We start from the raw sequence: 115,343 nt of genomic DNA, 5'->3' as shown, positions 1-115,343 counted from the left end.
ACGGGAGCCTGCGCCTGGTGGTCGCCGCCCGCTCCGGCCTGGAGATGTCCGACGCCGTCGTCGCGCTGTGGAAGGACAAGTACCTGGAGCGCCTGGACCTGACACCGCTCTGCCGCGCCGACACCGGACGGCTCGTATGCGCGCTGGTGAACGGCGAGGCGGCGCGGACCACCGTGGACCTCCTGTTCCGGTGGACCGGCGGAAACCCGCTGTTCGTGACCGAACTGGTCCGGCACGCCCGCGTGACCCGCCGGCTCCAGCAGTCGTGCGGCCTGTGGTGGTGGCGCGGCCCGCTGACCGTGCCGCCCCGACTTGCCGAGCTGTTCGACCGCGAGCTGCACGGCCTCGGCCCCGTACAGCGCGATGCCCTCGACGCCGTCGCCCTCGGCGAACCACTGCCCCTGCCCGTCCTGGAGGAGGTGGCCCCTGACGTCGTCGAATGCCTCGAAGCAAGGGGCTTCGTCCGCACCACCGAGTCCGGAGGCCAGATCCTGGTGCGGCTGAGCGGGCCGATGCTGGGCGCGGCCGCACGCCAGCGGCTGCCCCTGCTGCGCCGCCGCCGCCTCGCGGGCGCCCTCCTCGCCGCGAGCACCCTGCCCGTGCCGCAGCCGGACCAAGTCAACCGCGCCCGCTGGCAGTTGGACGCCCACGGCCCGGTCGACGCCGATCTGCTGACGCTCGCGGCCGAGACGACCTACCGGCACGACCCCGAACTCGCCTGCCGCTTCGCGCGCCGCGCGCTTGACCGGTCGAGCGCCGCCGCCGTCCCGCTGTCCCGCGCGCTGGTCGAGCTCGGTGACATCGCGCAGGCCCGGAAGGTCCTGGAACGGGCACGCGCCAAGGCGACCGAGCCGGACGCACGGCTGCCCCTTGAGATCGCGCTCGCCGAGCACCGCTGCTGGGCCGACCGCGATCCCGCCCGCGCCGCCGACGAACTCGCCACCCTGCGAGCCGAAGCGCCCACTCCCGGCGACCTGACCGCGCTGGACGGCGCACACGCGCTGGTGCTGCTCTTCGGCGGCCGGACCGGCGCGGCCATGAATGTCGCCGAGCGGGTCCTGCGCCGTCCCGCGCACGGACCGGGCGTCGCCTCGGCCCGCCTGGTCCTCGCGATCTGCCGCGCCCTGACCGGACGTACGAAAGAGGCGGTAGCGCTCGCCGAGGACGCTCCGACGGGCCGGTCCTGCCCGGCTCATCTGTCGGAACTGGCCGCCGTTGTACGGGATTTCCGGCTGCTCTGGCCCGCGTCCAACGCGTCCAACGCGTCCAACGCGTCCGGCACGTCCAGCACGTCCCACGTGCCCGGCGCCGCCCGCGAGTCCGCGCACGACCACCGCGCGGGCACCCCGGGGCAGCGCCACGGCGCCGAGTCGGCGTTGCTCGGCGGCTATCTCCAGTGGCTCGTCGGCCACCGGCCGGAGGCCGTCGCGCTGCTGCGGGAGGCGGTCGGGCAGCAGTCCGGCGGGCGGCGTCTCTTCCGTACGGAGGCCTCCTGCTGGCTGGCTGTCTGCCTCGCCGAGGAAGGCGAGCCCGACGCCGCCGAACGTGTCCTGGCCGGATGCCGGTCCGACCCGGTCGCCGTCGTCCCGGGCCAGACTCACTGGGCACAGGCCGCAGTGGCCGCGGCGCGGGGCGATCAGATGACCGCGTCCGCTTCGGCGCGGAAGGCCGCCGAGGCGGCTCAGGACGCCGGCTGCTGGGCGGTGGAGGTCGAATACCTGACGTACGCGGCCTGGCTCGCGCCCGACAGGCCGCCGCCCGGCGTCGTGGACCGGCTCGCACTCGCCGTACGACACGTCGACGCGCCGCGCCTGGTCGCCGGAGCGGAGGCCGTCCTGGCGCTGTCGCGCGAGAGCGGCGCCGAACTGCTCGACCACGCCGTCCGGCTCGATGCCCTCGGCATGGGCGCGCAGGCCTGGCGGCTCGCCGAATCGGCGGTGGCCGCCCTGCGCAGGGAGGGCGGCCACCGCCTCGGCGACGCGGTGATGCTGGTGGGCAAACTGCGTGAGCGCCTCGGTGTCGCCCCGGCGGCGGCTCCGTCCGAGGCGCTCACCGCACGCGAGGTGGAGATCGCCTCACTGGCCGCCGGCGGCCTGTCCGACCGCGCCATCTCCGACCGGCTCGCCCTGTCCGTTCGCACGGTGGAGAGCCACCTCGCCCGCATCTACCGCAAGCTCGGCGTGCACTCGCGGCGCGACCTTCCCGCCGTTCTCGGCAGGAGCTGAGCCGACGACGGGGCCGGTGGTGTAGGCCGCTGCGTGGAGCGTGTACATGTCCGCGTAGCGGCCGCCCCGGGCGAACAGCTCGGTGTGCGTGCCCCTTTCGATGATCCTGCCGCCGTCCAGGACCACGATGAGGTCCGCGTCGCGCACGGTGGAGAACCGGTGCGACACGATCACGGTGATGGTGTCAGACCCGTCAGACCCGTCAGACCCGTCCGACCCATCCGAAACGGACGCGTTCCCCCGCAGGTAGCGGCGCAGCAACTCGGCCTCGCTGCCCGGGTCGAGACTGGCGGCGGGCTCGTCGAGGAGTACGAGGGCGGGCTCGGTACGCATCCGGGCGCGGGCGAGGGCGAGCTTCTGCCACTGGCCCGCGGACAGGTCCGTGCCGTCCGGCATGGTGCGGCCGAGCTGGGTGTCTAGGCCCTTCGTCAGACCCGCCACCACGTCGGCCGCACCGGCGGACTCCAGCGCCGCCCGCACCGCCGCCGGGTCGTCGAGCGCGCCGAGGTTCCCCAGGCCGACCGCCTCACGGGCGAGCAGCTCGAACCGGCAGAAGTCCTGGAAACAGGCCGTGACCCGGCCCCGCCACTGCTCCGCAGGCACCTCGGACAGATCCTGCCCGCCGAAGGTGATCCGCCCGGCCGACACCGGCTGAAGCCCCGCGAGCAGGGCGACGAGCGTGGACTTGCCCGCACCGTTGTCCCCGACGATCGCGACCGTGGCTCCGCGGGGCAGGCGCAAGTCGACGGGGCCGAGCGCCGGGACCGTACGCCCCGGATAGGTGAACGTGACCCCTTCGAGGACGAGCTCGCCGCCCGACGGCAGCCTCGCGTCGTCCACCGCACGCACCCCGTTCCCTCCGGCTGTCCCGTCCGCTCCAGCCGTCCCGTCCGGCCTCCCGCTGTGCGGGTAGTCGACCAGCCGCAGATACAGCCCGACCGTGTCGAGCGAGCGCCGCAGCCACCCAAGGAGCCAGCCAAGACCGGTGGTGGCGCCCACGAGCCGCGTGCTCAGCAGCAGGACAAGCACGGCCTGGCCCGCCGAACCCGAACCGTGGATCACCGAACGCGACACGACGTACAGACCACCGATCAGCGCGGAACCGAAGAACAGCCAGCCCACCGCCACGGCGATCGCGCCCTTGGCCCGTGCCGCCTCGCGCGGCCCGCTCGCGGCGGCGAACGCGTCCCGGTGGCGCGCCGCGATCTCGTCGGCGAGCCGGTAGAGCCGGACCTCGCGGGCCGGGGCGGGGTCGGTGGCCAGCGAGAACAGGGCCCTGCGGCGGCGATCGGCCTCGGCGCCCGCGCCTTCGGCCGCCGTGACCAGACGGGCCTGCCAGCGGTTGGCGGCCGCCAGCGGCAGCACGGTCAACGGCAGCAGCGCGAGCAGTGGGCTCGCGGTGATCAGCAGGACGAGGGCGGCCGCGAACCTGGCGAACAGGTTGGCGTTCTCCACGAACGCGGCCAGGGCGGAGCCGAATTCGCCGCGCCGCTGCCGCACCACCTCGGCGGTGTCCAGGAATTTGGGGTCCTGATAGTGCCCGATGTGCGGCGGTGTCGAGCACAGGTTCATCAGCCGGCGGTCGAACTCGAGGCCCACCCGGTGCTGCAGCACCATCCGTATGTCGGTCGCGACCGCAGTGGCCTGGTGGATAAGCACGGTGACTATGAGCAGGAGCAGCCCGCCCCACACCGTCTGGGCGCGGTCGTGCGAGACGGCGCCGTCGACCATCCACTGCAGGCCGACCGCCTGCAGCGCCGCGACGACGTTCAGGAGCGGGGAGAGGATCAGGACGAGCAGCCCGCGCCGCCGGTCCACCTTGATCGCGGTGCCGATCAGCAGCCGGACGGCGGCGAGATTCTTCCGCACGATGTTCTTCCGCGCGACGTTCTTGCGTACGACGTTCTTACGCACGACGGCTTCCTCCGTGCAGTTGGAAGGGTTCGGACTGGACGCGGAACATCCGCGCGTACCGGCCGCCGGAGGCGACGAGTTCGTCGTGCGTGCCGAACTCGCTGATCCGTCCGCCGTCGACCACGGCGATCCGGTCGGCAAGGCGGACGGTGGCGAACCGGTGCGAGACCAGGACGGTGGTGAGCCCCGCGGTGATCTCCAGGAAGCGGGCGTAGAGCTCGTGTTCGGCCTCGATGTCGAGGTGCGCGGTGGGTTCGTCGAGGACGAGCACCCGGGCGCCGTGTCGCACGGCATACAGCGCGCGGCTCAGCGCGAGCCGCTGCCACTGCCCGCCGGAGAGTTCGGTGCCCTCGGTGAAGGCGCCGCTCAGCGGGGTGTCCCAGCCGTCGGGCAGCTCCTCCTCCACGCCGAGGAAGCCGCCGAGCCGGGTGGCCGCGGCCAGGTCGGCGTCGGTGGTCGCGGTCTCGATGTGGCCGAAGCCGATGTTGTCGCGTACGGAGAACGGGTAGCGCACGAAGTCCTGGAAGACGACAGCGAGTTGGCGCCGCCAGGTGTCCGGGTCGTAGCCGCTGAGGTCCTGGCCGTCGACCGTGATGCGGCCGCCGTCCGGGAGATAGAGCCCGGACAGGAGCTTGGTGAGCGTGCTCTTGCCCGCGCCGTTGTCGCCGACGATGGCGAGCGAGGAGCCCGCGGGGATGGTCAGATCCAGGTCGTCGAGCACGGGTCCGCGGCCGCCGGGGTAGGCGAACCGCACTTTGTCGAACCGGATCTCGCGCCGGGGCAGCCCCGCGGCGGTGAGCCGGCCGCGCTTCCCAGGCGTGTCCAGGGCGCCGACGGCCAGCGCCGCGGGTACGGCGGTGCTCGCCGTGTGCAGCTGCCACTGCAGGTCGCCGGTGAAGCCGAGGGCGAACAGGCCGAGCAACGCCTGCAGCGCGATGGCCAGTTGGCCGACCGAAAGGGAACCGTGAGCCGCCTGAAGGGCGAGCGGCAGTACGACGGCGAGGTGGGCGAACAGCAGGAGCAGGATCGCCACGGTGTGCCGCCCCGGGCTCACCCGGGCCCTGCGCATCTGCACCATGCCGTCCCACCAGGCCACGGCGAACCGCTCGACGAGCCAGCTGCGCAGGCCGAAGAGCCGCAGCTCCTTGGCCGCGGGCGCGGTCGTCGCTGTGTCGCGCAGGTACGCGGCGCGCCTGAGCTGCGCCGTCTCGCCCGCGTGCGCCGACACCGACCGCTCGATCTCCTTCTCCTGCCAGCGGCCGGTCACCACCCAGGCCGCGCCGAGCACCAGCGGCATCCACCACTGGCCCGCCCAGCCGAGCAGGACCGCCGAGACGAGGCCGCCAAGCCGCAGTGGCACGAGTCCGGCCAGCGCGTTGACCGCCTGACCCGGCGGGTAGGTGCCGAGTCCGACGGCCCGCGCCTGTTCGATCCGGTCGGCCACGGCCGGATCGTCCAGATGCCCGATCTGGGCGGGGCGCAGCGCGCCCTCGACGGTGCGTTGGGCCACCGCGCCGTCGAGGGCGGTGCCGAGGCGCGCGGCCACCATGGTCCTGATCGGGTCGAGGACCATGTCCAGGAGGAGGACGGTCGCCAGCAGGGCGAGCCCGATGACGACACCGCGCATGGACTTCGGCGTATCGGTGAGCGCGACGACGAGGCGACCCGTCGCCAGGGGCAGCAGGGCGCTGCCCACCGCCTGCGCGACAAGGAGCGTCGCGAGGACGAAGGTCAGCCCGCGCGCGATCCGCGGCAACTGCCGGACCAGTACGAGGACTCCGTTGTGGACTGTCATGGTCCGGTTCACCCTTCAGCGGGTCGTCGGCTCACGTGGCCGGTGGTGGGTGCGGTGGCCGCTCCTGTCCGGAAGTGGAGCGACCACCGCTGGGTATTAGCTAGGACGCGGACCACTCGTGGTCGGGGGCGGGTACATCATTTGAAAGCACCTCCTCTCGCTCTCGGCTGAAATGAACGCTAATCCGTGGCGAGCGGAAAGAGATCCGTAGTCGAGTACGCAATTCGAGGCGGCCCATACGGAAGCCGGGGGGATGCCCGTAGGTACAACGCCTCTGCGTACCAAGGGAAGTTCATTGCGTACTCCACTACGGACGACCTGTGGCGAGGGCCATTCGTAGAGTGCGGATCCAGGAATGTGTGCCCGACTACAGCCTGGAGAACCACTGATGACCAACACGGAAACGACAGAAAGCAGTTCCCCGGCAGTGGATGACGACGTCAATCCCAACGCCGTCATCTGGGACGTCACCTTCGCCTGTCCCTTGCGCTGCTACCACTGCTACACGGAGTCGGGCAGGCGTCCCGCCAAGAATCTCAGCCACGAGGAAATGCTGAAGGTCGCGGACGCGATCATTTCCCTGGAACCGGAGATGATCACGCTGTGCGGCGGTGAGCCGCTGACCATCAAGCGGATCATCGACGTGGCCCGGCACTTCGACGACGCGGGCGTGAAGGTCTTCGTCTACACCAGCGGATGGGCGATGCCGGCGGCGACGGTCGAGGCGCTCGCCGACGTGGCCACCAAAGTCGTGGTGAGCCTCGACGGTGGCAACGCGGCGACGCACGACCGGATCCGCGGACGGCGCGGCTCCTTCGAGCGGGCGACGGGCGCGCTCGCGCGGATCGACGCCGAGGTCGGCCGCCGGGTCTCGGTGGGTGTCCGGGCCCCGCGGTTCGGCATCGACTATGTGGTGGTGCGCAGCAACTACGGGGAACTGGACCAGATGTGCGCCGAGGTGGCCCCCAGGTTCCCGCACCTGGAGACCGTGTACTTCGGCGCCGTGGTGCCCACCGGCCTGGCCAGCCGGCCGTCGTTCGTCGAGCACGAACTGCTCAGCGACGAGCAGGTCGCCGAGCTGATCACGCCGGACACCCGGCGCCGGCTCCAGGACGCCGCACCGCCGTCCGTCACGGTGGAGACCACCGAGAACTTCGAGGTCCAGATGAACCCGGACTTCCTCGCGCGCACCCCCAGCTTCCGCCCCTTCGAGATCGAACCGGACGGCGAGGTGCGCGGCATGCCGATCTACGAGGGAACCGTGGGCAGCCTGCTCACCGACGAGCCGCGTGAGGTGTGGCGGCGCGTACGGGATAGGTGGAACGACCCGTTCGTCGTCGAGACCCTCAACCGCATCCGCACCCGCGCGGACTGGGCCGAGGCCGTGCGCATCCTCGACTACCGGTTCGCGTCACCCGAGGACCGCCGCCGGATCGACAGCAGGCCGACCTACCGGCCGACGGCCGTGGAGGGGGCGGCCTGAACACCACGGGACCCTAAACACCACGGAACCCTGAACGCGCCGGAACCGTGAACACCACGGAACCCTGAACATCGCAGAACTCGGCCTCTTCTGCCGCTGACGGCAGCGTGCGCCGGTCGCGCCGGACGGATCGTGCCGGATGCGACCGGCGCGTATTCGTATGTCTGTCTCGGGCGTGCTCTCGCGGCGGACGCACGCCCGGGTGCGCTCAGTCGCCTCCTGTACCACGTTCCGTGCTCCCTCCCGGGACTGTTTGGCTGGCCCAGGCAACTCGCTTACGGGACAGGCCCGTTCAGCCCGTCCGTACGCGCACCGACCACGTGACCCCACCCCCCTTCACGCCGGCCCGGAACACATCCGCGCGCCCGCACGCACCCGTGCACGTCCGCTCACGTACAGGGAGGCAATGTGTCCACACCCGAAAGCGCTGCCGGACCCAGCACCGATCGCGGCGAAGAGCCCGCCACCGAGGCCCAGCTCACCAGCCTCAGCACCCAGGCGGCGCGCCAGCTCTCCACGACCACCAAGTCCGAACCCCAGATGCAGGCCATCACCTCGCGATGGCTGCTCAAGGCGCTGCCGTGGACGGACGTCAAGGGCGGCACCTACCGCGTCAACCGGCGCCTCCAGCTCAGGATCGGCCGCGGCCGCGTGCAGTTCGAGCAGAACGGCGCCGACGACATCAAGGTCATCCCGGAGACGCTCACCGAACTGCCGGTCCTGCGCGGCTACTCCGACACCGCGGTCCTCAAGAAGATCGCCTCCCGCCTGCGGGTGCGCCAAGTGCGCGTCGGCGAGGTCCTCTTCGGCGCGGGACAGCCGGTCACCGAGACCTACCTCGTCGTGCACGGCCGCTTCACCCGCTACGCCACGGGCAAGTTCGGCGAGGAGGAAGTCGTCGGCGTCGTCACCGACGGCGACCAGATGGGCGACGAGGCCGTCGGCAGGGCCGACCCGCTGTGGCTGACCTCGGTGCGGGCCGAGACCGCCGGGGTGGTCCTGGTCCTGCCCTGGGACTCGCTGACGCAGATCGTGGAGGACTCGCCCTCGCTCGCGGCGCACCTGGACGCGTTCGCCGTGCAGCAGCTCAAACCCATGAACCGCAAGGGCGAGGCCGACGTCCCCCTGCAGGCGGGCCACGTGGGGGAGCCGACCCTCTCCAGCGGATACGTCGACTACGAACTCGCCCCGCGCGAGTACGAACTGTCCCTGACCCAGACGGTGTTGCGCATCCACACCCGCGTCGCCGACCTCTACAACAACCCCATGGACCAGACCGAGCAGCAACTCCGCCTGACCGTCGAGGAGATCCGCGAACGCCAGGAGTGGGAGCTGGTCAACAACCGCGAGTTCGGGCTGCTGCACAGCGTCGACTACGGCCAGCGCATCAGCACCTTCACCGGCCCGCCCACCCCCGACGACCTCGACGAACTCCTGTCGATGCGCCGCAAGACCAAGCTGTTCCTCGCCCACCCCAAGGCGATCGCGGCGTTCTTCCGCCAGTGCAACCGCCGCGGACTCGTCCCCGGCACGGCGACCGTCGACGGACACGAGGTCCCCGCGTGGCGAGGAGTCCCCCTCTTCCCGTGCGGCAAGATCCCCATCAGCGACGAGCACACCACCAGCATCATCGCGCTGCGCACCGGAGAGGCCGACCAGGGAGTCGTCGGCCTCTACCAGACGGGAATCCCCGAGGAGTACCAACCCGGCCTGAACGTACGGTTCATGGGCATCGACAGTGCCGCGATCATGAGCTACCTGGTCACCGCGTACTACTCGCTCGCGATCCTCGTGCCCGACGCCGCAGGCATCCTGGAGAACGTACAGATCGGGCGGAACGCCGAGTGAGCACACCGCCCGCGTCCGAGACGCCCCCCTGGCGAGCTCCCGGGCCGCCGAGCCCGGCCCGGGCCCTGCGCGCCCGGCGGGGCGGCCCGATCCCCGGCCTGCGCCACCGGCCCGCCGTGCCCGCGGAGCCCGAGAAGGTCAAGGAGGTCGACCGCAGGCTGGAGGCCTGGGCGCACCACCACGACCTGTTCCCCGCGGCGTGGAAGGGCGACTTCGCGGGCTTCCAGTTCGGCCGGGCCGTGGTGCTCCAGCACCCGGGCGCGGCCGACCTGGAGCGGCTCGCCGCGGCGGGAAAGCTGCTGCTCGCCGAGAACCTCGTCGACAGCTGCTACTGCGAGGCGGACGAGGGCCGGGGCGGCTCGCCGCGCGGCCTCGGCGGCCGGCTCGTCCTGGCGCAGTCGGCGCTCGACCCGTTCCACGGCGCGCCCGAGCAGGAGGCCCAGTGGCGGGGCGGCGTGCGGGCCGACGGGCCGCTGCGTTCGTACCACCAGGCCCTGAAGGACTTCTCCGCCCTCGCCACGCCCAGCCAGACCGACCGCTTCGTGCACGACATCGCCCGGCTGCATCTGGGCTACCTCGGCGAGGCCGCCTGGTCCGAGACCCGGTATGTGCCGCGGACGTGGGAGTACCTGGTGATGCGGCAGTTCAACAACTTCCGCCCCTGCCTGTCGATCGTCGACGCCGTCGACGGCTACGAACTGCCCGAAGCGCTCTACGCCCGCCCGGAGATCCAGCGCATCACGGCCCTCGCCAGCAACGCCACCACCCTCGTCAACGACCTGTACTCCTTCACCAAGGAGCTGGCCAGCGACCCCGACCACTGGAACCTGCCCCAGGTCATCGCCGCCAACGAACGGTGCGGCCTCAAAGCGGCGTATCTCAAGGCCGTCGAGATCCACAACAAGGTCATGGAGGCCTTCGAGGAGGAGTCCGCGGCCCTCGCCGCCACCTCACCCCTGGTCGAGCGCTACGCCGAGAGCCTCGCCGCGTGGGTGTCCGGCAACCACGAGTGGCACGCGACGAACACCCACCGCTACCACCTGCCCAACTACTGGTAGCACCCGCCGACTTCGACCGACGGCGCCGCCTGCCTCGTACCCACCCATCCTCCCCCCGCCCTGAGGAGACACCGTTGACCATTGCCGACGCCGAGCCCACAGCAGCACCGGTCCCCTCCCAGTCCACCTACCAGAGCCGGGTCGCGGACTACTGGAACGCCGAGGAGAACCCGGTCAACCTCGAACTCGGGAAGATCGACGACCTCTACCACCACCACTACGGCATCGGAGAGGCCGACTGGTCCGTCCTCGACCCCACGGACGCCGCGGACGTCACCGACCCCACCGACCCCTCCAGCCCCGCCGACCGGCAGGAGCGCATCACCACCGAACTCCACCGCCTGGAACAGGCCCAGGCCGACCTGCTGGCGTCCCACCTCGGCCCCCTGACCCCCGCGGACCGCGTCTTCGACGCGGGCTGCGGCCGGGGCGGCGGCTCGGTCGTGGCCCATCTGCGGTACGGCTGCCACGCCGACGGCGTCACCATCTCCCGGAAACAGGCCGACTTCGCCGCCGAGCAGGCCCGCAAGCGCCACATCGACGACAAGGTGCGCTACCACCACCTGAACATGCTCGACACCGGCCTGCCCTCCGGCGCGTACGCGGCGTCGTGGAACAACGAGTCCACGATGTACGTCGAGCTGGACCTGCTGTTCGCCGAGCACGCCCGGCTGCTGCGCCGCGGCGGCCGCTATGTGACGATCACCGGCTGCTACAACGACACCTACGGCCGGGCGTCCCGCGAGGTGTCCCTCATCAACGCCCACTACATCTGCGACATCCATCCGCGTTCGGAGTATTTCCGGGCCATGGCCCGCCACCGCCTCGTACCGACGCACGTCGAGGACCTCACCGCCGCCGCCACGCCCTACTGGCAGCTCCGCAAGCAGGCCGACCACCTCGTGACGGGCATCGAGGAAACGTTCCTGACCGCCTACGGGAACGGCAGCTTCCAGTACCTCCTGATCGTGGCGGACCGGGTCTGAGAGTCTCCGCGCCCGTCCGCGTGCGGCGCCCGTGAGCCACCGCTCAGGGGCGCTGGAGGCCGAGCCCGGGCAGGAACCGCTGGAATCCGAGGACCCGCACCCCGGGAACGTCCTTGATGACCGCCATCGGTCCGCCGTCCTCGACGTCGATGTGGTTCTCGAACATCCGCTGGTGCGCCTCCTCCGAGGTCCACTCGCTGTAGTTGACGACCCTGAGGCCGTCCTGGCGGATGTGGAAGTGCGAGGCCAGGCCCCCGCCGTCGTCGCCGGGCGGCTGCACACCTCCGTAGTGGTCGACGATGGTGTCGATGAGCCTTCGCGCGGTCGCGTCCCCGTCGGTGTCGAAGGCGACGCGCACCACAACCCCCGGCGAGACACCGCGCGTTGCAGCCGCAGGCTTCATGCTGCGGTACAGCCGGTAGCCGCCGGGGCCCTCCGGGTCCGCCCCGATGACCGCCTGGATGCCGCGTGCCAGCACCTGATTGGCTTCGTCCTCCACGAAGACACGGTGCGCATCGGCGCTCGTCCACTGGGCGTAGTGGAGAACCGTCCTGCCGTCCGTCCCGGCGAAGAAGGCCTGCGAGAGGAAGCCGTCCGGCACCGGGTGCCGCTTCCACGCCTCGAAAACGCCCTGGATGACGGCACGTTGACGTGCGGAGCCGCCCGAGTCGCCCTCGCTCATGAGTACGTGGCCGGAGTCGTCCCGCAGGATGTCGGGCAGCGGATTCGACACCAGGTCTTGCTGTGAAGTCATGCGTCCAGCCTCTGCTCGCTCGTCGTGGCCGGCCGCGAGCCGGGCCGGGCCAGCGCCTTGTCGGCGGCGTTCAGGATGCTGCGGAAACTGCCGGTGATCATCGGCCGTACGAGGTGCCGGGTGAGGAAGGCGCCGACCAGCGGGGCGCTCATCTCGGCGCGTGTGGTCCAGTTCACCAGCGTGCCGCCGTCGACCTCGGAGAACGTCATGCGGCCCAGCTCGTGCCGGGACGGCGGCACGCTGCGGTCGACGACGTACTCCGTGACGTACGGCGCCTCGTAACGGGTGATGCGCTCGCTGAGCCAGCCGATCGCCCACAGGTGACTGCGCACCGCGCCGACGCCGTAGGGCGCGCCCTCGCCGCGGCGGGTGAGGCGGCAGCGCAGCACCAGGGGCGAGCGCTGGTAGTTGGTGGTCGTGGTGAGCCAGGCGAACACGTCGTCGATCGGGGCGTCGATGACGCGCTCAACGGTCATGGTTTCCATGGCTGGGTTCTCCTCTGTCGATCGCCCGCACCGCGTCCGCGCGGTGCAGCTTGTCCGGGTTGCGTACGCCGTAGAGGGCGCTGATGCGTCCCTCGTGGATCTCGAAGGCGACGAGCCAGTCGAGCGCGTCGTCGGTGAGGAAGCGGGCCGCGGGCATGCCGTTGTACGTGGCGGGCTCGACCCGCGTCCTCGTGGTGGTCGTCGTGCGGAGCACACCGAGGACGAACCGCGCGACGTCGTCGGCGCCGACGACCGGCTTGCGGGCGGCCACGACCTTGCCGCCGCCGTCGGAGATCGCCACGACATCGGGCGCCAACAGGTCCATCAGCTCCTGGATCTCGCCGGTCGCCGCCGCGCTCAGGAACCGCTGCACGACTTCCTGCGTGGCCTCGGAGCCGGGCTCGAAGCGCCGCCGCCGCGCCTGCACATGCCGCCGCGCGCGGTGCGCGATCTGCCGCACGGTGACCTCGGCCTTGCCGATCGAGGCGGCGATCTCCCCGTGGGTGTAGCCGAACACGTCGTGCAGCACGAACACGGCGCGCTCGCTCGGGGTGAGCGTCTCCAGGACCAGCATCATCGCCATCGACACCGACTCGGCCAGGATCACGTCCTCGCCGGCCTCGGGCGCCGTGCGGATCGGCTCGGGCAGCCACGTACCGACGTACTCCTCGCGCCGCGCCTTCACCGTGCGCAGATGGTTGAGGGCCTGCCGGGTCACGACACGCACCAGATAGGCGCGCGGATGCTCGACCGTGCTCGCATCGACCGCGCTCCACCGCAGATAGCTCTCCTGCAGTACGTCCTCGGCGTCGGCGGCGCTGCCCAGCATCTCGTAGGCGATGGTGAACAGCAGCGGACGGTGTTCGGTGAAGGCGTCCTCAGTCATGGTCCGCACCCGCCCCCGCCATCCGCATGCGGTGAGATCCCTGCGTCACACCCGGCTCCTCTCTTCGGCTGCCCATCGAGACACGTCGCACCGGAAAACCGTGACACCTTTCCCGAGTGATTCACTTCACACCTGGGATGCGGCGCGGTGTGCGGCGGCGCCGAACGTGATTCGGCTCGTTGAGATACCGCCGCGCGTAGGGAAGAGTCCCTGGCCATGGAATTCCTGTGCTACCACCGCGACCGGTCCGACTCCAACGCCCTGCGCGGTGAGCTCATCGAGGACCACTGGTCCTACATGGACGGCTACGCGGCGGAGTTGATCGCCCGCGGCCCGACCTTCGCCGACGACGGCGAGACGGCCTCCGGCAGCCTGCACATCGTCGACCTGCCGGATCCCGCCGCCGCCCGCGCCTTCGCCTTCGACGAGCCCAACTACCAGGCCGGCGTGTACCGCGACGTGCTGCTGCGCCGGTGGCACAACACGCTGGGCCGCACCATGTGGGACTTCCCCGGCGGCCCGACCGACGGCAACCGGTACCTGGTCATCGGCCTCGGCGCGGGCGAGGCCGCCGACATCGTCATGCCGCCCGACAAGGACGAGCTGATCGCGTACGGGCCGCTGCTCTCCGACGACGGCACCACCTGGCTCGGCACGGCGGTGCTGCTCCGCGCCCCGGACCAGGCCGCGGCACGCGCCGTCCTCGTCCCCGGGCGGTACGCGGACATCGAGGTCCACGACTGGGAGTTCGGCGGCCGCCGCTGACGTTCGGCGCGCGGCCGCACCGCCGGAGGTCGCGCGCCGGAGCGGCCGCCATCGACTTTGGTTACCGCGCGCAGGACCGATGGCTGATGAGCGGGCCCCCGCCCACCCCCGACGCTGGACACGTCAGTTGGTGACCGCGGGAGTGGGAGTACCTGATGCGCGAACAAGCGATGACACGGGCGAGTTTTCTCGCCGGGGCGGCGGCGGTCGGCGCCACCGCGATGGTGGGCACGGCCCTCTCCGGCGAGGCGGCGGCCGGGACACGCCCGGCGGGGGAGCGGACGAGGCCCGGGCGCGGTCTCGTCCACCGGGGCGTGATGTACGAGTGCGAGGACGGGGAGAGCTCGCACACGGGATGGCACCGCAACCGGATGCGGTCCGACCTGCGCGCCATCAAGCGTGAGCTGCACGCGAACTCGGTCGTCGCCTTCGGCACCGGCGTCGAGCGGCTGACCGCCACCGCCACCGAGGCGGCCGAGAACGGGCTGCACGTATGGCTCCAGCCCCGCATGGCCGACGTCCCCGAACGCCAGATCCTGGACCACCTCGCCGAGACCGGCAGGCAGGCGGAGCGGCTCCGCCGTCAGGGCGCGCGGGTGTACCTGAGCGTGGGCGCCGAGTTCATCCTCTTCGTACCCGGCATCGTCCCCGGCGACAACGCGGTCGAGCGGGTCGAGAACATGATGAAGGGGAACTGGGACCCGCAGAAGGCGCAGCGCAAGCTCGACCGGTTCATCGGCCTGTCCGCGAAGACCGCGCGCCGGGTGTTCCACGGGAAGGTGACGTACGGCTCCGCGCACGGAGACAGGGTCGACTGGGATCTCTTCGACCTCGTCAGCGTCAACTACTACTCCTACTTCGCCGATCCGCGCGGCTACGTCAAGGAGCTCAGCCCCTACCGCAAGTGGCGCAAGCCTGTCGCCATCACCGAGTGCGGCACCTGTACCTTCGACGGCGCGCCCCAAGCCGGCGGCATGGGCTGGGACATCGTCGACTACAGCAAGCCCAAGCCGGAGATCCGCGGCGGTGCGAAGCGCAGCGAACACACCCAGGCCCAGTACCTGACCCAGGTCCTGAACGTGTTCGAGGACATGAACCTGCACGCCGCGATGGTGTACCAGTTCGTCACCCCGGACGCGCCGCACCGCCGCCGACGCCGCTACGACCTCGACATGGCGAGCTACAGCCTCACCAAGGCGATCTGGAAGACGGAGGACGACCCGACGGCGCGCTGGCACTGGGAGCCCAAGGAGTCGTTCGACGCCGTGTCACGGCACTTCGCACGGGCCGCCGCTCGCGAGGACCGGTCGTCCTAGCCGCAAGCGCCCCTCTGCACAGGCCAGTTGGCGGCCTGCTCAGTCGGTGGACGGCTCGATCTCGCCCGCGAAGACGATGACCTGGTCGATGAGGCTCCGCCGCAGATGCACGACGTCGGTTCCCGCAAGGCGGGGACCGCCGTCCGGCGTGGTGAACACCCACTGGTAGCGGGCCCACTCGTCCGGCATGTCCACCGCCGAGCAGCGCACCATCGTGCCGGTCCCCGCGGGGTGGCGCCGGATGTCGAGGACGAACCGCTCGACCGCCTCGATCCCCTCGCTTCGGCCCAGCGGCCCCCAGAACACCACGTCCGAGGTCAGCGCCTGGGACAGCAGCCCTGTCACATAGGCGTCGTCCGAGGCGTTGAACGCGGAGATGAACGTGTCGATCGCGGACCGTGCGGTCTCTTCCTGCATGCACCAGTAATACCAGTCGCTTCGCGAACCGCGTGGACGGCTCCTAGGTCACATCCGTATAGATGTACCGCTGCCCCGGCGGCCAGCCCGCGCTGCGCCCGGCGTCCGTCACCAGCAGATGCTGGTACTGCGGGGCGGCCACGGTGTTCTGCGTGAGCGAGGGGCACATGGCCGCGCAGCTCGCGGCGGTCTGGGTGCCAAGGCGCCAGCCGTCGGCGTTGAAGAAGACGTACTCCACGTCGGCCGGAGCCCGCGAGACGTCGACGGTGACGGTGGCGGGGACCGGCACGGACAGCCGGAACAGCACCCCGTCCACCCCGGCCGCGCGCAGCCGACGGGCACCGATGCCCTGTGTGCTCCACCGCGGCTGCGGCGAGGTGACGTCGAGCAGGGCGACGCGCAGGGTCCCGGGGCCGGGCCCTCGAAGCACCGCACGGGGAGCACGCTCGAGAAGCGCGGCGGCCCCCGAGCCCTCTCCGGACTCCCCGCCACCGCCGTCTTCCTCGTCCTCGCCGGCGTCCGAGGGGGAAGGCGTACGAGTGCGCCCGGAGGGCGAGTCGCCGGGTGACGGCGATTCGCCCGACGCCGAGGCGTCCGCGGACGGGGACGGAGAAGGGCTGGGCGGCACCGACACGATGAGCGTGCCGTTGACGCAGTGGTTGTTCTGGCCCTCGCAGGCCATGTTGTCCCCGTCCTTGTTGCTCTGGCTCCGTGACGACGAGTCGGCGCCACCGCAGCCACCGATCGGTACGAGCAGGCAGAGCAGCGCCACCGACGGGACGGCACGGCGAAGCGTCCCCCTCATCGACCGGAACCCCCCTCGCCCGGACAGTTGTTGTTCTCGCCGACGCAGAGCACGTTGTCGCCGTTCTCGTTTGTCTGGATGATCGTTCCCGGCCCTGGCCTGCCGCCGCCGTGGTCGTCGCACGACGTGATCACGGCCGCGATGATCACTCCCGCCGCGCCGATCAGCGCCGTCGCGACGGCCCCCGCTGCCACGCCTCGTATCGCCATCGCGCCCCCCTGACCGGCGTGCGCGGCGGAGTTCCTCGCGCGCCGGGACGCCAGGGTAGGCGCGCCACCGCTGCCTACACAGCCGTTGGCGGCGCGGCTACGCCAGACGACCCGGTCACCGGTAGTCGGGGTTCTCGAAGTCGAACCGGCAACCCACGTCCCAGGCGGCGCGCTGATTGCCGTACGTGGGGAAGCCGCCCGCGTCCTTGAGGAGGCGGGCCAGGTGCATCAGGTTCCAGGTCATGAAGGTGGTGTTGCGGTTGGTGAAGTCGTTCTCGGGGCCGCCCGAGCCCGCGTCGAGATAGGAGGGGCCGGGGCCCGCCTCGCCGATCCAGCCCGCGTCGGCCTGGGGCGGGACGGCGTAGCCCAGGTGCTGGAGGCTGTAGAGGACGTTCATCGCGCAGTGCTTGACGCCGTCCTCGTTCCCCGTGATGAGGCACCCGCCCGCGCGGCCGTAAAAGGCGTACTGGCCACGGTCGTTGAGGATTCCGGAGCAGCTGTAGAGCCGCTCGATGACCCGCTTCATGACCGAGCTGTTGTCGCCCAGCCAGATCGGTCCGGTCAGGACGAGGATGTCGGCGTCCATCACTCGCGGGTAGAGCACGGGCCACTCGTCGCTCGCGGCGCCGTGCTCGGTCATGTCCGGCCAGACGCCCGCGGCGAGGTCGTGGTCGACCGCGCGGATCTCGTCCACCCGGACTCCGTGCTTGCGCATGATCGACGCGCTGATGTCGATGAGCCCCTGGGTGTTGCTGACCTGGGGGGACGGCTTGAGCGTGCAGTTGATGAAGAGTGCGCTCAGGTCGTCGTAGCGGGCCGGTGGCGCGGCGGCTTGCTCGGCGTCGGATGCCATGTCGATCCCCTCGGTGAAGGCTGCTGCTGCCCAGCCGAACACGCCACCGGGGCGCCCGCAGCCTCTTCGGGCATCCAGGTGACGCGGGGAGCGTACGTGTAGGCGTCGGCCCGGCGGGGCTGCCGGGCGGCGCCCCGCGGGCCACGAGGGGTGTGGCCCGCAGGGCGTTCGGATCAGTGGTTGCCCGCGCCGTTTCCGGCGAGCACCGGGATGTCGCTGAGGATGTGCGACGCCGGCTCGTCGCCCTTGGTCTGCGTGGAGTTCTCGGCGCACTGCTGGTTCTGCGGGGCCGAGAGGACCGGGATGTCCTGGACGGCGACCGGGACGAGGAGGCCGACGATGGCGCCCACGTTCGCCTTGACGGGCACGCCGAGGCAGAGCTTGTTCAAGGAGCCCTGGATCGCGGCCCCCTGCGCGCTCAGGTTCCCGTGGGTGGCGCTGTTGCCGAACGACTGCTCGGCGTTGTTGCCACTGGCGCTGGTGGTGCCCTCGTCGTTGCCGATGGCGGCCGCGCTCCCGGCGGCCCCGGTGACGGTGAGAGCGGCGAGGCCGAGGGCGAGGGGGACGTTACGGATGTGCATGTCACTCCAGTACAGAGCTTTGGTCAGGGAGACATGAACCAGTACATCCACCAAAGCCCTGTGTCTGGGGGATATTCGCCCATTGGCAGAGTGTCGGCGTACTCAGGCTGACGGCGTCCGGCCGTCCAGGGATCAGTCCTGACCGGCGGTGAGGGGCGAGACCGGCCGCTCGAAGAAGGTCTCCAGGACCACCGTCGCCTGCGTCCCGCTGACCCCGTCGATCGCGTACAACCGCCGCAGCACGTCCTGCAGTTGCTCGGTCGTCGCCGTCCTGACCTTCACCAGGACCGAAGCGCTGCCTGCGATGATGTGCGCCTCCAGGATCTCGGGGAGCGCGGCGAAACTCTCCGCGGCGTCACCCATCCAGGACGTCGAGTCGACCGTCACATAGGCCAGCACGCCGCCGCCGACCGCCACCGGGTCCACCTCGGCCGCGGTGCGGCGGATCACTCCGCGCTCGCGCAGTTTCCGTACGCGGTCGTGCGCGGCGCCGGCCGAGAGGCCCACGGCCCGGCCCAGCGCGGCGTACGACTCGGTGGCGTCCTGCTGGAGCCGCGTCAGCAGAGCACGATCGATGTGATCCATTGCATTCCATTCGGTCAGAAACTCTGGTGACCATATCTCATTCGGAGATCTATGCTCATGGCTGTAGTGAGTTCGGCTCATCGTGGAAGGGGGAGGCGCCATGAACAACGAGCGCCCCGCGCTGTACGAGATGTTCGACGACAGGTTCCGCACCGGACGGTGCATGAACGGCGACGACGGCCTGGAGGTCCTGTACACCGGGTGCCGCTGGGCCGAGGGACCCATCTACGTGCCCGCCTGGCGGCAGGTGATCTGGAGCGACATCCCCAACGACCGGATGCTGCGATGGGACGAGGAGACCGGCGCGGTCAGCGTCTTCCGCCGCTCCGCCGGGCACACCAACGGCAACACCCTGGACCGCGAGGGCCGCCTCATCACCTGCGAACAGGGCAACCGCCGGGTGACAAGGACCGAGCACGACGGCACCGTCACGGTGCTCGCGGACCGCTGGCAGGGCAAGCGCCTGAACAGCCCGAACGACGCGACGGTGAAGTCCGACGGGTCGATCTGGTTCTCCGACCCGGACTTCGGCATCACCAGCGACTACGAGGGCTACCGCGCGCAGAGCGAGATCGGCGCCAACAACGTCTACCGCGTCGATCCCGGCACGGGCGAAGTACGGCTGGTCGCCGACTGCTTCGGCGCCCCGAACGGGCTGGTCTTCTCGGCCGACGAGCGGCGCCTGTTCGTCTCCGACACCCGCGCGGGCTTCATCCGCGTCTTCGACGTACGCGACGACGGCACCCTCTCGGACGGCGAGATCTTCGCCGAAGCCGCGGACCGTGAGCGGGCGCGCTTCGACAACCTCCGCTTCGACGACGAGGGTCGGCTCTGGGCCGCCGCGATGACCGACGGCGTGCACTGCTACGACCCCGACGGCACACTGATCGGGCGCCTCGACGTCCCCGAGGCGGTCGCCAACATCTCCTGGGGCGGCCCCAAGCGCAACCGCCTCTTCATCACGGCGGAGACCAGCCTCTACTCGGTGGTCACGGGCGTCACCGGCACCCACCCGAGCGGACCGGGGCACCGGCCGTGGCTGAACGCGGAGTCCCGGTGAACTTCTGGTCGATCCACGAGCAGGGCTTCGCACGCGTCGCCGCGTGCACCGGCCACACCGCCATCGCCGACCCGCACGCCAACGCCGAAGCGGTGCTGCGACAGGGGCGCCGGTGCGCGGAGGAAGGCGTCGCCGTCGCCGTGTTCCCCGAACTCGGCCTGACCGGCTACTCGATCGAGGACCTGCTGCTGCAGGACGTGGTCCTCGACCAGGTCGAGGAAGCGCTCGGGACCGTGGTGGCCGGATCGGCGGAACTGCTGCCGGTCCTGGTCGTCGGCGCCCCGCTGCGCCATCGGCACCGGATCTACAACTGCGCGGTGATCGTGCACCGGGGCCGGATCCTCGGCGTCGCGCCCAAGTCGTACGTGCCCAACTACCGGGAGCTGTACGAGCGGCGGCAGATCGCCTCGGGCGAGGACGAACGCGGCGACACGGGGGCGGAAGCGGGGACCATCAGGGTCGGCGGCGCGAGCGTGCCGTTCGGAGTGGACCTCCTCTTCGAGGCGGAGGACGTTCCCGGTCTCGTGCTGCACGCGGAGATCTGCGAGGACATGTGGGTTCCCGTGCCCCCGAGCGCGGAGGCGGCCCTCGCGGGCGCGACCGTCCTCGTCAACCTCTCGGGCAGCCCGATCACCGTCGGCAGGGCCGAGGACCGGCGGCTGCTGTGCCGCTCGGCGTCGGCCCGCTGCCTCGCCGCGTACGTCTACGCCGCCGCCGGTCCGGGCGAGTCGACCACCGACCTGGCCTGGGACGGCCAGACCATGATCTACGAGAACGGTGTGCTCCTCGCCGAGACCGAGCGCTTCCCGCAGGGCGACCAGTGCGCGATCGCCGACGTGGACCTCGACCTGCTGCGGCAGGAGCGGCAGCGGATGGGCACGTTCGACGACAACCGCCGCGCCCACACCGCGCGCACCGGCGGCTTCCGGCAGGTGACCTTCCGGCTCGACCCGCCGAAGGCCGACCTCGGGCTTCGCCGCCCGGTCGAGCGCTTCCCGTTCGTGCCCGCCGACCCCGACCGGCTCGCCCAGGACTGCTACGAGGCGTACAGCATCCAAGTCGCCGGACTGCAGCAGCGATTGACGGCGATCGGCGGCCCGAAGGTGGTGATCGGGGTGTCCGGCGGCCTCGACTCCACGCACGCGCTGATCGTCGCCGCCCGCGCCATGGACCGCGCAGGCCGACCCCGCAGTGACATCCTGGCCTTCACCCTGCCCGGCTTCGCCACCAGCGACCACACCAAGGGCAACGCGCACCGGTTGATGGCGGCACTCGGCGTCACCGCGGCCGAGCTGGACATCACGCCGACCGCACGGCTCATGCTGCGGGAGATGGGCCACCCCTTCGCGTCGGGCGAGCCGGTGTACGACATCACCTTCGAGAACGTGCAGGCCGGGCTCCGCACCGACTACCTGTTCCGCCTCGCCAACCAGCGCGGCGGCATCGTGCTCGGCACCGGCGACCTGTCGGAACTCGCGCTCGGCTGGTGCACGTACGGCGTGGGCGACCAGATGAGCCACTACAACGTCAACTCCGGTGTGCCGAAGACCCTGATCCAGCATCTGATCCGCTGGGTCATCGGCAGCGGCCAGTTCGACGAGGAGACGGGTACGACGCTCGCCGCGATCCTCGACACGGAGATCAGCCCGGAGCTGGTGCCGGGGGAGGAGCCGCAGTCCACCGAATCCACGATCGGGCCGTACGCGCTCCACGACTTCACCCTTCACCACGTGCTCCGCTACGGCTTCCGCCCGTCGAAGATCGCCTTCCTCGCCTGGCACGCGTGGCACGACCCGGAGGCGGGCCGCTGGCCGCCCAACTTCCCCGAGGCCAAGCGGCCCGCGTACGACCTGCCGGAGATCCGGCACTGGCTCGAAGTCTTCTGCCGCCGCTTCTTCGCCTTCGCGCAGTTCAAGCGCTCGGCCATGCCGAACGGGCCGAAGGTGTCGGCAGGCGGCTCCCTCTCACCGCGCGGCGACTGGCGCGCGCCGTCCGACGGCACGGCGCAGGCCTGGCTGCGGGATCTGGACCGCTGGGATCTGGAGGGCGGCCCGGACCGGGACGGCTGGGATCGGGACGGCTGGGACCGGGGCCGATCCGAGGGCTGACGCCGGGGCCTCGACGCCGCCTTCAGGTACGGAGGGCGGCGTCGAGGGCGCGGATGAACTCGCCCACGCGCCCGCCTCCGGGAGGCGCCGCGGGCAGCCGGCCGAGGACCGCGGGTACCGCTGCCGGGGCGTGCCGGCGCGCCCAGTCAAGGGCACCCGCGGCGTCGCGCCGGTCTTCTCCGGACGCCGACGCTTCCGCTGCCTGTTCTTCCTGCGCTTCTTCCTCCGCCAGCTCCTCGGCGCGTGCCGCGTGCGCTGCCGCACCGAGGACGTGCTTCACCTGGTGGGCGCTCGCCTTGGGATGGAGGAACGCGGCGGCTGCCGCGTGGCTCGCGGCGCGTGCGGCGTCTGCTGCGGCGGGTGCGGTGGCTTCTTGCGCCGCTTTGTACGCTGCCCACGCGCTCTGCCGCAGCGCGGCCGTGCGCGGGCCGCCCGAGGCGTAGGCGTCCGCCGCGTCGACGGCTTCGCGGGGGCGTGGGTCGGCGGGGAGGCTCTGTTCGAAGAGCGACAGTGTCCTGCGCGCGCAGTCAGCCGCGTACGCCGTGATCTCACGGATCTCGTGTTCGGTCAGTTCGATGGTTTCCGGCTCGGTGCGCACGGCCTCATCTTGCCGCAGGGGCCTGTCAGTCGGTGTCCCGCCCCAGCAGGGCGGCCAGGTCCCAGGCGCGTATGGCGCCGTCTCCGCCCGCGCTGAGGATGACATCGCGGCCGCGGAGCGTGGTGGTCGACACGGCCTCCACGTCGTCCTGATGGCCGCTGAGCGGAGCGCCGACGGCCGTGCCCTCGGCGAGATCCCAGACGCGTACGGTCTGGTCCGCGGCGCCGGTCACCGCGATGCGGCGGTCGCCGACCGCGGCGGTGTCCAAGGTGAGGATGTCGTCCTCATGGCCGGTGATCGGGTCGTGGACGGGCTCATGGTCGCCGTTTCCGCTGTCGCCCCCCGACAGCTCCCACACGTAGAGCTCGGCGGCATCGGTCGCCGCGACGACGAGCGGACGGTCACCGAGCCGGGACGCGGACGTGGAACTGGAGTTGGACTTGGAGAGGGCCACGGCCCGGACGTCACCGTCGTCCGGGGTGAACGACGCCACCTGCTCGTTCCGCGCCAGATCCCGCACATCCACCACGCCGTCACCGCCGGACGCCACCAGTGAACGGCCGTCGATCCAGGCGGCGGCGAGGCTCGTGATGTCGTAGAGGTCGTTGGCCACCTCGACCGGGGGCACTTGGCCGGACGACTCCCAGACAAGGAGTTGGCCGACGTACTGCGAGCCCGTGACGAATCGCGGCGCGCCTTCGTCGCGCAGGGTGGCAATGGCCCCGACGTAGGGCTCGTCGTAGGTCGTCCCGCGGAGCAGCTCGCCGCTCTCCAGATCCCAGAGAGCGGGAGCCTGTTCGCCGCCCCCGGCGGCCAGCACCACACGCCCCTTGAAGACCGCCGCCGCCATTGTGTCGATCTCGTTCTCGGCGTCGGGGTACTGGGCCGCGAGCGGATCCCCGGTGAAGGCGTACACCAGCGGCCGCTTCCGCCATTCGTCCCGCAGGGGCTCCCAGGTCCACACGGCTCCCCAGGAATCGGCGCACACGACCTGGGGCCCGGCGCCGGCGTCCACCACCGAGAGATCCTTGATCGGGCACGAGGACGGTATGCGGCTGCTCAGCAGCAGTGGTGAGTCAGACATGCGGGAAAGGTAGACCAAGGGTCTGACACTCGGGTCAGCGCGCCGGCCGGGCCGCCCGGTCGTGGCCCGTGGCCGCCGTCGGGGTGCTGCGTGCCTTGGCGGCCTGCTCCTTGGCCCCCTGCCCGGCCGCGAGCAACGCCCATGCCACCAAGGGGACGTGGAGGGGCAGGCGCCCGTACGCGAGGGCCTTGAGTGGGGCGGCCCGGTGGCGCCAGTCGTAGGCCATCTGCACGTTCGCGGGGAACACCGCCGTGATCAGTCCGGCTGCCGCGAGGCCGCCGACGCGGCGGGTGCGCGGGAAGGCCAGGGCGGCGGCCACCGCCAACTCGGCCGCGCCACTTGCGTACGTGTACGCGCGGGCCTTCCCCGGCAGCTTGTCCGGCACGATCGCGTCGAACGGCTTCGGCGCGAGGAAGTGCAGCGCACCCATGCCGCCCAGCAGACGGGCGAGGGAGCGGGCGGGGTCGACGGTCATGGGGGCGACTCCTTCGTACGCCGGTGCCTACCGCGGGCTCGTGCCGCTGCCGTGACTGTAGTTCGCCCGCGCACCTTGGGCCCCGGCGAGGTCCGGTTCGGCCGCCGGGTCCTGCCCGCCGCTCCTGCGGGCGCTCGCCATGGCCAGCAGGAGCGCCACGGCGGTGACGACGGCCGCCGGTACGCCGAGCCACATGGGGGAGACCGCCTGCTGGGCGAGTCCGCCGAGCGCTCCGCCCAGGGCGACGCCGACATAGATCGCCGAGGCGTTGAGGCCCAGGAGCACCGGTGTGGCCGACGGGGCGTGGGCGACGAGGCGGTGCTGCTGGGGGACGACGGGGACGCCCGCGCACAGGCCCAGCGCCGCGGTCCACACGAAGGCGGTCGGGAGGGTCTCGACTGCGGCGCGGCCGACGGCCAGCACGATGATGGCGGCGGCGAGGCTGCCGAGCAGGACCCGTTCGGGCCTGTGGCGGTCGGAGAGCCGTCCGGCGAGGAGGTTGCCTCCCAGCACTCCGAGCCCGTAGACGAAGAGCACCGCGGTGAGCGTGGCCTCGGAGCCGCCCGTCACGTCGTCCAGCGCGGCCGCGATGTAGGTGTAGAGCAGGTAGGTCCCGGTGAGGGCGAGCATGGTGACGGTCAGGACGCCGAGCACCCACCGGTCCTCGAGCGGCGCGAGCCGCGCCCGGAACGTGGCTGCGGGCAGCGTGATCCTCGGAATGCCGAAGGCGATGCCGAGAGCGGCGACGGCCCCCAGGGCGGCGACGGCCCACAGCGTGAGATGCCAGTCACCGCGCCCGATGAGGGTGCCAAGGGGGAGGCCGATCGCGCTGGAGAGCGTCAGCCCGCCGAGTACGAACGCGAGGGCGCGGCCGCGTCGTTCGGGGGGTGTGACGGCCACCGCGGCGCTGGCCGCGGTGGAGGTGATGATGCCTGCCCCGGCCGCGGTGACGACGCGGGCACCCATGACGGCGCCGTACGAACCCGCCATCGCCGTCGCGGCGTTGCCGATCACGAAGACCCCGAGGGCCAGGAGCAGGGCCGTACGCCGGTCCAGGGCGCTGGTCGCCCAGCCGAGCACCGGGGCGGCGACCGCGAGGGTCAGCGCGAAGACGGTGACGAGCTGTCCGGCGGTGGGAACGCTGACATCCAGGTCGTCGGCGATGGCGGGGAGCAGCCCGGCGATGACGAAGCCGTCGGTACCGACGGCGAATGTCGCCAGGGCGAGGGGGAGGAGTCGTTTGTACATAGGTCACCCATTTCGCTGCATCTCTGGGCATAGCTGGGCATGACGGGGCATGGCAGGACGGAGCGCGCGCTGAGGCTTGAGGCGGCTCGGCGCGGCCTCAACGTAGCCAACGCATGGATGCTTGTCCATGCATCAAACTATGAGCTAGCCTGGCGGCCCTGAAGCTACGTACAGGTCATGGACAGGTCGGCGATGCGCGAGTTGATGCAGCCATCGAAGGACGAGATCAAGCTCGTCGAGGTCCTCCACGCGCTGGCGGACCCGGTCCGCCTGACGATCCTCGGCCGGCTGGCCGACAGCGGGCGCGAGAGCTGCTCGGGCATCAGCGAGACCATCGACGTCCACCAGACGACGATGTCCCACCACTACCGCGTCCTCCGTGAGGCCGGCCTCACCTGGACCACGGTGGAGGGCCGGTCACGGTATGTGAGCCTGCGCCGCGAGGACTTGAACGAACGGTTTCCCGGTTTGCTGGACGCTGTGCTCACTCCGCTGCGGGCGGGCTGACGGGCGTCGGGCGGCTGGCGATGCCGCCATGCGGCCGCCACTTCGCGATCGCTTCAGGGCCTGGCCCGGGAGGAAACGCCTCGCTGGAAGGGCCGCGGGGTGCATGGGTATCCGTACTCATCGGGCCTCGTCCGGCCTCATCTGGCTGGAGGTCCCGCTGACGGCTCGCACTGCCCCTTGGCGGAATGCCCGGGTGGAGTTGTCCGGGTGTGGGGGAGGCGGTGCGGAGGCGATGGTGGCCGTTGGCCATGGGTGTGTGGGCGGCCCTTGTGGTGGTGGGCGGGCTCCTCACGCTGTATTTGCATGCGGGGGAGGGGCGGGCGGCTGACCCGGGCGACAGCCCATCGGCCACTCACGAGTACGTCTCCTGCACCAGCCCGCCCGGGGAGGGGGATGCCCCGTTGCTTGCCTGCGTCGACACGTCGGAGCGGTGACTCACGAGTTGAGGTTGATGCGCGGGGCGGGCAGGCCTGAGCCCCGGACGCATGGCGTGCCGGGGCTCACAGCGGGGGACGCGGGTGGGGCCTAGTACGGGCCGTTGACGTTGTCGATCGAGCCGTAGCGGTCGGCCGCGTAGTTGCAGGCGGCGGTGATGTTGGCGACCGGGTCGTAGCTGTCCATCGACGTGCCGGGCAGGCGGTAGCTGGCGAAGGTGGGGTCGATGACCTGCAGGAGTCCCTTGGACGGGATGCCCGCGGCGGCGTTGGAGTCCCAGTTGTTGATGGCCTGCGGGTTGCCGGAGGACTCGCGCATGATGTTGCGGTGGATGCCCTCGTACGAGCCGGGGATGCCGTGCTGGGCCAGGATGTCGAGCGACTCCTTGATCCAGCCGTCGAGGTCGTTGGTGTAGGCCTTCTTCGCCGGGGCGGCGGCGGGCTCGACGGCGGCCGCGTCCTTGCGCTCGGAGCGGTCCGCCCGCTCGGCGGAGGCCTTCTTGCCGAGGGTGAGCTCGAGGCCGGGGTGGATCAGCCGCGGGTCGTCGCCGAGGGCGCCGCGGTTGTCCTCGTAGAGCTTCTTCCAGCCGCCGCTCACGGAGTGCTCTCGGGCGATCTTGGAGAGGGTGTCGCCCGCGGCGACGACGTACGTCTTGGGGGCCGCGGCGGGCTTGGCGGCCGTGCCGGCGTCGGCCGCGGCCGCGGAGGTCGCGCCCAGCACCGGGAGAGCGAGCACCGCCCCGCCCGTGCCTGCGGCGGCGATGCCCCGGGTGAGCGGGCTGGACTTGGGGCGGCGGTGCTTACCCTTTGCGGGCATGACGAATTCCTCTCCGTCGCCTACGAGGTGAGCTGTCGGGTTCGGACGGGAGCTGTCCGGTCGCACTGCGCATGCGACTTCACCCCGAGCCGCTCCGGAATCCGGACCGGCGTCTTACCTGGGTCCCCCGCTCCTGCCGTGCGTGAGTGAGTCGGGTGGGAGTGTTTCCGGACAGCGGCAGGATTCGGCGTTCCATCCGGATTGACGGTGACGTTAGGCGAGAAAGCCCGGACGGAACAAGGCCTGAATTCGAGCGGGGAATGCTCGAGGTCACTTCCTGAAGATCAGAATCCCTCGCCCACTTTGATCGAAAAGCTCAACTTTCTTTGCGCGGAACGGAAGTGCGCTCGGTGGCTTCCGAGGGGCCGTTGCGGTCGGTGTGTCCCATTTCACTGAATGGGGTGCGGGTTGGAATGCGGATCGGCGACATATCGGGCGCGCTATTTCGGGTGAGCATCCGTAATGTGGGTTGCACTTCATGTATGGCGCTATTGATGTAAAGGGGTGGATTTTCGCGCAAAGATGGACATAACGCGGAAGTGGCGTTCGCCCGGCTCTCGGCCGCCTTCAGTGCGGTGGAGGGCCTGAGCGGCGGGCTGCGGCGAGGTGGGTGGCGGCATTTCGTTAATGTGACGAGCTTTTAGGAGACGCGCTATGGCTCCCCTTCAGGGGAATTGAGGGGGCCAGGTATCGACGGCCCCCTATCCCGCTGCCAGGTTCAGGGACTCGCTCCACGAATTCAGGACCGAAGCATCGTGATTCGCTTGCCAGGCAACGGAGTTGACACTCCGCGCTGTAGAAGTCGCCGACGAGCCCGAAATGGAGCCGGCGCACTTCGAGTAGAGGGCCCCTGCAGCTCAGCCGAACGCGTTCCTGCCGCAATGGCCATGCGCCGTACCGAGGACCTGCGAAGCCTGCTTGCCGGTGAGTTCAAGTTCCTGCTTGGTCTTCTTGGCCTGGTCGACCAGGGCCTGCCCGCGGGCGACGCAGAGTGCGTTGCCGTGAGCGACGAGCACGTCGTCGCTGATGCGGTCCAGTTCCGGGTAGTGGTCCCGGATCGTCTTGAGGTAGAGCTTGGCCGACGGCCCTGTCAGGCCGCGCAGTTCATCGGGAGCCGCCGATGGGCTCCCGGACGGTGCGGCCGAGGCCGACGCGGACGTGTCGGTCGGCCTCGCCGGGGCACTCGACCCACGGTCGCCGGACGAGTCGCATGCCGAGGCGCCGAAAGCGGCGAACACAAGACAGGCGGCGAGCAGGGGCAGACGCTGGTGCATGAATCTCCTGGTACATGAGTGAACCGAGAAATTCTCCCCCATAAGCGGCAAGCTCCACGACAGTGTTTGCTCGCGCGTCGGCGGGGCTCCACCACCCTCATCAAGCGCGCCTCGATACGCGCCCCGAGACCCAGTTCCGATCAGGGCCAGAACGCGATCGCGAGGGCGATCAGTGTGCCGAGTGCCACGATGCCGCCGAACGCTCCGAAGGCCAGGCCGGCCTTCATGGTGGCGGGGCGGGTCTCCCGCCAGCCCAGTTCCTGGGCCACGCCCCGGATCAGGCGGTGGCCCTCGGCGCTTGAGAAGGAGTGGCGTTCGGTGCCGTCCGGGGAGCTGCTCCAGGTGCGGTAGCGGATCCGGCCCGTTTCCCGTTGTCGTCCGCCGCCCGGGCCCCGCCCCATCGTGTCGACGACGTCCGTCACGGTGAAGGTCCGTTCCTGCGGGCGCAACTCGACCCGGTAGGTGTGCACTTGGCGTCGGCCCGGTACGGGGACATCCACCGCCAGGTCGAATCCCCGTGCCGTCCACTGCCAGCGGTACGACGTGTCCGCGGCGGCCTGGACGCGGACGCGGAACTCCTCCGCTCCACCTGCGTTGTGACCATGACTGTGGACCTGACCTGCGCTCATGTTCGCGATCCTAGCCCCGGACCAGACTCCGATCCCGGCCCGGATCCGCCCCTGGCCCAGTCCCCGATCCCGGCCCCGGCCCGGACCCCGTCTGCGAGCGGAACGTCCGCCGGTACGTGTCCGGAGGCACGCCGACCGTCCGGTTGAAGTGGCGGCGCAGCGTCGTGGCCGTGCCCATGCCCGTGGCCCGGGCGACGGTGTCGACGCTGTCGTCGGTGTTCTCGAGCAACTCCTGGGCGCGCTGGATCCGTTGGGTGAGCAGCCATTGCAGCGGGGTGGTTCCGGTCGCCGACTTGAAGTGGCGGCCCAGGTGGCGCGAGCTCATCCGTGCCTCGCGGGCCAGGTCCTCGACGGTCAGCGGCTGGTCGAGGCGTTCGATGACCCAGGCGAGCAGCGCCGTGAGCGGGTGATCGGACCGGGCGGGCACCGGGGCCGCGACGAACTGGGCCTGCCCGCCGGCCCGGTGCGGCGGGACGACCAGGCGGCGGGCGACCGCGTTGGCGACCGACGAGCCGTGGTCGCTGCGGACGAGATGCAGGCACAGGTCGAGCGCGGCGGCCTTCCCGGCCGAGGTGAGCACGCTGCCGTTGTCCACGTAGAGCACGTCCGCGTCCACCTCCACCCGGGGAAAGCGGCTGGCCAGCTCCGCGGTGTGCGCCCAGTGCGTGGTCGCGCGCTTCCCGTCGAGCAAACCTGCGGCGGCGAGCACGAACGCGCCCGTGCAGAGGGACGCCACGCGCGCACCCGCCTCGTGCGCCGCACGCACCGCGTCGATCAGGTCGTCCGGCGGTTCTTCGTCGACGTCCGCCCAGGCGGGGACGATCACCGTGTCGGCGTGCCGGAGCCGGTCGAGCCCGTCGTCGGGGTCGAGGCGGAACCGGCCGACCCGCATGGCGTCCGACCCGCAGACAGCGACGTCGTACCAAGTGGCGGCCGTGCCGGGCGGCGCCGAGCCGAACACCTCGTACGCCACAGACAGTTCGAAGTGCATCATCCCGTCGGTGACGGCCAGTGCCACAGTGTCCATGTCCGGAAGTGTACGGGTCATGTCGTTCCGGACACTCGTCCCGGCCGCCCGCCGCCACCAGGATGTGGGGAGTTGATCAGCGGATCGACGTCCATCGGGGAAGCGGGGAGAAGTCATGGGTTCGGGACACAAGGTGCTGGTGTTCGGCGCGTACGGGCACACCGGCCGGTTCGTGGTCGCGCACCTGCGGGAGCGCGGGTTCGTCCCGGTCCTCGCCGGCCGCGACCCCGCCAAGCTGGCGGCGCTGGCGGAATCCGCACCTGGGCTTGAATCACGGGTGGCTTCGGCCGCCGATGCGGACTCGCTCGACCGGGCCCTTGCCGGAACGGCGGCCGTCATCAACTGCGCCGGACCCTTCGCCACGACCGCCGCCCCCCTGATCGAGGCGGCACTGCGCGCCGGGATCCCGTACGTGGACGTGGCCGCCGAGATCGAGGCCAATGCCGACACGTTCACGCACTTCGCGGACCGGGCCCGCGCCGAGGGGGCGGTGATCGTCCCCGCGATGGCCTTCTACGGCGGCCTCGGCGACCTGCTGGTCACCGCGGCGGCGGGCGACTGGACGAAGGCCGACGAGGCGCACATCGCGTACGGCCTGAACAACTGGCACCCCACCGCCGGATCGCGCGCCGCGGGCAAGGTCACCCGGGAACGCCGGAACGGCCGACGCCTTCGCTACACCAACGGGCGCCTTGAGCACCACTACGACGAACTGCCCGTCCTGGACTGGCGGTTCCCCGAGCCGCTGGGCACCCGATCCGTCTTCGGGGACTTCACCATGGCGGACGTCGTCACCGTCCCCAGCCACCTTTCGATCCCCGAGGTGCGTACGTACATGACCGTCGAAGCGGCCACGGAGGTGACCGCACCGGACACGCCGGCGCCCACCGCGGTCGACGAGCTTGGGCGGTCGGACCAGACCTTCGTCGTCGACGCCGTCGTGCGCGCCGGGGGCGAGGAGCGGCGCGCCGTCGCCAGCGGCCAGGACATCTACGCGGTCACCGCGCCGCTCGCCGTGGAAGCGGTGCACCGCATCCTGACCGGGCAGACCAGGACCGTCGGTGTCGCCTCCGCAGGTGAGCTCTTCGACGCCCCCGACTTCCTGCGTGCGCTGGCCCCGTACATCTCCGTCGAACTGCGCCAGTAGCGGCGGGGCGCGGCCCGGAGCCGTCGCCCCCGTAGGCGCCCGGATGGCGGGCGTCCACGACGGGGGAGATCATCGGGCTGGTACGACCCGGCAAAGGGAGGCGGACATGGAGGAACCGGACAGCCTGGAGGCCCGGGCTCTGAGCAAGGACTGCGTCCCTGCCTGGCTGGAACTGCACGAGGCGGTCGAGCGCGTCGACCGGACCGGCGAACACGTCGACGCCGAGGAACTCGCCGAGGCCCTGTCCGACCCCAAGCTGGACCTGGAACGGGACAGCCTGGGGCTGTGGGACGGGCCACGTCTCATCGCCCACGCCGTCGTGTACACGCCGCACGGCGCGGTCGACGCGGCCCGCTTCCAGGGCGATGCCGCCGTGCACCCCGAGTGGCGGCGGCGCGGCATCGGGACGCGCCTCGTGACCTGGATGCTGGCCCGCGCGGAGGACCTGCACGCGGCGGACGCGGAGCTGTCCGCGCTGCCGGGCGAGCTGCTGCTCGACGGGAAGGCCGCGGACGAGGCACTGCTGAAGCTCACCGACCGCTGCGGTTTCACGGCGTGCCGCTGGTGGTTCGACATGAAGCAGCCGCTGGACGGCGAGCGCCCCGACCCCCGCCCCGCCCCCGAGGGCACCCGCCTCGTCCCCTTCGCGGAGGCGTACGACGAGGCCACCCGACTCGCCCACAACGACGCGTTCCGCGACCACTGGAACTTCACCGTGTTCGACAGCACCGACTGGCGCACCTGGGTCACCGGCGCCACGTCGTTCCGGCCCGCGATGTCACGGCTGCTCCTTGCGGGCGACGAGGTGGCGGCGTACCTCCTGGCGGAGGAGAGCGAGGCGAAGACGGCGGCGACGGGCAGCCGGGACTGCCATGTCGGTTTCCTCGGCACGCGGCGGAGCTTCCGGGGCCGGGGAGCGGCGCCCGCGCTGCTGACCGATGTGCTGCGGACGGCGCGCGAGGCGGGGTACGACACGGTGTCGCTGACCGTGGACACGGTCAATCCGTCGGGCGCGCTGGGGTTCTACGAGCAGTCGGGGTTCGCGGTGGACCGTGAGTCGGTGACCTACGCCCGCGCTTTGGGGGCATCTGAAGGCTGACGGCGGCGGGCTTCAGGCCACACGTTGCCGGGGTGGGCTGATGATCCGGCAGATGTTGTCGGCATCACTGCCCGCCCGGGGGTCGGTCTCGGCGGCTCGGCGGGCGAGGTCACGGAGGGCCGTGCGGGTCTTGCGGAGCTCGGCCATGCGCCGGTTGATCTCTTCGAGGTGCTCGTCGATGAGGTCGGTGACGTGGCCGCAGGGGGCCTCGCCGCTGTCGCGGAGGGCGAGGACGCCGCTAGCCCTTGACCTTCCAGCGGGCTGGAAGGTCAAGCGTCGTCCGCAGAGGCCGTGGGTTGGGGCCATGAGCTGGGAGGACGCTGCCATGCGGATCACGGTGCTGACGGTTCCGGACTGTCCGAACGGGCCGGTCGTACGCGAGCGGATCACGGCCGCGCTGTACGGGCGGCCCGCCGAGGTGGAGCTGGTCGAAGTGACTGGGCCGGAGGAGGCCGAGCGGTCGGGGATGACCGGCTCGCCGACCGTCCTGCTCGACGGCGTCGACCCCTTCGGGACCGCGGAGGCGGTGCCGAGCGTGTCCTGCCGGATCTATCGACATGCTGATGGCGAGGTCGACGGGGCGCCGAGCGTGGCGGAACTGCGCCGGGCCCTGGCTGGGGCAGGTCTGGCCGCATCGGTAGCGGCGTACGACGACTGCTGTGCGGCAGACGCCGTAGACACGGTGGACGCGGTAGAAACGGTGGACGCGCTCGACCTGGTCGGCAGGGACGGCCGAGGACGCCTCGCGCCCGTCGAGGGCGGGCTGCGGGCGGTGCATCAGGCGGTGCTGCGGCACTTCGCCGCGACCGGCAGCGCCCCCGAGGCAGCGGTCCTTGAGCCGGTCGCGGCCGCCTCCGGCCGGACAGCGGTAGAGGTCCTTGCCGAGCTGGCACGGGAGGACTTCCTGACGCTCGGCCCGGACGGGCGGATCCGGGCGGCGTATCCGTTCTCCGCGGTGCCGACCCCGCACCGGGTGTCGATCGCAGGCGGTACGCAGGTGTGGTCGATGTGCGCGATCGACGCGCTCGGCATCCCCGCCATGCTCGGCCGTGATGTGGTGATCACCTCCGCCGATCCGGTCACCGGCGAGAGCGTCACGGTGACCGGCGAGGACGGGCGGATGGTGTGGGAGCCGGCGGCGGCGGTGGTGTTCGTCGGCCGCAGGGGCGGATGCTCCGGGCCCGCGGCCGAGGTGTGCTGCGACACTCTGAACTTCTTCACCGGCGCCGTCTCCGCCCGGACGTGGATCGAGCAGCACCCCGAGGTGAACGGCCAGATCGTGGACCGGGACCGGGCCGAGGAGATCGGCAGGGCGACCTTCGGGCCGTTGTTGAGCGGCGACTGACCAGTGCGGCAGACCCGGTCAGGCCAGAGAGCCAGGGTGCCCGCGCACGGCGCCGCCCCTGTCACACGTCGACACGGCGCCGGGAGGCCTCGATGTCACCCAGGTACTGGTGGGTCCAGTCGCACATGCCGTCGACCACCTTGCGCAGGGCCCGGCCCGGCACGGTGAGGGTGTACTCGACCCGCGGCGGCACGGTGGGGTGCACCGTCCGGTGGAGCAGGCCGTTGCGCTCCAGCATGCGCAGGTTCTGGGTGAGCATCTTGTGGCTGATGCCCTCGATCTCGTCGCGTACCTCGCCGAAGCGCAGCGTGCGGTCCCCGATGGCTTCGATGATGAGGAACGCCCATTTGTTGGCGATGTCCGAGAAGATCTCCCGCGCGAGGGAGTCGGCGCGCGTCAGATCCGCTTCGTCGGGCAAGCCCTCGTACTTCTTGGTCACCTTGTGGTTCCCCAGTCACTGAAAAGTGCGTTCTTCCATGTCAGCGGCCACTCTCCTACGGTTCCTGAGTAACCACAAGAGACCGCGGGCTTCGCGGCTCGACGGCGGCGGGCCCATGGGCCCGCGGGACGAGGAGGCGGGCAGCATGGCCATCACCCTGGTGAACCCCAGTGGATTGCCGGAGATCGACGCGTACCGACAGGTGTCGATCGCGACCGGATCGAAGCAGGTCTTCATCGCCGGGCAGGTCGCCTGGGACGCCGACGGGGTCACGGTCGGCGAAGGCGACCTCGCCGCTCAGATCGAGCAGTGTTACGTGAACATCGCCACCGCTCTGGCGGCAGTCGGCGGCTCCTTCGCCGACGTGGCGAAACTGACCATTTACGTCGTCGACTGGACCCCCGACAAGATGCCCCTGCTCATCGAAGGGATCAGGCGGGCGGCGGCGAGGCTGGGCGTCACACCGGTACCGCCGGGCACGCTGCTGAGTGTCGCGGCCCTGGACATCCCCGAGCACCTGGTCGAGATCGAGGCCACTGCGGTCATCGACTGACCGGTTCGGAGGGTGCGGAGCTGGTAAGGGTGGCGAGGGCGTGGCGGAGCCCGGAGTCTGAGTTGGCGTCGCCGGATGGGCGGTCGGGCCAGCGGGCGGCGACGTGGCCGTCCGGCCGGACGAGCAGTGCTCCGTGCGGGCCGATGCCGTAGAGGTCGATGTGCTCGCGGGGAAGCGGCTCGACGTGCAACGGCCAGGGTGCGGTGGGGTGTTGCTCCCAGGCGGAGGGGTCCGGGGTGAGGAGGGTGAACCATTCGCCGAGGGTGTCGAGCGTGGAGCGGTCTTGGCTGAGCCAGGCGTGGGGCAGGCGGTGGCCCGGTGCGGCGGTGGGGATGTAGTCCGTGCCTGAGTCCGCTTTCGTGTCGCCGTCTGACGGCTCGGCCGGGGTGCTGTGGTCCGTGAGGACGGCGTCGGACCGGTAGGACACACCTAGTACGAGGCCGAGTTGGGCGAAGTACCGCTCCGGCCAGGGCGCCGCGGCCTCGGCGGGCGCTGCTTCGTCGGCGGGGAGCTGTTCGTCGCGCCGGGGCAGCGTGGGGGACATGAGCCGGGCGTTGACCACCGCCTGGTCGAGGTTCTGGTGGGCGACGGGTCGCCGCTCCGTCTCGTAGGTCCCGAGCAGCCGCGGCCCGGCCCACCCCTGCACGACACCTGCCAGTTTCCAGCAGAGGTTGTGCACGTCGGCGATGCCTACGTTCATGCCCAGGCCGCCGGCGGGCGGGATCGCGTGCGCGGCGTCACCGGCCAGCAGGACCCGGCCGCGGCCGAAGCGTTCGGTGATGAACGCGTTCATCACCCAGTGCTGGACGCGCGACACCTCGGCCCGGACGTCGACGCCGGTCCCGAGGGCATGCGCGACGAGGCCGGACCAGTCGGCGTGTTCGGCGTCCTCGGGCGTCGGGATGATCCAGGCCCAGCCGCCCTCGGGATAGATCGGGAGGAGCGATCCGTGCCCCGTGAGATAGACGCCCGCGGGCCGGTCGGCGGACCAGGGCCTCAGGTCGGCGTCGAACACCACGGTGGTGATGCTCGCCAGCGCGCCGGGGCCGACGGTGCCGATGCCCAGCAACTGCCGAGCGGTGGAGTTCGCGCCGTCGGCGGCGAGTACGTACCGGGCGCGGACGCGCCGCTCGGCACCGCTGGGACGCTCGACGAGCGAGGCGACGACGCACTGGGCCTCCCTGGCCTCCCCAGCCTCCCGGGACTCTCCGGGTTCCCCGAACTCCTCGGCCAGGCCGGCGAGCTCGACCCCGAATTGGATCTCGCCGTCCGCCGCCGCGACCAGAGTCGGCTCCAGCCGGTCCTGCGAGGTGACGACCCCGATGGCGGGGCTCTCCGGAATCGGCGCGTTGACCCCGATCATCGCCGCCGACGCGAGGTCGTGGCCGTCCAGGGTGTCGCGGAAGCGGATACGGCCGTACTCAGGAGCGAAGGCGGCGTCCGTGATCTTCGCGGCGAGCCCGAGCTGGCGAAAGATCTCCATCGACCGTACGTTGACCAGCCGCGACCGGGGAAACGGGGACAGCTCGCGATGCTTCTCGACGAGCAGGACCCGTACGCCCCAACGTTCAAGGAGCGCACGGGCGGTGAGCCCGACGGGTCCACCACCGACGATCAGTACGTCCACGTCCACGTCGGCGTCTGCTGGGGGCATGTCGAGCTCCTGGGACTGTCGGCCACTCGTGCGGGCCACCATCCAACACCGCGCGCTCGCCCGAGGCGACGAAGCGCCCCCGCGCGCCGCCCGCGCCGGAGGCCCCGAGCCGCCGACCGCCAACCGTCAGCCGTCAGAAGATGGAGAGCCCGGTCAGCGTGGTGAAGCGGTCCAGCGCCGCGACGCCCGCCACCGAGTTCCCGCGCTGGTCGAGACCCGGGCTCCACACGCACACGGTGCAGCGGCCGGGAACGACCGCGATGATGCCGCCGCCGACCCCGCTCTTGCCGGGCAGGCCCACGCGATGGGCGAAGTCGCCCGCGGCGTCGTACGTACCGCAGGTCAGCATCACCGCGTTGACCTGCTTGGCTTGGCTGCGGGTGAGCAGCGTGGACCCGTCGGCCCTTATGCCGTGGCGGGCGAGGAACCCGGCGGCCAGCGCGAGGTCGGCGCAGGAGGCCTCGATCGAGCACTGGCGGAAGTACTGGTCGAGGAGCGTGGGCACCGGATTGGTGATGTTGCCGTACGACGCCATGAAGTGGGACAGGGCGGCGTTGCGGTCGCCGTGCGCGCGCTCGGAGTCGGCCACGCCCTCGTCGAAGGTCAGGCCCTGGTTGCCGGACTCGGCGCGCAGGAAGTCGAGCAGCGTGCCGGCGGCGTCGCCGGTCAGGGTGTGGAGCCGGTCGGTGACGACGAGGGCGCCCGCGTTGATGAAGGGATTGCGGGGGATGCCGTTCTCGTACTCCAACTGCACAAGCGAGTTGAAGGGGTTGCCCGACGGCTCGCGCCCGACGTGCTCCCACAGCAGGTCGCCGTCCAGGGAGAGATCGAGAGCGAGGGTGAAGGCCTTCGTGATGGACTGCGTGGAGAAGGGCTGCTGCCAGTCCCCGACGCCGTAGACCGTGCCGTCGAGATCGGCGACGGCCATCCCGAAGCGCCGTGGATCCGCCGAGGCGAGCGCCGGAATGTAGTCGGCGGGCCGCCCGCGGCCCGGCAGGGCCTGGACCTCGGTGGCGATACGGTCAAGGACGGGCTGGAGGGACTTCGGGGAGGCGGACACGGGCAGTTGCTCCGGCTTCATACGGTAATGCGGTGAGGCGTCCGCAGTACTTTACGGCAGCGGGGGCGCGCGGCCGATCAGGGCCGCGGTGATGTCGTGCGGGCAGGCGCCAACTCGGCCTTGTGCGGCCATTGGTAGCCTCCCGGGATGACTGAACCCTTGGGTGAAGCCGTCCGCGCACGACTGCGCGCCCCTCTCATCTGGTACGTCGGCACGGTGTTCGCCGACGGGGCGCCGCAGGTCAGCCCGATGTGGGTGGACTTGGAGGGCGAGGATGAGCTGACGTTCAACACCTCGGTGGGCCGGGTGAAGGAGGAGAACCTGCGCCGCGACCCCCGCGTCTACCTCTCGCACGCGGACGCCGACAACCCCTTCGACCGGGTGCAGATCAGCGGTGAGGTCGTCCGCTTCATCGAGGGCGAGGAGGCCCACCACCGCATGGACCGGCTGGCCCAGAAGTACCTGGGCAGCGAGCGGTTCGAGTGGCTCATGCCGGGGGAGCGGCGGGTCTCGGTGATCGTGCGCCCTCTCAAGGTGCGGCACATCGTCGGGGTGGAGCGGTTCCGGCCCGGCGGTCCCGTGCCCGCGCCCTGACCGGACCGCGAGGGCGGGCGCCCCGGTCGGCGGCCGAACGTCACCCCGGGTTGCCCGCGTGGGTGAGCGTCTCCCGGGCCATGAAGTAGTTGTCCGTCGGGCGGGGGCGTTTGGCCTCGGTGTACGTGCCGGTGGCGGGCATGCCGATGCCGAGCCTGCCGTGCAGGGCGTTGAACGCGACCTCGGTCGAGCCGAGGCCCTTCTTCACCGTGCCGTCGCAGAGCCAGGAGGGGACGGGATCCCCGTTCTCGTACTTGGTGTGGAAGCCGTACGCGTGCCGCAACCGCTCCGAGAGCTGGGGCCATTGGTCCTGGCCCTGGATCCGGGTCGTCTTGGCCACGTGCGAGACCGCCGCCAGGCCCCAGGCCGTGTGGCCGAAGTCGCGGCAGGTCTCCTGGGACAGCCCGTTGACGTACGTCGTCTCGCCCTGCCAGTACTTGGTCAGCTCCGCGACGGTGTCGATGGAGCTGCGCGGCGGGTACTTCGGCCGGGAACCGTCGGAGGTATGGTAAACGTACGCCGGGACGCGGCCGCGGAAGATCCCCATCGCCTTGTCGTAGCTCGCGCGGTCCTCCAGATGGACGGAGATGCCTACCGCGGCCTCCATCATGATCAGTTCCCAGTTGCCGTTCTTGCCCGGGGCGCCGTTGATCACCTCGGGCAGGTAGACATCGCGCAGCATCGACGCGAAGCGGCCTGAGTGGGACCACGTGCCGCTGTAGGTGTACTTGATGACCTCCGCGGCGCGCGGCCAGGTGGAGCCTGCCCAGCCGGTCTGCAGCGGGGCGTTGCTGTTGGTGTGGTCCTTGATGGTGCCCGACCAGGCGTCCATGATCTGGATCGCCTTGTTCGCGTACTTGGTGTCCCGGGTGACGTACCAGGCAAGGGCGTTACGCGGCGATGGCGTCCTGACGCTCGTCGGTGCAGCCGAGGTTGGGGTTGGACGACGAACCGCACTCGACCACGGCGCGCGGCTTGGGCGCGCGCGACGCGGAGGCGTACGGGCTCGCCATCATCTGGTCCCATGCGCCCTTCGAGGGCTGCGCCCCGCGTTCACCTTGGTGCGCAGGAAGTCCAGGTGCCCCTTGCCGACCAGGACGCCGGGGCGGGCGAACCGGGCGGGCGCGGCGGCCGCGCCGACCGGCTCCCCGGTACCCGCGTCCGCCGGCTCCAGCCGTGCCCCCCCGGCCGACGAGCAGGCTCCCGGTCAGGACCGTGACGCCAAGAACGAGGATGCCGACGCGGGTCCTGGCTCTCGTGTGACCTCTTCGTCCCACGACACGCTCCATCGCATACGTGAACTCGGGGCATGGATATGAAGGTTGCCGGGAAGATAGCGGCGCGTCATGTCTGCGTCAACTTGCTGCGCGGCGGGGCCTGCGGAAGCGCCGGCGGCCGGGACCGGTTCCGGCCGCCACTGGTTGAGGCCGGTCAGGGGAGTGCGGGCACTCCCGCAAGGTTGCTCGTGGACCTGAAGGACGCCGCTGAGATCCGGGGTCATGATCTGCCACCGGCTGGGCGCTTGAGGGGGTTGCGATCGCCAGGCCGTTGCGCGCTGGCCAGGACCGGCCCAGTAGATGTTGACGATGTCCGGACGGAACTGTGTGCCGAGACCCCGTCACCCGGGCCTCGGCCGCCGCCTGCGCGGGCGTCACGCCAGGGCCGGCAGCGATCAGGGCGACGACCGCGGCCGCGGCGTCGAGCACGGCGGCCAGCCTTCACCTGTTGGCGGAAGCCTTACGGTGTCCGGATGCTTGACGCCGCTTGTCATGCACCTTGTGAACCACCTGTACCGCGGCCCATGAGTAAGTACGGCTCATCATTGGCCACTTCAGCGAGGGCTGGCCTTGACGGGGCGGCCCGCACCCAACGGCTGGACGCTGTTCATGATGGACACAGGTCCTCTACCGGCTGGTCGGGGATGAGTCGCGCCCAGTCGTGCTCTGCGCTGAGACGGCAGACGCGCGTGGCGACGTAGTCGACGTCGGTTCTCCACACACGGCCGACGTAGTTGGCGTTGGAGCTCTTCTGATTGGCGTCGGTGGTCCAGACTCGGGCGGCGTCGTGCGGGCCGAAGGTTGCCAGGGTGCGGCCGTCGGGGGAGAAGCGAACTGTGGGTATTCCCTGCATGGTGGGACCGGTGAGGGTGGCTTGTAGGCGCGTGGCGCGCGTGTCCCACAACCGTACGGTGCCGTCCGTGTTGGTGGTGGCGAGCGTGGAGCCGCGGGGGCTGAAGGCCACCGCGCGGACGAAGCCGGCGTTGGTCGCCAGAGTGGCGGTGGTGCGATGGGTGGTGACATCCCACAGGCGAACGCTGTTGTCGGTGTTGCCGACGGCGAGGGTACGGCCGTCGGGGCTGAATGCCAGGGCCATGTTGGCGTCTTTGGGGCCAGGAAGGGGTGTGCCGGTCTCCCCAGGGCGGACGGTCCACAGTCGCGTGGTGCCGTCGGTGCTGACGGAGGCCAGGGTGCGGCCGTCGGGGCTTATGGACAGTGCGACAACTGTGCGGGCGTCGCGCAGGACGGTGGTGGTACGGCGAGTGGCGACGTCCCACACACGGATGGTGCCGTCATTGCTACTGGCCGCAAGGGTGCTCCCGTCTGGAGTGATTGCCAGTTGCCGCACGGTGTCGGTGGCCCCGGCGAGTGTTGTGGTGTGTCTGCCCGTCGTCAGGTTCCACACGCGTATGGCACGGTCCTCTCCGGCGGCAGCCAACATCTGGCCGTCACTGCTCGCCACCGAACCGGTGACGGGCTCTGGGGGGCGGATGGGCGCCGGGTGGCTGCGTGGTGTTGTCGTGGACCAGCGGGCCATTTGATTGTCATAGTCGACCGTGAGGACGGCGGGGAGGTCCGTGAAGGACGCTGGTGAGGCGATGGCGCCAGTGCGTCCGCTCAAGGTGGCGACGGGGCGGTGTGAGGCCACGTTCCACAGGCGGGCGGTGGAGTCTTGGCCGCTGGTAGCAAGCGTGCGGCCGTCGGGGGAGAACGCCACAGCGTAGACGGGTTGCTTCACGGTCAGCGTGGCCAGGGCTTTGCCTGTCTGCGGGCGCCATATACGGACAGTGCCGTCGATGCTCGCGCTGGCCAGTGTGTGGCCGTTTGGGGAGAACGTCACCTCCTGCACCTTGCGAGTGTGGCCCTTCAGCGTCGCGAGCAGGCGGCGTGAGCGTACGTCCCACAGTTTCACGCTGTCATCGTTGCCCGCGGTGGCCAGGGTGCGGCCGTCAGGCGAGAACGCCACCGTGGTGACGGCGCCGGTGCGGCCGGCCAGGACGGCGAGCGACTTGTGGGTGGACGTGTCCCACAGGCGGGTTGTGCGCCCACTGTCCGCGGTGGCCAGCATGTGGCCGTCCGGCGAGAAGGCCAGGCGCAGCACCGCGTCGGTGTGGCCGGTCAGGACGGCGCGCTCCTGGTACGTGCGGGCGTCCCACAGGCGCACCGTGCGATCGCTGCCGGCACTGGCCAAGGTGCGGCCGTCGGGCGAGAACGCGACTGCTTCGGCCATGTTCGTGTGGCCGGTGAGGGTCGCGAGAAGTCGGTGGGAGCGTGCGTCCCAGAGCTTGACGCTGCGGTCGTTGCTCGCTGTGGCCAGGGTGCGGCCATCGGGGGAGTACGCCACCGTGTTGACGACGTCCGTGTGGCCGGTGAGGGTCGCCAGGAGTCGGTGGGAGCGCGCGTCCCAGAGCTTGACGGTGTGGTCGAAGCTTGCTGTGGCAAGAGTCCGGCCATCCGGTGCGAAATCTGAGCTTTCCACTGGCTGGGTGTGGCCGGTGAGCTGATTGGCGTTATAGCGGGCGTGCGCACTCAGCAGGCTGCCGCGCGCTTCGATGGTAGGAGCCTGCCGATACCCCTTGAGCGCGAGGATCATTGCAGCCTCAGGGCGCTGCTCGCTCAACTGGTCGGCGCGGGCGGCAAGTTCACGGGAGGTGGCTAGACGTCGCTGAGTATCGGCAGCGGTTGTCTTCTTCACGGCGATCGCTGTCGCGATCAACGCCATGGCCAGCAGCACACTGAGGGCTGCCATGAGCTGGCGGGTACGCCGAGTGCGCTGATGAGCGGCCGCAGCGCTGGCGCGGAGGAAATCTGCCTCCTGGTTGTTGAGCGCCTTGGGATGGGCATCAGCCCATTCCCGGGCCACAGTGAATTGCACACCGCGGTACAACGCCTCAACGTCGCGGCCGAGTTCATGCCAGTTCCGCGCGGCGGCGGTCAGCCTATGGTGGACGCGTAGCGCGTCACGGTCATCGCTCAGCCAGCGGCGCAGCCTTGGCCAGGCACGTATGACGGCTTCGTGGGCCACTTCGACGGTGCAGTCGCCCGTCACGATGAGCCGGGCCGCGACAAGATCCTGCAGCAGCACACCAAGTTCGAGTCCGTCGAGTTCGTCCAAGGTCACGCGACGCCGGGTGTCCTCGGTACCGTCGCCGATCGCAGTCAGCCGCAGGAACAGGGCACGGATCGCGACCTGCTGGACCGAGGATGCCTGGGAGTGCACGCGCTCTGCGGTGAGAGCGACAGCACCACTCACCCCGCCGCAGGCGCGGTAGTCGGCCAGCCGCAGAGTACCCCCCTTCCGGCAGCGCCAGATCTCCCGCATCACGTGTGCGACCAACGGCAGCGCGCCGGGCTGGTCGGCGGCATCGGCAAGTACCGCTTCCAGGAGGTCGGCGTCGATGCTCACCCCCCTCCGGGCGGCGGGCTCCACCAGGATCTCCCGCAACTCGGCCGACGTGGGCAGTCCCACCGGCAACTGGACGCCCGTGCGCAGCGCGGCAACCAGGCCCGGGTGGGCGAAGCAGTGTGCGTAGAAGTCGGCACGGATGCCCAACACCACCCGGATACGAGCGGGACGCGCACATACGAGTTGGGCCACCGCCGACAACAACGCGTCGCGCTCAGCCTCCCGCTCACACAAGGTGAAGACTTCTTCGAACTGGTCGATCACCAAGACGACCTGCTCCTCGCCAGGCCGGGAGGCAAGCCAAGTGGCAAGAGCAAGCTCCAGCGCTGTGGCATCTTCAGCGAGTCGGCGCACGAGCCGACCGGCAAGAGTGGCCGGCTCTCGGTCGGGGCCGCTGCCGCCATCCACACTGATAGTGGAGTTCGCGAGAGCGGCGATCGCCGCTGCGAGGGATTCCAGCGGGTGATCTCCCGGAGTCAGGAAGATCGGATGCCAGTGGGGCTCCAGCGCGGGTAGCAGCCCCGCCCGCAACAGCGACGACTTGCCGCTGCCAGAGACCCCGGACACGGCGACCAGTGGAGCGCACGCCACCTGCTCCACCAACTGCTTGATGAGCCCCGAACGTCCGAAGAACCACGGCGCGTCCTCGACTCCGAAGGCTGCCAGCCCTGGATACGGGCCTCGGCCCTGCCTCTCTTCCCGTTCGCGGTCAGCGTCGCGCAGCGCGGCTTCCGTGGCCCGCCAGCGGGTCTCCCACTCCTGGGGCGGCGCACCACAAGCACGCGCGTAAGCCAGCGCCACGTCCAAGGTGGGCAGACGATGGCCCTTCGCGGCATCCGCGAGAGTGCTGGCCGCGTAGTGCGCCCGTTTCGCCAGCACTCGATAACTCGGCCCGCCCGCTCGTTCACGTAGCTGCCGCAGCTCCCAGGCGAACCGCTCGACCGGGCCGTCCTCGGGGTCGACTGGCGACTCCGGCCGCCCTAGCCGACCACCACCGAACCCCCCGCCCCGCGCTGCGGGTGTGCCCCTGGACCCCAACTCCCTCACAGACCCCTCCTGCGTGCTCCAAGCTCAAATACCCCATTATCCGGCGTGTTTGTCTCCACTGAACTGACCTTTCGGACAACTGAAGGCGGTCTACTGGCTCATCCATGGCCGTCTTACTTGTCCGAATCCTCGGGATGCTGCTGTCGGACAAGTCGCAGCAGCCCCACAATCGAGGCCACGGGCACCGGCCGCGAACGCATACAACTCATGCGCCTGCCCGATCGCCATCACGTGTGGCCGCGAGGTGCCTGTGGTTCTTCCTGGACCACAGTCGGCGTTCGTGTGGACCCCCATCGCCTGCGACCGCTGATCACATCGGAATGTCTCGTCTAGCTGAGCCTGCGGGAGATCGCTCTGTGAGTGTTGAAAGCCATGAGGGTTGTCGACGGGGAGTCGCAACCGCTCGAGATTCCAGTCTGCTCAGGCGGAATGCTGGTGAAGGCAGGCAGATCTTCTCGGTGTCCATCTCCGATCTGCTGCCGGCTGACTCGCCCCGACTCGCGGGAGAAGACTTCGAGCGCGTACGGGTGCTCGCCGAATCGGAAGCGGAGCTTCCGCCGATTCTGGTGCACAGGCCGACCATGCGCGTGATTGATGGGATGCACAGACTTCGGGCCGCTCTGTTGCGTGGCGTGGATCGAATCGATGTGATGTTCGTTCAAAACTTGGACGGAAGGGATCTGTTCCTCCTCGCTGTGAAGGCGAACGTCACCCACGGCCTGCCCCTGACGCTGGCCGACAGGCGGGCAGCGGCGGCGCGAATCGTCGTGTCCCACCCGCAATGGTCGGATCGGGCCATCGCGATGGCGACGGGACTGGCCGCCAAGACGGTACGGGCGATCCGTGATCGCACAACAGAGGGTCTTCCGCAGCCGCGGAGCAGAACCGGCCAGGACGGGAAAGTGCGGCCGTTGAACAGCGCCGAGGGGCGCAGGTCGGCCGGTGAGATCCTGCGTGTGAACCCCGATACCCCGCTGCGTCAGGTCGCCCTGCGAGCTGGAATCTCTCTCGGCACGGCGAGCGATGTCCGGAAGCGGCTGCGAGCAGGGGAAGACCTGGTTCCACCCCAGCAGAAGGGTGGCGGGCCCGCAGCGGATGCACGGGGGAGTGCGCCCGGGGTCTTGGAGCGTGACAGGGCCTCAGCGCAACGGAGGCGCGGTGCCAAGCAGGCCGAGCAGGTGGTGGTGCAGGACCCGGCAGTGATCGTGCACCTGCTGATGAGGGATCCCGCCCTGCGTTTCACCGAGTCCGGCCGCTCCTTGTTGCGCTGGCTGAACGGCCGCCGGATCGACTCCGCGGAGTGGCAGGACCTGCTTGAGGATGTGCCTCCGCACTGCACCCGCACCGTGGCCAACTACGCACGTCAGGTCGCCGAGTCGTGGGCGCAGTTCGCCGAACATCTGGATCAACGCGAACAGGCGATGACGTAGGCGAACGGGTCGCTGTGGCGCGGTGGTGACTGACGACAGCGCCATGCCCATGGCGCCCTGCTCGTTGCCGTGTGCCGGGCCGAGAGTCCGCTCTCGGAGACTTCTATTTGTCATGCACCTTGTGAACCACCTCCACCGCTGCTATCTATCAGTTAGGAAAGGTTCCTAACTGATAACGGCCTGGAGGCCCCCGTGAGACCAGTCCGCCTAGCAGCAACCCTCGCCACCGCGCTCGTCGCAGCCGTCGTCTCCGCCGCCCCGTCCGCCACCGCCACCGCGGCGCGCTCCGCCCCCGCGAACCCCGCCACCCCGCGCCCCGCCGCCGACTCCCCGGTCGCCGCCAACGGACAGCTCACCGTCTGCGGGACCAAGTTGTGCAACCAGAACGGCAAGGCCATCCAGCTGCGCGGCATGAGCAGCCACGGCACCCAGTGGTACGCGAACTGTCTGACCGACGGATCGCTCGACGCCCTCGCCGGGGACTGGAAGGCGGACGTCCTGCGCGTCTCCACCTACGTGCAGGAGGGCGGGTACGAGACCAACCCGCGCAAGTTCACCGACCTGGCCCACTCCCTCATCGAGAAGGCCACCGCGCGCGGCATGTACGTGATCGTCGACTGGCACATGCTCGACCCGGGCGACCCGCACTCCAACCTCGCCAAGGCGAAGACCTTCTTCACCGAGATCGCCCAGCGGCACAAAGGCAAGAACAACGTCCTGTACGAGATAGCCAACGAGCCCAGTGGCGTGAGCTGGAGCCGTATCAAGTCCTACGCCGAGCAGATCATCCCGGTGATCAGGAACATCGACGGCGACGCCCCGGTCCTGGTCGGCACCCGCGCCTGGTCGTCGTTCGGCGTCTCGGAGGACGGCAGCGAGACCGAGGTGGTCAACAACCCGGTGAAGGCCGGGAACATCATGTACACCTTCCACTTCTACGCGTTCTCGCACCGCGAGGAGTACCTGAACACGCTGTCCCGCGCCGCCGACAAACTCCCCGTGTTCGTCACGGAGTTCGGCACCCAGAACTACGCGGGCGAGGGCTCCAACGACTTCCCCATGTCGCAGAAGTACCTGGACCTGATGGCCTCGAAGAAGATCAGCTGGGTCAACTGGAACTTCTCCGACGACAACCGCACCGGGGCCGTCTTCAAGAGCGGCACCTGCAACGCGAACGGCCCCTGGACCGGCACCGGCTCGCTCAAGCCGGCCGGCACCTGGATACGGGACCGGGTGCGCAGCGCCGACGACTTCTGAGCGCGGGAGGAGGACCGGAGCGGGAGTCCCGGCCACCGCTCCGGCCTCCTCGACCACACCCCTTCACCTTCACAGCAGGTCCGTCAACCGCTGTACGCTGCGGCCGCCCTCTCGACGTACTCCCACAGGGATCAGCGCGGCACGGCCCGGCACCCGCACCCCACCCGTGAACGCCACGCGCGTACCCGCGCCTTCGGGCGCCGCCGCGACCCCGATCAGCAGGAACCGGCTCTGCAGCCAGCACCAGCCGGGCCGCCGCACCCCGCGCAGCCGCGCCCGCATCCCGTACTTGCTGTACGCCAGCGCCTCGACGCGCTCGCCGTTCCTGCTGATCACGCGCAGCCGCTCCATGTCGGGCACGACCTGGCCGAAGGAGCCCTCCAGGTCGTCGAGGAGCGCCCAGACCTGTTCGAAGGGGGCCTCCAGGTGTGCCTCGGTCACGTGGGCGCCCCGTACACCGGCGGCCAGGGCGCGCAGGCGGCGTACGGAGTCGAGGTCGGTGAGGGGCCAGGGCTCGGTCATGACGTCCACGCCTTCCGGAAGGTGTCGCGGGCCCGGTGCAGCCGGGACTTGACGGTGCCGGTGCGCACACCGAGCAGGGCGGCGGCGGTGCGCTCGTCGAGGCCCTCCACGTCCCGCAGCATCAGCACCGCGCGGTGCTCGGGGGAGAGCCGGTCCAGTACGTCCCTGATGTCGGCGGAGAGCTGGGGGTCGCCGCGGGCGGGCAACGTGCTCAGATCGGCCGGTACGGAGCGGGCGGAGCGGTGTGCCGTGCGGATCGCCTCCCGTACGGCGATGGCACGGACCCAGCCGCGCAGGGCGGCCGGGTCCTTCAACGTACGCAGCGACTTGAAGACCGCCACCAGGGCCTCCTGGGCCGCGTCCGGGCCCTGGTCGAGGGCGATGGGCGCGCAGATCCGGCCCACGTACGGGGCGAGGACGTCGAGGAGTTCGGCCATGGCGAGGGTGTCGCCGCGCTGGGCCGCCCGCACGAGCCGGAGGGTCCGGTCGTCGGAGCGGGCGGCGGGGCGTTCATCGGGCACGGGCCGTGTCCTTCCCCCGCGCCACGCGCAGGGCGGCGACGGCCAGGACGGCGCACAGCGGGGTGTAGAGGGTGAGGTTGAGCCAGTGGAAGGTGGTGCCGGTCTCCTTGGCGAACATCCAGTAGACGCCCGCCGCGGCACGCAGGGACAGGCCCGCTGCCACGGCGAGGGTGCCGAGGCGGAACAGCCGCCGGCCGGGGTGGCGGGAGCGGGCCAGGACGAACGCGGAGCCGGTGAGGAGCAGGGCGACGAGCGGCAGCAGGATCGGCGGCGTGAACGGCACTTCCGTGCCGAGCACCGCCTGCGACAGCGCCCGGTCGTCGGCCGCGGGCCACGTGGCCCCCGTCGTCCAGTACAGGTGGAAGGCGGCGTCCGCGGCGAGCACCGAGGCGACGAGGGCGGCGGCGCGTGTGGGTGCGGGCGTGTCGGGCTGGTACGACATGGGGTCCTCCTGGGGCGGCTGTGGGTTTCCGTCGCCCTGAGGAGGAGGCGTCCGCGCGAAACGTTCCCACGAAGTACGGCTTTTCTGAGAACCGGGGCCCGGGAACGGGGTGGCGGGGGTGGGGAACCCGGACGGGGGCCGGAGTCGTTCTCGTCCGTGAGCAGGGTGGGGTGGCCCGCCCTGCGACTACGAGGGACGAGGACGACGGATGAGTGAGAAGGCCCGGAAACTGTTCGAGGCGCTCGATCTCGATCACAACGGGACGCTGACCCGCGAGGAAGTGATCATCGCCCTGCGGACGAAGGGCCCGTCCCTGGCCGCCTCGGGCGATCTGCCGTTCTGGGGCCTGGGGGACACGGAGGACTCCTCGGCGCTCTTCGACGCCGCCGATCAGAACGGGGACGCGGTGCTGACCCTTGAGGAGTTCGCGGCGGTGGTGGACCGGCGTTTCGGCTGGCGCTGACAGAGGACCGGCGGTGGATGGGGAGTGCCTGGACCGGCCGGCGCGGGCCGGCCGGTCCAGGCGTCATGATCAGACGAGGCGTCCGGGCGTCATGATCAGACGAGGTGTCCGGGCGCCATGATCCGACGAGGCCGGGATCAGGCCAGGTCGAACCGGTCCAGGTCCATGACCTTGGTCCACGCCGCGACGAAGTCCCGTACGAACTTCTCCTTCGCGTCGTCGCTCGCGTAGACCTCCGCGAGCGCGCGCAGCTCGGAGTTCGAGCCGAAGACCAGGTCGGCGCGGGTGCCGGTCCACTTGACCGCACCGGACGCGTCGCGGGCCTCGAACTCGTCCTGCGCCTCGGACGTCGACTTCCACGTCGTGCCCAGGTCGAGCAGGTTGACGAAGAAGTCGTTGGTCAGCGTGCCCGGCTTGTCCGTGAGGACGCCGTGCTTGGACTGGGCGTGGTTGGCGCCCAGGACGCGCAGGCCGCCGACGAGGACGGTCAGCTCGGGCGCGCTCAGGGTGAGCAGGTTCGCCTTGTCGAGCAGCAGGTACTCGGCGGGCAGGCGGTTGCCCTTGCCCGCGTAGTTGCGGAACCCGTCGGCGGTCGGCTCGAGCGCGGCGAACGACTCCACGTCCGTCTGCTCCTGCGTGGCGTCCACACGGCCCGGCGTGAACGGCACCTCGACGGCGACGCCGCCGTCCTTGGCCGCCTGCTCGACGGCCGCGACACCGGCGAGCACGATCAGGTCGGCCAGCGAGACCTGCTTGCCGCCCGCGGAGTTGAACGACCCCTGGATGCCCTCGAGGGTGCGAAGGACCTGCGCGAGCGCGTCCGGGTTGTTGACCTCCCAGCTGCGCTGCGGCTCCAGGCGGACCCGGGCGCCGTTGGCGCCGCCGCGCTTGTCGCTGCCGCGGAAGGACGAGGCCGCAGCCCAGGCGGCGGAGACGAGCTGCGAGACCGTGAGGTCCGAGCCGAGGATCTGCTCCTTGAGCGACGTGATGTCCGCGGCGCCGATCGGCTCACCCGTGCGGGCGGGCAGCGGGTCCTGCCACAGCAGCTCCTCGGCGGGGACCTCCGGGCCGAGGTAGCGGACGACCGGACCCATGTCGCGGTGCGTCAGCTTGTACCAGGCGCGGGCGAAGGCGTCCGCGAACTCCTCCGGGTTCTCGTAGAAGCGCCGCGAGATCGGCTCGTAGACGGGGTCGAACTTCAGCGAGAGGTCGGTGGTGAGCATCGTGGGGAGCTGCTTCTTCGACGAGTCGAAGGCGTCAGGGATGATCGCCTCGGCGTTCTTCGCCACCCACTGGTTGGCGCCGGCCGGGCTCTGGGTGAGCTCGTACTCGTACTCGAAGAGGTTCTTGAAGAACAGGTTGCTCCACTGGGTCGGCGTCTCGGTCCAGGTGACCTCGAGGCCGGACGTGATGGCGTCCTTGCCGACACCGGTGTTGTACGAGCTCTTCCAGCCGAGGCCCAGCTGCTCCATCGGCGCGGCCTCGGGGTCGTTGCCGACGTTGTCCGCCGGGCCCGCGCCGTGGGTCTTGCCGAAGGTGTGGCCGCCGGCGATGAGCGCGACGGTCTCCTCGTCGTTCATCGCCATGCGGCGGAACGTCTCGCGGATGTCCCGGGCAGCGGCGATCGGGTCCGGGTTGCCGTTCGGGCCCTCGGGGTTGACGTAGATCAGGCCCATCTGGACGGCGCCGAGCGGGTTCTCCAGCTCGCGGTCGCCCGTGTAGCGCGCGTCGCCGAGCCACTCGGTCTCGGGGCCCCAGTACACGTCCTCCTCGGGCTCCCACACGTCCTCGCGCCCGCCGGCGAAGCCGAAGGTCTTGAAGCCCATCGTCTCCAGGGCGACGTTGCCGGTGAGGACCATGAGGTCGGCCCAGGAGATGTTCTGGCCGTACTTCTTCTTGACCGGCCACAGCAGTCGGCGGGCCTTGTCGAGGCTCGCGTTGTCCGGCCAGCTGTTGAGCGGCGCGAAGCGCTGCTGACCGGCACCGGCGCCGCCGCGGCCGTCGCTGATGCGGTACGTACCGGCGCTGTGCCAGGCCATGCGGATCATCAGCGGCCCGTAGTTGCCGAAGTCGGCGGGCCACCAGTCCTGCGAGGTGGTGAGCACCTCGGCGATGTCACGTTTGACCGCCGGGAGGTCGAGGGAGTTGAACGCCTCGGCGTAGTCGAACGTCTCGCCCAGCGGGTTGGCCACCGCGGGGTTCTTGGCGAGGATCTTCAGATTGAGCCGGTCCGACCACCACTGGCGGTTGCCGCCGCCCTGCGTGGGATGAGGGGCGCGGCCGTGCTGGACCGGGCATCCCTCTGTCTTGGCGTCGGTGACGATTGCGTCCGGGTTCTCAGCCATGGGAATCCTTTCGAACGGGTCGAACTGGGCGGATCGTGATGCTCGGAGAACTGCGCGGTGGAACGGTCGGGGCGCAAGCCCCGAAGGGTCGGGACGCGAACCCCGGAGGTCGGGACGCGAGCCCCGGAGGATGGCCATGGCCTCGTCGATCGAGACGGTGTCGTCGAACATGGTCAGGCGGTCGCACAGGGTCCGGTCCGGCGGGGCCGACGCCGAAACCTGTCCGATCCCTTGGTCATCGTCGGGTAACCGATCCTACGATGGACGGAGTCCAGGTCAAGAAGCTCAACTGATCCATATCCATTCGGATTCCGTACAGCTACCGGTAAACTCCGCGTACTCCACCGAGCCTGAATAGGTGAACGATATGAGCGACCTGCTGGAGCGGCTGCGAGGACGCGGCTGGCGAGTGACATCTCAACGGCGTGTCGTCGCCGAGGTCCTCGACGGCGACCACGTGCACCTGACGGCCGACGAGGTGCACGCGCGTGCGGCGCACCTGTTGCCCGAGATCTCCCGTGCGACCGTCTACAACACCCTGGGCGAGATGGTGTCCCTCGGCGAGGTCATGGAGGTCTCCACCGACGGCCGCGCCAAGCGCTACGACCCCAACGCGCACCACCCGCACCAGCACTTGGTCTGTTCAAACTGCGGCACCATCCGTGACGTCCACCCGACCGGCAGCCCACTGGCCGACCTCCCGCAGGACCAGCGCTTCGGCTTCACGGTGTCCGCGGCCGAGGTCACCTATCGCGGTCTGTGCCCGTCCTGCGCCTAGATCTCCGGTGCGTACGCGGATGTCTCACGCGCACCGAGATGTCCATCGTGCACCGGCGTCCCGCCGAGGGCGCGGGCGCCACGCGAGCACCACTTCACTGTGGCCGGAATAGACGTCCGAGGAGCGTTGCGTTCCGGTGATACTCGGGGCTGGGCAAACCGTCCCCCACCCCCTGTCCGGAGGCCCTGATGCCCCAGACCAGCGTTTCCACCACCGCCGTGCTCGACGCCTGGCTGTCGGGTGCGGAGAGCGCGTACGGCCAGAGCAATCCCGCGGGACCGCTGTACGTCGGCGGCACGGTCGGCGAGGCCGCGCTCACCGACGCGACCGACTCGCTGTACGGATTCTGTTCCAGCCCCAGTGGCTCGCTCGGCAGTTGGTGCTGCTGATCGTCCGGGGCGGTGAGCGAAGCGGCGCCGGAGAAGAGACCTGAGGCGGACTGGTTCGCCCGCCCCGTGCGGAACATCGCGCGGCCGTGGCGGGACGAACTGGCCCGCCGCCTTGGCGCGATCGACGCCTTGGGCAGGGCAGAACGGGACGTGGTGCTCGAGGCCGGCCACACCGCCCTGCTGCAGTCCTTGCACGCGAAGCTGTCCCGCCTGTTCCTGATCGAGCTGCACGCGTTGCGGATGGCGGCGGGAGGCGGGCGGGGCGGTGCGGCGCCCGACTCCGACACTCGGACGTGGGCCGCGTTCATCGAGCAGGCCGGCGAGGAGGGCTATCTCGACCGGCTGGCCGGCCGGTATCCGAGCCTCGGCGCCCGCGTCGCGTCGGTGGCGCGGCTTTCGGTGGCGGCGACCGCTGGTTTCGCCGGACGCCTCGCCGCGGACCGTGAACTGCTGCGGCCACTGCTCCAGGCGCCCGTGGGGGAGTTGCGGGATGTCGTGTTCGGGGCGGGCGACAGCCACCGGGGCGGACTTACGGTCAGCCGGGCCGACTTCGCCGGCGGCAGCGTCATGTACAAGCCCCGGCCGTCCGAGACGGACATCGCGCTGGGCGCCCTCCTCGACGAGCTGTACGCCGACTTCCCCGGTGCCCCCGCGCCCGCCGAGCGCATCCGGGTGCCGCGCACCCTGGCGCGCGACGGCTACGGCTGGGCCGAGTTCGTCGGCCACCGCTACTGCGCGGACGACGCCGAACTCGCCGCGTTCTACCGCAACGTCGGACACTGGCTGGCCGTCCTCCGCCTCACCGGCGGCACCGACATGCACGCCGAGAACATGATGGCCGCGGGCCCGGTGCCGGTGATCGTGGACGCCGAGACGCTCTTCGACGCCCCCGCGCCGTTCCCGCCCAGCGGCCGGGGCGACGCGGTGGACGTGGCCGCGGCGGCGATCCGCCGGACCGTGCTGCGTACGGGCCTGCTGCCGGTGCGGGGCACCGGCTTCGCGCTCGCGGGGGTGGACATCTCCGGCGTCGGCTCACTGCCCGGCCAGCAGCCGCTGATCCCCAACCCCGTGATCGCCGACGGCGGCACCGCCGCGGCCCGCTTCCAGGTCGACCTCGTCGCCATGCCCACCGCGGGCAACCACCCCAGCCCCACCCCGGTCCTGAGCGCGTACTGGGACCGGATCCTGGCCGGATTCCGCGAGATGACCGCGCACCTGCGCCGGGCCGGGACCGATCCGCACCGGCTCCTGAGCCGTTTCGAGGGCGCACGGGCGCGGCGGATCCTGCGGCCCACGCAGGCCTACGTCGAGATCGGCCGGATGCTGTGGCACCCCGCCTCCCTGCACGACGAGGCGGCGGCGGTCGAGCGGGCCCGCGACATCCTGCGGCGCAACGCCGAGGTGCTGCCCGGCGCGCCGACGGACCGCGCGGCCATCGACGCCGAGATCGCGGAGCTGCTGACCGGCGACGTACCGCTGTGCGGCTTCACCGTGGACGCCGCCGCGATCCGCGCCACGGTTGAGGACTGGCGCACCGCCGACCTGGCCCTTGAGGAGTCGGTGATCCAGGACGCGCTGGTCGGCGCGTACCTCAACGAGCGTTCGCTGCCCGCGCGCGTGCAGGCGGCCACTCGCGATCCGCACGCCCGCGACCGGGAGCGACGGCGCCGCGATCTTGCCGCGCAGATGGTGCGGCGGCTGTGCGACGGTGCGGTGCGCGGCGGCGACGGCACGGTCACCTGGATCAGCCCGGTCTTCACGCCCGCAGGGTGGTCCATCAGGGTGCTGCCCGCCGACCTCTACACCGGGCAGGGCGGAGTGGCTCTCGCGCTCGCGGAGTACGTCACCGAGGTGCGGGCAGGGCGGGCGGACGAGGTGGCCGGGGTCGCGGAGACGTGCGCGGGGGCGCTGCGGGTCCTGGCCGAAACGGAGGACCGTACGCCGACGCCGTCGGCCGGTGCGTTCAGCGGTGCCGCGTCGCAGGTGTGGACGTGGCTGGCGCTGCACCGCGTGCTCGGCGAGGACAGGTTCCTGGAGCGTGCCGCCGAGAGAGCCCAACTCCTCGACCCCTCCGGCCCGTTGGTCGCGGACGACGTCGAGGTGGACCTCCTCAACGGGGTGGCCGGAGCGGTCGTACCTCTGCTCAACTTGGCCGGGGCGACCGGCCAGGACCGCTGGCTCGATGCCGCCGCGCACATCGGCCGCCGCCTGGGCGGCCTTGCCGCACTCGACGCGAGCGGCGCCCGCTGGACGACCCGGCTCAACCCCGAGGGCATCGGCGGCTTTGCCCACGGCGCCACCGGGGTGGGCTGGACCCTGGCCAGGCTCGCCCTCAGCGACGCGGGCTCCGCGGCCGACCGGCACGACTGGACCGGCCTCGCCGAGCGGGCCTTCGCCTACCAGGAGTCCCTCTACCGGCCGGAGTTCGGCAACTGGCTGGACGTACGCGTCGGCGCCGAGGAGGACTTCTTCACCAGCTGGTGCCACGGCAGCGCGGGCATCGGCATCGGCATGCTGGACCTGCACCGGCGCACGGGCGATCCCGCACACCTCGACATGGCCCACCGCGCCGCCCGCGCCTGCGCGGCGGAAGGCTTCGGCTGGAGCCACACCCTGTGCCACGGCGACCTGGGCCTGTGGGAGTTCCTCACGACGCCGGGCCACGACGCCCCTTCGTCCCTCGACGCCCCTTCGTCCCTCGACAACCCTTCCTCCCTCGACGCCGAGATCCTCACGAGCCTCGAACAACGCGGCCCCGTAGGCGGCTTGGCCCGCGAAGCGTTCTCCCCCAGCCTCATGTCCGGCCTCGCGGGAGTCCTACACACCCTCCTCCGCATGCACCCGGACGCCGCCCTGCCGAATCCCCTGCTCCTCGACTGACTCACGTCGGCATGCGGATCCAAGTCGTCACGAGCGGCGGAACGCCACCCTCACCGAACCGTCGTCGTCACCCCGCAGAAGCCCCCACCCGTACCCCACAGCTCCCCCCGTCGGACAGGAACCACGCCACCTCCCGCCCCTCCTCCGCGACGGCGGTGCGGTCCGCGCGGGAGAAGCGGCGCAGTGGGGTGACGGTCACGGTGTCGGCGTCGACGCGCCAGGTCGCGGCGACGCGGCCGTCCACGAGGACGACGCGTTCGCCGGCGACCGACAGGCCGCGGTGGGCGTCGTCGATGATGCGGGCGCGGTACTGGTAGCCGAGGATCGCGTTGTCGAACGCCGGGAGGAACCGGACCGGGGCGGGGGTGTCGGGGTCGGGGCGCGGCGCGTCCGGCAGGTCGAGGAGTTCGCGGCCGTTCTCGTCGCGGAAGGAGACCAGTTCCCCGCGGAGGGCGGCCACCGCGGTCGGCAGCCCCGCGAGCCCGCACCACGCGCGCAGGTCGGCCGAGGTGGCGGGGCCGTACGCGGTCAGGTAGCGCCGTACGAGTGCCTGGCCGACCGGGTCGTCGGAGCCGTCGGGGGATGCCGGGTCGGCCTCCCGGCCCAGCCAGGAGGAGAGCGTGGCGTAACGCGCTCCTCCCTTGGTGCGCCACAGCCCGCGAGGCGGCATCTGCACCACCGGGATCAGGGCACCGATCAGCATTTCGCCCAGGGCCCGCGGCTCCCGCCCGGGCCAGCGCTCGGCGAGTGCCCGCGCCAGCTCGGTCATCGTGCGTGGCTCGCCGTCGGCGAGGACCTCCCGGCCCGCCGCGGCGAGTTCGTCGAGGTCGATCCCGGCGAGGTCGCCGCGGTAGACCCCCAGGACCCGCTGGCGCAGCATGGCGTCGTGGCGGGCCCGCCAGGCCAGGGCGTCCTCGGCGGTGACGAGGTGGACGGTGCGGCGCATGAGATGGGTCCGCACCACGCGCCGCCCGGTGAGCAGGTCCGAGAGCACCGGCGCGTCGAAGCCGCGCAGCCGCGACCAGAGCCCCACGAACGGCTCCTGCGGTTCCTGCGCCTGCAGGCCGCCGAGGTGCGTCACGGCGTCGAGGGCGGGTATGTCGGCGCGCTCCAGCAGCAACTGCCGCGCCAGCGTGGCGCGGTTGAGCGCCCGGTTGTCCAGAACGGTCATCGGGTCACCCTCGCCATCGGTTCCGTCCTTCCGCGGTCAGGAGCCGTCGTATTCCACGACGACGTCCAGGACCCAGGTGACACCGAACCGGTCCTTGAGCATGCCGTACAGGGGCGCCCACTGCGCGGGCCCCAGCGGCTGCAGGACGGTCGCGCCGTCGGAGAGCTTCTCCCAGTACGCGGTGATCTCTTCGGGGGTTTCGCCGCGCAGCGAGATGAAGAACGCGTTCTCGCCCCGGTTCCACGGCAGACGCGAGGGCACGTCGTACGCCATCACGCGAAAGCCGTTGCCCGCGGCCACCTGGCCCCACATCACCTGGTCCGCCTCGGACGGCTCCTGGACGTTCCCCGCGTCCTTGTACGTGACCATGACGGCTTCCCCGCCGAACACGGACTGGTAGAAGGTGAGCGCCGCACGGGCGTCACCGCGGAAGTTCAGGTGGGGCACGGCGTTGACGGACATGATGGCTCCTCGCCTCTGGATCGACCGGCCCGACGGGTCCGGTCTGCTCTTGGTGTCCGCTGATCACAGTGGCAGGAGATGCGGACAGGTTGTGACCGCTACTCGGGGCACGGTGGGGTGACGCCGGACGGAAAGTTCACCGACCGCCGACGCGGGTCACGCGTCCCGCCGACGCGGGTCACGCGTCCGCGACCCAGCTCCCGTGGAAACCCAGCGGCACCCGCCCCGGCAGCTGAATGCGGGCCAGCGGACGGCCGGTGAAGTCCTGTGCCGAGAGGATCACCAGGTCGGTCGCGCCCCGGTCGGGGTCGTTCACGTACGACAGGATGTAGCCGTCGTCCTCGTCGCGCGCACCGCGGCGCGGCACGAACACCGGCTCGCTGGCCGCCGCGCCCTTGGGGAAGCGGTGCACCTGCTGACTGCCGCGCAACATGTCGTGCTTCACCAGGCAGTTGGTGAACTTGTCGTCCGGCGGCACTCCGTCGACGGTCTCGTACGCACGCCACATCTCCGCGGCGCTCGCCGTGTATCCGAAGCGGTGCCGGCGCGACACCCGGGCTTCGTTGACGCGCGGGAACTCCTGTGGGCGGTCGTCGATGCGGGCACTGCCGACCCGGCCCGCGCGCAGGTCGATCGTCCAGCGGTCGAGCGCGGGCGCGCCCGTCGCGGAGGGGCCGCCGCTGCCCCGCCCGGCCGCGTAGAAGGGGGCGGGCATGGAGGAGAAGTCCACGACCACCGTGTCGCCCTGGTCATAGGCGTTGAGGGTGTGCGAGTAGTACACCGGGTCGACCTCGAACCAGCGGGTCGTGCCGCCCGTCCGCGGCAGCACGCCCACCCGCATCGGGTGCTTGTCGTTCCAGATGTAGGGGACAACCGCGCCCGCCTCGGCGGCCTCCGCGTCGAACGTGATCGGCACGTCCACGATCACCACGTACTTCTGGGTGAGCGCGAAGTCGTGCATCATCGGCGCGTCCGCCACCGGGATCTTGGTGCTCCGCGCGACCCGGCCGGTCCGGTCGATCATGAGGTGTCGTACGTGGTCCCAGGTCGGGTAGTACGTCACGGCGTGCAGCTCGTCGGCCACCGGGTCGTACTTGGTGTGCGCGGTGAAGGCGCCCCGCAGCGTGGAGCGGAAGTCGTGGGGACGTACCGTGTTGAGCTCGCCGTCCAGCTCGTACAGCAGCGGCCCGCCCTCCTGAAGCGCCAGAATGCGTCCCTTGTACGGGATCACGTGCGTGTTGCACGCGAAGTCGTCCGGCGGCACCTCGCCCGGATACCGCTCGCCCAGCTTCTTCGCCACCTGCGACGAACGCACCCACCGGTTGCGGTACCACTCGGCGCGCCCGCCGCGCAGCCGCACCCCGTGCACCATGCCGTCGCCCAGCATCCAGTGGTGTGCCCGCACGTCCTCGAGGCCGAGGGCGTTCGGGCCGGTGCGCAGGTAGCGGCCGTCCAGGTCGCGCGGCACGCGGCCGGTCACCTTCAGGTCGAAGGCGGTCAGTTCCTCGGTGACCGGGGCGAAGGCTCCTTCCAGGAAGGGCAACGCGCCCTTTCCGGCGCCCGTGGTCTTTCCCGACGCCCTGCCCGCTGCCGTGCGCGTCGCCGCCTCCGCCGTCGTGGCCTGCGCCGCCGGGGCGAACCGGCCGCCGAGCCCGAGGCCCCCGGCCACGCCGGTCGCCGCCGCGAGCGTCGCACCCCGCAGAATCGTCCGCCGCGTATGACTGGTCATCATGTCTCCCCGTTGGTCTCGTCGATCGCCCGGCGCCGGGGCCGGACCGTTCGCTGGTGACAGGAAGAATCCTGCGCCGCCGCGGGCCCCGGGTCAGGAGGCCTGGGACCCGGGTTGAGGTGGCGTCAGCACCACCCCCGTGCCGTGGTGCCGGGGCCATGAACCCGGGCGCGGAACGGCGTGGATATCCTGCTGCTCCCGGGCCCACGCGGCACCAAGTCGGCGGTGGCGCCCAGGATTTCCGGAATTTTCCGGAATCGCGACGAGTGTGCTGCCGCACCCGTCCGGCGTGGCAGGACCGGCCCGGGGGTAGTACCTCCGCACACTCGGGGAACTTGCGTACAGTGTGCGGTGACCGTACGTTGTGCATTGCATCGCACGCTGTTTGGTCGGGCGCGGGCAGCGCGCCGACGGGGAGGAAGAGGAAGCCCGATGGAACGCAACGCACCCTCGGGTGAACCTTCGTCAGAGGCGGTCGCCCCGACCTCGGATCCGGACCCGACCCCGGACCCAGGTCCCGCTCCGACTCCGGACACGGATTCCGCCTCAGACCCCGCGTCGGACGCGCCGTCGACCTCCGAAGCCTCCCCGGCGGCGGTCGCCCCCGGCCCGGGGACGGCCTTCGTGCGCTTCGTGCTCTGCGGAGGCGGCATAGGCATCGCGTCCAGCTTCGCGGTCGCGATGCTCGCGGGATGGATGCCGTGGGCACTGGCCAACGCGGTCATCACCGTCGTGTCGACGATCATCGCCTCGGAACTCCACGCGCGCTTCACCTTCGGAGCGGGCGGGCGCTGCGGACTCCGCGGCCACCTCCAGTCCGCGGGCACGGCCGCGGCCGCGTACGTCGTGACGAGCGCCGCCATCTTCATCCTGCACTCGACGCAGAGCGCGCCGAGCGCGATGCTCGAGCAGATCGTCTACCTCTCGGCGTCCGCGCTCGCCGGCGTGGGGCGCTTCGTGGTGCTGCGGCTGTTCGTCTTCGCGGCCGGCAAGCGGCACGCCCTCGCGGCGGCGGGCCCGCACCTCAAGAAGAAGGGGGCCGACGTTCAGGTGCACGTCAAGGTCACCGATCGCGGTGTGGAGTGGTCGTACACGTGGGAGACCGGAGAGGGCTCCGAGCGGATCACCGGAGAGGGCTCCGGCCTGATCTCCGGCCGGACGTACGGATGGAAGCCGGTCCGGGACCTCGCGTTCGACGCGTGAGCGCCGACGGGCGGCGAGGAGCGCACGCGCCCCTCGCCGCCCGCTAAGGCTGCCTCTTGGCTACCTGCTGCTGGGCGCTATCCGCCCAGCACCGGATAGTGGTCGGACAGATTGGTGTACGTGTACTCCTTGCCCCAGCTCGACACCGTCCAGGGAGCGCTGGTCTCCTTGACGACGTCGTTGCGCCAGCCGGCGGGACGGGCGTGGCCCTGGCGGTGGAGCACGTAGTCGAGGTCCTCGCGGGGGTCGTCGGGGTAGCGCTCGGCGGCGATGGAGTTGTCCTTCGTGTCGAAGGAGTACGGGTGCCCGGTGCGCGCGTCGGCGGACGCGAGGCCGGCGTCGCCGAGCATCGACGCGTACTCGCCGCTGTGCCGGTCGACGTTGAAGTCGCCCGCCACCAGGACCTGCTCGTTCGCCGGGATCTTCTTGGCGTCGAGGAAGGCGTCGAGCTCCTTGAACTGCTTGGCGCGGGTGGCGGCCGCCTCACCGGCGCCGCAGCCGGGGTCGGTGGACTGGGCGTGGGTGCCGACGACGTGCACCTTGGTGCCGCGCACGTCGAGGACGGCGTAGGCGAAGCCCTTGTTGGAGTGGTAGTCCGATCCGCAGGCGTCCTTGTAGACGTACTGCTCCTTGCGGACGATCGGCCACTTGCTGAGCACGGTCACACCGCCGTCCTCCGGCGTGACCGAGGAGTAGGCGCCACCGGTGGCGTCCCAGCCGCTCTTGGACCGGCCCACGACGGGCGTCTGGTGCGGGTACTCGCCCCTGGCGTGCTGCTGAAGGGCATCGGAGGAGGAGTTGTCGAAGGCCTCCTGGAGGACGACGACGTCATTGCCCCGGAAGAACCCGGCGGCGGGGATCGCCTTGGCGCGGTGGTCCTGGCCCCAGTTCGGGTACAGCGTCTTGCTGAACAGGAAGGCGTTGTACGTGAGCACCTTCAGGCGCGGGGTGGCCTCGGCGGCCGAAGCGCCGGGCGCCGTGGCGGCCAGCGTCGCCGTCGCGGCCAGCACCACGCTGACGGCTCCGACCGCGTACGTACGCGGCGTGGGGTGGGGCATGGAGGATCTCCCTGTGGGGGTGGGGACGGTTCCGGCCAAACGCACCGGCGCCCGTCATCCAAGGCACCGCGGGTTACGCCCAGGTGGCGCGCACGTGATGATCACTTGATGCGTCATCACACTTCGGGCGCAGATCCTTACTTCTAGAGGGCTTACTGGAGGTCTTGCTAGAGGTCTCGAGGGGTCAGCGCAGGTCGAGGCGCATCAGGATTCGGGGGTGGCCTGCGAGGACCGATGTGGTGTCGGCGGTGTGGGTGAAGCCTGCTCGTTCGAAGTTTTTGCGGAGGCCTGGGTACGCCATCGTCAGGTCTACGCGGGCGGTGCCGTTGTCCAGGGGGTAGGCCTCCAGCGCGGGGGCGTCGTTGGCGCGGGCGAAGGCGATCGCTCCGGTGATCAAGGCGTGGGAGATGCCCTGTTTGCGGTGGCCGGGGCGTACGCGGATGCACCACAGGGACCAGACCGGCAGGTCGTCGACGTGGGGGATCTTGCGGTTGCGGGCGAAGGAGGTGGCCGAGCGCGGGGCCACCGCCGCCCAGCCGACCGGGTCGTCGCCGTCGTACGCGAGTACTCCCGGAGGGGGTTGCTTGCCGCACAGCTCGGATACGTACTCGCCTCGGGCCGGGCCGCGCAGCTCCTTGTTGAGCTTGGAGGGGATGCGGTAGCTCAGGCACCAGCAGACGTTGGCTGTGGGCGACTTCGGGCCGAGCACGGCGCGGACGTCCTCGAAGGTCGAGGCCGGGCGGACTTCGATGACCATGGGGTCACGATCCCATGGAGTACGGCCCGCTCACGGCAGCCCGGGGGAGGTCGCCGTGATCAAGTAGTCGACGACGTCCTCCAGGCGGGTCCTGCGGTCATGGGCGCGGCGTTGTCGGTGGGCGCCCGTTCCGTTGCCCCGCAGCCACGCCCATCCTTCTCGTACGTTCTCCAGGTCCCCGCTCCGTTCCAGTGCCGGGCGGACGTGGGCGAACAGCAGGTCGGCCAAGGCCTCGGCCGGCAGGGGGCGGGCGGAGTGTGCGTCGAAGCCCTGGCCGGTCAGGCCGTCGCGGGCGGCGCGCCAGTACGCGGCGCGCAGGACCTCCGGCGAGGGATTCGGTGCCTGGTCTCCGGCTCGCACGGCGTGCAGCGCTGTGGCCACCAAGGCCCGTACCAGCGCCGCGTACACGATCGTCTCGTCGGCGGTCGTCAGCGCGTCGGCCACCCGCACTTCGAGGGTGGGGACATGTGCTGACGGCCGAACGTCCCAGTAGAGCCCACCCGGGTCCATGACCGCCCCGGAGGCGTGCAGCCGGCCGACCAGCTCGTCGAAGTGCGCCACGGACTCGAAGTACGGCGGCGGCCCGGCGATCGGCCAGCGGGCCCAGGACAGCGTGCGCCAGCTCGCGTAGCCGGTGTCGCGCCCGGCCCAGTAGGGGGAGTTCGCCGTGAGGGAGACGAGGACGGGGAGCCACGGCCGCAGGTGGTTGCTGACCTTCAGGGCGAGGGCGCGGTCCGCAAGGCCGATGTGGACGTGGCAGGCGCCCGCGCACTGCTCGTCGTCGAGGGCCCGGAACACCTCCAGGCTGCGGGCGTACCGGGGTGCGGGCGTGAGCGGCAGCGGCAGTACGTCGCCGAGCACCGGTGACCCGGACGAGACCACGGCAAGACCTTGCTGCGCGGCGGCGCCGAAGACGGCCCGCCTCATCTCCCGTATCTCTTCGGCGAGTTGGGAGAGCTCGGCGTGCGGCCGCGTCCTCGCCTCGATCTGGAAGCGGGTGATCTCGTCCCCGACCCGTTCCGCACCCAGCCGCTTCGCGGCGACCGACGCCACGGCGTCGGCGCACGAACGCACGGCCCGCGACGCCGGGTCGACGACGAGGTACTCCTCCTCCACCCCGATCGTCAGTTGTCCGTCACTCCGCATGAGCGCGAGCTTCTCACGACGGACACAGGGGGTCACCCGGGCCTCACACCGTATGAGTAGCCCGCGGTCGCCGGTTGATGACGTCGCGTCAGGCGAATGCGCGACAGGCCGGGCGCGGGTCGTGGACGGGCGCCGTCCGCTGACCGATGCTCTCGCCCATGCCCTCGTACAAGATCCCGCGCCGCCTTCCCGCCGTCCGCCTCACCGTCACGGCCACCGCCGCCGCGTGGGCGATGGCGCTGGGAGGAGCCGCACCTGGCGCCCTCGCCGTGGAGAGCGGCGCGCCCGCGGACACCGCCGCCGACCGCGCCCACCGGGACTTCCTCGATCACGGACCCGGCATCGGCGTCATGACCGCCGCTCACCGGGGACAGTGGCGCGAGGCGCCCGAGAACAGCATCCCCGCGATCCGGGAAGCCTTCGCGGACGGCGCCGAGATCGTCGAGGTCGACATCAGGCTGACCAAGGACGGCGTCCCCGTCCTGATGCACGACGAGACCGTCGACCGCACCACCGACGGCACCGGTCGCGTCGGCGACCTCACGTACGCTCAACTCCGCGCCCTGCGCCTGCGCGAGGGCCTCGGCGGACGTCAGACGGCACTCACCGCCGACCGCGTCCCCACGCTCGCCGAGGCGATGACGGCCGCCCGGACCCACGGGCTCGTCAACCTCGACCAGGTCTGGCAGCACCGCGAGGCCGTCTGGCGGGTCCTGGAGGCGACCGGGACCGTGCGCAACGGCCTGTTCAAGTCCCGGGCGCCGGTGACCGAGGTGAAGGCGTTCCGTACGCGTCACCCCGGCGCGCTCTACATGCACCTCGTCGACGACGCCAACGCCACCTCCGTGGCGGAGTTCGGGAACGACCGGCCGCCCGCCTTCGAGGTCGTCTTCGACGAGGTCGGCGACACCGTGGCCGGCGCCGCGTTCCTTCGAGGGCTGCGGGCGACGAGCCGCGTGTGGATCAACGGCATGCGGGACGGCCTGGCCGCCCGGTACACGGACGAGGCCTCGCTCATCGCCCCGGCCCGCGGCTGGGCCACGCTCATCGGCGGCTACGGGGCGTCGATCATTCAGACCGACAACGTCGAGGCGCTGGAGACGTACCTCGCCACCGGGGCGGCGGGCGCGGTTCCGACCGGCGCGGTACGCATCCAGGGGGAGGAGCACGTCCTGGGCGGCGAGGGAGTGGCGTACCACGACATCGACGCCGGGAACCGCGGGGACGGGCCCGGGCGGTCCGGCGAGGACGTCGACGTGTGCGACCACGACGGCGCGGTCGCGGTGTGCTGGATGCGCGGCTCGGAATGGCTGACGTACGCGGTGGACGTGCCGCGGTCCGGGAGCTACGCCCTGAAGGCCCGGGTGTCGTCGCCGTACTCGCCCGCCGGGACCTACCGGCTCGCCTTCGACGGCGGCGCGCCCGGCGCGGCCGTGCGTGTCGCCAACACGACGGGGCACCATGCCTTCGCGCTCCAGGCCGGCGGAGTGACACGGACGCTGGAGCGCGGCCGGCACACCCTGCGGCTGTCCCTCGACGCGGACGCCTTTCAGAACTGGAACCTGGACTATCTCCAGCTAGAGCCTGTTACCGCCCCTGGTGAATGACGGTGTCCGGGTGGTCGCCGTCCGGCCGCGGCGGCGCCCACCCACCCGCACGCGGTGCTACTCGAAGCGCGTGGCGTCGCCCGCCCCGCGACGTACGATCTCGGTCTCGCCGCCGGAGAAGTCGATGACCGTGGTGGGCTCCGTGCCGCAGTCGCCGGAGTCGAGCACGGCGTCCACCAGGTGGTCGAGGCGCTCCTTGATCTCCCAGCCCTGCGTCATCGGCGTGTCCTCGTCGGGCAGGAGGAGCGTGCTGGAGAGCAGCGGCTCGCCGAGTTCCGCGAGGAGGGCCTGGGTGACGGCGTGGTCGGGAATCCGGACGCCGACCGTCTTCTTCTTGGGGTGAAGGAGTTGGCGCGGGACCTCCTTCGTCGCGGGCAGGATGAAGGTGTAGCTGCCGGGCGTCGCCGCCTTGATCGCGCGGAACACGTCATTGTCGATGTGCACGAACTGCCCCAACTGCGCGAAGTTCTCGCACACCAGGGTGAAGTGGTGACGGTCGTCCAGGTTCCGGATGCTCCGGATCCGGGCGATCCCGTCACGGTCGCCCAACTGGCATCCCAGGGCGTAACAGGAGTCCGTCGGATACGCGATGAGCGCGCCGGACCGGATGCTGTCCGCCACGCTGCTGATGGTGCGCCGCTGGGGGTTCTCGGGGTGCACGTCGAAGTACTTCGCCATCCGGTGAGTGTAGGCGTGGTCCGGCGTGGCTGATGAGGTGGACGGGGCCGAGTCGGTGTCGCGGGTCGGCCGGTCGCAGGGTGCGGGTCACAGAGGTCGGGTCACAGGGAGCGGTTGAACTCCAGCCTGTTGGCGAAGTTCTCGTAGCCGGACCTGGTGAACGCCTTCGCCATCGCCGTGTTCGCCGCGTCGCAGTCCCCGAGGATCTCCTGCGCGCCGTTGGCGGCGAGGATCCGGGTGCCGCGGACCACGGCCGATCCCGCGTACCCCTTGCCGCGGTGGGCGGGTGCGACACCGATGAAGCCGATCACGGGCACACTGGGATTCTCCGCGGGCAGACTGATCACGGCGGGCGTGCCGTCCGCGTCGTGGCCGAGCTCCCACCATTCCGGTTCGTGGCGCAGCGAGGCCGTCTGCTCGAAGATCTTCTCGGCCGCCCGCCGTGCCCCGTACTGCTCGACATCGGCGGTCAGCCGGGCATCCGCCGTATCGGCCAGCAGCTCCTCCAGTACGTCGATGAACGGACCGGGGCCGAGATCGGCCAGGGAGCGGAACGTCAGCCGGGGGTCGTCGGACGGCAGTTCAGCAGGCACCCGCAGCCTGAACCTCCGCCCGTCGCGGAGCACCCGGAAGCCGGAGTTCCGCAGCAGTGCGCTCCGGCGCTCCGGGTCCAGCTGGAACTGCGGGGCCTGCGCGGGCGAGTCGACGACGTGGTCCAGCTCGTCCGCGCCGAGCTCCCGCGCCTTGGCGGCCGCGGCGTCGAGCAGCGCGGCCCCGGTGTCGTCCCGGCCTGCCGGAGCCTCGAACAGGACGAAGGCGTACGGAGTCTCCTCGCCCGGCAGGGTCCACAGCACCACGCTGCCCACCGGCCGCCCGTCGCCGTCCTCGGCCACCAGGCACCACTCGGGCCGGGTGCACTTCGTGTCGAGCAGCTTGCCGAGGTACGCGCGGGTCGCCGCGTTGCGCTCGGTGTCCTCGGGATGTTCGAGCAGGGCGGGAAGTTCGTGGGGGCGGGCGGCACGGATAGACGTCACAAGCGAAGCCTTCGCGGAAGAGGGCGGAGATGATGCACGTGGGCGGGGATTCACGGGGTGGGGATGCAGGGGGCGGGGATTCATGAGGTGGGGATGGTGCGCATACGCCCTGTGAACCTAGCTTCCGGCCCGCGGCGGGACGAGTGATTTACGGCCCGGCGGTGACGCCCGACTGGACGGCGAGGAGCGCGAGACGGATGCGGTTGTCGCACCGGGTCTTGGTCATGAGATTCGCCACGTGCGTCTTGACGGTGGTCACCCCGAGGTGGAGCCGATCGCCGATCTCCTTGTTCGAAAGGCCCTCGCCCAGCAGACCGAGTACGTCGCGCTCGCGCGGCGTCAGGCTCGCGGGAAGGGGCGTGGAACCCGGAGCCGCCGGCGGGCCGTCCGCGCGCAGCGCCCGTGTGACCAGGCGGTCGAGGGCGGCCCTGCTGAAGGGAGCCTCGCCCTGTGCGGCACGGCGTACGCCGTCCAGGAGTTGCGCCGGGGGAGTGTCCTTCACCAGGAACCCGCAGGCCCCGGCGGCGAGCGCCGGGTACAGGTGATCGTCGTCGTCGAACGTCGTCAGCGCCACGACGCGGACGGCGGGACGGGCCGCCGTGATCCGGCGGGTGGCGGTGATGCCGTCGACGCCCGGCATGCGCAGGTCCATCAGGACCACGTCGGGGGTGAGGCGTTCGGCCAGACGCACCGCCTCCGCGCCGTCAGCGGCCTCGCCCACGAGGTCGATGTCCGCGGGCTGCTCGAAGAGCATGCGCAGGCCCATGCGTACGAGGTGTTGGTCGTCTACGACGAGGAGGCGGATCACAGGAGGGCCTCTCGCATGTCGGCGGACGCGGGTGACGCCATACCCGGCGCGGAGTGTGACGGTACGTCCGATGCCATGCCCGGCGCGGCGGGCAGTTCCGCGCTCAGGTGCCATCCGCGCCCGGCAGGCCCCGCCTCCAAGCGGCCGCCGAGGAGCTGCACGCGTTCGCGCATGCCGATCAGACCGTGACCGGAGGGACCCGGTACCGGGTCCCGGGGCGGACGGCCCGCGCCGTCGTCGTCGACCGTGACCCGCACCGCGCCGTCACCGGCCACGCGGACGGACAGCTCCGCGTGCGCGCCCGCACCGGCGTGCCGGGCCGCGTTGGCGAGGCCCTCCTGCACCAGACGCAGCACGGCGAGCCCACGGGCGGTGTCGATCCGCTCCAGCTCCCGCTCGTCCACCTCGGCGCCGACCGTCAGGCCCGAGCGGGCGCTCTGCTCGACGACCGACGCCAGTGCCGTGGCCAGCGCCCCGGGGGACAGCAGCGGCGAGGCGTCGGGGTCGACGCTGTCGGGGTCGCGCAGGACCGCCACGAGGCGCCGCAGGTCGGCCAGGGCGGCGCTGCCGCTGGCGTGCAGATCGTCGAGTACGGCCGTCATACGCGGGTCGGCCGCGCCGTCCGTGCCCGTGCCTGCGTCCGCACCCGCACCTGTTCCCGCTCCTGGAAGGACATGGCGCGCGACGCCCACCCGCAACACCATCGACGACACATGATGGGCCACCAGGTCGTGCAACTCCCGTGCTACAGCGGCCCGTTCGGCGGCCCGAGCGGCCAGGAGCCGCTGCTCGGCGCGCGCCTCCTCCAGCGTGACGCGCTCATGGGCGCGCCGCGCGGCTTCCCGTACGCCCCGTACGTACGCGCCGAACAGCAAGGGCACGCCCGCCACGACGCCCATCTTGTAGAGCACGGACGGCAGTTCCGCGGGCAGGTCGGTGATGCGGTTCGCGAGCACGGCGCACGCCAGGGCGCCGGCCGCCACGACGGGCCGCCGCCCCGGTGTCCGTACCGACAGTTCGAAGAGGGTGAGCGCGGCAAGCACCTTCAGGGCCGCCACCGGGTCGGCGCCCGAGGCGTGCGCGGCCACCACCAGGACCGGCAGGGCGAGCGCCGCCCCGAACAGCCATCTGGTCCCCGCCGCGCACAGCACGAGTCCGGCCGCGGCGAACCCCCAGTCCGCCGCTCCGGACGGCCGTTGGACCAGGAGCAGATCGCCGAGGAGCGCGCCCGCGATCACCCACACCCGTACAGCGGCGTACTTCTCGTCGAAAACCGGCTCCACCCACGATCGTTTCACGACCTCACGATATGCGGCGCTACCGCGCACCCGGCTCCTGCCGTGGGAGGAGGCCGCCTCCTCCCACCAGCCGCTTCACCGGCCCGGAGACGGAAGCGGCCCGCCCGGACGCGCTGACAGCGTGGCCGGCATGAACGCATCCGGCACGAACGCACACGACACCACCCGGCGCTCCCTCCTCGGCGGCGCCGCCGCCCTCGGCCTCGCCTCCCTGACCCTCGACGGCACCGCGCACGCCACGGAGTCCGCCTCCCGCCGCCGCGCCCGCGGCCGCTTCGCGGGTACCTCGGTCCTCATCACGGGCGCCACCTCCGGCATCGGCGAGGCGACCGCGCGCGCCTTCGCCGCCGCGGGCGCGCACGTCGGATTCTGCGGTCGGCGCGCGGAGTTGGGGCGCAAGGTCGAGCGTGAGATCCGCGCCGCCGGAGGCGAGGCCACGTACGTACAGGCCGATGTGCGCGAGGCCGAGCAGGTCCGCACCTTCGTGGACCGGATCGCCCAGCGCTACGGCGGCATCGACGTGGCCTTCAACAACGCCGGCGTCGGCAGCGCCAAGCTGCCCCACGAGATGACCGTCGAGGAGTGGGACGACGTGCAGGCCACCAACGCCCGCGGGGTGTTCCTCGCCCTCAAGTACGAGATCCCGCACATGCTCAAGGCGGGCCGCGGCATCGTCATCTGCACCTCGTCGTCGGCCGCCGAGCAGGCACGGCCGAACGGCGGCGCGTACACGGCGAGCAAACGTGCCGTGCAGGGCATCGTGAAGTCCGCCGCCCTCGCGTACGGACCCAAGGGCATCCGCGTCAACGCCGTCCTGCCCGGCACCACCGACACCGCCTTCGTCCGGCCTCCGGGCATCCCCGACGCGGACTGGGCCCAGTACAAGAAGGCCTTCGGCCCGCTGAACATCGACGGCCTGGAGCGCATGGCCGAACCCGACGAGATCGCCCGCGCCGTACTCGCCCTGGCCTCCGACGACTTCCCCTACATGACCGGCGCCTCGGTCGCCGTGGACGGCGGAAGCACGGCGGGCCGGAAGATGATCCGGCCCGGCGGGGCGTGACGACCGGGGACGTCAGTCGGGCTCCCGCGCGATCACCGTGTCCGCGGGGCCGAACGTGACCGTGATGTCGAGGCCGCCCTCCGGGCCGGGGTGAGCGGTCACGGGTGCGCCGTGGGCGTCGGCGACCGCGGCGACGATCGACATGCCGAGGCCGTGGCCGTCCGGGGTTCCCGTGCGGGTCTCGAAGCGCTGGAAGGGCTGGAAGAGTGCTTCGACGCGCTCGTGCGGGATCTCGGGTCCGCTGTTCGTCATCCGCAGCACGGGCCGCCCGTCGCTCACCCCCGTGTGGACCCGGATCCAGCCGCCGGGCACGTTGTGGCGTACCGCGTTGCTGACGAGGTTCGTCACCAGGCTCTCCAGCAGGCGAGGGTCACCGGCCGTGCGCGCCGGGCCCAACGACCGCTCGACGCGCGGATCGTCGGGCGCCTGCTCATGCAGGACGGCCACCACGAGTGCCGCCAGGTCGACGGGCTCGCGGCGCTGGAGACCGCGCTGGCCGCGGGCGAGGGTGAGGAGTGCCTCGATGAGGTGTTCCTGGCGCTCGCCCGTGGCCAGGAGGCGTTCGCACACGGCGCGCAAGGACCCCGCGTTCGCCGCCGGGTTGGCGAGCGCGACCTCGATCATGGCGCGTTGGAGGGTGAGCGGGGTGCGAAGTTCGTGCGACGCGTTGGCGACGAAGCGCTTCTGCGTGGTGAAGGCGGTGTCGAGGCGTGCGAGCAGGCCGTCGATGGTGTCGCCGAGGTCCTTGAGCTCGTCGTCCGGGCCGCCGACCGCCAGGCGTTCGTGGAGGTTGCGCTCGGAGATGCGGCGCGCCTTGTCGGCCATCGTGCGGACCGGACGCAGCGCCCGGCCCGCCATCAGCCACCCCAGCGCCACGGACACCGCCGACATCAGAGCGAGCGCGATCCCGGACTGCGTGAGCAACTGCTCCAGCATCGCCTCCCGCTGCGCGCCCGGATCGGGGAGCGGGCCGAAGTCGTCGGGCAGCCAGGGGGTTGAGCCAGGTGAGGTCGTCTTCCGGATGATCTGCGGTTTGCGGGTGGCCACGAGTACGTACGTGACGATGAGCAGCGCCGCGCCCGACGCCAGGAACAGCGCGCCGTAGAGCAGCGTCAGACGCAGCCGTACGGTCCAGCGGAAGCGGCGCGGCGGGCGTACCGGCTCTCGACGCGGTCGCGGACGGCCTGCTCTACAGCGGCCTGCCGCGTGGCGAGCGACGCCGGCTCGCGGAGGACGCCCTGCGCCGGGTGGGCCTCGGTGAACGCCTGTACAACGAGCCGCATCAGCTCTCCGGCGGGGAGAAGCAGCGCGTGGCGATCGCGCGGGCCGTCCTCGGCGACCCGGCGCTGCTCCTCGCGGACGAACCGACGGGCGCGCTCGACTCGCGCTCGGGGGAGGTGGTCATGGACCTCCTGCGCGAACTGCACCGGGCGGGCACGACGGTCGTGGTCATCACCCATGACCGGGACATCGCGGCGTCGCTGCCGCGCGAGGTGCGTATCAAGGACGGGCGGATCGAGCACGACTCTGCCGTCGACGGTCACAACTCCCACGTCGTGGAACGGGTGAGTTCATGAGCACCGCGACACGACCCCGGCCGAAACCGGCCCGCCTGAGCCCGGCGGACATGGTGCGGACCGGTGGCTCGGGCCTGCGCTCGCGCCCCATGCGCGTGTTCCTCTCCGCTCTCGGCATCGCCATCGGTATCGCGGCAATGATCGGCGTCGTAGGCATCTCCACCTCAAGCCAGGAGGAACTGGACCGCAAAATGGCCGCGCTGGGCACCAACTTGCTGACGGCGGCGCCCGGCCAGTCCTTCAGCGGCGGCGCGGCCCATCTGCCCGACGAGGCCGTCGAGATGGCTGCCGCCATCGAGGGCGTGGAGTCCGTCTCGGCGATCGGCAAGACGGACGCGAAGGTGTACCGCAACGACCACGTGCCCAAGGAGGTGACCGGCGGCATCGGCGTGTTCGCGGCACGCACCGACCTGCCGCGAACGGTGGGCTTGGACGTGGTCGACGGCCGTTGGCTGAACGCGGCCACCTCCCGCTTCCCGGCGGTGGTCCTCGGGGCGAGGGCCGCCGAACAGCTCGGCGTCCACGAGGCGGACCCGGAGGCCCAAGTGTGGCTCGGCGAACGGTGGTTCACGGTCGTGGGCGTCCTCGCCGCGAACGAACTCGCCCCCGAACTCGACTCGGCCGCGCTCGTCGGCTGGCCCGCCGCCGAGAAGGAACTGGACTTCGACGGATACGCGACGACGGTGTACGCGAGGGCGGACGAGCCGTCGGTGCACGACGTACAGGAGGTCCTGGGCGCGACCGCGAACCCGGAGAACCCCAACGAGGTGAACGTCTCCCGCCCCTCCGACGCGCTCGCGGCCAAGCAGGCCACGGACGACACGCTGTCCGGCCTGCTCCTCGGCCTGGGCGCGGTGGCGCTCCTGGTGGGCGGCGTCGGCGTGGCCAACACGATGGTCATCTCCGTCCTGGAGCGGCGAGCGGAAATCGGTCTGCGCCGTTCCCTCGGCGCGACCAGAGGCCAGATCCGTACCCAATTCCTCTGTGAATCCCTGCTGTTGTCGGCCCTCGGCGGCCTGGGCGGCGTCGTACTCGGCATCACGGTGACGGCGGGCTACGCCGGATACCAGGGCTGGCCGACGGTCGTCCCGCTGTGGGCGATGGCGGGTGGCGGGCGTGGGCGCCACGCTGGTGATCGGGGGCCTGGCGGGCTTCTATCCGGCGGTGCGGGCGGCGCGGCTTCCGCCCACGGAGGCGTTGGCGGCGGCTTGAGGGGTGGCCCTCGCGGGTCAGCCGTGAGGGGAGTCCGAGGGCCCGTGCGGGCAGTCGACGAGGGTGGTGCCGAGGGCGGTGAGCGTGTGCAGAGCCGTGTTGCGGTACCGGTCGGTGTGCACAAGGCCGGCCCGGCGCAGGGTGGTGGCGTGCCGGCTCGCGTTGGGAGGCGCGACGCCGGCGAGGAGGGCGAGCTCCTTGGTGGAACAGCCCGGGTGTGCCGCGATGGAGGTGAGCACGGCGGCGCGGGTGGGACCGAGCAGCGCGGCCAGTGCCGACGGCGGTGTTCCGTGCTGTGCCGGCTTCGGGGACGGGGCGATGATCGAGCGCGTGTCCCAAGGGCTGTGCGCGGGATAGGTGAGGACGGGCTGTGGCTGGGCGGCGGTGCAGACGGCGGACCACTGCGGTCCGAAGTAGGACGGGACGAGCAGCAGTCCGCGGCCCTCCAGGAGGAGGTCGCCGTCGAGGCCGGAGGCCATCGTGACTTCAAGGACGGGGGCGTTCCAGCGGACGCGGCGGGGGTTCGCGGAGGCGAGCAGGTGCTCCATGCCCCCGGCCAGCGCCTGGCGCGTCCTCATTCCTCCCTCGGCCGTGGCATTGCTGGTGATCTGCTGCCAGTGGGGAGACAGGAGCACGCTGTACATGTGGTCCAGGCTGTCGCACAGCCGCCGGAACAGATCGCGGTCGTCGGCGAGGTGATGGGCCCAGGACGGGAGGGGCCCCTCGGCCGCCACGTCCGCCAGGTCGCTGCGGACCTGTGAGCGCGGCGTGGCGCGCACCCGTTCGAGGACTTCGTCCGGGGAGCCCGACTCGGCACGGGTGAGGAAGTCGGGCGCCCAGCGGCGGGTCCGGATCAGATCGAGAACCATCCTGGCCTCGGGGCGCAGTTCGGCCAGCGCGCGGCGTCTCCAGGCCCCGAAGCGCGCCGCGTGGCCGCGCTGCTGAAGGGTGCGTACGGCCGCGCTCAGTTCCATCAGCGGGAGGGACAGGGGCGACACCCGTGTCCGCGCCAGATCGTCGACCGTGAAATGTATGCGGTAGACCACGACTTCCCGACCCCCGTACGAGAGAGTTCGAGACGATCCTCCGGGAACGCCGTTGTCCGGTACAGGCCGAATCACGTCGAGTGGTGCCACCGACGGCGTGAACGCCCGGCCCCTGATGGGGGTGTCAGCACCGCCGGATCGCGTCGTCGGCGAGGGCGGCCACATCGGCGTAGCCGTCCACGGCCATCGTGAGGTCCGCCTCGGCGAGGATCGAGCGCAGTACGTGCACGATGCCGTCGACGCCGCCCAGGGCGAGGCCGTAGGCGTAGGGGCGGCCGATGCCGACGGCGCTCGCGCCGAGGGCCAGGGCCTTCACCACGTCCGTGCCGGTGCGTACGCCGGAGTCGAAGAGCACCGGCAGGTCACCGGCGGCCTCCACGACGCCGGGCAGGCAGTCGATCGCGGGCAGGCCGCCGTTGGCCTGTCGGCCGCCGTGGTTGGAGCAGTAGATCCCGTCGACGCCGTGGTCCCGGGCGCGGCGCGCGTCCTCGGGGTGGCAGATGCCCTTCAGGATCAGCGGCAGGGTGGTCAGGGAACGCAGCCAGGCCAGGTCGTCCCAGGTCAGCGACTTGCCGAAGACGCCCGCCCAGTGCAGGACCCCGGCGCGGGGATCGGCGTCGAGGTCGGCGTCGACCTTGGAGCGGAAGTGGGGGTCGCTGGTGTAGTTGGCGAGGCACTGGCCGCGCAGCTGCGGAAAGTTGGACGTGGCGAGGTCACGGGGCCGCCAGCCGGTGACCCAGGTGTCGAGCGTGACGACGATCCCGGCGAACCCGGCCGCTTCGGCCCGGCGCACCAGGCTCTCGGCGAGATCGCGGTCGGTGGGCGTGTAGAGCTGGAAGAGGCCGGGCGTGCCGCCGAACTCGGCCGCGACATCCTCCAGGGGATCCACGCCCAGCGTCGAGGCACACATCGGTACCCCGGTCCGTGCCGCGGCGCGCGCGGTCGCCAGGTCACCGTGGCCGTCCTGGGCGCACAGCCCGACGACGCCGATCGGCGCCATGAAGACCGGCGCCGCCCAACGCGTGCCCCACAGCTCGACCGACAGGTCCCGTTCGGTGGCCCCGACGAGCATCCGTGGCATCAGCCCCCACCGGTGGAACGCCTCGACGTTGGCCCGCTGGGTGTTCTCGTCGCCCGCGCCGCCCGCGACGTACGACCACACCGACGGGGGCAGCGCCTGCCCGGCACGCTCTTCGAGCTCGGCGAACGTCATCGGCAGGGTGGGCAGGACACCGCCCAGACCGTTGAGGTAGATCTCGTTCTGGTAGTTGCCGAACGGCGGGTGTGTCACGGGTGTGTCCCATCGTGAGAGGGTGGCGCGCGTCAGGTCAGGTGTCCCGAACCTCGCTCAACTGCTCCGCGTAGAAGCCCCGTTGATAAGGGCTGAGTTCGCTGATGTACAGCCCGCCCCGGCCCCGGCAGATCGGGCAGACGCGCTCCCGGTAGCACAAGGGGCAGTTCTTCCGTCCGTGGGCCTCGCTGGACACCCAGGAGCGGCCGCCGCAGCAGGGGCACCAGCCCAGGCCGTCGCACTCGTAGCACAGCACCGATCCTGCCGCGACGGTCTCGGGCGTGCACACCGGCTGGGGCCATTCGAACTCCTGCGGCTCGTACAGCGCCATCTTCGGCGTCCGCGCGCTGAACCAGACGATGGCCAAGTGGTCGCCCGCACGGACGTCGATCTCGTTGCCTTCCCGACGGCCGCTGACCACGAAGCGGGGGTTCCCGCCCGCGGTCTCCTGCGATGTCGCGACCTCCCAGCCCGCGGAGCGGAGCAGAGCGGCCGCGCGTGACGCGACGTCGGCGGCGCCGACACCCGCGGGACGCTTCCCGTCGAACCCGGACGAGTACTGGTACCAGAGCGGTTCGTGCCAGTCGACGATGCTCGGGTCGTCGAGAAAGAGCAGGCGAAGGTCGCTGCCGGGGGTCAGGTCGGTGATCAGCTCGACCATCTGCTCGCGCAACGCCCGCGCCAGCCGCTTCAGTTCGTCGTGCGCACCCGGTATGGCGCCCATCGCGCCCCCTCTGGTTTGTTCGGCGTTGGCGTGAGGCTTCTCTCCGTACGAAACTCGGTACGAATCTCAGCACGAAACGAGGACGGACGGTATGTCACAGGAACCGGAAGCAACACAGGCCGCAGTCCGTGCACAGTTGCTCCGGCACTACACCGAGACCCTCGCGGCCCTGCCGGCCGAACTGGCCCTGGTGCGGAGCCATCCAGACCTTCCCAAGGCCGTGTTCCACGGCTACACCGCGCCCCACGACTACGACCCCATCCACGACTACGACTGGCTCTGGGAGAAGTTCAGCATCGGGTACTGGCTGCTCGGAACCACCCCCGAATCCTGCGAACGGTACTTCGACCTGGTGCTGGGCGTCTGGAGTGATCGCGGCTGGCTCACGGGAACCACAGGGACTTCGCGCCCGCGTTCGGGCGGTGCGAAGATCCCCGGTGGGTACGGACTCGGCGTCACACAGAGCATGAACGGGTATCTCAGCATCGTCGGGTCGACCCCGCCCTTCCCGGTCGATTCGGCCGCCGGAGACCCGCTCCCCGACCGAATCGACCACCCGTCCCGCAGCGACGGATCCGACGGCTCAGTGGGCGAAGGTCAGCCGGCTCAGCCCTGACGGAGCCTCGAGCTCGTCCACCACGCCGACCGCGAGGTCCTCCGCGCTGATGCGGGAGAGGCCGTCGGCGTCGACCAGGAGCGTGTCGGTGCCCTTGCGGTAGGCCCCCGTGCGCTCGCCCGGCTCGAGGATCGCGGGCGGGCTGAGGTAGGTCCACTTGGCGCCGGAGTGCCTCTCGGCGGCTCGGAACTGTTCGGTGCTGGCGACCGCGATGTCGCGCCATTCGGCGGGTATGTACGCGGGATTGTCGACGATCAGCAGGTCGGGCTCGTCCGGGCTGCGCAGCGGGCCCGCGCCGCCCACGATGAGCAGAGGCGTGCCGGTGGCGGCGGCGACGTCGAGGACGCCGGTGGTCGCCGGGGCAAGGGTGGCCTCGGAGCCGGGAGCGGGACGGATGGTCAGGACGGCGACGTCGGCGGCGGCGAGGACCGGGCGCAGGGCGTCGAGGTCGGTGACGTCCGCGGCCACCGGGTCGACCCCCTCGGGCAGGGAGTCAGAGGCGGGAAGGCGGCGGGAGACGGCGGTGACGGTGTGGCCGCGGCGTACGGCCTCGTCGGTGACGCGGCTGCCGACCATGCCGGTGGCTCCGATGACGGCGATCTTCATGTGAATCGTCACTCCTTGTGGGTTCGGGTGAGGCGGGTTCGGGTGAGGCGGCCGGGGTTGAGCTGCCCGGCGACGAGCGCCGTCAGGGCGAGGGCGAATCCGGCGAGTTGGCCGTGGGTGAAGTCCTCGCCGAGGACGAAGGCGCCGATGAGCGCGGCGACCAGGGGCGAGAGCAGGACGAGCATGGCGGTCGCGGTGACCGGGAGGCGCCCGATGCCGCGGAACCACAGGGCGTGGGCGACGAAGCCGCCGATGGTGCCGAGCCAGAGGTAGCCGGTCACCGCGGACCCGTCGAGGTGCGGGGGAGCGCCTTCGACGAGGAGGGTGAGCGGGAGCAGGACCAGGCCGCCCGCGGTCAGTTGCCAGCCGGCGAGCGTCACGGGCCCCACTTCGCCGGGGCGGCTCCAGTGCTTGGTGAGGATCACGCCCAGGGCCATCGAGCCCGCTCCCGCGAGCCCCGCGACGATGCCGAGCCCGTCGAGCCGCGCGGCCGGTCCGAGGACGACGAGCCCGACCCCGACGGCCCCGGCGACGCCCCATCCGATGCGCCAGCCCGAGGGCCGCTCCCGCAGCACGACCACGGCGAGTCCCGCGACGATGAGCGGCTGTACGGCACCGAGCGTCGCCGCGACCCCGCCGGGAAGCAGCTCCGCGGTCAGGAAGAGGAGCGGGAAGAAGGCGCCGATGTTGAGGGCGCCGAGCACGGCCGCCTTCCACCACCAGTCGCCGCGGGGCAGCGTGCGGGTGACAAGGAGGAGGAGCAGACCGCCCGGCAGCGACCGCAACAGGGCGGCGAACAACGGGTGATCGGGCGGCAGCAGCTCCGTCGTCACCGCGTACGTGGTGCCCCACGAGGCGGGCGCGAGGGCCGTGGCGGCGATCAGCGCGACGGTGCCGCCGGCCAGGGCTGCTCTCCGGCTGCGTACAGCCGTGGAGCGGGCGTCCCGTTCCTGCCGGCGGGGCGGTGAAGTGGTCATGCGGGAAGTCTCGGTCCGGCGCCATCAATCCGTCCAACATATGGTTGTCATCGGACTGATCGCGTTGGAAGATTGATCGCGTGGAACTTCGACAACTTCGGTACGTCGTCGCCGTCGCGGAGACCAGGAACTTCACCCGGGCCGCCCGGCAGTGCTTCGTCGCCCAATCGGCCTTGAGTCATCAAATCGGGAGCCTTGAGCGGGAGTTGGGGGTGAAGCTGTTCGCCAGGACCAGCCGGCGGGTGGAGCTGACACCGGCCGGCGAGGCGTTCCTCGTCGGCGCGCGGCAGTGCCTGGAGGCCGCCGAGCGGGCCGTGAGCGACGCGGCCGCGGCCGTGGGCGAGGTGCGCGGTGAGCTGGCGATCGGGATCATCCCGACCGTGACCGCGGTCGACATCGCCGCGATCCTCCAGCGCTTCCGTGAGCAGCACCCCCAGGTGCGGGTGAGCCTGCACGTCGGCGCCAGCGGCGTGATGACGGCCGAGGTCGCCGCGGGCGACCTGGATGTTGCGTTCCTCGGCCTGGCGGCCGGGAACCCGCCCCAGGGAGTGGAGGCACGGGAGCTCGGCCGGGGGCAGCTCGTCGCCGTCGTGTCGCCCACGCACGCGCTCGCGGACCGCGGAGAGGTCGCCCTCCGCCAGCTCGCGGACTCGCCTTTCGCCGACTTTCCCGTCGGATCCGGCGGGCGCGTGCAGAGTGATCAGGCCTTCGAAGCGGCGGGCCTTGAGCGGGACGTCGCCTACGAAATGATGTCCGCGGAGCTGATGATGCGGTTCGTCGGCCGAGGGCTCGCCGTCGCCCTGCTGCCCGCCGCCATCGCCCGTGCCAACCCGGACGTCCGCGTGCTCACGCTCGCCGACGGTCCGAGCCGGGTCGAATATCTCGCCTGGAGCAAATTCAACCCCACGCCCGCGACCCGGGCGTTCCTGTCCGCGTTCCCTGCCTGAGCGGTGTTCTCTGCGCGAGCCGCGTTCCCTGCCCGAGCGGCGCTCGACTGGGCCGAGAATCCATCTTTGCATGATCATGCGTGAGGGTGCATACTCTTCCTATGTCTAAGGTCCTTACCTCCCTTCCCGCCGGCGAGCGCGTCGGCATCGCCTTCTCGGGCGGCCTCGACACCTCGGTCGCGGTCGCGTGGATGCGCGACAAGGGCGCCGTCCCGTGCACCTACACCGCCGACATCGGTCAGTACGACGAGCCCGACATCGCCTCGGTGCCCGGCCGCGCGAAGACCTACGGCGCCGAGATCGCCCGCCTGGTCGACTGCCGCGTGGCGCTGGTCGAGGAGGGCCTGGCCGCGCTCACCTGCGGGGCGTTCCACATCCGCTCCGGCGGGCGCGCCTACTTCAACACCACGCCGCTGGGCCGCGCCGTCACGGGCACCCTCCTGGTCCGGGCGATGCTCGAGGACGACGTACAGATCTGGGGCGACGGCTCCACCTTCAAGGGCAACGACATCGAGCGGTTCTACCGCTACGGACTGCTCGCCAACCCGCGCCTGCGGATCTACAAGCCCTGGCTGGACGCGGACTTCGTGCACGAGCTCGGCGGCCGCAAGGAAATGTCGGAGTGGCTGCTCGCCCACGACCTGCCCTACCGCGACAGCACCGAGAAGGCGTACTCCACGGACGCCAACATCTGGGGCGCCACTCACGAGGCCAAGATCCTGGAGCACCTCAACACGGGCGTCGAGACCGTCGACCCGATCATGGGCGTGAAGTTCTGGGACCCCTCGGTCGAGATCGCCGCCGAGGACGTGACCATCGGCTTCGACCAGGGCCGGCCGGTGTCGATCAACGGCAAGGAGTTCGCGAGCCCGGTCGACCTGGTGATGGAGGCGAACGCCGTCGGCGGCCGCCACGGCATGGGCATGTCGGACCAGATCGAGAACCGGATCATCGAGGCCAAGAGCCGCGGCATCTACGAGGCGCCCGGCATGGCGCTGCTGCACGCGGCGTACGAGCGGCTCGTCAACGCGATCCACAACGAGGACACCGTCGCCCAGTACCACAACGAGGGACGGCGCCTCGGTCGGCTGATGTACGAGGGCCGCTGGCTGGACCCGCAGGCGCTGATGGTGCGCGAGTCGCTGCAGCGCTGGGTCGGCGCGGCCGTCACCGGCGAGGTGACGCTGCGGCTGCGGCGCGGCGAGGACTACTCGATCCTCGACACCACGGGCCCGGCGTTCAGCTACCACCCGGACAAGCTGTCCATGGAGCGCACCGAGGACTCCGCGTTCGGCCCGGTGGACCGGATCGGCCAGCTCACCATGCGCAACCTCGACATCGCCGACTCGCGGGCCAAGCTGGAGCAGTACGCGGGCCTCGGCCTGGTCGGCTCCGAGAGCCCCGCCGTCGGCGCCGCGCAGGCGGCCGCGACCGGCTTGATCGGCAGCGTCCCCGAGGGCGGCGCCGAGGCGATCGCGTCCCGCGGCGAGGTCTCCGGCGACGAGGAGATGCTGGACCGCGCCGCGATGGAGTTCGGCGTCGACTGACCGGCCCGTCGCCCGGTCCGGGCGACGACAGCACGACCGGGGCCCCGCACCTGCGCGACAACGCAGGTGCGGGGCCCCGGCCGTTCATCGGCCCGATGTGTCAGTACAGCTTCTTCACGGCCGTGGCGGTCGTGGTCTTGAAGTCGGCCACCTGCGCGTCGGCGAAGCCGCCCATCTGCCCCCAGTGGACGAGCGTCACCGTGTTGCCGTCGCGGCCCACCGCGTACATGTTGATGTCGGAGGCACCCCAAGGCGCCTTGGTGTGGACGCCGTAGACGTAGGCGCCCTCCTCGGCGTTCACCTTGCCGTAGTACTTCTGCGCCGCGGTCGTGTCGGGATACTGCTGCATCACCTTCTTCGCACAGCCGGCGAGGTCCTTGCGCACCAGCGCCGCGAAGTCCTTGGCCCGCTGCTCGCTGCGCTCGACCACCGTCACCTGCAGGGCCCCGGTGTCGAGGTCCGTGCGGTAGGCGCGGTGCACGGAGATCGACGGCAGGGCCTCGCCCCCGCACATCGGCAGCGGGTCCGGCTGACCGGCCGTCACCGGGCCGGCGTGCCACGCCGACGAGGCGTGCGGCGGCAGTTCGGACGGCGCCAGAAAACGAGGCGTACCGTCGGCGGCCGCGGCCGGAACCGTCCCCACCGCCACACCCGAGGCACCCACCACGGCCGCCACGGCCAGCAGTCTCACATTCACACGCACGCTCATCTTCGTCTCCCCAAGTCGGCTCTCGTCGACCCGCTGCTTCCCGCGCGGACCGGACCGCCCCCGTGCGTGGCGATCTACGTTCCGTACGACCCGTGGCGCCCCGTGACCGTTGTCCTCGCGTACGTCACGGATCTGTCCCGCATGTCACCGAACAGCAACAACGTGCGCCCTGCAGATGTGAGTTGAGGGTGTTTCAGTGCGAGGGGAGCACGCACACGCTGTCGATGCCGAGGACATGGTTGAGCCTGCCGAACGCCAGCCAGGAGCCCACGCTCATGGTCAGCTCCACGATCTCCGCCTGGCTGTAGCGCTCCTTCATCCGCGTCCAGAAGTCGTCGTCGAGACCGTGGTGGTCGAGGGCGTACCGCTCGGCGTACTCGGCGGCCAGCCGGGTGCGGTCGTCGAAGGCGTCCGTGGTGCGCCACTCGGTGACCGCGTCGGCGAACCCGTCCTCGACCTTCTGCCCGTCGCGTTCGGTACGCCAGTCGAGGCAGAAGGCGCACCCGTTGATCTGCGCGACCCGCAGCCGGGCGGCCTCGAACTCGCGCAGTCCCAGGGTCGTGTGCTCGTAGACCGCCATCGAGAAGTTCGCGGCGGCGGCCCCGATGCCGGGCACCATCTCGCCCCACACGTACCCGATCGGTTCCTTGCCGTCGGGGATGTCGATGATCATGACTGCTTCCTTCCCAGGGTGCCCACCGCGGGGCGCAGCGGGACGTCGAGGGCGTCGTAGAGGCCGGGCTCCGCTGCCGCGAGCCAGTCGACGGCGCCCACCAGGCGGCCGACGGCGGTGGCGTTCCCGCCCGCGGACCGGTTCTCGTCCTCGTCGGTGGCCTCGACGGTGACCTCGATGCGCGGACGGCCCTCGATCACCACCCGGTGCGCGCCGTCGCCGTCCGGGGGAGTGGGCCAGTCCGGGGCGCAGGACCGGTGGATGCGGGTGATGTGCTCGACGACGATGCGGGGTACGCCGCCGACGACGCCCTGCACCTCGAACCGCACCGCGCCCTGGGTGCCCGCCTCGAACTCCCCCATCGTGCGGGTGCGCACCGTCGCGTCCAGCGGACGGCGCTCCACCGTCTCGCGGATCTCCTCAAGCTCGACGCCGAGGGCGCGGGACATCAGACGTATCTGTCCGCCCCACACCATGGTCGGCACCGACTCCAGGAGCATCGGCGGCTGATAGTCCATGGGGTGGCCCATGCCGACCAGATGACGGACCGAGTCCTCCTGGTCGTACGTCGAGTAGTCGAAGATCTCCTGGCAGCGGATCGCGTCCACGGTGGTGCCGAGCCCGCTGATCAGCAGCGGCAGCACGTCGTTGGCCCAGCCGGGGTCGACGCCGGAGACGAACAGCGACCCGCCGCCCGCCGCGATCGCGTCGAGGACCGGCTCCCGCAGTTCGGGCGGGGTGCTCAGCTTGTCGTAGAAGGTGTAGAGGGAGGGCGTGACGACCACGCAGCCCGCGCGGAGCGCCTGGGTGACGTCGGTGAGCGCGCCGTCCGGGCGGATGTCACCGGACGCCGCGTACACCACGGCGCGCGGGCGGGCGGCGAGCGTCGCCCCGATGTCGGCGGTCGCCGCGATGCCCAGTGCGCGGCCGAGCCCGCCGAGTTCGCCGGCATCGCGGCCGACCTTGTCCTTGTTGTTGACGACCACGGCCGCCAACTCCAGCGCCGGGTGGGCGTGGACGGCGCGGATGGCCGCGCGGCCGACGTTTCCGGTACCCCAGACCACCGTGGAAATCATGCGCCGGAGGGTAACGACAGGGTCTCGCACTTCCTAGGGGCACGACCACATTTTCTGACGTACCGTCAGATTTGTTGAACTGCCGCGTGTGCGGGCCGTCCTGGCTGTCTTCGTGGGTTGAGGGGAACAGCGGGTCCAGGGGAACAGGGGGGCGGATCCGGTGGGGCGCACGCAGGCGGTCGTTCCGTGCGACCGTGGCCAGGGTGAACGCCTCCTCCATCAGGAGCATGCGCCCGCGCACGCTGTGTGACCATGCGCCCCCAGTGCTCCCCCCTCGGGCCGGGTGGCGCCGCTCTTCGGGACGTTCGTCCGTGTCCGGGCGGATCGCAGATGACCCGTCCGTGTCAATGCCGCGGACCCTGATGGGGGCTTGTCGGCGTAGGGATCCGGCCAACCGGTGTTCACCGGCTAGTCGTTCGTGCGGTGAATCCGACTTGAGCCCCTGGTCGGAGGGGTTTTCGGTCACTTGTCCGCAGGGCGGAACGCGCCGTGTTCCGGAGGCGTGTGTTTGAGGGGGTGGCAGCCGGGCACTTGGGGCAGGCGGCGGCCCGGCCATGGCTGTCGTACGAGGTTGGGGGCTCGTGGAAGCTACTCGCCGGTTACTGCACGCGTTACCAAGAACACTATCCGTTCAACTTTAGGGGGTTGCTATCCCGTGACCCACCGTGAAGACTGTGGCCGAGTTCCACCGGGACGAAGGTGGTTCGAGTGCGCACTGAGCAGAGCGCCGGACAGGGGTCCGGCAGGGTGTGCGCACCGCCTCACCCCGTTCCTGGGTATCCGGCCTCAGGGGGGCCGCCACCAGTTCGTAGGTGCATGGGGAAGCGCGCGCGCAACCAGCGGCGCGGAACGTTTCACTGGGGGATGAGTGATGTCGGCAAGGTTCGCACCACGGGTGCCGTCCTTCGTCCAGGGGTGGGCGAAGCACCGAAGTGCGCCGTGGCGGCTGTGTTGAGCCCGGCCAACACGGCCTCGTTGACGGGCGGATGACAGCCGTACGGCCCGGCGGGCACGCCACCAGCGCCTAGACTCGCGCAGGTGCCGGCCCGCGCGTCATGCGCGCCCAACTGGTCCGCAAGCATGCCGAGTTCGAGCCCGCCGGTGCAGCGGAGGCAGGCATGCCAGGCCCTCGCCGTTCCCGTCCGCGCGCGTTGCCCGTCCGGCCAGGGGCGCACCATGCCCACGTCCGGCGCGCCCGACGCGACCGCCTGAGCCGCAACCCCGTGGCCCCAACGCGCCCGCACGCGCCATTCATAGGGAGAGATGTGACCAGCAACGAAGCGACACGGCCGGACTTACCCTTCGCCGCCTTGACCGACCGCTGGCAGGCCCTGCGCGAAGGCGGGCCCGTCAGCTACGACGAAGCGCAGGGCGTGTGGCGGGTCGTGGACCACCAAGGGGTCGCCGCCGTGCTCGCCGACCCGGCGACGTACTCCTCGGACATGACCCCGATCGCCCCCACCCAGGAGGACTTCGCGGCCTTCACCCAGGGCAACTTCGTCGGCATGGACCCGCCGGAGCACCGCAAGTTCCGCACCCTCGTGAGCCAGGCGTTCACGCCGCGCGTGGTGCAGGGCCTCGAACCGCGTATCGAAGCCGTGTGCAGGCGCCTGCTCGACACCGTGGCGGACCGCGACAGGTTCGACGTCGTCGACACCCTCGCCTACCCCCTGCCGATCATCGTGATCGCCGAACTCCTCGGCATCCCGGCGGACGATCACCCGCTGTTCCAGGAGTGGGCCGCCACCCTCTTCGGCGGCGACCAGCTCAGCGAGGCGCCCGACGCGGCAGACCTGGAGCGCGCGCTCGAAGCCATCGCGCCGACCGTGCGCGAGATGAACAGCTATGTCCTCGACCACATCCGGCACCGCCGCGCACACCCCGCCGACGACCTCATCAGCGAACTCATCGCCGCCGAAGTGGACGGCGTGCGCCTGGAGGACCAGGAAATGGTCGGCTTCGTCGCCCTTCTCCTGGTCGCCGGACACGTCACCACCACCGCCCTCCTCGGCAACGCCCTGGTGGCCTTCGACCAGCAGCCCGGCACGCTGTCCGCCCTGCGCGCGGAACCCGACCGGCTGCCGGTCGCCGTCGAGGAGGTGCTGCGGCTGCTGCCGCCCTTCCCCGAACTGGGCCGGCGCATCAACAGGCCAGTGGAGCTCGGCGGCCACGAACTGCCCGTCAACTCCCTGGTCATGGCCCACCTGGGCGCCGCCAACCGCGACCCGAGCCGGTTCACCGCGCCCGACACCCTCGACATCCGCCGCAGCCCCAACAACCACCTGACGTTCGGCCACGGCATCCACTTCTGTTTCGGTGCGCCGCTGGCCCGCCTGGAGGCCCGGATCGCGCTGCGCATGCTGCTCGACGACTTCCGCGATCTCGCGGTCCCCTCCTACGCCGACGTCACGTACCAGAACCCCGCCGTCATCATCGGCGTACGTCATCTGCCGGTCGAGGTCAAAAGGCCCTAGCGACCCGCACCTCGGCGCGGCCGGCCGCCCATCCCGCCCGGTCGGCGTCACCTTCCACGAGCCACAGCCAACGGGAGTGCCTTTCTCATGCCGTATCCCATAGCCACGCCGGTCGTCGACCGGCATACACCGCTCCTGCGCCAGGAGTTACAGCACCGCCTCGACAGCCTCGCCCGCGCCCACCGGGTACCCGGAGCCCACCTCGCCGTGGACACCGGCACCGAACTCATCAGCGTCCACACCGGTACCGCCGACGCCGCCACCGGCCGCGCGTACACCGCCGACACGGCCGTCCCGCTGGGCTCCGTCACCAAGGTCTACACCGCCGCCGCCGTCCTCCTCCTGGCCGACGACGACGATCTCGACCTGGACGACCCCGTCGCCTCCTACCTCCCCGAACTGCGCGAGTTACCGAAGGTGACGATCCGTCACCTCCTGGGCCACACCGCCGGGTTGCCGACCGGACCCGACTCGGACACCGCCGCCCGCACCACCGCGACCCGCTATCTGTCCGGGCTCTGCACCGCGAAGGACGCGCTGTTCGCACCCGGCACCGGCTTCTCCTACTCCAACGCCGGCTACATAGCCGCCGGCCGCCTCGTGGAGCTGGTGACCGGCATGACCTGGCAGGAAGCCGTCCAGGCCCTGCTCCTCGACCCCCTGGGCACCGCGCCCGCCTTCCTCGGCGGACCCGCCCCCGCCCGCCCCAGCGCCGTCGGCCACGCAGTGAACACGGCCACCGGCCGGCTGCGCCCGGCCCACCAGAACCTGGCACCGGTGGAGGCACCGGCCGGCGCCCTGCTGGCCGGCGCGCTCGACCTGGTGGACATCGGACGCGCCCTGGCGGGCCGCTCCACCGTCCTGCCGCCCGACCTCGCCGCCCGCATGCGCAGGGCCGAACCCGGCGCCGCCCCGGGCGCCCTGGCGGACGGCTGGGGCCTCGGCGTCGCGCTCTTCGACCAGGACGGCCGGAGGTGGTGCGGCCACGACGGCAACGCGCAGGGCACCTCCTGCCACCTGCGGGTGGAACCGGAAAGCGGCGTGGTCGTCGCCTTCACCGGCAACGCCGGCGGCGCCACCAAGCTCTGGCAGGACCTCGTCGACGACCTCACCCGGCTCACCGGCGCACGCGTGCCGACCGCTCCGGCACCCGCTCACCGCGGCGACCCCATCGCCCTCCCCGAATGCGCCGGCGCCTACCACAACGGCCCGACCGAATACCTGATCACCCTCGACGCGGACGGCCGCCCCACGCTGTCCGTAGACGGCGACGCCCCGCTGCCCCTGGTCTGCTACCCGGACCTGACGTGCGATCTCGTCGACCCCGCCACCGGCCGCCTCGAGCCCGGCGGCCGGTTCCACCGCGACCCCGCCACCGGCGTCATCGAGCACGTGCAGATCTCGGGTCGCGCCGCCCGCCGCACCGGCACCGCCTGACGTACACCGCTCCGCCGTCTTCCTGTGCCGTGCGGCCGCGGCACCCCCATGACTCCGCCGTCCGGGGGTGCCTCCCGCAGCGGCGCGCCCAGCACCGTCCCCGCACTGAAGGACTGCCCCCATGAACGAGCCGCACGACACATCCACTCCGGCGTCTTCTCGGCCGCGGCCCCCCGAGGCCGCCGCGGCCACCGGAACCGAGGGGACGGATCCGGCGCCGCACCGGCCGCTGGCCGAGCTGTTCGGCGCGTGGGTGACGCGCACGCCCGAGGCGCCCGCGCTGACCGACGGCCACCGGACGTGGTCCTACCGCGAGCTGGCGGCCCGTGCCGGGCGGCTCGCCGCCGAACTGATGCGGCGCGGGGCGGGCCCCGAGCGGACCGTGGCCCTGGTCCTGCCGCGCTCCATGGAACTGATCGCCGCCGAACTGGCCGTGTCCCTGGCGGGCGCCGCCTTCCTGCCCGTCGACCCCGACTACCCCGCCGAGCGGCGCGAGTTGATGCTGGCCGACGCGGGGCCCGCGGTGGTGCTCGACGACCTGCGCGTGGTCCGTGACGTGATGGACGGTACGGACGGCGGAAGTGGCTCCTCCGCCACGGACGCCGGGGGAGCGCACGCCGGAGTGCCGGGCGCGCCGGTCGGCGCCGACCATGCCGCGTACGTCATCTACACCTCCGGTTCGACCGGCAGGCCCAAGGGTGTGACGGTCACCCACCGGGGCATCGCGGGCTTCGTCGAGGCCGCCGCGGAGCGGTACGCGGTGGGTCCGGGCGACCGCGTGCTCCAGTTCTCCTCACCCAGCTTCGACGCCTCCGTGCTCGAGCTGTTCATCTCGGTCCTTACCGGCGCCACCCTCGTGGTCCCGCCGGACGGGCCGTGGCTCGGCGACGAACTCGCCGCGGTCCTGGACGAGTTCCGCATCAGCCACACCCTCATCCCCCCGGCCGCCCTCGCCACCCTGCCCGCGCCCGGCCCCGGCGGCGCGGCGGACCTGCGGACGCTCATCGTGGGCGCGGAGGCCTGCCCGGCGCACCTCGTCGACACCTGGGCGCCAGGGCGCCGGATGATCAACTCCTACGGTCCGACCGAGGCCACCATCGTCGCCTCCTGGACCGGGCCCCTCACCGCCGGAAGCGGCACCCCCACGATCGGCGGCCCGCTGCCCGGCACCCGCGCCCACGTCCTGGACGCGGACATGCGGCCGGTGCCGCCCGGCGGTGACGGCGAACTGTTCGTGGGCGGCGACGGTGTGGCCCGCGGCTACCTCAACCGGCCAGGACTGACCGCGGGCCGCTTCGTCGCCGACCCCTTCGGCCCGCCCGGCGCCCGCCTCTACCGCACCGGAGACAGGGCACGCTGGACCGCCGACGGCGACCTCGAGTACCTCGGGCGCGTCGACCGCCAGGTGAAGGTGCGCGGCTTCCGCATCGAACCCGGTGAGGTCGAGGCGGCACTCCTCGCCCACACCGGCGTCCGCGAGGCCGTGGTCGTGGTGCGCGAGGACGAGCCGGGACGGCGCAGGCTCGTCGGCTACGTCACGGCGGCCACCGACGCCGAACACGCCCCGGGGCCCGCGGAGTTGAGGGCCTTCGCGGCCGGAGCGCTGCCCGCACACATGGTGCCCTCGGCCGTCGTCGTACTCGACGAACTCCCGCTCACCCCGCAGAACAAGATCGACCGGCGCGCCCTGCCCGCCCCGGCGCACGCCCCCGCGCCCGGCCGTGTCCTGCCGCGTACGCCCGCGGAGCGGGCACTCGCGGACATCTGGGCCGATGTCCTCGCCGTCGAAGCCGTGGGCGTGAAGGACGACTTCTTCGACCTCGGCGGCGACTCGATCCTGGCGGCGCGGACCCTGTCCCGCATCCGTGACGAGCTGGGCGTCCGCCTTCTCGTACGGGACGTCTTCACCGCACGGAACGTCGCGTCGCTCGCGCCTCTGCTCGGCGACCCGGCCGCCGCCGTGGCCGCGGAGCCCATCCCGGCCGCCCCGCGCGGCCGGCCGCTCCCGCTGTCCAGCGCGCAGCGGCGCCTGTGGTTCCTCGACGACCTCACCGACGGCGGCACCGAGTACAACACCGGCGTGGCGGTGCGGCTGCGCGGAGACCTCGACACCGCGGCACTGCGCCGCGCCCTTGATCGCCTTGCCGCCCGCCACGCGTCGCTGCGCACCACGTTCGCCACCGTCGACGGGCAGGGCGTACAGCGGGTGAGCCGCGCGGCCGACCTGCCGCTGCGCAACGCCGACGTGCGGCGACTGCCCGCCGAGCAGCGCGCCGAGGCCGCCGAGCGGCTCCTCGCCGACGAGTTGAGCCGCCCCTACGACCTGGAGGCGGGGCCGCTGACCCGGGCCCTTGTCGTCCACCGCGCCGACGACGACCACCTGCTGCTCCTCGCCCAGCACCACATCGTCACCGACGGCTGGTCGGTGGGAATCCTGACCCGGGAACTGACCGCCCTCTACCGCGCGGAGGTCTCCGGCACGCCGGACGCCCTGCCCGCGACCGGCGTGCAGTACCCGGACTTCGCCGTGTGGGAGCACGAGCGGTCCGGCGACCGCCACGCCGAGGACCTCGCGTACTGGAAGCGGCATCTGACGGGGATACAGCAACTGGAGCTGCCCACCGACCGGCCGCGCCCCGCCGTGCGCACCACCGCGGGCGCCGCGCACCGCCACCGGCTCCCGGCCGCCCTGATCACCGACCTGCGGCGCCTTGCCGGAGGCCGCGGCACCACCGTCTTCACGCTGTTCGCCGGAGCGGCGGCCGTGCTGTTCTCCCGGTACTCCGGGCAGCGGGACGTGGCCTTCGGCACCGTCACCAACGGGCGCGGGCGGAGGGACCTGGAGGACGTCACCGGTTTCTTCGCCAACACCGTGGTGCTGCGCGAGGAGGTCGACGACACCATGACCGTCGACCGGTTCGTGGAGAGCATGCGCGCGACCGTCCTCGACGCCTTCGCCCACGACGGGGTGCCGTTCGACCGCGTCGTCGAGGAACTCGCCCCGCCCCGCGACCCGAGCCGCACTCCCTTGGTCCAGGCCCTCGTGGTCCAGCAGACCGCCACCGGCCATCCCGCGGACTGCGGCGGGGTGCGCGTCGAGGACCATCCGCTGCCGCGCCCGGCCGCCCGCTTCGACCTGGTCCTGGAGTTCTCGCCGCAGGCGGACGGCGGTTGCGAGCTGACGGTCGAGTACAACACCGAACTGTTCGGCGCGGCCACGGTCTCGCGCATGAGCGGTCATCTGCACCGCCTCCTCGAAGGCATGGTGGAGGGCCCGCACCGGACCCTGGCCAAGCTGCCGCTCCTGTCGGAGGACGAGCGGGGCACCCTGCTCGAATCCTGGAACCCGCCCGCGCCCGCCGGGGAGCACGAGGGCGTCGACGGCACGCTGCCCTCACTGTTCGAGGCGCAGGTGGCGAGCACCCCCGACCGCACCGCCGTGCTCTGCGGCGCGACGCGGCTTGACTACGCCGAGGTGAACCGGCGCGCCAACCGGCTCGCCCGCCTCCTCGTCGCGCGCGGCGCCGGTCCCGAGACGCTCGTGGCGATGTGCCTGCCGCGCACCGCGGACCTCCTGCCGGCCCTGTGGGCGGTCCTGAAGTCGGGTGCCGGATATCTGCCCGTGGATCCCGCGTATCCGCGCGAGCGCATCTCCTTCATGCTCGACGACGCCGCGCCCGCCTTGATCCTGGCCGCCCGGGAGACCGCGGACGCGCTGCCCGACGGGTGCGTTCCGCTGATCCTCGAGGAGTGCCTGGCCGACGAGACCCTGGGCGCGGCTGAGGCGGACCCGACCGAAGCGGACCTGACGGACTCCGATCGGCTGCGGCCCCTGCTCCTGGATCACCCCGCGTACGTCATCTACACCTCGGGCTCGACCGGCCGCCCCAAGGGAGTCGTGGTCACCCACCGCAGCGTCGCCGCGCTCGCCGCGTGGGCGTGCGAGCGGTTCGGTGACCGCGGGTTCGCGCACGTGGTGGCCTCCACCTCGCTCAACTTCGACGTGTCCGTCTTCGAGTTGCTGTGCCCGCTGCTCGCGGGCGGCAGCGTCGAGGTGGTCGCCGACCTGACGGCGCTCGCCGACGCGGACGGACCCAAGCGGGCCGGGCTCCTCAGCGGCGTGCCCTCGGTGGTCTCCCGGATGCTCACCGCGGGCGGCGCGCCCCTGGAGGCAGACACGGTCGTCCTCGCGGGCGAGGCGCTGCTCGCGCAGACCGTACGCGACCTGCGCGAGGCCATGCCGTCCTGCGAGGTGGCCAACATCTACGGCCCCACCGAGGCCACCGTCTACGCCACCGCCTGGTTCGCGGGCGAGGAGGCGCCGGGCCAGTCCCCGCCCATCGGCAGGCCCGTGGCGCGTACCCGCGCCTACGTCCTCGACCGGCTCCTTCGGCCCCAACCTCCGGGCGTGACAGGTGAGTTGTACCTGGGCGGCGGTGGTCTCGCGCGCGGCTACCTGGGACGCCCCGGCCTGACCGCCGCCCGCTTCCTCGCCGACCCGTTCGGCCTGCCGGGGCAGCGCATGTACCGCACCGGGGACCTCGTGCGCTGGACCGCCGACGGTGAACTGGAGTACCTCGGCCGGATCGACCAGCAGGTCAAGGTGCGCGGCTTCCGCATCGAACTCGGCGAGGTCGAGGAGGCGCTGCGCGGGTGCGAGGGCGTGGCGCAGAGCGCCGCCACCGTCCTGGAGAGCGACGGCCACCGGCGCCTGGCCGGCTACGTCGTCCCGGCCCCCGGAGCGCGCCCCGAACCGGAGGCGGTGCGCCGGACCCTCGGCCGCACCCTGCCCGACTACCTGGTCCCCGCGACCGTCACGGTGCTGTCCGCACTGCCGCTCAACCCCAACGGCAAGCTGGACCGCGGCCGCCTCCCGGCACCGGCGCCCACCGGTCACACCACCCGCCACGTCGCGCCCCGCACCCCCACCGAGCGGGCCCTCGCCGGGATCTGGGCCCAGGTGCTGCGCGTGGAGCGGGTCGGCGCCGACGACAACTTCTTCGCCCTGGGCGGCGATTCCATCCTCAGCATCCAAGTGGTCGCCCAGGCCCGGCAGGCGGGGCTCACGGTGACCTCCCGTGACGTCTACCGGCACCAGACGATCGCCGCCCTCGCCCGCTGCGCGGACGCCTCCGGACCCCGCAGAACCACGGCCCCGGCCGTCGTGGACGCCACCGGCACGGCACCGCTGACACCCATCCAGCGCTGGCTGTTCGACAGCGCGGGCGAACGCGCCGGGCACCTCGCGACCGCGAGCGAACGGTCGGGCCACTTCGCGCAGACCCTGTCCACCGAGCTGACCGGCACCGTCGACGCGGCGGCCCTGGAGCACGCGCTCAACGACGTCGTCGCGCACCACGACGCGCTGCGCTCCCGCTTCCCCGGCGTCGCCGGGGGGCCGGGCGGCGCCCGGTGGCACATCGACGTACGCATGCCCCGGCTGCGCCTCACCCACCACACCGGCCCCGGCACCGACACACCGCACCTCGGCCCCTTCGACCTCGACCACGGCCCCCTGCTGCGCGCTGTCCTGCACGACCGGGGCGAGGGCCTGCCCGCCGTCCTGCACCTGGCCGTCCACCACCTCGTGGTCGACGGCGTCTCCTGGCGCGTCCTGCTCGAGGACCTCGACCGGGCCTACCGTGCCCGCCGCGAGGGCCGAGACGGGCGCGGGGCGCTGCCCGCCAAGACCTCACCGCTGCGGCACTGGGCCCGGCGCCTGACCGCCCACGCCGCCGAGGGCGGCTTCGACGACGAGGCGGCGTACTGGACACAGGCCACCGCGGGCGCCGCGGCGGAACTGCCGCGCGACCTGACGGGCGCCGATACCTACGCCACGGCGCGCTCGGTGACCGTACGCCTGACCGCCGAGGACACCTCCGCGCTGCTGCGGACGCTGCCGGACACCTATCGCACCCGGGTCAACGACGTACTGCTGAGCGCTCTTGGCAGGGTGCTATGCGCGTGGACCGGACACGAGCGCGTGCTCGTGGACGTCGAGGGGCACGGCCGAGAAGAACTCTTCGCCGACGTCGACACCAGCCGCACCGTCGGCTGGTTCACCACCCGCCACCCCGTCGCCCTCGCCGTCCCGCAGGACGCGAGCTGGGACGCCGTACTCAAGCAGGTCAAGGAACAGCTCCGCGTGGTGCCCCGGCACGGTCTGGGGCACGACGTCCTGCGGTACCTGGGCAGGACCGGCGTGCTGCCGCCTGCGCCCGCCGCGCAGGTCAGCTTCAACTACCTCGGCCGGTTCGGGGTCGGTGAGGAGTCCGACGGTCTGTACGGCGGTACGTTCCGTCCGCTGGAGCTGGACGCCGACCCGCTCGCCGCCCGCCCCCACCCGCTGGAGGTCGTGGGTCAACTGGACGGCGAGGAGCTGGAGTTCACCTGGTTCTACTCCGCCGCGCTGCACCACGAGTCCACCGTCACCGGCCTCGCCGGGCGGTTCGCCGACGCGCTCGCAGACATCGCCCGGCACGCGGCCACCCCCGGCACCGGCGGGCGCACCCCGTCGGACTTCCCGCTGGTCGCGCTCGACCAGGCCGCCGTGGACCGCATTACGGGCGAGGGCCCCGGCGCGGTGGACGACGTCCACCCGCTCACGCCCACCCAGACGGGCATGCTCTTCCACGGCCTGTCGCAGGACGACCGGCGCGTCTACTTCCAGCAGTTGTCGTTCGTCCTGGACGGCGTGTCCGACGCCGAGGCGTTCGCGGCGGCCTGGCAACAGGTCACGGACCGCACACCGGTGCTCCGCGGCGACGTCGTGTGGCAGGACGTCCCCGAGCCTCTCTTCGTGGTGCGGCGCCACGTGGCCGTCCCCGTCACCCACCTCGACTGGCGCGAGCTGAGCGAGGACGAACGGGAGACCAGGCTGCGGGACTTCCTCGACCAGGACCGCGAGCGCGGCGCCGACCTGACACCGGCCCCGCTCCAGCGCCTGGCCCTCGCCCGGCTCACCGACACCTCCGTGCGGGTGGTGTGGTCCTTCCACCACCTGATCCTCGACGGCTGGAGCCTGTTCCACGTCCTGTCCGACGTGTTCGCCCACCACGCCAGGATCACCGGCGCGCCCGGCGCCGACGGCTCCCTCACGGAGCGGCCCGACCGGCGTCCGTACCGCGACTACGTGGCCTGGCTGCGCGAGCGCGACGCGGCGGAGGCCGAACAGCACTGGCGGGACCGCCTCTGCGGCCTGAACGAGACCACCCCGCTGCCCTACGACCGCGAGCCGCGCGAGAGCCACCACGCCGAGTCGACGGACGCGGTCCGCGTCACCGTGCCCGAGGCCACCAGCCGGGCGCTCGAAGACCTCGCGCGGTCGGCGGGGCTGACCGTCAACACCCTGGTCCAGGGCGCGTGGGCGGTGCTCCTGAGCCGGCAGGCGGGCCGGGACGACGTCGTCTTCGGCACCACCGTCTCCGGCCGGCCGCCCGAGCTGCCCGGCGCCGAGGACATGGCCGGGCTCTTCATATCGACCCTGCCCACCCGCGTCACGGTGGCGGGCGAGGGCACCCTCCTCGACTGGCTGCGCGACCTCCAGCGCGGCCAGAGCGAGGACCGCCGCTTCGACCACGTACCGCTCACGCGGATGAAGGCGCTCAGCGAACTGCCCGAACGGGCCGCGCTGTTCGACAGCATCGTGGTCTTCGAGAACTATCCCGTCGACGACGACCTCGCCGCCGCCCACGGGCTGCGGCTGACCGGGCTCGACGGCATCGAGACCACCAACTACCCGCTCAGCCTGGTGGCGTACCCCGGGACGGAACTGGCCCTGCGGGTCGGCTACGACCCCGAACTGTTCGACGCCGCCACCGTCGCGCGGATGGCCGAGTACCTGACCGTCCTCCTGGAAGGCATGACGGCCGCGCCGGAACGCGCGCCCGCGCGGCTTCCCCTGCTGACACCCGCCCGCCGCCACCAGGTGCTGGAAACGTGGAACGACACCGCCGCGCACACCCCGGACGTCACCGCGGCGGACCTGTTCGCCGCACAGGCGCGCCGCACGCCCGACGCCGTCGCCCTGGAAGCCGGGGACGAACGGCTCACCTACGGAGAGCTGGACGACCGGGCCGAGGCCCTCGCCGGTCGGCTCATCGCGCTCGGCGTCACGCCGGAAGTCGCGGTGGGCGTCCTGATGGACCGTTCGGTCACCCTCGTCGTCGCGCAACTCGCCCTCGCCCGCACCGGCGGCGTGTACGTCCCGCTGGACGGCAGGGCTCCGGACGAGCGGCTGCGGCACATGCTCGGTGATGTGGGCGCGGGGCTGCTGCTCACGGATGCCGCCTGGGAGGAGAGCGCGCGCGGTGTGCTGCCCGAGGGCAGGGTGCTGCGCGTCGACGGTGACCTCGACGACAGCCTTGGCGGCGGCTTCGGCGGCGGTCTCGACGTCGACTTCGCCGGAGCCTTCGGCGGTGCGGCGGCCGATGGGGCGCCACTGTCCGACGGGGCGCAGCTGTCCGACGGGCGGGCGTCCGGCGCACCCGCGCCCGGCGGTCCGGGCATCCCCTTCGTGCACCCCGACAACGTCCAGTACGTGATGTTCACCTCGGGCTCCACCGGCCTCCCGAAGGGCGTCGCCGTGCGCCACCGGGACGTCGCTGCGCTCGCTCTCGACCGTGCCTTCGCCGGGCACGAGCGGGTCCTCGTGCACTCCCCGCACGCCTTCGACGCCTCGACGTACGAGCTGTGGGTGCCGCTGCTGCACGGCGGAACGGCCGTGCTCGCGCCGCCGGACGACCTGGACGCCGCCGCCGTACGCCACGCGATCGACGAGCAGGGCGTGCGCTGCCTGTGGCTCACCGCCGGGCTCTTCCGTCTGCTCGCCCAGGAGGACCCGGCCTGCCTGCGCGGTGCCGCCGAGGTGTGGACCGGCGGTGAGGCCGTGCCCGGCGCGGTGGTCGCGCGGGTCCTGGACGCCTGCCCCGGCCTGACCGTCGTCGACGGCTACGGCCCCACCGAGACCACCACGTTCGCCACCCGGCGCCCCTTCCGCGCCGGCGACCCGCTGCCCGCGGTGCTGCCCATCGGGCGGCCCCTGGACAACACCCGCGTGTACGTCCTCGACGACGCGCTGCAGCCCCAACCACCCGGCGTTCCAGGGGAGTTGTACGTCGCGGGTGCCGGTCTGGCCCGCGGCTACGCCGGACTGCCCGGGGCCACCGCCGCCCGCTATCTCGCCGACCCGTTCGGCGCGCCCGGCACCCGCATGTACCGTACCGGCGACATCGTGCGCTGGAGCGGCGACGGCGAACTGCACTTCGTGGGGCGCGCGGACGACCAGATCAAGATTCGCGGCTTCCGGGTCGAGCCCGCCGAGATCGAGGCCCGGCTCACGGCCCATCCGGCCGTCGCCGAAGCGGTCGTGTCCCTGTACGAGCAGGCCGGACGCAAACGCCTGGCCGCCCACCTCGTACCGGCCCCGGGCGCACCGGTTCCGGCCGCGGCCGAGCTGCGCGACCGGTTGGCGGCGGACCTGCCGGACTACATGCTGCCCGCCGCCTTCGTCACCGTGCCGGAGCTGCCCCTGACGGCCAACGGCAAGGTGGACCGGCGCAGGCTGCCCGAGCCCGACTGGAGCGCGACGGGCGACACCGCCTACCGGGCGCCGCGTGCCGGAGCCGAGCAGATCCTCAGTGAGATCTGGGCGGACCTGCTGGGCGTGGCACGTGTCGGTGCCGACGACCACTTCTTCATGCTGGGCGGCGACTCGATCCTGAGCATCCAGGTGGTCTCGCGCGCCCGTGCCGCCGGGCTCGCCCTCACCCCGCGCGACCTGTTCCGCCACCCCACCATCGCCGCCCTCGCGGCCGCCGGCGGCACCGCCGCGCCCGTCGCCGGTACCGACCCGGTGGCCGGGGAGGTCGCGCTCACGCCCATCCAGCACTGGTTCCTGGACGCGGACCCGCACCGCCCGGAGTTCTTCAACCAGTCCGTCGTCGTGGAGACAGCCGAGGACGTCGACGCCGACGCCCTGCGCCGCGCACTCACCGCCCTGTGGGCCCACCACGACGCCCTGCGCTCGCGCTTCGACCGGCAGGACGACGGCGCATGGCGGCAGACGTGCGCCGACGCCGAGAAGGCGGCACCCGAACTCCTCGAAGTCCACGACCTGAGCGATCTGGATTCGGCGGACGCCGAGGACACCGAGGCCCGCCTCACAGCCGAGGCGCACGCCGCCTTCCGCCTCGGCACAGGCCCGCTCCTCACCGCCCGCCTGTTCACCGGGGCCCGCCCACGGCTGCTCCTGACGGTGCATCACCTGGTGGTCGACGGCGTCTCCTGGCGCGTACTCCTGGAGGACCTGGACACCGCCTACCGGCAGGCGCGCGCCGGGGAAGGAGTACGGCTCGCCGAGCGCACCACTTCCGTCCAGGAGTGGGCCCGCCGCCTGCACGCGCACACCGAATCCGGCGGCTTCGCCGCACAGCGCGAGCACTGGCAGGACGTGTCCCGGCACTGCGCCGCACCGCTGCCCGTGGACGGTGAGGGCGACGGCGGCAACACCATGGCCGACGTCCGTGAGGTCACCGTACGACTCGACCGGCAGCGCACCGACGCGCTGCTGCGCGAGGTGCCCGGCGCCTACCGCACACGTATCGACGACGCCCTGCTGGCCGCCCTCGGCCGGGTCCTCGCGGGGTGGACCGGGCGCGGGACGGTCGCCGTCGGCCTGGAGGGGCACGGCCGCGAGGACCAACTGTTCGACGACATCGACCTGTCGCGCACGGTCGGCTGGTTCACCTCCCTGTACCCGGTCGCGCTCGCGGTGCCGGACGGGGACTGGGGCGCCGCCCTGAAGGCAGTGAAGGAACAACTGCGCTCGGTCCCCGACCGGGGCATCGGCTACGGCGCGCTGCGTCACCTGGACGCGGACGGGGGGCTGACCGGTGCGCCGGAGGCCGCCGTCAGCTTCAACTACCTGGGCCGGTTCGGCTGGAACGGCGGAGCCCGGGGCGACGACGACGGCGCGCTCGTGCGTTCCGTGCCCGGCGGGCTCGGCGGCGCCGAGGCCCCCGAGTCGGTGCGCCCGCACCTGCTCGACGTGGTGGCCCGCGTCGAGGACGACCGCCTTGAGATCACCTGGTACTACAGCCACCGCACACACCGCGAGGAGACCGTCACGGGCCTCGCCTCCGGCATGCTCCAGGCCCTGGAAGGCATCGTCGCCCACTGCGCCGAGCCCGGCGCCGGAGGCCGCACCCCGTCCGACTACCCGCTGGCCCGCCTCGACCAGTCGGCACTCGACCGGATCGTGGGCGACGGCCGCGCCGTCACCGACCTCTACCCGCTGACGCCGATGCAGGCGGGCATGCTGTTCCACAGCCTCCTGGACCCGGACGGCCGCACCTACGTCAACCAGGTCCAACTGGTGCTGCGCGGCGTCACCGACCCGCACGCCCTGGCCGAGGCGTGGCAGCAGACTGCCGACGCCAACCCCGTGCTGCGCACCCGCCTGGAGTGGCAGGAGACCGCCGAACCCCTCCAGGTCGTGCAGCGGCGCGCCACCGTGCCCGTCACCCACCACGACTGGACGACCTGGTCCGCCGAGCGCCGCGAGCAGGAGATGGACCGGCTGCTCGCCGAGGACCGCGCGACCGGCATCGACCTGGGGGCGGCACCGCTGATGCGGCTCACCCTCATCCGCCTCGCGCCGGACCGGGTGCGGATGGTGTGGACGTTCCACCACGTCCTGCTCGACGGGTGGAGCGCGGCCCAGGTCTTCGACGAGGTGTGCGAGCGGTACGCCGCGCTGACCACCGGACGCCGCCCCGAGGTTCCCGACCGGGCGCCCTTCGCCGACTACCTGGGCTGGCTGACCGGCCAGGACCACGAGCAGGCCGAACAGTACTGGCGCACCTTCCTCGCCGGGTTCGCCGCGCCCACGGAACTGCCGCGGGACCACAGGACCGCCGAGGCGCACCGCGCCTCCTCGTCCGGTTCGGTCCGCGTGACGCTCGACGCCGACGCGTCGGCGCGGCTGCGGGACACTGCCCAGCAGGCCGGGCTGACCGTCAACACCATGCTCCAGGGCGCCTGGTCGCTGCTTCTCTCCCGCTACGGCGGCGGTGACGACGTGGTGTTCGGCACGACTGTGTCCGGGCGCCCGGGCGACCTGCGCGGTGTGACGTCCATGGTCGGCCTGTTCATCAACACGCTGCCGACCCGGGTACGCGTCGACGGACAGCGGCGCCTCCTCGACTGGCTCGGCGATCTCCAGGCCGCCCAGTCGGAGTCGCGGCGCCACGACTTCGTCTCGCTCGCCCAACTGCAGACCTGGAGCGACATACCCGGCGGCACCAGCCTGTTCGACAGCATCGTCGTCTTCGAGAACTACCCGTTCGACGCGGACGCCCTGGCCCGGCACGGCCTGGCCATCGACCAGGAACGCGACGTGCAGCCGACCAACTATCCGCTCACTGTGGTGATTTCACCCGGGGAGCGGCTCTCGGTCGAACTCGGCTATGACCCCCGGTACTTCGAGGAGTCGACGGCCAGCTCTCTGGCGGACCAGCTGCTGCATACGTTGCACGCGCTGGCGGACGCGAAGGACACCACACGGCTGGACGCCGTCGATGTGCTGCCGTCTGGGGAGCGGTCGCGGTTGCTGGCGGGCGGCACGGCCCGTCCGGCGATCGAGTCGGTCGCGCCGGTGACTCTGCCTGCTCTGGTGGAGGCGGCGGTGGATCGCACTCCGGACGCACTCGCTTTGGACGCGCCCGGCTTGGCGTTGTCGTTCGCGGAGTTGGAGGCGCGGGCGAATGTGCTGGCGCACCGGCTTGTCGCGCGGGGCGTGGGTCCCGGCGATCTCGTGGCGCTGACTCTGCCGCGTTCGGCGGAGATGGTCCTGGCCCAGGTGGCGGTCACCAAGGCGGGTGCGGCGTTCGTGCCGGTCGATCCGGGATATCCGGAGGAGCGGATCGCGCTGATGCTGCGGGACGCGGCACCCGCACTGACCCTCGGAGCCGAGGAGGTCAGCGGTCTGCTCACCGGTGATCAGGACCAGGGTCGACGACGGCCCACGGACGCCGACCGTGTGCGTCCGTTGCGGCTTGATGATCCGGCGTACGTCATCTACACGTCGGGGTCGACCGGCACGCCCAAGGGTGTGGTCGTCACCCACCGGGGCCTCGCGGGCTTTGCCGCCGCCGAGGCCGCGCACTACGAGGTGAGTCCCGGCGACCGCGTCCTCGTGTTCGCCACGCCGAGCTTTGACGCTTCGGTGCTCGAACTGTGCATGTCGCTGCCGCAGGGGGCGAGTCTGGTGGTGCCCCCGCCTGGTCCGCTGCTGGGCGCCGAGTTGGCGCAGGTGCTGCGCGAGGGGCGGATCACGCACACGCTGTTGCCGCCTGCCGCGTTGGCCACGCTGCCGTCGGACACGCCCGGCACGCTGCCCGACCTGAAGACCCTGACGGTGGGAGCCGATGCGTGCGGTGCCGAACTGGTCGCGCGGTGGGCGCCGCACCATCGTCTGGTCAACTCGTACGGGCCCACGGAAGCCACCGTGGTCGCCACCTGGTCGGGCCCGCTGGAGCCGGATGATGCCGCCCCGCCCATCGGCCGACGGCTGCCGGACACCGGCACCTATGTGCTGGACGCGCGGTTGCGGCCGGTGCCCGATGGTGTGGCCGGTGAACTGTGGCTGAGCGGGCCGTCGTTGGCGCGCGGTTACCTGAACCGGCCCGGTCTGACCGCGTCCCGCTTCACCGCCGATCCCTTCGGTGCGCCCGGTACCCGCATGTACCGCACAGGTGACCTCGTACGCCGAGACGCCCGCGGCGAACTGCACTACCTCGGCCGCACCGACCACCAAGTGAAGCTGCGCGGCTTCCGCATCGAACTGGGTGAGGTGGAGTCCGCCCTCGCCCGGCACCCGCAGGTGTCCGCGGCCGCCGCGCAGGTGGTCGAGCACGACGGCCACCGGCGCCTCGTGGCCTACGCCGTCCCCGACGGCGCCGACCTCCCGGACTCCGCCGAACTGCGCAACTTCCTCGCGCGGACGCTGCCGGACCACCTGGTCCCGTCCGTGGTGGTGCCGTTGGAGCAGTTGCCGCTCGGCGCCACCGGCAAGCTGGACCGCCGGGCGCTGCCCGAACCGGTGTGGCCGGCCGGCGGCACCGGCAACGGGGAAGACGCGCCGCGCACCGACGCCGAGAAGACGCTCGCCACCATCTGGTCCGAGGTGCTGCGTGTGCCCGACGTGGGCGTGCGCGACAACTACTTCACCCTCGGCGGCGACTCCATCCTCGGCATCCAGATCGTCTCCGCCGCGCGCCGGGCAGGACTGGCCCTCAACCCCCGGCACCTGTTCCAGCACCAGACGGTCGCGGAACTGGCCGCGGCGGCCGAGGACCTGCCGACCACGGCGATCCGGGCCGAACAGGGCCCGGTCGTGGGCGAGGCGCCGCTGACCCCCGTACAGCACTACCTGTTCGACACCCTCGCCGGCGACCCGGCGCAGCTCACCCAGGCGGCCTGCCACCACCTGGCCGCCGACACCGACGAGACACTGCTGCGCGGCGCGCTCACCGCGGTCCTCGACCACCACGACGCCCTGCGGCTGCGCTGCGAGAGGGACGGCGACGGGCACTGGCGCCAGCACATCGCCGCCCCCGGCGCCGAAGCCCACCTCGAAGCGCACGACCTGCCGCGGCGCACCCCGGAAGGCACCGACGCGGCGCTGCACGAGCTGGCCGAGCGCCTCGGCGGCGGGTTCGACCTGGCCGCAGGCCCGCTGCTCAAGGCCGCGCTGTGCCGCCCCGACGGCGACAAGCGGCCCGTACTGGTCCTCGCCGCCCACCACTTGGTGGTCGACGCCGTGTCGTGGCACGTGATCCTGGAGGACCTGGACATCGCCTACCGCGCGCTGCGCGACGGGCAGCCAGTGGACCTCGGGCCGAAGACCACGTCGTTCCGCGCGTGGGCGCGCCGCCTCGCCGACCACACCGCCGAGGGCGGCTTCGACCACGAACTCGCCCACTGGGAGCGGGTGTCGGGGGGCGCCGCTCCGCTGCCCGTCGATCTCACCGGCGCCAACACCGCCGCCTGCGAGGAGACGGTGACGGTCCGCCTGGACCGCGAGGACACCCGCAGGCTGCTCCAGGACGTGCCCGACGCCTACCGCACCCGCGTCAACGACGTCCTGCTGTGCGCCCTGGGCCGGGTCATGGCGCGCTGGACCGGACGCGACCGGGTGGAGGTCACGCTGGAGGGCCACGGCCGCGAGGAACTGTTCGACGGCGTCGACCTGTCGCGTACGGTCGGCTGGTTCACGAGCGTGTACCCCGTCGCCCTCGACGTGCCCCGGCACGCGGACACCGGCTCCGCCCTGAAGTCCGTCAAGGAGAGCCTGCGCGCCGTGCCGCGCGGCGGACTGGGATACGGCGCCCTGCGCCACCTGCACGCCACGGCGGGGGACCGGCTCCCCGGACTGCCGCAGCTCGGCTTCAACTACCTAGGGCAGCAGGACGGCAACACCCCGGCGGGCGGGCTGCTGCACGCACCCCACGGCGGACTCGTCGGCGGCATGGACCGTGCCGCGGAGCGCCCGCACCTCATCGACGTCCTCGGCCATGTCACCGACAAGCGCCTGGAGTTCACCTGGTCGTACTCCCGCGAGGTGTACCGCCGCGACACCGTCGACCGGCTCGCCGCCGAGCTGGCCGAAGAGCTGCGCGCCATCGTGCGGCACTGCGCCGAGCCCGGCGCCGGGGGCCGCACCCCGTCGGACTTCCCGCTGGCCCCGCTGGACCAGGAGACCGTGGACCGCCTGGTGGGCACCGGCCACGACATCGTGGACGTCTACCCGCTCACCCCCACCCAGTCCGGCATGGTCGTCCACGGCATGGACGACCCCGGCGGGGGCGTCTACACCGAGCAGGTCACCTTCGTGATGGACGGGGTGCGCGACACCGGCCCGCTGGCCGCCGCCTGGCAGCACGTCGTCGACCGCACCCCGATGCTGCGCACCGCCGTGGTCCTCAGCGGCGTTCCCGTCCCGCTCCAGGCAGTGCACCGCGCGGCGGCCCTGCCCGTCAGGGAGTACGACTGGAGCGACCTGACGCCCGAGCGGCGTACGGCGGAACTTGAGCGGCTGCTCGCCGAGGACAAGGCGCGCGGCCTCGCCCTCGACGGCGTGCCGCTGCTGCGCGTCGCCCTGATCCGCCTTGCCCCGGACGAGGTGCGCGTGGTGTGGACCTTCCACCACGTCCTGCTCGACGGCTGGAGCGTCTTCCACGTCCTGTCGGACGTCGTGGCCTGCCACTCGGCGCTCGCCGCGGGCGACGAGCCGCGCCTTCCGGACCGCCGCCCGTTCGCGGACTACGCGGCCTGGTTCGCAGGGCGCGACACCGCCCGCGCCGAGGAGCACTGGCGCACCACCCTCGCCGGACTCACCGCCCCCACCGCCCTGCCCTACGACCGCAGGCCCGCCCTGGGCGCCACCGCCTCCTCCGGCACCTGGCTGTCGCAGCGGCTCGGCGAGGACTCCACCCGGCGGCTCCAGGAGTACGCCCGCCTGCACCGGCTGACCCTCAACACCGTGGTCGAGGGCGCCTGGGCGCTGCTCCTCTCACGATGGAGCGGCGAGCCCGAGGTCTGCTACGGCACCACCGTCTCCGGACGGCCCTCGGACCTGCCGGGCGCCGACACCATCACGGGCCTGTTCATCACCACGCTGCCCGCGCGGGCCACCGTGGACGGCCGGGAGACGTGCGACGCGTGGCTGCGCCGCACCCAGGCCGCGCGGGCCGAGGACCGCCGCTTCGGCCACATACCGCTCACCCGTCTGCACGGCTTCAGCGAAGTGCCTGCTGGGACACCACTGTTCGACAGCCTGCTCGTCTTCGAGAACTACCCCGTCGACGACAGCACCGCGGGCGCCCACGGCGTACGGATGCGGGACCTGGAGGCCCGCGAGGCCACCAACTACCCGATCACAGTGGTGATTTCGCCCGGGGATCGGCTCTCCGTCGAACTCGGCTATGACCCCCGGTACTTCGAGGAGACGACGGCTCGCTCCCTCGCCGATCAGCTCCTGCATACGTTGCACGCGCTCGCGGACGCGACGGGCGCCACGTGCCTGGACGCCGTCGATGTGCTGCCGCCTGCGGAGCGGTCGCGGTTGCTGGCCGGGCCTGCCCGCCCTCAGATCGATTCCGTGGCACCGGCGGCCTTGCCTGTGCTGGTGGAGGCGGCGGTGGATCGCACTCCGGACGCACTCGCTTTGGACGCGCCCGGCTTGGCGTTGTCGTTCGCGGAGTTGGAGGCGCGGGCGAACGTGTTGGCGCACCGGCTGATCGGGCGGGGTGTGGGTCCCGGCGATCTCGTGGCGCTGACTCTGCCGCGTTCGGCGGAGATGGTCCTGGCCCAGGTGGCGGTCACCAAGGCGGGTGCGGCGTTCTTGCCGGTCGATCCCGGTTACCCGGAGGAGCGTGTTGCGCTGATGCTGCGGGACGCTGCGCCCGCACTGACCGTGGGCGCCGAGGAGGTCGCGGAGTTGCTTGCCGGCGTACCTGACGGCGAGCTGGGGCATCGGCCCACGGACGCCGACCGTGTGCGTCCGTTGCGGCTTGATGATCCGGCGTACGTCATTTACACGTCGGGGTCGACCGGCACGCCCAAGGGTGTGGTCGTGACCCACCGGGGCGTGGCTGGCTTCGCTGCCGCCGAGGCCGCGCACTATGAGGTGAGCCCCGGCGATCGGGTTCTCGCCTTCGCCACGCCGAGCTTTGACGCTTCGGTGCTCGAACTGTGCATGTCGCTGCCGCAGGGGGCGAGTCTGGTGGTGCCGCCGCCCGGTCCGCTGCTTGGTGTGGAGCTGGCCGAGGTGCTGCGTGGCGGTCGCATCACGCATACGTTGTTGCCGCCTGCCGCGTTGGCCACGCTTCCGTCGGACACTCCCGGCACGCTGCCCGACCTCAAGACGCTGACGGTCGGGGCGGATGCGTGTGGGGCGGAGTTGGTGGCGCGGTGGGCGCCGCACCATCGCCTGGTCAACTCCTACGGGCCGACCGAGGCCACCGTGGTCGCCACCTGGTCGGCTCCGCTGGAGCCGGATGATGCCGCCCCGCCGATCGGTCGGCGGCTGCCGGACACGGGGACCTACGTGCTGGACGCGCGGTTGCGGCCGGTGCCCGATGGTGTGGCCGGTGAACTGTGGCTCAGCGGGCCGTCGTTGGCCCGTGGCTACCTCAACCGGCCCGGCCTGACCGCGTCCCGCTTCACCGCCGATCCCTTCGGTGTGCCCGGCGCCCGCATGTACCGCACAGGTGACCTCGTACGCCGCGACGCCCACGGTGAACTGCACTACCTCGGCCGCACCGACCACCAGCTCAAGCTGCGCGGCCATCGCATCGAGGCGGGCGAGGTCGAGACGGTCCTCACGCGGCACCCCGCCGTCCTGGACGCCGTGGTGACAGTGCGGGAGGACGAGGCGGACCTGCCGCGTCTGGTCGCCCACCTGCTGGTCGTGCCGGGCGCGGAGCCCCCCGCGGCAGCGGAACTGCGCGTCCTGGCCGCGGGTGCCCTGCCCGGCCCGATGGTGCCCTCCGCCTTCGTCGTCATGGAGCGCTTCCCGCTCACCGACAACGGCAAGACCGACCGGGCCGCGCTGCCCGCGCCCACCCCGGACCTGGCGGAGACGGCCGAGCGTGTCGCACCCCGTACTCCCACGGAGCAGGTCCTGGCCGACATCTGGGAGGAGGTCCTGCAGACGACGGTGGGCGCGGAGGACGACTACCTCCTGCTCGGCGGTGACTCCCTGCGTGCCCTGCGCATCGTCTCGCGGGCCAACGACGCCTTCGGCGTGAGCCTCACCCCCCGCGACGTCCTGGTCCACCGCACGGTCGCCGCCCTGGCCGACCTGGTGGAGGAGCAGGTGCTCAGCGAACTCGAAGACGCCGCGCGCGGCGACAGCGACCACGACGAACTGTAAGGACCCTCACGACCATGACGTCTTCGAAGCGAGACCGCGCCGAGGCCCTGCCCCAGGACCTTCAGGAGGCGCTGCGCCGCCGCCTTGCGGGACGCGCCGGGGCAGCGGGAGCGGCAGCACGCGCCGGGGCGCCGGACAAGGGTGCCCGCCGGGGCATCCCGCGCGCCGACCGTTCCCGGCCCCTGCCGCTGTCCTTCGCGCAGCAGCGGCTGTGGTTCCTCGACCGGCTGAGCCCTGGCGACGCCGGTTACAACAGCGCGGTCGCCCTGCGGCTCACCGGGCCGCTGGACCGCGCCGCTCTCTCCCGCGCCCTCGACACGTTGGTGGGGCGGCACGAGGCGCTGCGCACCACGTTCGAGGAGAGCGACGGGCGGCCGGCGCAGAGCGTGCGCCCGGCGGGTCCGGTGCCGCTGCCGGTGCGGGACCTCGGTGTGCCGTACGGAGACGTCCCGGCCGCGCCGGACCGGCACGCCCCCACCGGCGGCTCCGTGCTGGACGCGGCGCTCCTCGACGAGTACAACCGCCCCTTCGACCTCGACGCCGACGCCCTGCTGCGCGCACTCCTGCTGCGGGAGTCCGACGCCTCGCACATCCTGATGCTGACGGCCCATCACATCATCACCGACGGCTGGTCGATGGGCGTACTCCTGGAGGAGCTGTGCCTCGCGTACGACGCCTTCGCCAGGGGAGCGGAGCCGGACCTGCCGCCCGTGGCGACGCAGTACCCGGACTTCGCGGTGTGGCAGCGCGAACAGCTCTCGGGGGCGCGGCTCGAACGCCAAATCGCGTACTGGAAGAAGCAGTTGACCGGTTCCGTCGCGCCCGCGCTGCCGCTGGACCGGCCGCGCGGCGGGAAGGAGCCCGGGGCGGGCGCGATCCACCAGTTCACCGTCCCCGCTGATGTCACGGCCAAGCTGCGCACCCTCGCGACCGAGCAGCACACCACCCTCTTCACCGCTCTGGTCGGCGGCTGCCAGGCGCTGCTCGCCCGCTGGTCCGGGCAGGACGACATCATCGTGGGCTCCCTGACACCGGGGCGCCCCCGCACCGACCTGGAACGCGCCGTCGGCTTCTTCGCCCATACCGTCGTCCTGCGCACCCCCGTGGAGTCCGGCGGCTCCTTCCGTGACCTGCTCACGGCCGCGGCCGACACCGTCAACGAGGCCTTCGCGCACGGCGACACACCCTTCGAACGCCTGGTGGAGGCCGTCGGCGCGCCCCGTGAGGCCGGCCGCAACCCCCTGTTCGACGCCATGGTCCTGCTGCACCCGGACCCGCCCACGGCGCCCGCCCTGCACGGCCTGACCGTCGCCCCGGTGACCGTGCCCCGGCAGGCCGCCGCGTTCGACCTGAGCGTGGAGTTCGTACCCGACGGCGAACAGCTCACCGGACTGCTCGAATACCGCACCGACCTCTTCGACACGGCCACCGCCGAGCGGATGGCGGACCAGCTCCTGCGGCTCCTCGACGGCGCCACCGCGCAACCGGACCGGCCCCTGGACGCGCTGCCCCTGCTCTCCCCGGACGAGGCACGGCGCGTCACGGACGAGTGGAACGCGACCGCGCGCCCCGCCCCCACCACGACCTGCCCCGAACTGTTCGCCCGCCAGGCCGCGCGCACCCCGCACACCACCGCCCTGGTGGCCGGGGGCGAGCACCTCGACTACGCGACGCTCGACGCCCGCGCCACCCGCCTCGCCCACCACCTCGTCGCCCGGGGCGCGGGTCCCGAACGGCTGGTCGCGCTGCGCCTGCCCCGCACCGCCGACATGGTCGTGGCGATCCTCGCCGTGTGGAAGTCCGGCGCCGGCTATCTGCCGCTCGACCTCGCGCTGCCCGAGGAGCGCGTACGGTTCCTGCTCGACGACGCGCGACCGGCCCTCGTACTCGACGAGGAGACGCTGCGGGCGCTGCCGGAGGAGGACGGGGAGCCGGGCCCGGCTGACGCGGCCGGGGGCGCGAACGCGACGGGCGCGGCCTCGGAGCCGGACCCGACGAGCAAGGCCGGGGCGCCGGATCCGACGAGCAAGGCCGGGGTACCGGATCCGACGAGTAGGGCCGGGGCGCCGGACCCGACGAACAACGCCGGGGCACCGGGACCGACGAGCGTGGCCGGGGCGCCGGACCCGAGCGGCTGCACCCCCCTCACCCCGCCCGACCCCGACACCACCGCCTACGTCATCTACACCTCCGGCTCCACCGGCCGTCCCAAGGGCGTCGCCGTGTCCCACCGCTCCGCGGCGAACCTCCTTGCCGGCCACCGCGAGGGGTTCGTCGCCGACGCGGGCGGCGGGCCGCTGCGGGTCGCGCTGACCGCGTCGTTCTCGTTCGACACCTCGCTGGAGGGCGTGCTGCTGATGGCCGACGGCCACCCGCTGCACCTGGTCGACGAGACGACCCGGCTCGACGCCGCCGCCCTGGTCGAGTACGTCGTCGAACACCGCGTCGACTTCCTCGACCTGACGCCCTCCTACCTGCGCCAACTGCTGCCCGCCGGACTGCTCACCGACCCGCGCCACCGCCCCCGGGTGCTGATGCTCGGCGGCGAGGCCATCGGCCCCGGCCTCTGGCGCGAGCTCGCCGGACACCGGGACGTGGCGGCGTACAACTTCTACGGCCCCACCGAGTGCACGGTCGACGCCCTGGCCTGCCGCATCGAGGGAGGGGACCGGCCACTGGTCGGCCGGCCGCTGCCCAACGTGCGCGCCTACGTGCTCGACGCGGGGCTGCGGCCCGTGCCGCCCGGCGTCGGCGGCGAGCTGTACCTCGCGGGCGGGCAACTGGCCCGCGGCTACGCGGGCCGGCCCGGCCTGACCGCCGCGCGCTTCCTCGCCGACCCCTACGGCGCGTCCGGCACCCGCATGTACCGCACCGGCGACCTGGCCCGCTGGACCGCCGACGGGCGCCTGGACTACCTCGGGCGCGCCGACGACCAGGTGAAGGTGCGCGGCCACCGCATCGAGCCGGGCGAGGTCGAGGCGGCGCTGCTCGACCTGCCGGAGATCACGGCCGCCGCGGTCGTCGCGGTGCCCGACGCCCACGGCCATCTGCGCCTGGCGGCCTATCTGGTGCCTGCCGTGGACGCCGTCCGGCCCCAGGCCTCCGAGCTGCGGGCCGCCTGCCGCCTCGTCCTGCCCGACCACATGGTGCCTTCGTCCTTCACCCTGCTCGACGCGCTGCCCCTGACCACCAGCGGTAAGCTCGACCGCCGCGCCCTGCCCGCCCCCGACCTCGACGCCGCCCCGCGCGAGCGGGAGTTCGTCGCCCCGCGCACCGGGGACGAGCAGACGCTCGCCGACATCTGGGCCGACGTCCTCGGCATCGCCCAAGTCGGCGTCACGGACAACTTCTTCGAGCTGGGCGGCGACTCCATCCTCAGCATCCAGGCCGTCTCGCGCGCCCGCGCGACCGGGCTTCAGCTGACCTCGCAGGACGTCTTCCGCCACCAGACCGTCGCCGACCTGGTCGCCGCCGCGTCCCGCAGGACCGCCGCCGTGCCCGCGCCCCGGCTGCCGCGCGCCGACGGGCCCGCCCCGCTGACCCCCGTACAGGAATGGTTCTTCGCCACGCACGGCGCGCTGGGGCACTTCAGCATGTCGATGCTCCTCGACCTGCCACGCGACGTCGACGAGCACGCACTGGAGCGGGCACTGACCGCGCTCGCCGCGCACCACCCGGCGCTGCGCACCCGGTTCGCCCGGAACGGCGACGCCTGGGAACAGCACCCCGGCACCGTCCCGGCCACCGGCCTGCTCACCCGCCACGACCTGTCCGCCGCCCCCAACGCCTCGGTGGCCCGCACCGAGGCCGCGGACGCGGCCCGCGCCGCCCTCGACCCGGCCACCGGCACCCTGTTGCGCGGCGTCCTCCTCCTTCCCCCGGCCGACGAACGCCCCCAGCTCTTCCTGACCGCCCATCACCTGGCCGTCGACAGCGTCTCCTGGCGCGTCCTCCTGCCCGACCTCGAACAGGCCTACCGGCAGGCCGCCGCCGGTGAACCCGTCCAACTGGAGCCCGTTACCGCCGAGTTCACCGACTGGGCCGCCCACCTGTCGCACCGGGTGCGCGCAGGAGACTTCGACGACGACCTGCCGTACTGGACGGCCGAGGCCGCCGAACCCCGTACGCCGCTGCCCGTCGACCGGGCCGCCACCCCGCTCGCCGGATCCGTGCGCACCGTCCGCACTCGCGTGGACCGCGCCACCACCGAGGCGCTCCTGCGCCGGGTGCCCGGCGTCTACCGCACCCAGGTCAACGACGTGCTGCTCAGCGCCCTCGGGCGGGTGCTCGCCGACTGGACGGGTGCCGAGCGGGTGACCGTGGCCCTGGAGGGACACGGCCGCGAGGACGACACCATCGACGTGTCTCGCACGGTGGGCTGGTTCACCACCCAGTACCCCGTCACTCTCACCCCTGCGGGACCGGCCGCCGCGCCCGACTGGGGCGCCACCCTGAAGGCCGTCAAGGAGCGGCTGCGCGCCGTGCCCCGGCGCGGCCTGAGCCACGAGGCACTGGCCCGCCTCGGTTCGCCCGACCCCTCCGCGCGGACACTGCGCGAACTGCCCCTGCCCCAGGTGTGCTTCAACTACCACGGGCAGTGGGACACTTCCGGCGGCCAGGAGTTCGCACCGACGCCCGACGTGCCCGGCCGCGACATGTCCGCCGACGAACCCCTGGACCACCTCCTGGACGTCTCGGCCGTGGTGGCCGACGGCGAACTGGAGATCATCTGGCACTACAGCGAGCGCACGCACGACGCGGGCACCGTCCGGAGCCTGGCCGACGGCATGGTCCGGGCGCTGGGCGCGATCACCGAGCACTGCGCGCGGCCCGACGCGGGCGGCCGCACCCCCTCCGACTTCCCGCTCGCCCGCCTGGACCAGGCGGGCGTGGACCGCCTGGCCGGTGACGGCCGCGGCGTGGAGGACCTGCTGCCGCTGACGCCGCTTCAGGAAGGCATGCTCTTCCACCGCCTGGTCGGCGGCCCCGACGACGTGTACGTCGACCAGGCCGACCTGCTCCTTGAGGGCGTCGGCGACCCGGACGCCTTCGCTGCGGCCTGGCAGCGCGTGACCGACCGCACGCCCGCGCTGCGGACCTCGGTGGTCTGGGAGGACGTACCCCTGCCGCTCCAGGTCGTGCACCGCGACGTACGCGTGCCCGTCACCCACCTCGACTGGCGCGAGCTCGACGACGACGAGCGGTCCGCACGCCTCGACCGGTTCCGCGCCGACGACCTCGCGCGCGGCATCGACCTCGCCGCCGCCCCGCTGATGCGCCTCGCCCTGATCCGCCTGCCCGACGCCCGCCTGCGCCTGCTGTGGACCTCCCACCACCTGATCCTGGACGGCTGGAGCCTCGCCCAGGTGCTCTCCGAGGTGTGCGACGAGTACGCGGCCCGCACCTCGGGAAGCAGCCCGCGGCCCGAGGCGCGGCGGCCCTTCGCCGACTATGTGCGGTGGCTGGCCGAGCAGGACACCGACGCCGGGCGCGCGCACTGGAGCGCGGCCCTCGACGGCTTCGCCACGCCGACCCCGCTGCCCGTCGACCGCCCCCTGGGCGAGGCCCACCAAGCCCGCTCCGCGGGCGTCCACAAGGGAGGCCTGTCCGTCACGGAGTCGGCGGCGCTGGCCCGCACCGCCCGGCAGGCCGGGCTCACCGTCAACACCGTGGTCCAGGGCGCCTGGGCGCTGCTCCTGTCCCGCTACGGCGCCGAGCAGGACGTGGTGTTCGGCACCACGGTGTCCGGCCGCCCCGACGACCTGCCGGGCGTCGAGTCCATGGTGGGCATGTTCATCAACACCGTGCCCACCCGCGTCCGCGTCGACAGCGGGGCCGCGACCAGCGCGTGGCTGCGCGAACTGCAGGAGAGCCAGGCCGAGTCGCGCCGCTACGCCGCCGTCTCCCTGGCCGAGCTGACCTCGCTGAGCGACGTGCCGTCCGGCACCCCGCTGTTCCACAGCATCGTCGCCTTCGAGAACTACCCCTTCGACGAGGCCCGCACGGCCGCGTCCGGCGTGCGCCTGGCGGATGTCACCTCGCGCGACGCCACCAACTACCCGCTCGTGCTCCGCGCCCATCAGGGCGACCGCTTCGGCTTCGACCTCGCCTACGACCCCGACCTGTTCGACGTCGGCACGGTGCGGGCGCTCGCCGACCGGCTGTGCCTGCTGCTCACCGAGATCGCCACGGACCCCGAACGGCCGCTGCGCGCCCTGTCCTGGACGACCGCCGAGGAACGCGTCCACGCTGAGAGCAACGGCACCGAACACGCCCGCCCCACCGAGACGTTGGTGGACCTCTTCGAGGCGCAGGCCGCCCGCACCCCCGACACCACCGCCGTCACCTGCGGCGACGACCGCCTCGACTACGCCACGCTCGACGCGGAGGCGGACCGTCTCGCGCACCGCCTCGCCGAGGCCGGCGCCGGACCCGAGCACTACGTCGCCCTCGCCCTGCCCCGCTCCACCGACCTGGTCGTGGCGATCCTTGCCGTCCTGAAGTCGGGCGCCGCCTACCTGCCCGTCGACCCCCGGCTCCCCGCCGAACGCGTCGCCCACCTCCTCGGCGACGCGGCACCGGTGACACTGGTGACCACCACGGACGCCGGTGTGCGGGCCGAGGCAACCGGCGTGCCCGTGTTGCTCCTCGACGACCCGACCGTCCGCGCCGACCTCGCCGGGCGCCCCGCCACCCTTCCGGAGCCGGTCCGCCGCCCGCTGCCGGAGAGCCCCGCCTACGCCATCTACACCTCCGGCTCCACCGGCCGGCCCAAGGGTGTGGTCGTCCCGCACGCCAACGTCGTACGCCTGTTCACGCGCACCCAGCAGTGGTTCGGCTTCGACGAGCACGACGTGTGGACGCTGTTCCACTCCTACGCCTTCGACTTCTCCGTCTGGGAGCTGTGGGGGCCGCTGCTGCACGGTGGCCGGCTCGTCGTCGTCCCCGACGATGTCGCCCGCTCCCCGGAGGACTTCCTGCGCCTGCTCGTCGACGAGCGGGTCACCGTCCTCAACCAGACGCCGTCCGCCTTCTACCCGCTCGCCCGCGCCGACGCCGAACACCCCGACCTGTCGGCGCAGTTGGCGCTGCGCACGGTCGTCTTCGGCGGCGAGGCCCTGGACGTCGACCGGCTCACCGACTGGTACACGCGCCACGCAGACAACACTGACTCCGCTGTCCGCCTGGTCAACATGTACGGCATCACCGAGACCACCGTGCACGTCACCTACGCGCCCCTCGACAATGCGACGGCGCGCACGGGCGCCGCCAGCCCCATCGGCACGGGCATCCCCGACCTGCGCGTCCATGTGCTCGACGGCGACCTCGCGCCGGTGCCGCCCGGCGCGATCGGTGAGATGTACGTGGCGGGGGAGGGGCTTGCCCGCGGCTACCTGGGACGGCCGGGGCTGACCGCGACCCGCTTCGTGGCCGACCCGTCCGGCCCGTCCGGCAGCCGCATGTACCGCACCGGCGACCGGGCCCGCCGCAGGGCCGACGGCACCTTGGAGTACCTCGGCCGCGCCGACCAGCAGGTGAAGATCCGCGGCTACCGCATCGAGCCCGGCGAGATCGAGGCCGCGCTGCACCGGCACCCGGGCGTGAGCGCGGCGACGGTTGGTGTGTACGAGGACGCCTCTGGGACGCGGCGGTTGGTCGCGCATGTCGTCGGGGTCGGGAACGGGTCCGTAGGGGGCCCGGACGGTTCTTCCGGCAGCGGCAAGCGTGGCACCGGCACTGGCACGCCCGGCAGTGGTCCGGATGGCAGAGGTCCGAACGCCGGTCCGCGCGCCAGTGGTTCGGACGGAAACGGTCTCAACGCCGGTTCGCGTGACGGTGATTCGGAGGACCGGCCCGGCAGCGCGGCGCCCGTATCCGCCCCGTCCGCCGCCGACCTGCGCGCCCACCTGGAGCGCCTGCTGCCCGCCCACATGGTCCCCGCCGCCTACGTCCCCCTTGCGGCCCTGCCGCTCACGGTCAACGGCAAGCTCGACCGGCGCGCGCTGCCCGCCCCCGGCGCGGACGGCTTCGCCACCGGCACCGACCGCACACCGCCGCGCACCCCCGCGGAACGCGCGGTCGCCGCAGCCTGGGCGGACGTCCTCGACACCGACGCCGTGGGCGCCGACGACGACTTCTTCGCGCTCGGCGGCGACTCCATCCTCGCCGTGCGCGTCACCTCACGACTGCGCACGGCCTTCGGGCAGGACGTCTCACCGCGGCTGCTCTTCAGCCACCCCGCGCTGTCCGCGCTCGCCGCCGCCCTCGGCGACCCGGTGGCCGACGGGGACACCGGAACCGACGTCATCCCAGCCGCGGACCCCGGCACCCCGCCCCCGCTGTCGTACGCCCAGCAGCGCCTGTGGTTCCTCGACCGCTTCGCACCGGGCAGCACCGAGTACACGACGCTGTCCGTGCTGCGCCTGCGCGGCTCCCTCGACGAGGCCGCCCTGCGCACGGCCCTCGACGGCCTGGTGGCGCGGCACGAGTCGCTGCGCACCACCTTCGCCGAGGAGGACGGCCGGGCCCGGCAGGTCGTCCATCCGTCGTACGCGGTCGAGCTGCCCCTCGACGTCCTGTCGGCCACCGACCAGGACGCCCAGTTGGACGCCGTCCTCGACCGCGCCGCCGAGACCCCCTTCGACCTGTCCACCGGACCGCTGCTGCGCGCCCGCCTCGCCCGCCTGACCGCCGACGAGCACGTCCTGGTGCTGGCCGTCCACCACATCGTCACCGACGGCTGGTCCGGCGCCGTCCTCGGCCGCGACCTGAGCGAGCTCTACGCGGCGGCCCTGGAGCAGCGCGCTCCCGAGCTGCCCGCACTGCCCGTGCGGTACACCGACTACGCCGCCTGGCAGCGCGCCCGCACCGACGTCGCCGACGAACAACTCGCCCACTGGCGTGAGGCGTTGACCGACCTCGAACCGCTGGAGTTGCCCACCGACCGGCCGCGCCCCGCCGTACGCACCCGCGACGGCGCCCTGGTGACCTTCCACCTGTCCGCCGACCTCACCGAGCGGCTGCGCGCCACCGCCCGGAGCGCCGACGCCACCCTCTACATGACGCTGCTCACCGCCTGCCAGGTCCTGCTTGCCCGCTGGGCCGACCAGGAGGACGTCGCGGTCGGCACCGTGACGGCGGGCCGGGAGCGCCGCGAACTCGACGACCTGGTCGGCATGTTCGTCAACACGCTGGTGCTGCGCGGCCGGATCCGCCCCGACGCGTCGTTCCGTGAGCTGCTCACCGAGGCGCGCAGCACCGTCCTGGACGCCTTCGCCCACCAGGAAGTGCCCTTCGAGCGCCTGGTGGACGCCCTGGAGCCGGAGCGGGACACCAGCCGTACGCCGCTGTTCCAGGTGATGGTGGCCCTGCACAACCTGGGTGCCGAGGCGCCCCGCCTGCCCGGCCTTGAGGTCGAGCCCGTGACACCGCCGGTGCGCAACGCCACCTTCGACCTCGCCTTCGACTTCGTCGAGCACGACGGCGGCGTCACCGGCCACCTGGAGTACAACACCGGCCTGTTCGACGCCGACACCGCCGAACGCCTCGCAGCCCACGTGACGTCGCTTCTCGAAGCCGCCGCGGACGACCCGGACGAGAAGGCCGTCGCGCTGCCGCTGATGACCTCCGCCGAGCGCCGTCAGGTCCTCGATGAGTGGCAGGGCGAGCGGCTGCCGGCTGCGGACAGCACCTTCCCGGCCCTGTTCGAGACCCAGACGGCACGGACTCCGCACGCCACCGCCCTCGCAGCCCGCGACACCACGCTCGACTACGCGGCCCTCAACGACCGCGCCAACCGCCTCGCCCACCACCTCATCGCCCTCGGCGTCGGCCCCGAGGACGTCGTCGCGGTCCGGCTGCCGCGCACCACGGACCTGTTCGTGACCCTGTTCGCCGTCCTGAAGGCGGGCGGCACCCTGCTCTGCGTCGACCCCGGCCTGCCCGAGGAACGCGTGACCTTCCTCCTCGCGGACGCGGCCCCGCGCACGCTCCTGACGGCCGAGACGCTGCGCGAGGTGCCGTGGGACGAACTGCCCGCGCACGACCCGACCGACGCCGACCGCCTGGCACCGCTGCGCCCCGACCACGGCGCCTACGTCATCTACACCTCCGGCTCCACAGGGCGCCCCAAGGGCGTCGTCGTGGAACACCGGCACCTGGTCAACCTCTGCCACGACCATCGCGAAGGGCTCGTCGCCCCGCACACCGCCGACGGCCGCCGCCTGAAGGCCGCACTCAGCGCGTCCTTCTCCTTCGACACCTCGTGGGAGGGGCCGCTGCTGCTCGCCCTCGGCCAGGAGGTGCACCTCGTCGACGAGGACGTACGCCTGGACCCGGAGGCGTTCTGCTCCCAAGTCGCCGACAGCGAACTGGACTTGGTGAACGTCACCCCGTCCTTCCTGCGGGAACTCATCGCCGCTGGGCTTCTCGCCCCCGGCCGCCACCACCCGCGCGTGCTTCTGGTGGGCGGCGAGACCGTCGGCACGGAGGCCTGGCGCGAGCTGTGCGCTGCGGCTGACCTCGGCGTCACCGCGTACAACATGTACGGCCCCACGGAGTGCACCGTCGACGCCGTCTACGGCCGCTGCGTCGAACAGCCCGGACG

At 71.9% G+C, this 115,343-nt stretch carries 77 protein-coding genes, 4 pseudogenes and 1 riboswitch (2 of these 82 cut by a window edge); of the genes and pseudogenes, 33 read left to right on the top strand and 48 right to left on the bottom strand.

Going from position 1 to position 115,343, the window contains the following annotated elements; translation table 11 throughout:
• Positions 1-2,225 carry the 3' portion of a LuxR C-terminal-related transcriptional regulator gene (locus IEY91_RS17795; RefSeq protein WP_189174726.1) on the top strand. Its footprint begins 391 nt before the window's first position, so 2,225 of the gene's 2,616 nt are visible here — the last part of the coding sequence; its start codon lies beyond the left edge, outside the window; the stop codon is at positions 2,223-2,225.
• Between the two features lie 303 nt (positions 2,226-2,528).
• On the opposite strand, the pseudogene IEY91_RS41855 reads toward IEY91_RS17795, so the two are convergent.
• Positions 2,529-3,797: pseudogene (locus IEY91_RS41855) on the bottom strand (ATP-binding cassette domain-containing protein); the annotation flags it as partial.
• 334 nt (positions 3,798-4,131) lie between these two features.
• Entirely contained in the window at positions 4,132-5,934 is a 1,803-nt protein-coding gene (locus IEY91_RS17790) for an ABC transporter ATP-binding protein (protein ID WP_189174725.1), read from the bottom strand.
• A gap of 388 nt (positions 5,935-6,322) precedes the next feature.
• On the opposite strand from IEY91_RS17790, the gene IEY91_RS17785 reads away from it, so the two are divergent.
• From IEY91_RS17785 to IEY91_RS17770, 4 genes are all read left to right on the top strand, one after another.
• Positions 6,323-7,417: a radical SAM protein gene (locus tag IEY91_RS17785; protein WP_189174724.1), complete on the top strand. Its 1,095-nt coding sequence runs from the start codon at positions 6,323-6,325 to the stop codon at positions 7,415-7,417.
• Positions 7,418-7,825: 408 nt separating this feature from the next.
• Positions 7,826-9,265, top strand: coding sequence for a family 2B encapsulin nanocompartment shell protein (locus IEY91_RS17780; protein ID WP_164327640.1), 1,440 nt, complete (start codon positions 7,826-7,828; stop codon positions 9,263-9,265).
• Positions 9,262-10,323, top strand: a complete 1,062-nt coding sequence (locus IEY91_RS17775; RefSeq protein ID WP_164327641.1) for a family 2 encapsulin nanocompartment cargo protein terpene cyclase — start codon at positions 9,262-9,264, stop codon at positions 10,321-10,323. The genes IEY91_RS17780 and IEY91_RS17775 overlap by 4 nt, the downstream gene beginning before the upstream one ends.
• Before the next feature lie 74 nt (positions 10,324-10,397).
• Positions 10,398-11,309, top strand: a complete 912-nt coding sequence (locus IEY91_RS17770; RefSeq protein ID WP_164327642.1) for a geranyl diphosphate 2-C-methyltransferase — start codon at positions 10,398-10,400, stop codon at positions 11,307-11,309.
• Between the two features lie 43 nt (positions 11,310-11,352).
• On the opposite strand, the gene IEY91_RS17765 is transcribed toward IEY91_RS17770, so the two are convergent.
• Genes IEY91_RS17765 through IEY91_RS17755 form a run of 3 tightly spaced genes read right to left on the bottom strand, consistent with a single transcriptional unit; the run spans position 11,353 to position 13,434 of the window.
• Entirely contained in the window at positions 11,353-12,063 is a 711-nt protein-coding gene (locus IEY91_RS17765; RefSeq protein ID WP_164327643.1) for a hypothetical protein, read from the bottom strand.
• The gene (locus IEY91_RS17760; RefSeq protein WP_189174723.1) at positions 12,060-12,548 is read right to left on the bottom strand and encodes an SRPBCC family protein; all 489 of its coding nucleotides are present in this window, start codon (positions 12,546-12,548) and stop codon (positions 12,060-12,062) included. Before IEY91_RS17760 ends, IEY91_RS17765 begins: the two co-directional genes overlap by 4 nt.
• A complete protein-coding gene (locus IEY91_RS17755) occupies positions 12,529-13,434 on the bottom strand; it encodes an RNA polymerase sigma-70 factor (protein WP_189174722.1) in 906 nt (301 codons plus the stop codon). The genes IEY91_RS17760 and IEY91_RS17755 overlap by 20 nt, the downstream gene beginning before the upstream one ends.
• Positions 13,435-13,650: 216 nt before the next feature.
• On the opposite strand from IEY91_RS17755, the gene IEY91_RS17750 reads away from it, so the two are divergent.
• Positions 13,651-14,199 (top strand): YciI family protein, encoded by a 549-nt coding sequence (locus IEY91_RS17750; RefSeq protein ID WP_164327646.1) that lies wholly within the window; start codon positions 13,651-13,653, stop codon positions 14,197-14,199.
• Positions 14,200-14,354: 155 nt separating this feature from the next.
• On the top strand, positions 14,355-15,515 hold the full coding sequence (locus tag IEY91_RS17745) for a glycoside hydrolase family 113 protein (protein ID WP_189174721.1): 1,161 nt from the start codon (positions 14,355-14,357) through the stop codon (positions 15,513-15,515).
• 39 nt (positions 15,516-15,554) lie between these two features.
• Here IEY91_RS17745 and IEY91_RS17740 read toward each other — a convergent pair whose 3' ends face one another.
• The 6 genes from IEY91_RS17740 to IEY91_RS17715 all read right to left on the bottom strand — a co-directional run bounded on the left by IEY91_RS17740 (position 15,555) and on the right by IEY91_RS17715 (position 18,965).
• Positions 15,555-15,932 (bottom strand): nuclear transport factor 2 family protein, encoded by a 378-nt coding sequence (locus IEY91_RS17740; RefSeq protein ID WP_164327648.1) that lies wholly within the window; start codon positions 15,930-15,932, stop codon positions 15,555-15,557.
• A 43-nt stretch (positions 15,933-15,975) separates the two neighbouring features.
• Positions 15,976-16,737 (bottom strand): hypothetical protein, encoded by a 762-nt coding sequence (locus IEY91_RS17735; RefSeq protein WP_189174720.1) that lies wholly within the window; start codon positions 16,735-16,737, stop codon positions 15,976-15,978.
• Positions 16,734-16,946, bottom strand: a complete 213-nt coding sequence (locus IEY91_RS17730) for a hypothetical protein (protein WP_189174719.1) — start codon at positions 16,944-16,946, stop codon at positions 16,734-16,736. Before IEY91_RS17730 ends, IEY91_RS17735 begins: the two co-directional genes overlap by 4 nt.
• 115 nt (positions 16,947-17,061) lie before the next feature.
• Positions 17,062-17,799, bottom strand: coding sequence for a flavodoxin family protein (locus IEY91_RS17725; RefSeq protein WP_189174718.1), 738 nt, complete (start codon positions 17,797-17,799; stop codon positions 17,062-17,064).
• Between the two features lie 173 nt (positions 17,800-17,972).
• Positions 17,973-18,380 (bottom strand): rodlin, encoded by a 408-nt coding sequence (locus tag IEY91_RS17720; protein ID WP_189174717.1) that lies wholly within the window; start codon positions 18,378-18,380, stop codon positions 17,973-17,975.
• Between the two features lie 132 nt (positions 18,381-18,512).
• The gene (locus tag IEY91_RS17715; protein ID WP_189174716.1) at positions 18,513-18,965 is read right to left on the bottom strand and encodes an Lrp/AsnC family transcriptional regulator; all 453 of its coding nucleotides are present in this window, start codon (positions 18,963-18,965) and stop codon (positions 18,513-18,515) included.
• Positions 18,966-19,065: 100 nt separating this feature from the next.
• Between IEY91_RS17715 and IEY91_RS17710 the strand changes: the two genes are divergently transcribed.
• Positions 19,066-20,025, top strand: a complete 960-nt coding sequence (locus tag IEY91_RS17710; protein WP_189174715.1) for an SMP-30/gluconolactonase/LRE family protein — start codon at positions 19,066-19,068, stop codon at positions 20,023-20,025.
• Positions 20,022-22,133 carry an NAD(+) synthase gene (locus IEY91_RS17705; RefSeq protein ID WP_229697061.1) on the top strand — a complete coding sequence of 704 codons (2,112 nt, stop codon included), beginning with the start codon at positions 20,022-20,024 and terminating at the stop codon, positions 22,131-22,133. The genes IEY91_RS17710 and IEY91_RS17705 overlap by 4 nt, the downstream gene beginning before the upstream one ends.
• 22 nt (positions 22,134-22,155) lie before the next feature.
• On the opposite strand, the gene IEY91_RS17700 is transcribed toward IEY91_RS17705, so the two are convergent.
• Genes IEY91_RS17700 through IEY91_RS17685 form a run of 4 tightly spaced genes read right to left on the bottom strand, consistent with a single transcriptional unit; the run spans position 22,156 to position 25,538 of the window.
• Entirely contained in the window at positions 22,156-22,731 is a 576-nt protein-coding gene (locus IEY91_RS17700; protein ID WP_189174714.1) for a putative immunity protein, read from the bottom strand.
• Positions 22,732-22,756: 25 nt separating this feature from the next.
• Positions 22,757-23,815 (bottom strand): WD40 repeat domain-containing protein, encoded by a 1,059-nt coding sequence (locus tag IEY91_RS17695; RefSeq protein WP_189174713.1) that lies wholly within the window; start codon positions 23,813-23,815, stop codon positions 22,757-22,759.
• A gap of 34 nt (positions 23,816-23,849) precedes the next feature.
• A complete protein-coding gene (locus IEY91_RS17690) occupies positions 23,850-24,290 on the bottom strand; it encodes a DoxX family protein (RefSeq protein ID WP_229697043.1) in 441 nt (146 codons plus the stop codon).
• A gap of 27 nt (positions 24,291-24,317) precedes the next feature.
• Entirely contained in the window at positions 24,318-25,538 is a 1,221-nt protein-coding gene (locus IEY91_RS17685; RefSeq protein WP_189174712.1) for an MFS transporter, read from the bottom strand.
• Positions 25,539-25,730: 192 nt separating this feature from the next.
• Here IEY91_RS17685 and IEY91_RS17680 point away from each other — a divergent pair, with 192 nt between their 5' ends.
• A complete protein-coding gene (locus IEY91_RS17680) occupies positions 25,731-26,045 on the top strand; it encodes an ArsR/SmtB family transcription factor (RefSeq protein ID WP_164328872.1) in 315 nt (104 codons plus the stop codon).
• Between the two features lie 525 nt (positions 26,046-26,570).
• Here IEY91_RS17680 and IEY91_RS17675 read toward each other — a convergent pair.
• The 4 genes from IEY91_RS17675 to IEY91_RS17660 all read right to left on the bottom strand — a co-directional run bounded on the left by IEY91_RS17675 (position 26,571) and on the right by IEY91_RS17660 (position 30,226).
• Positions 26,571-27,296 (bottom strand): LysM peptidoglycan-binding domain-containing protein, encoded by a 726-nt coding sequence (locus IEY91_RS17675; RefSeq protein ID WP_164327658.1) that lies wholly within the window; start codon positions 27,294-27,296, stop codon positions 26,571-26,573.
• Between the two features lie 4 nt (positions 27,297-27,300).
• Positions 27,301-27,463: riboswitch (cyclic di-AMP (ydaO/yuaA leader) on the bottom strand.
• Positions 27,464-28,153: 690 nt separating this feature from the next.
• Positions 28,154-28,570, bottom strand: a complete 417-nt coding sequence (locus IEY91_RS17670; RefSeq protein ID WP_189174711.1) for a hypothetical protein — start codon at positions 28,568-28,570, stop codon at positions 28,154-28,156.
• A gap of 140 nt (positions 28,571-28,710) precedes the next feature.
• Positions 28,711-29,199: a hypothetical protein gene (locus tag IEY91_RS17665; RefSeq protein WP_189174710.1), complete on the bottom strand. Its 489-nt coding sequence runs from the start codon at positions 29,197-29,199 to the stop codon at positions 28,711-28,713.
• A gap of 10 nt (positions 29,200-29,209) precedes the next feature.
• Positions 29,210-30,226, bottom strand: coding sequence for a helix-turn-helix domain-containing protein (locus IEY91_RS17660; protein WP_189174709.1), 1,017 nt, complete (start codon positions 30,224-30,226; stop codon positions 29,210-29,212).
• Positions 30,227-30,341: 115 nt separating this feature from the next.
• Between IEY91_RS17660 and IEY91_RS17655 the strand changes: the two genes are divergently transcribed.
• Together IEY91_RS17655 and IEY91_RS17650 are read left to right on the top strand one after the other, a co-directional pair.
• Positions 30,342-31,373: a saccharopine dehydrogenase family protein gene (locus IEY91_RS17655; protein WP_189174708.1), complete on the top strand. Its 1,032-nt coding sequence runs from the start codon at positions 30,342-30,344 to the stop codon at positions 31,371-31,373.
• A 106-nt stretch (positions 31,374-31,479) separates the two neighbouring features.
• Complete coding sequence (locus IEY91_RS17650; RefSeq protein WP_189174707.1) at positions 31,480-32,472, top strand: GNAT family N-acetyltransferase; 993 nt, start codon at positions 31,480-31,482, stop codon at positions 32,470-32,472.
• 12 nt (positions 32,473-32,484) lie between these two features.
• Here the strand turns inward: IEY91_RS17650 and IEY91_RS17645 are convergent, their stop codons facing one another.
• Positions 32,485-32,799, bottom strand: coding sequence for a MerR family DNA-binding protein (locus IEY91_RS17645; RefSeq protein WP_189174706.1), 315 nt, complete (start codon positions 32,797-32,799; stop codon positions 32,485-32,487).
• Here IEY91_RS17645 and merB point away from each other — a divergent pair.
• Entirely contained in the window at positions 32,798-33,817 is a 1,020-nt protein-coding gene (merB, locus tag IEY91_RS17640) for an organomercurial lyase (RefSeq protein WP_189174705.1), read from the top strand. The two genes, IEY91_RS17645 and merB, sit on opposite strands and share 2 nt — an antisense overlap.
• 61 nt (positions 33,818-33,878) lie before the next feature.
• Here merB and IEY91_RS17635 read toward each other — a convergent pair whose 3' ends face one another.
• Positions 33,879-34,256: a winged helix-turn-helix transcriptional regulator gene (locus IEY91_RS17635; protein ID WP_189174704.1), complete on the bottom strand. Its 378-nt coding sequence runs from the start codon at positions 34,254-34,256 to the stop codon at positions 33,879-33,881.
• A gap of 145 nt (positions 34,257-34,401) precedes the next feature.
• On the opposite strand from IEY91_RS17635, the gene IEY91_RS17630 reads away from it, so the two are divergent.
• Positions 34,402-34,809, top strand: coding sequence for a RidA family protein (locus IEY91_RS17630; protein ID WP_189174703.1), 408 nt, complete (start codon positions 34,402-34,404; stop codon positions 34,807-34,809).
• Here the strand turns inward: IEY91_RS17630 and IEY91_RS17625 are convergent.
• Positions 34,799-36,463 (bottom strand): FAD-dependent monooxygenase, encoded by a 1,665-nt coding sequence (locus IEY91_RS17625; protein ID WP_189174702.1) that lies wholly within the window; start codon positions 36,461-36,463, stop codon positions 34,799-34,801. The two genes, IEY91_RS17630 and IEY91_RS17625, sit on opposite strands and share 11 nt — an antisense overlap.
• Positions 36,464-36,596: 133 nt before the next feature.
• Positions 36,597-37,544, bottom strand: a complete 948-nt coding sequence (locus IEY91_RS17620; protein ID WP_189174701.1) for a glutaminase — start codon at positions 37,542-37,544, stop codon at positions 36,597-36,599.
• 126 nt (positions 37,545-37,670) lie between these two features.
• On the opposite strand from IEY91_RS17620, the gene IEY91_RS17615 reads away from it, so the two are divergent.
• The gene (locus IEY91_RS17615) at positions 37,671-38,117 is read left to right on the top strand and encodes a PPOX class F420-dependent oxidoreductase (protein WP_189174700.1); all 447 of its coding nucleotides are present in this window, start codon (positions 37,671-37,673) and stop codon (positions 38,115-38,117) included.
• Positions 38,118-38,157: 40 nt separating this feature from the next.
• Here IEY91_RS17615 and IEY91_RS17610 read toward each other — a convergent pair.
• Together IEY91_RS17610 and IEY91_RS17605 are read right to left on the bottom strand one after the other, a co-directional pair.
• Positions 38,158-39,291 (bottom strand): annotated as a pseudogene (locus IEY91_RS17610) (alginate lyase family protein).
• A gap of 710 nt (positions 39,292-40,001) precedes the next feature.
• Positions 40,002-43,847: an nSTAND1 domain-containing NTPase gene (locus tag IEY91_RS17605; protein ID WP_189174699.1), complete on the bottom strand. Its 3,846-nt coding sequence runs from the start codon at positions 43,845-43,847 to the stop codon at positions 40,002-40,004.
• 458 nt (positions 43,848-44,305) lie between these two features.
• On the opposite strand from IEY91_RS17605, the gene IEY91_RS17600 reads away from it, so the two are divergent.
• Positions 44,306-45,277 carry a ParB/RepB/Spo0J family partition protein gene (locus IEY91_RS17600; protein WP_229697041.1) on the top strand — a complete coding sequence of 324 codons (972 nt, stop codon included), beginning with the start codon at positions 44,306-44,308 and terminating at the stop codon, positions 45,275-45,277.
• Between the two features lie 192 nt (positions 45,278-45,469).
• Entirely contained in the window at positions 45,470-46,534 is a 1,065-nt protein-coding gene (locus IEY91_RS17595) for a glycoside hydrolase family 5 protein (RefSeq protein WP_189174697.1), read from the top strand.
• A gap of 69 nt (positions 46,535-46,603) precedes the next feature.
• Here the strand turns inward: IEY91_RS17595 and IEY91_RS17590 are convergent, their stop codons facing one another.
• The 3 genes from IEY91_RS17590 to IEY91_RS17580 are packed head-to-tail and all read right to left on the bottom strand — an operon-like array spanning position 46,604 to position 48,019.
• The gene (locus IEY91_RS17590; protein ID WP_189174696.1) at positions 46,604-47,056 is read right to left on the bottom strand and encodes an SRPBCC family protein; all 453 of its coding nucleotides are present in this window, start codon (positions 47,054-47,056) and stop codon (positions 46,604-46,606) included.
• Entirely contained in the window at positions 47,053-47,577 is a 525-nt protein-coding gene (locus tag IEY91_RS17585) for an RNA polymerase sigma factor (protein WP_189174695.1), read from the bottom strand. Before IEY91_RS17585 ends, IEY91_RS17590 begins: the two co-directional genes overlap by 4 nt.
• A complete protein-coding gene (locus tag IEY91_RS17580; protein WP_189174694.1) occupies positions 47,567-48,019 on the bottom strand; it encodes a DUF3995 domain-containing protein in 453 nt (150 codons plus the stop codon). Before IEY91_RS17580 ends, IEY91_RS17585 begins: the two co-directional genes overlap by 11 nt.
• 208 nt (positions 48,020-48,227) lie before the next feature.
• Here IEY91_RS17580 and IEY91_RS17575 point away from each other — a divergent pair, with 208 nt between their 5' ends.
• On the top strand, positions 48,228-48,482 hold the full coding sequence (locus IEY91_RS17575) for an EF-hand domain-containing protein (RefSeq protein ID WP_189174693.1): 255 nt from the start codon (positions 48,228-48,230) through the stop codon (positions 48,480-48,482).
• Between the two features lie 137 nt (positions 48,483-48,619).
• On the opposite strand, the gene katG is transcribed toward IEY91_RS17575, so the two are convergent.
• Positions 48,620-50,827 (bottom strand): catalase/peroxidase HPI, encoded by a 2,208-nt coding sequence (gene katG / locus IEY91_RS17570; RefSeq protein ID WP_189174692.1) that lies wholly within the window; start codon positions 50,825-50,827, stop codon positions 48,620-48,622.
• Positions 50,828-51,194: 367 nt separating this feature from the next.
• Between katG and IEY91_RS17565 the strand changes: the two genes are divergently transcribed.
• From IEY91_RS17565 to IEY91_RS17555, 3 genes are all read left to right on the top strand, one after another.
• Positions 51,195-51,605, top strand: coding sequence for a Fur family transcriptional regulator (locus tag IEY91_RS17565; protein ID WP_164327677.1), 411 nt, complete (start codon positions 51,195-51,197; stop codon positions 51,603-51,605).
• A 188-nt stretch (positions 51,606-51,793) separates the two neighbouring features.
• Positions 51,794-51,994, top strand: a complete 201-nt coding sequence (locus IEY91_RS17560) for a DUF6229 family protein (protein WP_189174691.1) — start codon at positions 51,794-51,796, stop codon at positions 51,992-51,994.
• Between the two features lie 12 nt (positions 51,995-52,006).
• Positions 52,007-54,874: a type 2 lanthipeptide synthetase LanM family protein gene (locus IEY91_RS17555; protein ID WP_189174690.1), complete on the top strand. Its 2,868-nt coding sequence runs from the start codon at positions 52,007-52,009 to the stop codon at positions 54,872-54,874.
• 67 nt (positions 54,875-54,941) lie between these two features.
• On the opposite strand, the gene IEY91_RS17550 is transcribed toward IEY91_RS17555, so the two are convergent.
• From IEY91_RS17550 to IEY91_RS17540, 3 genes are all read right to left on the bottom strand, one after another.
• Positions 54,942-56,045: a winged helix DNA-binding domain-containing protein gene (locus IEY91_RS17550; RefSeq protein WP_189174689.1), complete on the bottom strand. Its 1,104-nt coding sequence runs from the start codon at positions 56,043-56,045 to the stop codon at positions 54,942-54,944.
• A gap of 36 nt (positions 56,046-56,081) precedes the next feature.
• Complete coding sequence (locus IEY91_RS17545; protein ID WP_189174688.1) at positions 56,082-56,507, bottom strand: VOC family protein; 426 nt, start codon at positions 56,505-56,507, stop codon at positions 56,082-56,084.
• Positions 56,508-56,685: 178 nt separating this feature from the next.
• Entirely contained in the window at positions 56,686-58,239 is a 1,554-nt protein-coding gene (locus IEY91_RS17540; RefSeq protein ID WP_373287967.1) for a carotenoid oxygenase family protein, read from the bottom strand.
• Positions 58,240-58,860: 621 nt separating this feature from the next.
• Here IEY91_RS17540 and IEY91_RS42655 point away from each other — a divergent pair.
• Positions 58,861-59,439: a GtrA domain-containing protein gene (locus IEY91_RS42655; RefSeq protein WP_373287966.1), complete on the top strand. Its 579-nt coding sequence runs from the start codon at positions 58,861-58,863 to the stop codon at positions 59,437-59,439.
• Positions 59,440-59,516: 77 nt separating this feature from the next.
• Here the strand turns inward: IEY91_RS42655 and sph are convergent, their stop codons facing one another.
• From sph to IEY91_RS17520, 3 genes are all read right to left on the bottom strand, one after another.
• The gene (gene sph / locus IEY91_RS17530; protein WP_189174687.1) at positions 59,517-60,497 is read right to left on the bottom strand and encodes a sphingomyelin phosphodiesterase; all 981 of its coding nucleotides are present in this window, start codon (positions 60,495-60,497) and stop codon (positions 59,517-59,519) included.
• Positions 60,498-60,681: 184 nt separating this feature from the next.
• Complete coding sequence (locus tag IEY91_RS17525; RefSeq protein ID WP_189174686.1) at positions 60,682-61,254, bottom strand: GNAT family N-acetyltransferase; 573 nt, start codon at positions 61,252-61,254, stop codon at positions 60,682-60,684.
• Positions 61,255-61,284: 30 nt separating this feature from the next.
• Positions 61,285-62,400 (bottom strand): carboxylate-amine ligase, encoded by a 1,116-nt coding sequence (locus tag IEY91_RS17520; RefSeq protein WP_189174685.1) that lies wholly within the window; start codon positions 62,398-62,400, stop codon positions 61,285-61,287.
• A gap of 158 nt (positions 62,401-62,558) precedes the next feature.
• On the opposite strand from IEY91_RS17520, the gene IEY91_RS17515 reads away from it, so the two are divergent.
• Complete coding sequence (locus tag IEY91_RS17515) at positions 62,559-64,007, top strand: glycerophosphodiester phosphodiesterase family protein (RefSeq protein ID WP_229697040.1); 1,449 nt, start codon at positions 62,559-62,561, stop codon at positions 64,005-64,007.
• Between the two features lie 57 nt (positions 64,008-64,064).
• Here IEY91_RS17515 and IEY91_RS17510 read toward each other — a convergent pair whose 3' ends face one another.
• The 4 genes from IEY91_RS17510 to IEY91_RS17495 form a co-directional block, all read right to left on the bottom strand.
• Positions 64,065-64,685, bottom strand: a complete 621-nt coding sequence (locus tag IEY91_RS17510; RefSeq protein ID WP_164327687.1) for an L-threonylcarbamoyladenylate synthase — start codon at positions 64,683-64,685, stop codon at positions 64,065-64,067.
• Positions 64,686-64,786: 101 nt separating this feature from the next.
• Complete coding sequence (locus IEY91_RS17505; protein WP_189174683.1) at positions 64,787-65,719, bottom strand: GNAT family N-acetyltransferase; 933 nt, start codon at positions 65,717-65,719, stop codon at positions 64,787-64,789.
• Positions 65,720-65,867: 148 nt separating this feature from the next.
• Positions 65,868-66,527, bottom strand: a complete 660-nt coding sequence (locus IEY91_RS17500; protein WP_189174682.1) for a response regulator — start codon at positions 66,525-66,527, stop codon at positions 65,868-65,870.
• On the bottom strand, positions 66,524-67,825 hold the full coding sequence (locus IEY91_RS17495) for a sensor histidine kinase (RefSeq protein WP_229697039.1): 1,302 nt from the start codon (positions 67,823-67,825) through the stop codon (positions 66,524-66,526). Before IEY91_RS17495 ends, IEY91_RS17500 begins: the two co-directional genes overlap by 4 nt.
• 130 nt (positions 67,826-67,955) lie before the next feature.
• On the opposite strand from IEY91_RS17495, the gene IEY91_RS17490 reads away from it, so the two are divergent.
• Complete coding sequence (locus IEY91_RS17490) at positions 67,956-68,888, top strand: SDR family NAD(P)-dependent oxidoreductase (protein WP_189174681.1); 933 nt, start codon at positions 67,956-67,958, stop codon at positions 68,886-68,888.
• 12 nt (positions 68,889-68,900) lie between these two features.
• Here IEY91_RS17490 and IEY91_RS17485 read toward each other — a convergent pair whose 3' ends face one another.
• Positions 68,901-69,935 (bottom strand): sensor histidine kinase, encoded by a 1,035-nt coding sequence (locus tag IEY91_RS17485; protein ID WP_229697038.1) that lies wholly within the window; start codon positions 69,933-69,935, stop codon positions 68,901-68,903.
• A 98-nt stretch (positions 69,936-70,033) separates the two neighbouring features.
• Between IEY91_RS17485 and IEY91_RS17480 the strand changes: the two are divergent.
• Positions 70,034-70,465 (top strand): annotated as a pseudogene (locus tag IEY91_RS17480) (ABC transporter ATP-binding protein); the annotation flags it as partial.
• Positions 70,462-71,677, top strand: a pseudogene (locus IEY91_RS17475) (ABC transporter permease). The pseudogenes IEY91_RS17480 and IEY91_RS17475, both read left to right, overlap by 4 nt.
• A gap of 17 nt (positions 71,678-71,694) precedes the next feature.
• Here IEY91_RS17475 and IEY91_RS41850 read toward each other — a convergent pair.
• The 3 genes from IEY91_RS41850 to IEY91_RS17460 form a co-directional block, all read right to left on the bottom strand.
• A complete protein-coding gene (locus tag IEY91_RS41850) occupies positions 71,695-72,156 on the bottom strand; it encodes an ArsR/SmtB family transcription factor (RefSeq protein ID WP_229697060.1) in 462 nt (153 codons plus the stop codon).
• 691 nt (positions 72,157-72,847) lie between these two features.
• Positions 72,848-74,014, bottom strand: coding sequence for an alpha-hydroxy-acid oxidizing protein (locus IEY91_RS17465; protein ID WP_164327696.1), 1,167 nt, complete (start codon positions 74,012-74,014; stop codon positions 72,848-72,850).
• Between the two features lie 37 nt (positions 74,015-74,051).
• On the bottom strand, positions 74,052-74,738 hold the full coding sequence (locus tag IEY91_RS17460; protein ID WP_164327697.1) for a hypothetical protein: 687 nt from the start codon (positions 74,736-74,738) through the stop codon (positions 74,052-74,054).
• 91 nt (positions 74,739-74,829) lie between these two features.
• On the opposite strand from IEY91_RS17460, the gene IEY91_RS17455 reads away from it, so the two are divergent.
• A complete protein-coding gene (locus tag IEY91_RS17455) occupies positions 74,830-75,354 on the top strand; it encodes a hypothetical protein (protein WP_189174679.1) in 525 nt (174 codons plus the stop codon).
• Here the strand turns inward: IEY91_RS17455 and IEY91_RS17450 are convergent.
• The gene (locus IEY91_RS17450; RefSeq protein ID WP_189174678.1) at positions 75,322-75,960 is read right to left on the bottom strand and encodes an NAD(P)-dependent oxidoreductase; all 639 of its coding nucleotides are present in this window, start codon (positions 75,958-75,960) and stop codon (positions 75,322-75,324) included. The two genes, IEY91_RS17455 and IEY91_RS17450, sit on opposite strands and share 33 nt — an antisense overlap.
• Positions 75,961-75,968: 8 nt before the next feature.
• Complete coding sequence (locus tag IEY91_RS17445) at positions 75,969-76,937, bottom strand: EamA family transporter (protein ID WP_189174677.1); 969 nt, start codon at positions 76,935-76,937, stop codon at positions 75,969-75,971.
• 80 nt (positions 76,938-77,017) lie between these two features.
• Between IEY91_RS17445 and IEY91_RS17440 the strand changes: the two genes are divergently transcribed.
• Together IEY91_RS17440 and argG are read left to right on the top strand one after the other, a co-directional pair.
• Positions 77,018-77,884: a LysR family transcriptional regulator gene (locus IEY91_RS17440; RefSeq protein ID WP_189174676.1), complete on the top strand. Its 867-nt coding sequence runs from the start codon at positions 77,018-77,020 to the stop codon at positions 77,882-77,884.
• 101 nt (positions 77,885-77,985) lie between these two features.
• Positions 77,986-79,431, top strand: a complete 1,446-nt coding sequence (argG, locus tag IEY91_RS17435) for an argininosuccinate synthase (RefSeq protein WP_164327702.1) — start codon at positions 77,986-77,988, stop codon at positions 79,429-79,431.
• A 100-nt stretch (positions 79,432-79,531) separates the two neighbouring features.
• On the opposite strand, the gene IEY91_RS17430 is transcribed toward argG, so the two are convergent.
• The 3 genes from IEY91_RS17430 to IEY91_RS17420 form a co-directional block, all read right to left on the bottom strand.
• Positions 79,532-80,140 carry a hypothetical protein gene (locus tag IEY91_RS17430; RefSeq protein WP_164327703.1) on the bottom strand — a complete coding sequence of 203 codons (609 nt, stop codon included), beginning with the start codon at positions 80,138-80,140 and terminating at the stop codon, positions 79,532-79,534.
• Between the two features lie 193 nt (positions 80,141-80,333).
• Positions 80,334-80,813: a carboxymuconolactone decarboxylase family protein gene (locus IEY91_RS17425; RefSeq protein WP_164327704.1), complete on the bottom strand. Its 480-nt coding sequence runs from the start codon at positions 80,811-80,813 to the stop codon at positions 80,334-80,336.
• Positions 80,810-81,889 carry an NAD(P)H-dependent amine dehydrogenase family protein gene (locus IEY91_RS17420; protein WP_189174675.1) on the bottom strand — a complete coding sequence of 360 codons (1,080 nt, stop codon included), beginning with the start codon at positions 81,887-81,889 and terminating at the stop codon, positions 80,810-80,812. The genes IEY91_RS17425 and IEY91_RS17420 overlap by 4 nt, the downstream gene beginning before the upstream one ends.
• Positions 81,890-83,199: 1,310 nt before the next feature.
• Here IEY91_RS17420 and IEY91_RS17415 point away from each other — a divergent pair.
• From IEY91_RS17415 to IEY91_RS17400, 4 genes are all read left to right on the top strand, one after another.
• The gene (locus IEY91_RS17415) at positions 83,200-84,363 is read left to right on the top strand and encodes a cytochrome P450 (protein WP_189174674.1); all 1,164 of its coding nucleotides are present in this window, start codon (positions 83,200-83,202) and stop codon (positions 84,361-84,363) included.
• A gap of 87 nt (positions 84,364-84,450) precedes the next feature.
• Positions 84,451-85,800, top strand: coding sequence for a serine hydrolase domain-containing protein (locus IEY91_RS17410; protein ID WP_189174673.1), 1,350 nt, complete (start codon positions 84,451-84,453; stop codon positions 85,798-85,800).
• Between the two features lie 121 nt (positions 85,801-85,921).
• Entirely contained in the window at positions 85,922-104,737 is an 18,816-nt protein-coding gene (locus IEY91_RS17405; protein WP_189174672.1) for a non-ribosomal peptide synthetase, read from the top strand.
• Between the two features lie 14 nt (positions 104,738-104,751).
• Positions 104,752-115,343, top strand: the 5' portion of a protein-coding gene (locus IEY91_RS17400) for a non-ribosomal peptide synthase/polyketide synthase (RefSeq protein WP_189174845.1). Its footprint extends 9,982 nt past the window's final position; 10,592 of the gene's 20,574 nt are visible here — the first part of the coding sequence; it begins with the start codon at positions 104,752-104,754; its stop codon lies beyond the right edge, outside the window.

Source organism: Streptomyces lasiicapitis (assembly GCF_014646335.1).
In the GTDB taxonomy this organism is placed as follows: domain Bacteria; phylum Actinomycetota; class Actinomycetes; order Streptomycetales; family Streptomycetaceae; genus Streptomyces; species Streptomyces lasiicapitis.
The sequence above is the reverse complement of the archived record's forward strand: the minus strand, read 5'-3'. Positions and strand labels throughout refer to the sequence as shown.

Bases quoted from the DNA above. Each gene is read 5' to 3' on its own strand.
- IEY91_RS17790 (WP_189174725.1), bottom strand. From the start codon at position 5,934: ATGACAGTCCACAACGGAGTCCTCGTACTGGTCCGGCAGTTGCCGCGG.
- IEY91_RS17785 (WP_189174724.1), top strand. From the start codon at position 6,323: ATGACCAACACGGAAACGACAGAAAGCAGTTCCCCGGCAGTGGATGAC.
- IEY91_RS17765 (WP_164327643.1), bottom strand. From the start codon at position 12,063: ATGACTTCACAGCAAGACCTGGTGTCGAATCCGCTGCCCGACATCCTG.
- IEY91_RS17760 (WP_189174723.1), bottom strand. From the start codon at position 12,548: ATGGAAACCATGACCGTTGAGCGCGTCATCGACGCCCCGATCGACGAC.
- IEY91_RS17755 (WP_189174722.1), bottom strand. From the start codon at position 13,434: ATGACTGAGGACGCCTTCACCGAACACCGTCCGCTGCTGTTCACCATC.
- IEY91_RS17750 (WP_164327646.1), top strand. From the start codon at position 13,651: ATGGAATTCCTGTGCTACCACCGCGACCGGTCCGACTCCAACGCCCTG.
- IEY91_RS17745 (WP_189174721.1), top strand. From the start codon at position 14,355: ATGCGCGAACAAGCGATGACACGGGCGAGTTTTCTCGCCGGGGCGGCG.
- IEY91_RS17740 (WP_164327648.1), bottom strand. From the start codon at position 15,932: ATGCAGGAAGAGACCGCACGGTCCGCGATCGACACGTTCATCTCCGCG.
- IEY91_RS17735 (WP_189174720.1), bottom strand. From the start codon at position 16,737: ATGAGGGGGACGCTTCGCCGTGCCGTCCCGTCGGTGGCGCTGCTCTGC.
- IEY91_RS17730 (WP_189174719.1), bottom strand. From the start codon at position 16,946: ATGGCGATACGAGGCGTGGCAGCGGGGGCCGTCGCGACGGCGCTGATC.
- IEY91_RS17725 (WP_189174718.1), bottom strand. From the start codon at position 17,799: ATGGCATCCGACGCCGAGCAAGCCGCCGCGCCACCGGCCCGCTACGAC.
- IEY91_RS17720 (WP_189174717.1), bottom strand. From the start codon at position 18,380: ATGCACATCCGTAACGTCCCCCTCGCCCTCGGCCTCGCCGCTCTCACC.
- IEY91_RS17715 (WP_189174716.1), bottom strand. From the start codon at position 18,965: ATGGATCACATCGATCGTGCTCTGCTGACGCGGCTCCAGCAGGACGCC.
- IEY91_RS17710 (WP_189174715.1), top strand. From the start codon at position 19,066: ATGAACAACGAGCGCCCCGCGCTGTACGAGATGTTCGACGACAGGTTC.
- IEY91_RS17695 (WP_189174713.1), bottom strand. From the start codon at position 23,815: ATGTCTGACTCACCACTGCTGCTGAGCAGCCGCATACCGTCCTCGTGC.
- IEY91_RS17690 (WP_229697043.1), bottom strand. From the start codon at position 24,290: ATGACCGTCGACCCCGCCCGCTCCCTCGCCCGTCTGCTGGGCGGCATG.
- IEY91_RS17685 (WP_189174712.1), bottom strand. From the start codon at position 25,538: ATGTACAAACGACTCCTCCCCCTCGCCCTGGCGACATTCGCCGTCGGT.
- IEY91_RS17680 (WP_164328872.1), top strand. From the start codon at position 25,731: ATGCGCGAGTTGATGCAGCCATCGAAGGACGAGATCAAGCTCGTCGAG.
- IEY91_RS17675 (WP_164327658.1), bottom strand. From the start codon at position 27,296: ATGCCCGCAAAGGGTAAGCACCGCCGCCCCAAGTCCAGCCCGCTCACC.
- IEY91_RS17670 (WP_189174711.1), bottom strand. From the start codon at position 28,570: ATGCACCAGCGTCTGCCCCTGCTCGCCGCCTGTCTTGTGTTCGCCGCT.
- IEY91_RS17665 (WP_189174710.1), bottom strand. From the start codon at position 29,199: ATGAGCGCAGGTCAGGTCCACAGTCATGGTCACAACGCAGGTGGAGCG.
- IEY91_RS17660 (WP_189174709.1), bottom strand. From the start codon at position 30,226: ATGGACACTGTGGCACTGGCCGTCACCGACGGGATGATGCACTTCGAA.
- IEY91_RS17655 (WP_189174708.1), top strand. From the start codon at position 30,342: ATGGGTTCGGGACACAAGGTGCTGGTGTTCGGCGCGTACGGGCACACC.
- IEY91_RS17650 (WP_189174707.1), top strand. From the start codon at position 31,480: ATGGAGGAACCGGACAGCCTGGAGGCCCGGGCTCTGAGCAAGGACTGC.
- merB (WP_189174705.1), top strand. From the start codon at position 32,798: ATGCGGATCACGGTGCTGACGGTTCCGGACTGTCCGAACGGGCCGGTC.
- IEY91_RS17645 (WP_189174706.1), bottom strand. From the start codon at position 32,799: ATGGCAGCGTCCTCCCAGCTCATGGCCCCAACCCACGGCCTCTGCGGA.
- IEY91_RS17630 (WP_189174703.1), top strand. From the start codon at position 34,402: ATGGCCATCACCCTGGTGAACCCCAGTGGATTGCCGGAGATCGACGCG.
- IEY91_RS17625 (WP_189174702.1), bottom strand. From the start codon at position 36,463: ATGCCCCCAGCAGACGCCGACGTGGACGTGGACGTACTGATCGTCGGT.
- IEY91_RS17620 (WP_189174701.1), bottom strand. From the start codon at position 37,544: ATGAAGCCGGAGCAACTGCCCGTGTCCGCCTCCCCGAAGTCCCTCCAG.
- IEY91_RS17615 (WP_189174700.1), top strand. From the start codon at position 37,671: ATGACTGAACCCTTGGGTGAAGCCGTCCGCGCACGACTGCGCGCCCCT.
- IEY91_RS17590 (WP_189174696.1), bottom strand. From the start codon at position 47,056: ATGACCGAGCCCTGGCCCCTCACCGACCTCGACTCCGTACGCCGCCTG.
- IEY91_RS17580 (WP_189174694.1), bottom strand. From the start codon at position 48,019: ATGTCGTACCAGCCCGACACGCCCGCACCCACACGCGCCGCCGCCCTC.
- IEY91_RS17575 (WP_189174693.1), top strand. From the start codon at position 48,228: ATGAGTGAGAAGGCCCGGAAACTGTTCGAGGCGCTCGATCTCGATCAC.
- katG (WP_189174692.1), bottom strand. From the start codon at position 50,827: ATGGCTGAGAACCCGGACGCAATCGTCACCGACGCCAAGACAGAGGGA.
- IEY91_RS17565 (WP_164327677.1), top strand. From the start codon at position 51,195: ATGAGCGACCTGCTGGAGCGGCTGCGAGGACGCGGCTGGCGAGTGACA.
- IEY91_RS17560 (WP_189174691.1), top strand. From the start codon at position 51,794: ATGCCCCAGACCAGCGTTTCCACCACCGCCGTGCTCGACGCCTGGCTG.
- IEY91_RS17550 (WP_189174689.1), bottom strand. From the start codon at position 56,045: ATGACCGTTCTGGACAACCGGGCGCTCAACCGCGCCACGCTGGCGCGG.
- IEY91_RS17545 (WP_189174688.1), bottom strand. From the start codon at position 56,507: ATGTCCGTCAACGCCGTGCCCCACCTGAACTTCCGCGGTGACGCCCGT.
- IEY91_RS17540 (WP_373287967.1), bottom strand. From the start codon at position 58,239: ATGATGACCAGTCATACGCGGCGGACGATTCTGCGGGGTGCGACGCTC.
- sph (WP_189174687.1), bottom strand. From the start codon at position 60,497: ATGCCCCACCCCACGCCGCGTACGTACGCGGTCGGAGCCGTCAGCGTG.
- IEY91_RS17525 (WP_189174686.1), bottom strand. From the start codon at position 61,254: ATGGTCATCGAAGTCCGCCCGGCCTCGACCTTCGAGGACGTCCGCGCC.
- IEY91_RS17520 (WP_189174685.1), bottom strand. From the start codon at position 62,400: ATGCGGAGTGACGGACAACTGACGATCGGGGTGGAGGAGGAGTACCTC.
- IEY91_RS17515 (WP_229697040.1), top strand. From the start codon at position 62,559: ATGCCCTCGTACAAGATCCCGCGCCGCCTTCCCGCCGTCCGCCTCACC.
- IEY91_RS17510 (WP_164327687.1), bottom strand. From the start codon at position 64,685: ATGGCGAAGTACTTCGACGTGCACCCCGAGAACCCCCAGCGGCGCACC.
- IEY91_RS17490 (WP_189174681.1), top strand. From the start codon at position 67,956: ATGAACGCATCCGGCACGAACGCACACGACACCACCCGGCGCTCCCTC.
- IEY91_RS41850 (WP_229697060.1), bottom strand. From the start codon at position 72,156: ATGGCCTCCGGCCTCGACGGCGACCTCCTCCTGGAGGGCCGCGGACTG.
- IEY91_RS17460 (WP_164327697.1), bottom strand. From the start codon at position 74,738: ATGGGCGCCATACCGGGTGCGCACGACGAACTGAAGCGGCTGGCGCGG.
- IEY91_RS17455 (WP_189174679.1), top strand. From the start codon at position 74,830: ATGTCACAGGAACCGGAAGCAACACAGGCCGCAGTCCGTGCACAGTTG.
- IEY91_RS17450 (WP_189174678.1), bottom strand. From the start codon at position 75,960: ATGAAGATCGCCGTCATCGGAGCCACCGGCATGGTCGGCAGCCGCGTC.
- IEY91_RS17445 (WP_189174677.1), bottom strand. From the start codon at position 76,937: ATGACCACTTCACCGCCCCGCCGGCAGGAACGGGACGCCCGCTCCACG.
- argG (WP_164327702.1), top strand. From the start codon at position 77,986: ATGTCTAAGGTCCTTACCTCCCTTCCCGCCGGCGAGCGCGTCGGCATC.
- IEY91_RS17430 (WP_164327703.1), bottom strand. From the start codon at position 80,140: ATGAGCGTGCGTGTGAATGTGAGACTGCTGGCCGTGGCGGCCGTGGTG.
- IEY91_RS17425 (WP_164327704.1), bottom strand. From the start codon at position 80,813: ATGATCATCGACATCCCCGACGGCAAGGAACCGATCGGGTACGTGTGG.
- IEY91_RS17420 (WP_189174675.1), bottom strand. From the start codon at position 81,889: ATGATTTCCACGGTGGTCTGGGGTACCGGAAACGTCGGCCGCGCGGCC.
- IEY91_RS17410 (WP_189174673.1), top strand. From the start codon at position 84,451: ATGCCGTATCCCATAGCCACGCCGGTCGTCGACCGGCATACACCGCTC.
- IEY91_RS17405 (WP_189174672.1), top strand. From the start codon at position 85,922: ATGAACGAGCCGCACGACACATCCACTCCGGCGTCTTCTCGGCCGCGG.